Source organism: Enterobacter cloacae complex sp. IR53030 (genome assembly GCF_049238365.1).
Lineage (GTDB): Bacteria > Pseudomonadota > Gammaproteobacteria > Enterobacterales > Enterobacteriaceae > Enterobacter > Enterobacter kobei.
This window is the reverse complement of sequence record NZ_JBMKHA010000004.1, coordinates 1-112,559: the sequence shown is the minus strand read 5'-3', so window position 1 is coordinate 112,559 and position 112,559 is coordinate 1. Positions and strand designations below refer to the sequence as shown.

114 protein-coding genes, 1 tRNA gene, 1 pseudogene and 1 riboswitch (1 of these 117 running past the window's edge) are annotated in these 112,559 nt (G+C 56.7%); of the genes and pseudogenes, 67 read left to right on the top strand and 49 right to left on the bottom strand.

All coding sequences use genetic code 11. The features are described from left to right. Both uxaC and ACOTXR_RS05815 read left to right on the top strand, forming a co-directional pair. On the top strand, positions 1–48 hold the final stretch of the coding sequence (gene uxaC, locus ACOTXR_RS05820; RefSeq protein WP_014885323.1) for a glucuronate isomerase. Its footprint begins 1,365 nt before the window's first position; 48 of the gene's 1,413 nt are visible here — the last part of the coding sequence; its start codon lies off the left edge, out of view; its stop codon occupies positions 46–48. Positions 49–65: 17 nt separating this feature from the next. Beyond that, positions 66–1,553: a UxaA family hydrolase gene (locus tag ACOTXR_RS05815; protein ID WP_023337835.1), complete on the top strand. Its 1,488-nt coding sequence runs from the start codon at positions 66–68 to the stop codon at positions 1,551–1,553. A gap of 93 nt (positions 1,554–1,646) precedes the next feature. On the opposite strand, the gene sstT is transcribed toward ACOTXR_RS05815, so the two are convergent. The 4 genes from sstT to ACOTXR_RS05795 form a co-directional block, all read right to left on the bottom strand. Further along, positions 1,647–2,888: a serine/threonine transporter SstT gene (sstT, locus tag ACOTXR_RS05810; protein ID WP_058690908.1), complete on the bottom strand. Its 1,242-nt coding sequence runs from the start codon at positions 2,886–2,888 to the stop codon at positions 1,647–1,649. A 211-nt stretch (positions 2,889–3,099) separates the two neighbouring features. Further along, complete coding sequence (locus ACOTXR_RS05805) at positions 3,100–4,065, bottom strand: TerC family protein (RefSeq protein ID WP_047344557.1); 966 nt, start codon at positions 4,063–4,065, stop codon at positions 3,100–3,102. Between the two features lie 251 nt (positions 4,066–4,316). Then, a complete protein-coding gene (locus tag ACOTXR_RS05800; protein ID WP_014885319.1) occupies positions 4,317–5,315 on the bottom strand; it encodes a Gfo/Idh/MocA family protein in 999 nt (332 codons plus the stop codon). A 70-nt stretch (positions 5,316–5,385) separates the two neighbouring features. Further along, positions 5,386–5,889 (bottom strand): YgjP-like metallopeptidase domain-containing protein, encoded by a 504-nt coding sequence (locus tag ACOTXR_RS05795; RefSeq protein WP_023331357.1) that lies wholly within the window; start codon positions 5,887–5,889, stop codon positions 5,386–5,388. 83 nt (positions 5,890–5,972) lie between these two features. On the opposite strand from ACOTXR_RS05795, the gene rlmG reads away from it, so the two are divergent. Then, complete coding sequence (rlmG, locus tag ACOTXR_RS05790) at positions 5,973–7,109, top strand: 23S rRNA (guanine(1835)-N(2))-methyltransferase RlmG (RefSeq protein ID WP_014885317.1); 1,137 nt, start codon at positions 5,973–5,975, stop codon at positions 7,107–7,109. An 82-nt stretch (positions 7,110–7,191) separates the two neighbouring features. Here rlmG and ACOTXR_RS05785 read toward each other — a convergent pair whose 3' ends face one another. The 3 genes from ACOTXR_RS05785 to lsrR form a co-directional block, all read right to left on the bottom strand. Then, a complete protein-coding gene (locus ACOTXR_RS05785) occupies positions 7,192–9,213 on the bottom strand; it encodes an NADPH-dependent 2,4-dienoyl-CoA reductase (protein WP_058690909.1) in 2,022 nt (673 codons plus the stop codon). 185 nt (positions 9,214–9,398) lie between these two features. Next, positions 9,399–10,979, bottom strand: a complete 1,581-nt coding sequence (gene lsrK / locus ACOTXR_RS05780) for an autoinducer-2 kinase (protein ID WP_014885315.1) — start codon at positions 10,977–10,979, stop codon at positions 9,399–9,401. A gap of 34 nt (positions 10,980–11,013) precedes the next feature. Beyond that, positions 11,014–11,982, bottom strand: coding sequence for a transcriptional regulator LsrR (gene lsrR / locus ACOTXR_RS05775; protein WP_023338807.1), 969 nt, complete (start codon positions 11,980–11,982; stop codon positions 11,014–11,016). 215 nt (positions 11,983–12,197) lie between these two features. On the opposite strand from lsrR, the gene lsrA reads away from it, so the two are divergent. From lsrA to lsrG, 6 genes are read left to right on the top strand one after another with little or no spacing between them, the layout of a single operon-like run. Then, positions 12,198–13,685: an autoinducer 2 ABC transporter ATP-binding protein LsrA gene (lsrA, locus tag ACOTXR_RS05770; RefSeq protein WP_149410351.1), complete on the top strand. Its 1,488-nt coding sequence runs from the start codon at positions 12,198–12,200 to the stop codon at positions 13,683–13,685. Then, positions 13,682–14,713, top strand: a complete 1,032-nt coding sequence (lsrC, locus tag ACOTXR_RS05765) for an autoinducer 2 ABC transporter permease LsrC (protein WP_058690910.1) — start codon at positions 13,682–13,684, stop codon at positions 14,711–14,713. Before lsrA ends, lsrC begins: the two co-directional genes overlap by 4 nt. Beyond that, positions 14,714–15,691, top strand: coding sequence for an autoinducer 2 ABC transporter permease LsrD (lsrD, locus tag ACOTXR_RS05760; RefSeq protein ID WP_058690911.1), 978 nt, complete (start codon positions 14,714–14,716; stop codon positions 15,689–15,691). Between the two features lies 1 nt (position 15,692). Then, a complete protein-coding gene (gene lsrB, locus ACOTXR_RS05755; RefSeq protein ID WP_014885310.1) occupies positions 15,693–16,694 on the top strand; it encodes an autoinducer 2 ABC transporter substrate-binding protein LsrB in 1,002 nt (333 codons plus the stop codon). Between the two features lie 11 nt (positions 16,695–16,705). Beyond that, a complete protein-coding gene (gene lsrF / locus ACOTXR_RS05750) occupies positions 16,706–17,593 on the top strand; it encodes a 3-hydroxy-5-phosphonooxypentane-2,4-dione thiolase (RefSeq protein WP_014885309.1) in 888 nt (295 codons plus the stop codon). Next, positions 17,590–17,883 (top strand): (4S)-4-hydroxy-5-phosphonooxypentane-2,3-dione isomerase, encoded by a 294-nt coding sequence (gene lsrG / locus ACOTXR_RS05745; RefSeq protein WP_023331350.1) that lies wholly within the window; start codon positions 17,590–17,592, stop codon positions 17,881–17,883. Before lsrF ends, lsrG begins: the two co-directional genes overlap by 4 nt. Before the next feature lie 55 nt (positions 17,884–17,938). On the opposite strand, the gene ACOTXR_RS05740 is transcribed toward lsrG, so the two are convergent. Both ACOTXR_RS05740 and ACOTXR_RS05735 read right to left on the bottom strand, forming a co-directional pair. Further along, on the bottom strand, positions 17,939–18,787 hold the full coding sequence (locus ACOTXR_RS05740) for a dihydrodipicolinate synthase family protein (RefSeq protein WP_023331349.1): 849 nt from the start codon (positions 18,785–18,787) through the stop codon (positions 17,939–17,941). Between the two features lie 12 nt (positions 18,788–18,799). Continuing rightward, entirely contained in the window at positions 18,800–19,486 is a 687-nt protein-coding gene (locus ACOTXR_RS05735; RefSeq protein WP_058690913.1) for a B3/4 domain-containing protein, read from the bottom strand. Between the two features lie 42 nt (positions 19,487–19,528). On the opposite strand from ACOTXR_RS05735, the gene ACOTXR_RS05730 reads away from it, so the two are divergent. After that, entirely contained in the window at positions 19,529–20,131 is a 603-nt protein-coding gene (locus tag ACOTXR_RS05730; protein ID WP_421767001.1) for a helix-turn-helix domain-containing protein, read from the top strand. Between the two features lie 72 nt (positions 20,132–20,203). On the opposite strand, the gene ygjG is transcribed toward ACOTXR_RS05730, so the two are convergent. After that, positions 20,204–21,583 (bottom strand): putrescine aminotransferase, encoded by a 1,380-nt coding sequence (gene ygjG / locus ACOTXR_RS05725; protein ID WP_032635487.1) that lies wholly within the window; start codon positions 21,581–21,583, stop codon positions 20,204–20,206. A gap of 435 nt (positions 21,584–22,018) precedes the next feature. Here ygjG and ACOTXR_RS05720 point away from each other — a divergent pair, with 435 nt between their 5' ends. Both ACOTXR_RS05720 and ACOTXR_RS05715 read left to right on the top strand, forming a co-directional pair. Next, positions 22,019–23,539, top strand: a complete 1,521-nt coding sequence (locus ACOTXR_RS05720) for a methyl-accepting chemotaxis protein (protein WP_222834712.1) — start codon at positions 22,019–22,021, stop codon at positions 23,537–23,539. Between the two features lie 336 nt (positions 23,540–23,875). After that, positions 23,876–25,435: a methyl-accepting chemotaxis protein gene (locus ACOTXR_RS05715; protein ID WP_058690916.1), complete on the top strand. Its 1,560-nt coding sequence runs from the start codon at positions 23,876–23,878 to the stop codon at positions 25,433–25,435. Here ACOTXR_RS05715 and ACOTXR_RS05710 read toward each other — a convergent pair. Further along, entirely contained in the window at positions 25,432–25,926 is a 495-nt protein-coding gene (locus tag ACOTXR_RS05710) for a PadR family transcriptional regulator (RefSeq protein ID WP_014885300.1), read from the bottom strand. The genes ACOTXR_RS05715 and ACOTXR_RS05710 overlap by 4 nt on opposite strands. 147 nt (positions 25,927–26,073) lie before the next feature. On the opposite strand from ACOTXR_RS05710, the gene ACOTXR_RS05705 reads away from it, so the two are divergent. After that, on the top strand, positions 26,074–26,838 hold the full coding sequence (locus ACOTXR_RS05705; RefSeq protein WP_023331344.1) for a siderophore-interacting protein: 765 nt from the start codon (positions 26,074–26,076) through the stop codon (positions 26,836–26,838). Here the strand turns inward: ACOTXR_RS05705 and ACOTXR_RS05700 are convergent, their stop codons facing one another. Continuing rightward, positions 26,839–28,008, bottom strand: coding sequence for a molecular chaperone DnaJ (locus ACOTXR_RS05700; protein ID WP_023331343.1), 1,170 nt, complete (start codon positions 28,006–28,008; stop codon positions 26,839–26,841). Between the two features lie 193 nt (positions 28,009–28,201). Continuing rightward, positions 28,202–28,777, bottom strand: a complete 576-nt coding sequence (locus ACOTXR_RS05695) for a phage repressor protein CI (RefSeq protein WP_058690917.1) — start codon at positions 28,775–28,777, stop codon at positions 28,202–28,204. Between the two features lie 227 nt (positions 28,778–29,004). Here ACOTXR_RS05695 and ACOTXR_RS05690 point away from each other — a divergent pair, with 227 nt between their 5' ends. From ACOTXR_RS05690 to ACOTXR_RS05565, 26 genes and pseudogenes are all read left to right on the top strand, one after another. After that, positions 29,005–29,343, top strand: coding sequence for a DUF5347 domain-containing protein (locus ACOTXR_RS05690; RefSeq protein ID WP_032635496.1), 339 nt, complete (start codon positions 29,005–29,007; stop codon positions 29,341–29,343). Between the two features lie 68 nt (positions 29,344–29,411). Next, entirely contained in the window at positions 29,412–29,639 is a 228-nt protein-coding gene (locus ACOTXR_RS05685; protein WP_029741400.1) for a DUF2732 family protein, read from the top strand. Next, positions 29,639–29,860 (top strand): TraR/DksA family transcriptional regulator, encoded by a 222-nt coding sequence (locus tag ACOTXR_RS05680; RefSeq protein ID WP_047344543.1) that lies wholly within the window; start codon positions 29,639–29,641, stop codon positions 29,858–29,860. Before ACOTXR_RS05685 ends, ACOTXR_RS05680 begins: the two co-directional genes overlap by 1 nt. 1 nt (position 29,861) lies before the next feature. Next, positions 29,862–32,051 (top strand): replication endonuclease, encoded by a 2,190-nt coding sequence (locus tag ACOTXR_RS05675; protein WP_072205401.1) that lies wholly within the window; start codon positions 29,862–29,864, stop codon positions 32,049–32,051. Positions 32,052–32,160: 109 nt separating this feature from the next. Further along, entirely contained in the window at positions 32,161–32,601 is a 441-nt protein-coding gene (locus tag ACOTXR_RS05670; protein ID WP_032635502.1) for a DinI-like family protein, read from the top strand. A 179-nt stretch (positions 32,602–32,780) separates the two neighbouring features. Next, positions 32,781–32,984 carry a tail protein X gene (locus tag ACOTXR_RS05665; protein WP_032635504.1) on the top strand — a complete coding sequence of 68 codons (204 nt, stop codon included), beginning with the start codon at positions 32,781–32,783 and terminating at the stop codon, positions 32,982–32,984. After that, positions 32,975–33,196 (top strand): HP1 family phage holin, encoded by a 222-nt coding sequence (locus ACOTXR_RS05660; RefSeq protein ID WP_029741404.1) that lies wholly within the window; start codon positions 32,975–32,977, stop codon positions 33,194–33,196. The genes ACOTXR_RS05665 and ACOTXR_RS05660 overlap by 10 nt, the downstream gene beginning before the upstream one ends. Then, complete coding sequence (locus ACOTXR_RS05655; RefSeq protein WP_421767000.1) at positions 33,180–33,689, top strand: lysozyme; 510 nt, start codon at positions 33,180–33,182, stop codon at positions 33,687–33,689. The genes ACOTXR_RS05660 and ACOTXR_RS05655 overlap by 17 nt, the downstream gene beginning before the upstream one ends. Then, entirely contained in the window at positions 33,686–34,111 is a 426-nt protein-coding gene (gene lysB, locus ACOTXR_RS05650) for an Rz-like lysis system protein LysB (RefSeq protein WP_058690918.1), read from the top strand. Before ACOTXR_RS05655 ends, lysB begins: the two co-directional genes overlap by 4 nt. Next, a complete protein-coding gene (lysC, locus tag ACOTXR_RS05645) occupies positions 33,999–34,244 on the top strand; it encodes an Rz1-like lysis system protein LysC (RefSeq protein WP_234107109.1) in 246 nt (81 codons plus the stop codon). The genes lysB and lysC overlap by 113 nt, the downstream gene beginning before the upstream one ends. Then, positions 34,207–34,674 (top strand): phage tail protein, encoded by a 468-nt coding sequence (locus tag ACOTXR_RS05640; protein ID WP_058690919.1) that lies wholly within the window; start codon positions 34,207–34,209, stop codon positions 34,672–34,674. Before lysC ends, ACOTXR_RS05640 begins: the two co-directional genes overlap by 38 nt. A 112-nt stretch (positions 34,675–34,786) precedes the next feature. Beyond that, positions 34,787–35,428 (top strand): phage baseplate assembly protein V, encoded by a 642-nt coding sequence (locus ACOTXR_RS05635; protein WP_032635510.1) that lies wholly within the window; start codon positions 34,787–34,789, stop codon positions 35,426–35,428. Beyond that, the gene (locus tag ACOTXR_RS05630; protein ID WP_032635513.1) at positions 35,425–35,775 is read left to right on the top strand and encodes a GPW/gp25 family protein; all 351 of its coding nucleotides are present in this window, start codon (positions 35,425–35,427) and stop codon (positions 35,773–35,775) included. The genes ACOTXR_RS05635 and ACOTXR_RS05630 overlap by 4 nt, the downstream gene beginning before the upstream one ends. A 5-nt stretch (positions 35,776–35,780) precedes the next feature. Beyond that, the gene (locus ACOTXR_RS05625; RefSeq protein WP_058690920.1) at positions 35,781–36,689 is read left to right on the top strand and encodes a baseplate assembly protein; all 909 of its coding nucleotides are present in this window, start codon (positions 35,781–35,783) and stop codon (positions 36,687–36,689) included. Further along, entirely contained in the window at positions 36,682–37,212 is a 531-nt protein-coding gene (locus ACOTXR_RS05620; RefSeq protein ID WP_058690921.1) for a phage tail protein I, read from the top strand. Before ACOTXR_RS05625 ends, ACOTXR_RS05620 begins: the two co-directional genes overlap by 8 nt. Before the next feature lie 11 nt (positions 37,213–37,223). Then, positions 37,224–37,961, top strand: a pseudogene (locus ACOTXR_RS05615) (phage tail protein); the annotation flags it as partial. 452 nt (positions 37,962–38,413) lie between these two features. Then, positions 38,414–39,511 (top strand): hypothetical protein, encoded by a 1,098-nt coding sequence (locus ACOTXR_RS05610; protein ID WP_421767004.1) that lies wholly within the window; start codon positions 38,414–38,416, stop codon positions 39,509–39,511. Between the two features lie 13 nt (positions 39,512–39,524). Further along, the gene (locus ACOTXR_RS05605) at positions 39,525–40,040 is read left to right on the top strand and encodes a tail fiber assembly protein (RefSeq protein WP_047625661.1); all 516 of its coding nucleotides are present in this window, start codon (positions 39,525–39,527) and stop codon (positions 40,038–40,040) included. 146 nt (positions 40,041–40,186) lie between these two features. Further along, complete coding sequence (locus tag ACOTXR_RS05600) at positions 40,187–41,380, top strand: phage tail sheath protein (protein ID WP_058690396.1); 1,194 nt, start codon at positions 40,187–40,189, stop codon at positions 41,378–41,380. An 11-nt stretch (positions 41,381–41,391) separates the two neighbouring features. Then, complete coding sequence (locus ACOTXR_RS05595; RefSeq protein WP_023309235.1) at positions 41,392–41,910, top strand: phage major tail tube protein; 519 nt, start codon at positions 41,392–41,394, stop codon at positions 41,908–41,910. A gap of 56 nt (positions 41,911–41,966) precedes the next feature. Then, the gene (locus ACOTXR_RS05590) at positions 41,967–42,275 is read left to right on the top strand and encodes a phage tail assembly protein (protein ID WP_032635522.1); all 309 of its coding nucleotides are present in this window, start codon (positions 41,967–41,969) and stop codon (positions 42,273–42,275) included. Between the two features lie 32 nt (positions 42,276–42,307). Next, positions 42,308–42,427, top strand: coding sequence for a GpE family phage tail protein (locus ACOTXR_RS05585; RefSeq protein ID WP_023616176.1), 120 nt, complete (start codon positions 42,308–42,310; stop codon positions 42,425–42,427). After that, positions 42,420–44,681 (top strand): phage tail tape measure protein, encoded by a 2,262-nt coding sequence (locus ACOTXR_RS05580; RefSeq protein WP_078309782.1) that lies wholly within the window; start codon positions 42,420–42,422, stop codon positions 44,679–44,681. The genes ACOTXR_RS05585 and ACOTXR_RS05580 overlap by 8 nt, the downstream gene beginning before the upstream one ends. Positions 44,682–44,692: 11 nt before the next feature. After that, positions 44,693–45,157: a phage tail protein gene (locus ACOTXR_RS05575; RefSeq protein WP_047624984.1), complete on the top strand. Its 465-nt coding sequence runs from the start codon at positions 44,693–44,695 to the stop codon at positions 45,155–45,157. Then, positions 45,154–46,308 carry a phage late control D family protein gene (locus ACOTXR_RS05570; RefSeq protein WP_050861927.1) on the top strand — a complete coding sequence of 385 codons (1,155 nt, stop codon included), beginning with the start codon at positions 45,154–45,156 and terminating at the stop codon, positions 46,306–46,308. The genes ACOTXR_RS05575 and ACOTXR_RS05570 overlap by 4 nt, the downstream gene beginning before the upstream one ends. Before the next feature lie 67 nt (positions 46,309–46,375). Beyond that, positions 46,376–46,576, top strand: a complete 201-nt coding sequence (locus ACOTXR_RS05565) for an ogr/Delta-like zinc finger family protein (protein ID WP_032635529.1) — start codon at positions 46,376–46,378, stop codon at positions 46,574–46,576. 83 nt (positions 46,577–46,659) lie between these two features. On the opposite strand, the gene ACOTXR_RS05560 is transcribed toward ACOTXR_RS05565, so the two are convergent. Next, positions 46,660–46,735, bottom strand: a tRNA-Ile gene (locus ACOTXR_RS05560). 125 nt (positions 46,736–46,860) lie between these two features. On the opposite strand from ACOTXR_RS05560, the gene mug reads away from it, so the two are divergent. Beyond that, positions 46,861–47,367 carry a G/U mismatch-specific DNA glycosylase gene (gene mug / locus ACOTXR_RS05555; protein WP_014885286.1) on the top strand — a complete coding sequence of 169 codons (507 nt, stop codon included), beginning with the start codon at positions 46,861–46,863 and terminating at the stop codon, positions 47,365–47,367. Positions 47,368–47,469: 102 nt separating this feature from the next. On the opposite strand, the gene rpoD is transcribed toward mug, so the two are convergent. The 3 genes from rpoD to rpsU all read right to left on the bottom strand — a co-directional run bounded on the left by rpoD (position 47,470) and on the right by rpsU (position 51,545). Further along, positions 47,470–49,314 (bottom strand): RNA polymerase sigma factor RpoD, encoded by a 1,845-nt coding sequence (rpoD, locus tag ACOTXR_RS05550; RefSeq protein WP_014885285.1) that lies wholly within the window; start codon positions 49,312–49,314, stop codon positions 47,470–47,472. 154 nt (positions 49,315–49,468) lie between these two features. Next, positions 49,469–51,214: a DNA primase gene (gene dnaG / locus ACOTXR_RS05545; RefSeq protein WP_014885284.1), complete on the bottom strand. Its 1,746-nt coding sequence runs from the start codon at positions 51,212–51,214 to the stop codon at positions 49,469–49,471. 115 nt (positions 51,215–51,329) lie between these two features. After that, entirely contained in the window at positions 51,330–51,545 is a 216-nt protein-coding gene (gene rpsU / locus ACOTXR_RS05540) for a 30S ribosomal protein S21 (protein ID WP_001144069.1), read from the bottom strand. 236 nt (positions 51,546–51,781) lie between these two features. On the opposite strand from rpsU, the gene tsaD reads away from it, so the two are divergent. Beyond that, positions 51,782–52,795, top strand: coding sequence for a tRNA (adenosine(37)-N6)-threonylcarbamoyltransferase complex transferase subunit TsaD (gene tsaD, locus ACOTXR_RS05535; RefSeq protein WP_014885283.1), 1,014 nt, complete (start codon positions 51,782–51,784; stop codon positions 52,793–52,795). 87 nt (positions 52,796–52,882) lie between these two features. On the opposite strand, the gene ureG is transcribed toward tsaD, so the two are convergent. The 9 genes from ureG to plsY form a co-directional block, all read right to left on the bottom strand. Then, entirely contained in the window at positions 52,883–53,500 is a 618-nt protein-coding gene (gene ureG, locus ACOTXR_RS05530; protein ID WP_014885282.1) for an urease accessory protein UreG, read from the bottom strand. A 9-nt stretch (positions 53,501–53,509) separates the two neighbouring features. Continuing rightward, positions 53,510–54,184 carry an urease accessory protein UreF gene (locus tag ACOTXR_RS05525; protein WP_014885281.1) on the bottom strand — a complete coding sequence of 225 codons (675 nt, stop codon included), beginning with the start codon at positions 54,182–54,184 and terminating at the stop codon, positions 53,510–53,512. Further along, positions 54,184–54,723 (bottom strand): HupE/UreJ family protein, encoded by a 540-nt coding sequence (locus ACOTXR_RS05520; protein WP_014885280.1) that lies wholly within the window; start codon positions 54,721–54,723, stop codon positions 54,184–54,186. Before ACOTXR_RS05520 ends, ACOTXR_RS05525 begins: the two co-directional genes overlap by 1 nt. A gap of 9 nt (positions 54,724–54,732) precedes the next feature. Next, complete coding sequence (gene ureE / locus ACOTXR_RS05515; RefSeq protein ID WP_023337818.1) at positions 54,733–55,197, bottom strand: urease accessory protein UreE; 465 nt, start codon at positions 55,195–55,197, stop codon at positions 54,733–54,735. 9 nt (positions 55,198–55,206) lie between these two features. Beyond that, positions 55,207–56,910: an urease subunit alpha gene (gene ureC, locus ACOTXR_RS05510; protein ID WP_078309784.1), complete on the bottom strand. Its 1,704-nt coding sequence runs from the start codon at positions 56,908–56,910 to the stop codon at positions 55,207–55,209. Further along, the gene (locus ACOTXR_RS05505) at positions 56,903–57,217 is read right to left on the bottom strand and encodes an urease subunit beta (protein WP_014885277.1); all 315 of its coding nucleotides are present in this window, start codon (positions 57,215–57,217) and stop codon (positions 56,903–56,905) included. Before ACOTXR_RS05505 ends, ureC begins: the two co-directional genes overlap by 8 nt. A gap of 10 nt (positions 57,218–57,227) precedes the next feature. Beyond that, on the bottom strand, positions 57,228–57,530 hold the full coding sequence (locus tag ACOTXR_RS05500) for an urease subunit gamma (protein ID WP_003862556.1): 303 nt from the start codon (positions 57,528–57,530) through the stop codon (positions 57,228–57,230). 10 nt (positions 57,531–57,540) lie between these two features. Next, positions 57,541–58,368 (bottom strand): urease accessory protein UreD, encoded by an 828-nt coding sequence (locus ACOTXR_RS05495; protein ID WP_045281431.1) that lies wholly within the window; start codon positions 58,366–58,368, stop codon positions 57,541–57,543. Between the two features lie 111 nt (positions 58,369–58,479). After that, positions 58,480–59,094 (bottom strand): glycerol-3-phosphate 1-O-acyltransferase PlsY, encoded by a 615-nt coding sequence (plsY, locus tag ACOTXR_RS05490; RefSeq protein ID WP_014833311.1) that lies wholly within the window; start codon positions 59,092–59,094, stop codon positions 58,480–58,482. A gap of 107 nt (positions 59,095–59,201) precedes the next feature. Between plsY and folB the strand changes: the two genes are divergently transcribed. Then, a complete protein-coding gene (gene folB, locus ACOTXR_RS05485; RefSeq protein WP_014885275.1) occupies positions 59,202–59,570 on the top strand; it encodes a bifunctional dihydroneopterin aldolase/7,8-dihydroneopterin epimerase in 369 nt (122 codons plus the stop codon). A 106-nt stretch (positions 59,571–59,676) separates the two neighbouring features. Beyond that, on the top strand, positions 59,677–60,498 hold the full coding sequence (bacA, locus tag ACOTXR_RS05480; RefSeq protein WP_014885274.1) for an undecaprenyl-diphosphate phosphatase: 822 nt from the start codon (positions 59,677–59,679) through the stop codon (positions 60,496–60,498). Positions 60,499–60,511: 13 nt separating this feature from the next. On the opposite strand, the gene ACOTXR_RS05475 is transcribed toward bacA, so the two are convergent. Both ACOTXR_RS05475 and ACOTXR_RS05470 read right to left on the bottom strand, forming a co-directional pair. Next, entirely contained in the window at positions 60,512–61,753 is a 1,242-nt protein-coding gene (locus tag ACOTXR_RS05475) for a multifunctional CCA addition/repair protein (protein ID WP_058690400.1), read from the bottom strand. A 60-nt stretch (positions 61,754–61,813) separates the two neighbouring features. After that, positions 61,814–62,434: a TIGR04211 family SH3 domain-containing protein gene (locus ACOTXR_RS05470; protein WP_014885272.1), complete on the bottom strand. Its 621-nt coding sequence runs from the start codon at positions 62,432–62,434 to the stop codon at positions 61,814–61,816. 229 nt (positions 62,435–62,663) lie between these two features. Here ACOTXR_RS05470 and ACOTXR_RS05465 point away from each other — a divergent pair, with 229 nt between their 5' ends. From ACOTXR_RS05465 to hldE, 3 genes are read left to right on the top strand one after another with little or no spacing between them, the layout of a single operon-like run. Continuing rightward, entirely contained in the window at positions 62,664–63,965 is a 1,302-nt protein-coding gene (locus ACOTXR_RS05465; RefSeq protein WP_058690393.1) for an inorganic triphosphatase, read from the top strand. Positions 63,966–63,986: 21 nt separating this feature from the next. Continuing rightward, positions 63,987–66,842 (top strand): bifunctional [glutamate--ammonia ligase]-adenylyl-L-tyrosine phosphorylase/[glutamate--ammonia-ligase] adenylyltransferase, encoded by a 2,856-nt coding sequence (gene glnE / locus ACOTXR_RS05460; RefSeq protein WP_058690392.1) that lies wholly within the window; start codon positions 63,987–63,989, stop codon positions 66,840–66,842. 40 nt (positions 66,843–66,882) lie between these two features. Further along, positions 66,883–68,313: a bifunctional D-glycero-beta-D-manno-heptose-7-phosphate kinase/D-glycero-beta-D-manno-heptose 1-phosphate adenylyltransferase HldE gene (gene hldE / locus ACOTXR_RS05455; RefSeq protein ID WP_045134838.1), complete on the top strand. Its 1,431-nt coding sequence runs from the start codon at positions 66,883–66,885 to the stop codon at positions 68,311–68,313. A gap of 102 nt (positions 68,314–68,415) precedes the next feature. Here hldE and ubiK read toward each other — a convergent pair whose 3' ends face one another. Continuing rightward, positions 68,416–68,712 (bottom strand): ubiquinone biosynthesis accessory factor UbiK, encoded by a 297-nt coding sequence (gene ubiK / locus ACOTXR_RS05450; RefSeq protein WP_014885268.1) that lies wholly within the window; start codon positions 68,710–68,712, stop codon positions 68,416–68,418. Between the two features lie 119 nt (positions 68,713–68,831). Further along, positions 68,832–68,982: riboswitch (FMN riboswitch) on the top strand. Positions 68,983–69,088: 106 nt separating this feature from the next. On the opposite strand from ubiK, the gene ribB reads away from it, so the two are divergent. Further along, entirely contained in the window at positions 69,089–69,742 is a 654-nt protein-coding gene (ribB, locus tag ACOTXR_RS05445; protein ID WP_014885267.1) for a 3,4-dihydroxy-2-butanone-4-phosphate synthase, read from the top strand. Between the two features lie 44 nt (positions 69,743–69,786). On the opposite strand, the gene ACOTXR_RS05440 is transcribed toward ribB, so the two are convergent. The 4 genes from ACOTXR_RS05440 to ACOTXR_RS05425 all read right to left on the bottom strand — a co-directional run bounded on the left by ACOTXR_RS05440 (position 69,787) and on the right by ACOTXR_RS05425 (position 74,674). Continuing rightward, complete coding sequence (locus ACOTXR_RS05440) at positions 69,787–70,848, bottom strand: fimbrial protein (RefSeq protein WP_058690391.1); 1,062 nt, start codon at positions 70,846–70,848, stop codon at positions 69,787–69,789. After that, positions 70,832–71,593 (bottom strand): fimbrial biogenesis chaperone, encoded by a 762-nt coding sequence (locus ACOTXR_RS05435; protein ID WP_058690390.1) that lies wholly within the window; start codon positions 71,591–71,593, stop codon positions 70,832–70,834. Before ACOTXR_RS05435 ends, ACOTXR_RS05440 begins: the two co-directional genes overlap by 17 nt. Positions 71,594–71,599: 6 nt before the next feature. Then, positions 71,600–74,038 carry a fimbria/pilus outer membrane usher protein gene (locus tag ACOTXR_RS05430; protein ID WP_058690398.1) on the bottom strand — a complete coding sequence of 813 codons (2,439 nt, stop codon included), beginning with the start codon at positions 74,036–74,038 and terminating at the stop codon, positions 71,600–71,602. 75 nt (positions 74,039–74,113) lie between these two features. Then, positions 74,114–74,674, bottom strand: coding sequence for a fimbrial protein (locus tag ACOTXR_RS05425; RefSeq protein WP_014885263.1), 561 nt, complete (start codon positions 74,672–74,674; stop codon positions 74,114–74,116). 522 nt (positions 74,675–75,196) lie between these two features. Here ACOTXR_RS05425 and ygiD point away from each other — a divergent pair. Next, positions 75,197–75,985, top strand: a complete 789-nt coding sequence (gene ygiD, locus ACOTXR_RS05420) for a 4,5-DOPA dioxygenase extradiol (RefSeq protein ID WP_014885262.1) — start codon at positions 75,197–75,199, stop codon at positions 75,983–75,985. A 79-nt stretch (positions 75,986–76,064) separates the two neighbouring features. Here the strand turns inward: ygiD and ACOTXR_RS05415 are convergent, their stop codons facing one another. The 3 genes from ACOTXR_RS05415 to tolC form a co-directional block, all read right to left on the bottom strand. After that, positions 76,065–77,225 carry a glutathionylspermidine synthase family protein gene (locus ACOTXR_RS05415; RefSeq protein ID WP_023337808.1) on the bottom strand — a complete coding sequence of 387 codons (1,161 nt, stop codon included), beginning with the start codon at positions 77,223–77,225 and terminating at the stop codon, positions 76,065–76,067. 2 nt (positions 77,226–77,227) lie between these two features. Next, positions 77,228–77,893 (bottom strand): DUF1190 family protein, encoded by a 666-nt coding sequence (locus ACOTXR_RS05410; protein ID WP_058690389.1) that lies wholly within the window; start codon positions 77,891–77,893, stop codon positions 77,228–77,230. A 194-nt stretch (positions 77,894–78,087) separates the two neighbouring features. Beyond that, positions 78,088–79,572 (bottom strand): outer membrane channel protein TolC, encoded by a 1,485-nt coding sequence (gene tolC, locus ACOTXR_RS05405; protein WP_086527700.1) that lies wholly within the window; start codon positions 79,570–79,572, stop codon positions 78,088–78,090. A 198-nt stretch (positions 79,573–79,770) separates the two neighbouring features. Here tolC and nudF point away from each other — a divergent pair, with 198 nt between their 5' ends. Genes nudF through parE form a run of 5 tightly spaced genes read left to right on the top strand, consistent with a single transcriptional unit; the run spans position 79,771 to position 84,179 of the window. After that, on the top strand, positions 79,771–80,403 hold the full coding sequence (nudF, locus tag ACOTXR_RS05400) for an ADP-ribose diphosphatase (protein ID WP_008502974.1): 633 nt from the start codon (positions 79,771–79,773) through the stop codon (positions 80,401–80,403). After that, positions 80,400–80,822, top strand: a complete 423-nt coding sequence (locus ACOTXR_RS05395; protein ID WP_003862516.1) for a DUF1249 family protein — start codon at positions 80,400–80,402, stop codon at positions 80,820–80,822. Before nudF ends, ACOTXR_RS05395 begins: the two co-directional genes overlap by 4 nt. Before the next feature lie 27 nt (positions 80,823–80,849). Beyond that, a complete protein-coding gene (gene cpdA, locus ACOTXR_RS05390; protein WP_014885258.1) occupies positions 80,850–81,677 on the top strand; it encodes a 3',5'-cyclic-AMP phosphodiesterase in 828 nt (275 codons plus the stop codon). Beyond that, positions 81,677–82,258: an esterase YqiA gene (gene yqiA / locus ACOTXR_RS05385; protein ID WP_023331317.1), complete on the top strand. Its 582-nt coding sequence runs from the start codon at positions 81,677–81,679 to the stop codon at positions 82,256–82,258. Before cpdA ends, yqiA begins: the two co-directional genes overlap by 1 nt. A 28-nt stretch (positions 82,259–82,286) precedes the next feature. Then, positions 82,287–84,179, top strand: a complete 1,893-nt coding sequence (parE, locus tag ACOTXR_RS05380) for a DNA topoisomerase IV subunit B (RefSeq protein ID WP_014885256.1) — start codon at positions 82,287–82,289, stop codon at positions 84,177–84,179. Positions 84,180–84,262: 83 nt separating this feature from the next. Here the strand turns inward: parE and ACOTXR_RS05375 are convergent, their stop codons facing one another. Further along, on the bottom strand, positions 84,263–86,404 hold the full coding sequence (locus tag ACOTXR_RS05375; RefSeq protein ID WP_058690388.1) for a TonB-dependent siderophore receptor: 2,142 nt from the start codon (positions 86,402–86,404) through the stop codon (positions 84,263–84,265). Between the two features lie 384 nt (positions 86,405–86,788). Here ACOTXR_RS05375 and ACOTXR_RS05370 point away from each other — a divergent pair, with 384 nt between their 5' ends. Genes ACOTXR_RS05370 through ACOTXR_RS05350 form a run of 5 tightly spaced genes read left to right on the top strand, consistent with a single transcriptional unit; the run spans position 86,789 to position 91,450 of the window. Further along, positions 86,789–87,601, top strand: a complete 813-nt coding sequence (locus ACOTXR_RS05370; protein WP_058690387.1) for an ABC transporter ATP-binding protein — start codon at positions 86,789–86,791, stop codon at positions 87,599–87,601. After that, on the top strand, positions 87,598–88,581 hold the full coding sequence (locus ACOTXR_RS05365) for a FecCD family ABC transporter permease (RefSeq protein WP_014885253.1): 984 nt from the start codon (positions 87,598–87,600) through the stop codon (positions 88,579–88,581). The genes ACOTXR_RS05370 and ACOTXR_RS05365 overlap by 4 nt, the downstream gene beginning before the upstream one ends. Continuing rightward, positions 88,578–89,618 carry a FecCD family ABC transporter permease gene (locus tag ACOTXR_RS05360; protein ID WP_045134830.1) on the top strand — a complete coding sequence of 347 codons (1,041 nt, stop codon included), beginning with the start codon at positions 88,578–88,580 and terminating at the stop codon, positions 89,616–89,618. Before ACOTXR_RS05365 ends, ACOTXR_RS05360 begins: the two co-directional genes overlap by 4 nt. A gap of 9 nt (positions 89,619–89,627) precedes the next feature. Continuing rightward, a complete protein-coding gene (locus tag ACOTXR_RS05355) occupies positions 89,628–90,578 on the top strand; it encodes an iron-siderophore ABC transporter substrate-binding protein (protein WP_058690386.1) in 951 nt (316 codons plus the stop codon). After that, positions 90,575–91,450 carry a MurR/RpiR family transcriptional regulator gene (locus tag ACOTXR_RS05350; protein ID WP_014885250.1) on the top strand — a complete coding sequence of 292 codons (876 nt, stop codon included), beginning with the start codon at positions 90,575–90,577 and terminating at the stop codon, positions 91,448–91,450. The genes ACOTXR_RS05355 and ACOTXR_RS05350 overlap by 4 nt, the downstream gene beginning before the upstream one ends. 30 nt (positions 91,451–91,480) lie before the next feature. On the opposite strand, the gene lysM is transcribed toward ACOTXR_RS05350, so the two are convergent. From lysM to qseB, 5 genes are all read right to left on the bottom strand, one after another. After that, on the bottom strand, positions 91,481–91,921 hold the full coding sequence (gene lysM, locus ACOTXR_RS05345) for a peptidoglycan-binding protein LysM (RefSeq protein WP_014885249.1): 441 nt from the start codon (positions 91,919–91,921) through the stop codon (positions 91,481–91,483). Positions 91,922–92,072: 151 nt separating this feature from the next. Next, entirely contained in the window at positions 92,073–92,387 is a 315-nt protein-coding gene (locus ACOTXR_RS05340; RefSeq protein ID WP_008502984.1) for a putative quinol monooxygenase, read from the bottom strand. A 31-nt stretch (positions 92,388–92,418) separates the two neighbouring features. Then, entirely contained in the window at positions 92,419–93,000 is a 582-nt protein-coding gene (locus ACOTXR_RS05335) for an NAD(P)H-dependent oxidoreductase (protein WP_014885247.1), read from the bottom strand. A gap of 105 nt (positions 93,001–93,105) precedes the next feature. Then, entirely contained in the window at positions 93,106–94,443 is a 1,338-nt protein-coding gene (gene qseC, locus ACOTXR_RS05330; RefSeq protein ID WP_058690385.1) for a quorum sensing histidine kinase QseC, read from the bottom strand. Further along, positions 94,440–95,099 carry a quorum sensing response regulator transcription factor QseB gene (gene qseB, locus ACOTXR_RS05325; RefSeq protein ID WP_222834711.1) on the bottom strand — a complete coding sequence of 220 codons (660 nt, stop codon included), beginning with the start codon at positions 95,097–95,099 and terminating at the stop codon, positions 94,440–94,442. Before qseB ends, qseC begins: the two co-directional genes overlap by 4 nt. Before the next feature lie 139 nt (positions 95,100–95,238). On the opposite strand from qseB, the gene ACOTXR_RS05320 reads away from it, so the two are divergent. The 4 genes from ACOTXR_RS05320 to ftsP all read left to right on the top strand — a co-directional run bounded on the left by ACOTXR_RS05320 (position 95,239) and on the right by ftsP (position 100,389). Next, the gene (locus tag ACOTXR_RS05320; protein WP_014885244.1) at positions 95,239–95,640 is read left to right on the top strand and encodes a YgiW/YdeI family stress tolerance OB fold protein; all 402 of its coding nucleotides are present in this window, start codon (positions 95,239–95,241) and stop codon (positions 95,638–95,640) included. Between the two features lie 118 nt (positions 95,641–95,758). Continuing rightward, positions 95,759–98,017: a DNA topoisomerase IV subunit A gene (gene parC, locus ACOTXR_RS05315; protein ID WP_058690384.1), complete on the top strand. Its 2,259-nt coding sequence runs from the start codon at positions 95,759–95,761 to the stop codon at positions 98,015–98,017. Between the two features lie 163 nt (positions 98,018–98,180). Further along, positions 98,181–98,918 (top strand): 1-acylglycerol-3-phosphate O-acyltransferase, encoded by a 738-nt coding sequence (plsC, locus tag ACOTXR_RS05310; RefSeq protein ID WP_014885242.1) that lies wholly within the window; start codon positions 98,181–98,183, stop codon positions 98,916–98,918. A gap of 58 nt (positions 98,919–98,976) precedes the next feature. Beyond that, positions 98,977–100,389, top strand: coding sequence for a cell division protein FtsP (ftsP, locus tag ACOTXR_RS05305; protein ID WP_200923708.1), 1,413 nt, complete (start codon positions 98,977–98,979; stop codon positions 100,387–100,389). Positions 100,390–100,421: 32 nt separating this feature from the next. Here the strand turns inward: ftsP and ACOTXR_RS05300 are convergent, their stop codons facing one another. After that, positions 100,422–101,897, bottom strand: a complete 1,476-nt coding sequence (locus ACOTXR_RS05300; protein WP_014885240.1) for a TrkH family potassium uptake protein — start codon at positions 101,895–101,897, stop codon at positions 100,422–100,424. A gap of 200 nt (positions 101,898–102,097) precedes the next feature. On the opposite strand from ACOTXR_RS05300, the gene ACOTXR_RS05295 reads away from it, so the two are divergent. Then, on the top strand, positions 102,098–104,269 hold the full coding sequence (locus ACOTXR_RS05295; RefSeq protein ID WP_023338788.1) for a YgiQ family radical SAM protein: 2,172 nt from the start codon (positions 102,098–102,100) through the stop codon (positions 104,267–104,269). 77 nt (positions 104,270–104,346) lie between these two features. On the opposite strand, the gene dkgA is transcribed toward ACOTXR_RS05295, so the two are convergent. Both dkgA and yqhD read right to left on the bottom strand, forming a co-directional pair. Continuing rightward, positions 104,347–105,174, bottom strand: coding sequence for a 2,5-didehydrogluconate reductase DkgA (gene dkgA, locus ACOTXR_RS05290; protein WP_023331306.1), 828 nt, complete (start codon positions 105,172–105,174; stop codon positions 104,347–104,349). Positions 105,175–105,279: 105 nt separating this feature from the next. Then, positions 105,280–106,443, bottom strand: coding sequence for an alcohol dehydrogenase (yqhD, locus tag ACOTXR_RS05285; RefSeq protein WP_058689872.1), 1,164 nt, complete (start codon positions 106,441–106,443; stop codon positions 105,280–105,282). A gap of 195 nt (positions 106,444–106,638) precedes the next feature. Between yqhD and ACOTXR_RS05280 the strand changes: the two genes are divergently transcribed. Further along, the gene (locus ACOTXR_RS05280; protein WP_014885236.1) at positions 106,639–107,538 is read left to right on the top strand and encodes an AraC family transcriptional regulator; all 900 of its coding nucleotides are present in this window, start codon (positions 106,639–106,641) and stop codon (positions 107,536–107,538) included. Positions 107,539–107,584: 46 nt separating this feature from the next. On the opposite strand, the gene yghB is transcribed toward ACOTXR_RS05280, so the two are convergent. Beyond that, positions 107,585–108,244 carry a DedA family general envelope maintenance protein YghB gene (yghB, locus tag ACOTXR_RS05275; RefSeq protein WP_014885235.1) on the bottom strand — a complete coding sequence of 220 codons (660 nt, stop codon included), beginning with the start codon at positions 108,242–108,244 and terminating at the stop codon, positions 107,585–107,587. 143 nt (positions 108,245–108,387) lie between these two features. Then, complete coding sequence (gene metC / locus ACOTXR_RS05270) at positions 108,388–109,575, bottom strand: cystathionine beta-lyase (protein WP_058689871.1); 1,188 nt, start codon at positions 109,573–109,575, stop codon at positions 108,388–108,390. Between the two features lie 250 nt (positions 109,576–109,825). On the opposite strand from metC, the gene exbB reads away from it, so the two are divergent. Then, a complete protein-coding gene (gene exbB, locus ACOTXR_RS05265) occupies positions 109,826–110,557 on the top strand; it encodes a tol-pal system-associated acyl-CoA thioesterase (protein ID WP_014885233.1) in 732 nt (243 codons plus the stop codon). 4 nt (positions 110,558–110,561) lie between these two features. Then, complete coding sequence (gene exbD / locus ACOTXR_RS05260; RefSeq protein WP_014885232.1) at positions 110,562–110,987, top strand: TonB system transport protein ExbD; 426 nt, start codon at positions 110,562–110,564, stop codon at positions 110,985–110,987. Positions 110,988–111,029: 42 nt separating this feature from the next. Here exbD and ACOTXR_RS05255 read toward each other — a convergent pair whose 3' ends face one another. Continuing rightward, positions 111,030–111,479: a hypothetical protein gene (locus ACOTXR_RS05255; protein WP_014885231.1), complete on the bottom strand. Its 450-nt coding sequence runs from the start codon at positions 111,477–111,479 to the stop codon at positions 111,030–111,032. A gap of 1 nt (position 111,480) precedes the next feature. Further along, positions 111,481–111,885: a hypothetical protein gene (locus tag ACOTXR_RS05250; RefSeq protein ID WP_014885230.1), complete on the bottom strand. Its 405-nt coding sequence runs from the start codon at positions 111,883–111,885 to the stop codon at positions 111,481–111,483. Positions 111,886–111,989: 104 nt separating this feature from the next. Between ACOTXR_RS05250 and ACOTXR_RS05245 the strand changes: the two genes are divergently transcribed. Then, a complete protein-coding gene (locus ACOTXR_RS05245; RefSeq protein WP_008499806.1) occupies positions 111,990–112,493 on the top strand; it encodes an ESA_00282 family adhesion-associated protein in 504 nt (167 codons plus the stop codon). Positions 112,494–112,559 lie beyond the last annotated feature (66 nt).

Below are 112,559 nucleotides of genomic sequence, written 5' to 3'. Positions count from 1 at the left end.
ATCTGCTTTAACAATGCGCGTGACTACTTCGCCATTGAACTGAACTAAGGCCGTCTGAGGTTGATATGCAATACATCAAAATCCATTCGCTGGATAACGTTGCCGTCGCGCTGGCAGATTTAACCGAAGGGACGGAAGTGACCTTCAACAACCAGTCGGTGACGTTACGCCAGGCCGTTGGGCGTGGACACAAGTTTGCCCTGATCCCCATTGCGAAAGGGGAGAACGTGGTGAAGTACGGCTTGCCCATCGGTCATGCACTGGCGGATATTGCGCCGGGTGAATATATTCATTCCCACAACACCCGCACAAATCTGAGCGATCTTGACGAGTACAGCTATCAACCTGATTTCCAGTCGGAAGAAGAGCAGGCGGCGGATCGGGACGTGCAGATCTACCGTCGTGCGAACGGTGAGGTGGGGATCCGCAACGAGCTGTGGATCCTTCCAACCGTCGGCTGCGTGAACGGCATCGCACGCCAGATCCAGACGCGTTTTCTGAAAGAGACACACGATGCCGAGGGTACCGACGGCGTACATCTCTTCAGCCATACCTACGGCTGTTCGCAGCTCGGCGACGACCATATCAACACCCGCACTATGCTGCAAAACATGGTGCGCCACCCTAACGCGGGAGCGGTGCTGGTGATTGGCCTCGGCTGTGAAAACAACCAGGTCGATGCCTTCCGCGACACGCTGGGCGAATTTGACCCGGCGCGCGTTCATTTTATGGTATGTCAGCACCAGGATGACGAAGTGGAGGCGGGCGTGGAACATCTGCACCAGCTGTACGAGGTGATGCGTCACGATAAACGCCAGCCGGGCAAGCTAAGCGAGCTGAAGTTTGGTCTGGAGTGCGGCGGGTCCGATGGCCTGTCCGGCATCACGGCGAACCCGATGCTGGGCCGCTTCTCGGATTACGTGATCGCTAACGGCGGCACAACGGTGCTGACCGAGGTGCCGGAAATGTTCGGCGCAGAGCGCATTCTGATGAGCCACTGCCGCGACGAAGAGACGTTTGAGAAGACCGTCACCATGGTGAACGACTTCAAACAGTACTTCATCGCCCATAATCAGCCGATTTATGAGAACCCGTCGCCGGGTAACAAAGCGGGCGGGATCACGACGCTTGAAGAGAAATCCCTCGGTTGTACCCAGAAAGCGGGGGCAAGCCAGGTCGTGGACGTCCTGCGTTACGGCGAGCGCCTGAAAACCCACGGTCTGAACCTGCTGAGCGCACCGGGTAACGATGCGGTCGCCACCAGCGCGCTGGCGGGGGCTGGCTGCCACATGGTGCTGTTCAGTACCGGTCGCGGCACGCCGTACGGTGGCTTTGTGCCGACGGTCAAAATCGCGACCAACAGCGAGCTGGCGGCGAAGAAAAAGCACTGGATTGATTTCGACGCAGGCCAGCTGATTCACGGCAAAGCGATGCCGCAGCTGCTGACGGAGTTCGTGGACGCCATCGTGGCGTTTGCCAGCGGCAGACAGACCTGCAATGAGAAGAACGATTTTCGCGAGCTGGCGATCTTTAAGAGTGGTGTGACGCTTTAGGTTGAGTGCGGGCTGGTGCCCTCACCCCGGCCCTCTCCCACGGGGAGAGGGTGAAAACATTAAAAGCGGCAACCAGAGGTTGCCGCTTTGCTGTTAACCTCGCAGAGCGTTCTTCGCTAAACGCGCGTCTTCCGCCTGACAGGCCGCTGCGGTGAACAGCACATCGGTTGAGGAGTTCAGCGCCGTTTCGCAGGAGTCCTGCAATACGCCGATGATAAAGCCGACGGCCACAACCTGCATGGCGATCTCGTTCGGGATACCGAACATGTTACATGCCAGTGGGATCAGCAGCAGCGAGCCACCCGCCACGCCGGACGCGCCACAGGCACACAGAGAAGCCACCACGCTCAGCAGCAGCGCCGTTGGTAGATCGACCGGAACACCTAAGGTATGTACCGCTGCCAGGGTCAGCACGGTGATGGTGATTGCCGCGCCCGCCATGTTCACGGTCGCACCCAGCGGGATCGACACGGAATAGGTATCGCGGTCCAGATTCAGCTTCTCCGCCAGCGCCATGTTAACCGGGATATTTGCCGCAGAGCTGCGGGTGAAGAAGGCATACACCCCGCTCTCACGCAGGCAGGTTAGCACCAGTGGATACGGGTTGCGGCGGATCTGCCAGAACACCAGCAGCGGGTTGATCACCAGCGCCACCAGCAGCATACAGCCGACCAGAACAACCAGCAGCTGCGCGTAGCCCCACAGCGCGTCGAAACCGGTGGTGGCCAGCGTGGAGGAGACCAGCCCGAAAATACCGATTGGCGCAAAACGAATCACCAGTTTCACCATAAAGGTGACGGCATTCGATATATCGTTGACCAGATTTTTCGTGGTCTCGTTGCCGTGACGCAGCGCGAAGCCCAGACCAATCGCCCAGACCAGGATGCCGATGTAGTTCGCGTTCATCAGCGCCGTGATGGGGTTGGATACCATGCTCATCAGCAGACCGCGCAGCACTTCCACAATGCCGGACGGCGGTGTGATGTCACCGGCCGCGCTGGTCAGGTGCAGCGTAGACGGGAACAGGAAGCTAAATACCACGGCCGTTAAGGCAGCGGAGAAGGTTCCCAGAAGATACAGGAACAGAATAGGGCGAATGTTGGTTTTTTGTCCGTGCTGGTGGTTGGCAATGGAGGCCATGACCAGCATCAGAACCAGAACCGGTGCGACGGCCTTCAGGGCGCCAACAAAGAGGGTGCCGAGAAGCCCGGTGGCTTCTGCAGCGGGTTTTGACACCATTGCCAGCAGAATGCCCAGTACCAACCCGACGAGAATTTGTTTAACGAGGCTGCCCTGCGCCAGGCGCGCGAACAGACCGCTTGATTGTGTGCTCATACGTTATTCCTGAGTGAAATTGCGTTCCATCCTGTATGTGCTCTAAGTCACATTTATGTCCGGATGTAAGTATTTGTTTGCCTGGTTGAGTATCAGGGAAAGCAGGGCAAGGCGGAAGAGTAAAATGCTGGATTTTACGTGTTGCGTCATGTTTTTTAACTATTGGTTAACGGAAGTGCCGGGTGGCGCTGCGCTTACCCGGCAAAACGCACTAAACCTGCTGCTTCTTATCGTGCTGGCGGTTAACCCAGGTATTGATAATCAGCGTCACGATCAGAATGCCGAACACCACGCCGAGCGAGATAGCGATCGGGATATGGTAGAAATCGACGATCAGCATCTTGATACCGATGAACACGAGGATCACCGACAGGCCATACTTCAGCATCGAAAAGCGCTCTGCGGCACCTGCCAGCAGGAAGTACATGGCGCGCAGGCCAAGGATCGCGAACAGGTTAGAGGTCAGGACGATGAACGGATCTGTCGTCACCGCAAAGATGGCCGGAATGCTGTCTACGGCGAAAATCACGTCGCTCAGCTCAACCAGAATCAGCACCAGCAGTAGCGGAGTCGCAAACAGCAGACCGTTCTTGCGCACGAAGAAGTGCTCGCTCTCGATCTTATCCGTCATGCGCAGGTGGCTGCGGAACCACTTCACCAGAGGGCGATCGCCAATCGCGGAGCCGTCTTCTTTCGCCAGCGCCATTTTGACCCCGGTGAACAGCAGGAACGCGCCGAAGACGTACAGCAGCCATTCGAACTGGGTAATTAGCCAGCTACCGGCGAAGATCATGATCGTACGCAGGATAATCGCACCCAGCACGCCATAGACCAGCACACGGCGCTGCAGCGACGCAGGCACGGCAAAGTAACTGAACAGCATCAGCCAGACGAAGACGTTATCGACCGCGAGGGCTTTTTCAATCAGATAGCCGGTGAGGAAGGCGAGCGCCTGAGGATCGGCCACCGCACGGCCTTCGGTTGAGGCCAGGTACCACCAGAAGGCAGCACAGAAGAGCAGAGAGAGGGTGACCCATACCAGGGACCAGACGGCGGCCTGCTTTATGGACATGCCATGCTCACCGCGACGCCCCTGCAAAAAGAGGTCGATCGCCAGCATGATGAGCACGACAACCGCGAATCCGCCCCACAACATTGGAGTGCCGACAGAATGCATACTATTTTCCTTACACATAAAAAACAAAAACGGCTATGGTCAGAAGACGATAGCCGTTAGCTTTTTATGCATAGACCTCGCCTTCCGGCAAGGTCTCACTTACAACCACGAAGGTTGCCCGGCGACCGGATGCGATTTTGCACGCATCGTAATGACGATCCACCGGCGAAGAAGTTACTCCCCTTTGCAGGTAACAAAATATGTCAGACCATCGGTTTCGTCAATGGTCTGCGCCTTTTCATTACACAGCTTTACGCGATAGCTTCTGCGCCCACGCCGTCTGCAGGGAACACCACGCCGGTCTGACGGCGGATCTCCGTTTGCAGCTTCGCCGTGGTGCGGCTCACCGCGAGGCCCGGGTGATTCACTTCGTTGTCTTCCACGAGACGGGCGAAGACCTCTGCCTCATAGAGCATAGTGTTAATATGCTGAGGCTGCGTCAGCTCCTGCGCTTTACCGCCGCGCGGCACAAAGCTCACTTTCTGACACTCGGAGATCTTCTCAATCACCAGCGACCCGGCTTCGCCCTGAATTTCGCTCGGCAGCACAGAATCACTGACTTTAGAGTGCTGCAGCGTGACGCTGAAATCGCCGTAATCCAGCACCACGACGCCGTGCGCATCCACACCGCTTTCCAGCAGGCTGGCCGTGGCCGTGACGCCGTGCGGCTCGCCCCACAGCGCGATTGCAGAGGCCAGGCAGTAAAAACCGATATCCATAATCGAGCCGTTAGAGAAGGCCGGGTTAAAGGTATTGGGGTTCTCGCCGTCCAGATAACGCTGATAGCGCGACGAGTACTGGCAATAGTTGATGAAGGCTTTACGCACTTTGCCTATTTTCGGCAGCGACTGCTGCAATAGCAGGAAATTCGGCAGGCTGGCCGTTTTGAACGCTTCGAACAGCACCACCTGGTTTTCGCGGGCAAGCGCGATGGCTGCTTCCACTTCCTGGATATTCGACGCCAGCGGCTTCTCGCAAATCACATGCTTTTTATGGCTGAGAAACAGCTTCGTTTGGGGGAAGTGCAGGGAATTCGGGCTGGCGATATACACCGCGTCTATGGCGTCGCTTTGCGCCATCTCGTCGAGAGAGGTGAAGAGATGCTCGACGAGGTAATCATTCGCAAAACTCTGCGCCTGCTCAAGGCTGCGGGAATAGACTGCGGTGAGTTTAAGTTTGCCGGTTTCGTGGGCGGCGTCGACGAACTGGCGCGTGATCCAGTTCGTTCCAATGACTGCGAAACGTATCATAAACGTTTACGTACTCCGTAGCGGGGAACCTTTAACCACTGTAGCACGTCATCATGACAATTCGCGTGCGTTACTGCGCATTACTCTTTAACGATAAATGCGTCAGCCACAGCCGGGTATCAAACTCCAGCTGGTGGTACTGCGGCTCCATGTGGCAGCACAGGGAATAGAACGCTTTGTCGTGCTCTTTCTCTTTCAGGTGCGCCAGCTCATGGACCACGATCATCCGCAGAAAGGCTTCCGGTGCGTTACGGAAAACCGTCGCCACGCGGATCTCGGCTTTGGCTTTCAGCTTGCCGCCCTGCACGCGGGAGATAGCGGTGTGCAGGCCGAGCGCGTTTTTCAGAACGTGGATTTTGTTGTCGTACATCACCTTGTTGATCGGCGGCGCGCTCTTCAGATACCGGCTTTTTAGATCCTGCGTATACCCCCAGAGGGCTTTATCGGTCGTGAAATCGTGCGTACCGGGGTAGCGTTTTTCCAGCACCGCGCCCAGCTTCTGCTCGGCAATCAGGCTGCGAACCTGAGAAAGTAAATGCTCCGGGTAGCCCTGGAGATAAGTAAGTTGGTTCATCAACGCCCCAAATCGACAATAAAACGGGTATACTCACGCACCCTTTTCAGGGATACGCCAAATTTTACCATTCAGGAGGGCCGATGAGCCACTTAGACAACGGTTTCCGTTCACTCAACCTTAAACGTTTCCCGGAAACGGACGACGTTAACCCGCTTCAGGCGTGGGAAGCGGCGGATGAGTATCTGCTGCAGCAGTTGGATGATACCGAAATCCTCGGGCCGGTTCTGATCCTGAATGATGCATTCGGCGCGCTGGGCTGCGCGCTGGCGGAGCACAAACCTTACAGCATCGGCGATTCTTACTTAAGCGAGCTGGCGACGCGTGAAAACCTGCGCCATAACGAAATCGACGAATCCAGCGTGAAGTTCCTCGACAGCACCGCGGAGTACCCGCAGGCGCCGGGTGTGGTGCTGATTAAAGTGCCAAAAACCATGGCGCTGCTGGAGCAACAGCTGCGCGCGCTGCGAAAAGTCGTCACGCCAGAAACCCGTATTATCGCGGGTGCCAAGGCACGCGATATCCACACGTCGACGCTGGAGCTGTTCGAGAAAGTCCTCGGTCCAACCACCACTACGCTTGCCTGGAAAAAAGCGCGCCTGATCAACTGTACGTTTAGCGCACCGGAGCTGGCCGACGCGCCAGAGACGCTGAGCTGGAAGCTGGAAGGCACCGACTGGACCATCCACAACCATGCGAACGTCTTCTCCCGTACCGGCCTGGATATCGGCGCACGCTTCTTTATGGAACATCTGCCGGAAAATCTGGAAGGGGAGATCGTCGACCTGGGCTGCGGGAACGGTGTGATTGGCCTGACGCTGCTGGCGAAAAACCCGGACGCCAGCGTGGTGTTTAGCGACGAATCGCCAATGGCGGTGGCCTCCAGCCGTCTGAACGTGGAAACTAACCTGCCAGAGGCGCTGGATCGCTGCGAGTTTATGATCAACAACGCGCTCTCCGGCGTGGAGCCGTTCCGCTTCAACGCCGTGTTCTGTAACCCGCCGTTCCATCAGAAGCATGCCCTGACGGATAACGTCGCCTGGGAGATGTTCCACCACGCGCGCCGCTGTCTGAAAATCAACGGCGAGCTGTACATCGTGGCGAACCGCCACCTGGACTACTTCCACAAGCTGAAGAAAATTTTCGGCAACTGCGTCACCATCGCGACGAACAACAAGTTTGTGGTGCTGAAGGCGGTGAAGCTGGGGCGTCGTCGTTAAGGTTGTTTTGCCTGGCGGCGCTGCGCTTGCACAGGCCTACGGTTTTGTAGGCCCGGTAAGCGAAGCGCCACCGGGCAAGAAATCAAATCGCTAATGCCAGCTTCGTCCCCTGTGCAATCGCCCGCCGTGCGTCCAGCTCCATCGCCACATCGCATCCGCCAATCAAATGCACCGTTCTTCCGGCTTCGCGCAGCGGATCCGCCAGATCCCTTCTCGGCTCCTGCCCGGCACACAAAATCACATGATCCACGCGCAACAGCTGCGGTTCACCGCCGATCGTAACGTGCAGACCCTCGTCGTCGATCTTTTCGTAGCTCACCGCCGGGATCATCTTCACCCCGCGTGAAAGCAGGGTTGCCCGGTGGATCCAGCCCGTGGTTTTACCCAGTCCTTCGCCCGGCTTGCTGGCTTTACGCTGCAGCATCACAATCTGACGAGGGCTTTTCGGCAATTGCGGTCCTTCCGGACGCAGGCCGCCGGACTGGCTCAGGCTGGTGTCGATACCCCATTCCACGCAAAACTCGGCAATGTTCTGGCTGGTAGCCTCACCCGGCTGGCTTAAGTACATGGCGGTATCAAAGCCAATTCCGCCGCAGCCGATAATCGCTACGCTTTTCCCGACCGGCACTTTGTCACGCAATACGTCGAGATAGCTCAGCACTTTTGGATGATCGATACCTGCGATCACAGGCGTTCGCGGTACGATCCCGCTTGCCAGGATCACCTCATCAAAACCGATCAGATCCGCCGCGCTGACAAACTGATTGAGCCGGAGCTCGACGCCCGTCAGGTCGATCATCCGGCGATAGTAGCGCAGGGTCTCGTAGAACTCCTCTTTGCCGGGGATCTGTTTGGCGATATTAAACTGCCCGCCAATCTCGCCTGCAGCGTCAAAAAGCGTCACGCTGTGGCCGCGCGAGGCGGCATTCACTGCAAACGCCAGGCCCGCCGGGCCTGCGCCCACGACGGCCAGGCGTTTTATGCTGGCCGCCGGAACGACCGGCATTTTAGTTTCGTGGCAGGCTCTCGGGTTGACGAGGCAGGAGGTCACCTTGCCGACGAAGATCTGATCCAGGCAGGCCTGGTTACAGCCGATGCAGGTGTTGATCTCATCCGCGCGTCCGCTTTGCGCTTTGGACAGCAGCTCGGCATCCGCAAGGAACGGCCGCGCCATCGACACCATGTCGGCATCGCCGCGCGATATCACATCGTCCGCCACCTGCGGGTCGTTAATGCGGTTGGTGGTGACCAGCGGAACAGACACTTTGCCTTTCAGCTTACGCGTCACCCAACTGAATGCCGCGCGCGGCACCGGTGTGGCGATGGTCGGAATACGGGCTTCGTGCCAGCCAATCCCGGTGTTAATGAGGGTGGCACCAGCGGCTTCAATCGCCTGCGCCAGCTGCACGGTTTCGTCGAACGTCCCGCCGCCCTCCACCAGGTCGAGCATCGACAGGCGGAAGATGATAATAAAATCTGTTCCTGTTCGTTCGCGCACCGCACGCACAACTTCAACGGCAAAGCGCATGCGGCGGACATAGTCGCCGCCCCATTCGTCCTCGCGCTGGTTAGTGCGGGCGGCAAGGAATTCGTTAATCAGATAACCTTCTGAGCCCATAACTTCGACGCCGTCATAACCTGCTTCACGCGCCAGCGCCGCGCAGCGGGCGAAGTCGTCAATCAGCGCTATGATCTCGTCGTGGCTGAGGGCATGCGGTGTGAAGCGGTTAATCGGCGCCTGAATGGCCGACGGCGCGACCAGTTTCGGCTGATAGCTGTAGCGCCCGGTGTGCAGGATTTGCAGGGCGATTTTGCCGCCCTCTTTGTGAACCGCGTCGGTAACGATACGGTGATGTGCAAGCTGGCTCGCATCGTTCAACACCGCGCCACCTTCCATCGTCACGCCTGAAGACGCAGGTGCTACGCCACCGGTGACAATCAGCGCCACGCCATGCCGCGCGCGCTCGGCGTAGAAGGCCGCCAGACGCTCGGCACCGTCCGGACGCTCTTCCAGCCCAGTGTGCATCGAGCCCATTAACACGCGGTTTTTAAGGGTGGTGAACCCCAGATCCAGGGGGGCGAACAACGACGGGTAGCGGCTCATAGTCTCTTCCAGTGTAAAATTATTGTTATGTGGTCGGATGAGTTACTAATTTAGCCAGCGGCAGCGGAAAGGTAAAAGCGGGATCGAATGATTGTGATAGATCTCAAAGAACTTCCCCGGTGGCGCTGCGCTTACCGGGGCTACAAAACCCCAGGACGGATAAGCGCAGCGCCATCCGGCGTATTTTACGGCGCCGCTGCCCGTACCAATCCCGGGGCCTGCCACATCGATGTGGTCAGCCCGCTATCCACCAGCCCAAGCTGGTCGGCATACACCGCCTGCCATTTTTGCATCATGCCGTCATACAGCTCACGATGCTGGGGATTTGGCGTGAACTCGCGGCTCCACTTCACCAGCCGCTCGCCCGTTGAGGCCATATCTGCAAATAATCCCGCGCCTGCGCCTGCCGCAATCGCGCAGCCGAGCGCTGTCGCCTCTTTCACTTCCGGCACGCGTACCGGCAACCCGGTGACGTCGCTTAAGATCTGACTCCACAGGGCGCCTTTTGCTCCTCCGCCCGCAAAAACTAAACTTTCAAACGTCACGCCGGAGAAGCGCGAAATCTGCGCCAGGTTGCAGGCCGAAACGATTGCCGCATTCTCTTCCAGGGCACGGAACAGCGTCGCTTTGTTGCACTTTTCCGGGTCGATAGAGAGGTTAATAAACGACGGCGCGGCGTGGTACCACTGCTTGAAATGCATCGCGTCGGAGAAGATCGGCATCACCCCATGGGAGCCTGCCGGCACGCGGCTCGCCATCTCTTCCAGCAGGGTATAGGTGTCCACTCCCATCCGCCCGGCAATCAGCTTTTCTTCTGCGCAAAAGGCGTCGCGGAACCAGCGCATGGTCAGCCCGGTGAAGAAGCTGATCGACTCCGCCTGGGCCATGCCGGGGATGACGTGCGGGTTCACGCGGATATTCATATCGGGATCGGTGCGCACCTGCGGCAGGTTCACCACCTGCTGCCAGAAGGTGCCGCCCAGCACCGCCGTTTGTCCGGCGCGGACCACTCCCAGCCCCAGGCAGCCCAGCTGTACATCGCCACCGCCCATTACCACCGGCGTGCCTTCGCGCAGGCCGCTTTGCTGCGCGGCTTCATGGGTAATGGCTCCCAGTACGCTGCCGGTCTCTTTCACCGGGGAGAGAATATCGGCGCGCAGCCCGGCCATGTCGAGCAGCGCCGGACGCCAGTCGCGGGAAAAGAGATCGAGCATGCCCGTGGTGCCCGCATTGGAGGGATCCACCGCCAGCTCGCCGGAAAGCTTCGCCGCCAGCCAGTCGCTGATCATGGTGATGGTCGCGGCCTTGCGGTAAATGTCGGGGCGATGGTGCGCCAGCCACAGAAGGCGCGGCATGGCGCTCAGGGCGAGAGTTTGCCCGGAGACGTCATACACTTCGGATTCAAAGCGGTTGTCGTGGATCTCTTTGAGCTCGGCCACCTCGCGGCTGGCGCGGGCGTCGACGTTGGCGCAGGCCCAGATGGCCTCGCCGTTGCGGTCGTACAGCACAATCCCTTCGCGCATGGAGCAGCAGGCAACGGACTGGATATCCGCCGCGGTCAGGTGCGCACGCTCCAGCGCCTGATGAATGCACTGGCAGGTCAGCCGCCAGTTGGTGTCGAGATCGAACTCCATCGATCCCGGTACGTTCTCCACGCTCAGGTGCTTCCACTCGGCCTGGCCGACGGCAATCTGGTTGCCCTGTAAATCGAAAATCACGGCGCGAACGCTGCCGGTCCCTGCATCTAACGCTAAAAGGTAACTCATGAGCTTGCCTCGTTGTTAGCGCAGGGCATCCCCGTTACGTCAGGGCCAGCACCGCGCGGGCTGTCGTCTCCTCCGTCACCAGGCCATTGATACGGCGACCCTTAAGTGCGGCATAAATCGCATCGGCTTTCTCTTCCCCGCCGGCCACGCCAACGATGGTGGGCAGTTGCGCCAGTTCATCGAGCGTGACGCCGAGTAATTCTTTATGGATCTCCAGCTCCTCAACGCATTCCCCCTCGGCATTAAGGAAATAACCGAGAATGTCGCCGACTGCGCCTTTGCGGGCGTACATCAGCTGTTCACCTTCGCTGATATAGCCGGAGCGCAGTATCGTGGCGTCACGGCGCTGGTTCACCGAACCAATGCCGACCACCGCCACGTCGGCGGCGGTGGCGGCGAGGATCACGTCCCGCACGCTGGTTTCGCGTTTTAAGATCCCGGCAACGGAGGCGGATGACACGCGCAGCGGGGCGGGGATCATGCTGACGCTGCAGGCCGCGTCCAGCTGGCCGATACCGGTCATATACGGCCCGACGCCGCCGGAGAGCGTCACCAGGCGGATCTGCTGCGAGCTGATAAAGCCGCTCAGGTGCTGCAGGCTGCTCATGGTCGTTTCACCAAATCCCACCGCCAACAGCTGGCCGGGCTCCAGCACGCCCATTAGCGACTGCGCCGCGCCAATGCCCAGCCGCACGTTCATCGGCGGCGTATTCAGGGCGGGCATCACGCGCACCAGCTTCAGCCCAAAGCGCTGCTGTAGTTCGGTTTCCAGCGCCAGACAGCCCTCGTAACGGGAGTTGATCTGCACGCGGATCACCCCGGACTGGCGGCCTTTCTCCAGCAGACGGGAGATCTTCAAACGCGGCAGCCCGAGTCGCTCACCGATGTCGTTCTGGGTCAGCCCGTCGTGGTAATAGCACCAGGCCACGCGCGCCACCAGCTCCTCTTCCGCCAGCGCCAGCCCGGCAAACCGTCCTTCTTCCGCAGTGCGTTTATCGCTCATAATTGAACTCTTATAAAAATTTAGATCATATGTTCGTGATGACGCGAAGGGAAAATGTGAGCCACGCGACAAAACGGATCTTTAAGCGGGTTTCTGTTTTATCTGGATCTTAATCAATAAAACTGTGATCCCTGCACGGTTGTAAATATAGTTCACCGTCTACGCTTTTGAACATTATTAAATCTAAAAATCATTTGTTCAATAGCGGAGCGATGATGACACCACTTATTGAAGCGCGGGGGATCAGCAAGCAGTTCTCGGGCGTGCCGGTGTTAAAAGGCATTGATTTCACGCTGCTCGCGGGCCAGGTACACGCCCTGATGGGCGGGAACGGCGCGGGAAAATCGACGCTGATGAAGATCATCGCCGGAGTTGAAACGCCCGACAGCGGTGAACTTTCGGTTGCGGGGGAGTCTTTTGCACGGCTTACGCCAGCGCAGGCGCATAAGCTCGGCATTTATCTGGTACCGCAGGAGCCGCTGCTGTTCCCCAACCTGACGGTGCGGGAAAACATCCTCTTTCGCCTGCCCCGTGAACGGGATCTGGAACCGCGCCTGGCCGATAAGCTCCAGCAGCTGCAATGCCAGCTTAACCTTGATGCCACCGCCAGCACACTGGAAGTGGCGGATCAGCAGATGGTAGAGATCCTCCGCGGATTAATGCGCAACGCCAGGATCCTGATCCTCGACGAACCCACCGCCTCGCTCACGCCCGGCGAAACCGAACGCCTGTTCCGCCAGATCCGCGCGTTGCAGGCGCTTGGCGTCGGCATTGTTTTTATCTCGCATAAGCTGCCGGAAATTCGCCTGCTTTCGAGCCACATCTCGGTGATGCGCGACGGTGCAGTGGTGCTGAGCGGTGAAACCGCGCAGTTTGACGATAACGCCCTGATTGTCGCCATGACGCCAGTGAGTCGGGAAAAATCTCTGAGCGAGACGCAAAAGCTGTGGCTGGCATTGCCGGGCAACCGCCGCACCCAGCCGCAGGATTTCCCGGTGCTGCGCGTGGAGGATCTCACCGGGGAGGGGTTTATCGATCTGAGTCTTGAGATCTTCGCCGGTGAGATCGTCGGCCTGGCCGGGCTGGTGGGATCCGGGCGCACCGAGTTTGCCGAAACGCTTTACGGCCTGCGCCCGGTGCGCGGGGGGCGCGTCTGGCTGGAGAATCAGGAAATCACTGCCGAGCCGCCTGGTTCACGTCTGGAAAAAGGGCTGGTTTACCTGCCGGAAGACAGGCAGGTTTCCGGCCTGTTCCTCGACGCGCCGATCCGCTGGAACACCGTGGTGCTGAACGAGCCGTCTCTCTGGCAGCAGCGCAAGCGGGAGTCGGCGGTGGTAGAGCGCTATCACCGTGCGCTCGGGATTAAGCTCAACCATGCGGATCAAACCGTGCGTACGCTCTCCGGCGGCAACCAGCAGAAGGTACTGCTGGCGCGCTGTCTGGAGGCCAATCCTTTACTCCTTATTGTCGATGAACCGACGCGTGGCGTGGACGTCTCCGCGCGCGCCGATATCTACCAGCTCATCAAAAGCGTGGCCGCGCAGAACGTTGCGGTATTGATGATCTCAAGCGATCTCGATGAGTTCCCGGGCCTTGCCGATCGCGTACTGGTGATGCATCAGGGCGTACTCAGCGGCGAGCTGCCGCGCCATGCCGTTAGCCTCGACAGGATGATGGCGCTGGCGTTCGGAGGGCAATCATGAAGACCTTATTAAAGAACCGTGAGTTGAGCGCGTTTCTCGCCATTCTGGCACTGTTTGCCGTGCTGGTGGCGCTGAACCCGTCTTACTTCAGCCTGCAAACGCTGGGGATGATCTTCGCCAGTGCCCAGATCCTGATCCTGCTGGCCATTGGTGCCGCGCTGGTCATGCTGACCCGCAATATTGACGTCTCGGTGGGCTCGACCGTTGGGCTGTCGGCAATCGCCGTCGGCGTGGCGCTCAATGGCGGCTACAGCCTGCCCGTTTCCATCCTCTTCGCACTGTCGATTGGCGCACTGGCTGGGGCATTTAACGGCGTGCTGGTGGTGGGGCTGCGCATCCCGGCGATTGTCGCCACCCTCGGCACGCTGGGGCTGTATCGCGGGGCGATGCTGCTCTGGACGGGCGGGAAGTGGATTGAAGGGTTGCCGCCGGGGCTGAAATCTCTCTCTGAACCGCTTGCCATCAGCATGTCGCCACTCGGTATGGTGGTGTTAATTATCGCAGCCGCGGGCGCGTGGACGCTGTCGCGTACCGCGTTCGGCCGTGATTTCTACGCGGTGGGGGATAACCTCGCCGCCGCGCGTCAGTTGGGCGTAGCGGTGAACCGCACCCGCATGCTCGCCTTTACCCTGAACGGCATGCTGGCGGCCTGCGCAGGGATTGTCTTTGCCGCGCAAATTGGTTTTGTCCCCAACCAGACCGGCAGCGGGCTGGAGATGAAGGCCATCGCCGCCTGCGTGCTCGGGGGGATCTCTCTGCTGGGTGGCACCGGCACGCTGATCGGTGCCTTGCTTGGGGCTTTCTTCCTCACCCAAATCGACACCGTACTGGTGCTGTTCAGGCTGCCAGCCTGGTGGAATGACTTTATCGCCGGGCTGGTGCTGCTGGGCGTACTGGTGCTCGACGGGCGGCTGCGTCAGGCGCTGGCGCGCCATCAGCGGGCGCTGAAATACGGCCGCTTCCAGCCAGGTCACAGAGGGGGAAAGCACGTCACTCCCTTTCCCAAACGCAAAAAAGAGGTGGCGTAAATGAAGCTTAACTGGGAAAGCGCGCTGCTGGTTTTGCTGGTGCTGGAGATCCTGCTCTTTGGCGCCATTAACCCGCGCATGCTCGACATCAATATGCTGCTGTTCAGCACCAGCGACTTCATCTGTATCGGTATCGTGGCGCTGCCGCTCACGCTTGTCATTATCAGCGGCGGGATCGACATCTCGCTGGGTTCGACCATCGGCCTGTGCGCCATCGCGCTGGGGGTGATGATGCAGGCCGAGTGGCCGATGGCGGTGGCCATTCCGCTGACGCTGCTGCTCGGCCTGCTGTGCGGGCTGGTGAATGCGGCGCTGATCCACTACACCGGCATCAGTCCACTGGTGATTACCCTCGGCACGCTCTATCTCTACGGTGGCGGGGCGTTGCTGCTTTCCGGCATGGCGGGGGCGACGGGCTATGAGGGCATCGGCGGCTTCCCGGACAGCTTTACCGCGTTCGCGAATCTCACGGTCGTTGGCCTGCCGCTCCCGCTGGTGCTGTTCGCTGTGATTACCGTTTTCTTCTGGCTGATTACCCACCGCGGGCGCTTTGGCCGTCATCTGTTTTTGATTGGCCAGAACCCGCGTGCGGCGCGCTATGCGGCGCTGTCGGTTAACGGTATGCCCTACGCGCTGTACGGTCTGGTGGGCGTGGCCTCGGCCATTGCCGCACTGATCATGGTCTCCTATTTCGGTTCCGCGCGGTCAGATCTGGGGCGCGATTTGCTGATGCCTGCGCTCACCGCCGCCGTACTCGGCGGGGCGAATATCTACGGCGGGTCAGGTTCGGTTGTCGGTACGGCGCTGGCAGCGCTGCTGGTGGGGTACCTGCAACAGGGTTTACAGATGGTCGGCATCCCCAACCAGGTATCGAGCGCGCTTTCAGGAGCGCTGCTGGTTGTGGTGGTGATGGGTCGTTCGCTGAGTCTGCACCGCGAATGGGTGCGTTCTCTCTTTAGAAAACTTTCCGGAGCGTAAGATGAAAACAAAACTGATAGTCCTGGCAATGGCCCTCAGCTTCGCCTCGGCGCAGGCGGCGGATCGGATTGCCTTTATCCCGAAACTGGTGGGGGTTGGCTTCTTCACCAGCGGCGGCAACGGTGCGAAAGAGGCGGGGAAAGACCTCGGCGTGGACGTCACCTATGACGGTCCAACCGAGCCGAGCGTTTCCGGCCAGGTGCAGCTCATCAACAACTTCGTTAACCAGGGCTACAACGCGATTATCGTCTCTGCCGTGTCGCCGGACGGCCTCTGCCCGGCCTTAAAACGCGCGATGCAGCGCGGCGTCAAAGTGCTGACCTGGGATTCCGACACCAAACCGGAGTGCCGCAGCATATATATCAACCAGGGGACGCCGGAACAGCTCGGCGGCCTGCTGGTGGAGATGGCGGGCAAGCAGGTCACCAAACCGAATGCCAAAGTGGCATTCTTCTACTCCAGCCCAACGGTCACCGACCAGAACCAGTGGGTGAAAGAGGCGAAGGCTAAAATCGAGAAAGATCATCCTCAGTGGCAGATTGTGACCACTCAGTTTGGCTATAACGATGCCACCAAATCCCTGCAAACCGCCGAGGGGATCTTAAAAGCGTATCCGGATCTGGATGCGATCATCGCCCCGGATGCCAACGCCCTGCCAGCCGCTGCGCAGGCAGCAGAAAACCTGAAGCGGGAAGGGGTGGCGATTGTCGGGTTCAGCACGCCAAACGTCATGCGTCCATACGTGGAGCGCGGCACGGTAAAAGCCTTCGGCCTGTGGGACGTGGTGCAACAGGGCAAAATTGCGGTCAATGTCGCCGATCGTTTACTGAAAAAAGGCGATCTTAACGTTGGCGACAGCGTGGACGTGAAAGAGATCGGTACGCTGAAGGTCGAACCGAACAGCGTGCAGGGCTACCAGTATGAGGCGAAAGGTAACGGCATCGTGCTGCTGCCGGAACGCGTGGTGTTCACTAAAGAGAACATCAACAAATACGATTTCTGACGGGGGAACAAATGGCTGATTTAGACGACATCAAAGACGGGAAGGATTTTGGCATCGGCACGCCACAGCAAAATGTGCCGTTTACCCTGAAGGGCTGTGGTTCGCTGGACTGGGGGATGCAGTCCAGGCTTTCGCGCATCTTCAACCCGCAAAGCAACCGCACGGTGATGCTGGCCTTTGACCACGGTTATTTCCAGGGGCCGACCACCGGCCTTGAGCGTATCGATCTCTCCATTGCGCCGCTGTTTGGCGAAACCGATGTGCTGATGTGTACCCGCGGTATCCTGCGGAGCACCGTGCCTGCGGCCACCAACAAACCGGTTGTGCTGCGCGCCTCCGGCGGTAACTCAATCCTGGGCGAATTGTCCAACGAGTGCGTGGCGGTGGCAATGGAAGATGCGCTCCGGCTGAACGTCTGTGCGGTCGCAGCACAGGTCTACATTGGCAGCGAGTTCGAGCATCAGTCGATCAACAACATCATCAAGCTTGTCGACGCCGGTGCCCGCTACGGAATGCCAACCCTCGCGGTGACAGGGGTGGGGAAAGAGATGGCGCGCGACGCGCGGTATTTCTCACTTGCCAGCCGCATTGCCGCCGAAATGGGGGCGCAGTTCGTCAAAACCTATTATGTGGATGAGGGCTTTGAAAAAGTCACCGCCAGCTGCCCGGTGCCGATCGTCATCGCCGGCGGCAAAAAGCTGCCGGAGCACGAGGCGCTGGAGATGTGCTGGCGCGCGATTGACCAGGGCGCATCCGGTGTGGACATGGGGCGCAATATCTTCCAGTCCAGCGCGCCGCTCGCCATGCTGAAGGCAGTGAAAAAAGTGGTTCACGAGAACATGAGCGCCCGTGAAGCGTTCCAGTTCTGGCAGGAAGAGAAACAGGGAGAAGCAAAATGAACGTGACGTTAGTTGAGATCAACATCAAACCCGAGCGGGTGGACGAGTTTCTGACGGTGTTTCGCGCCAACCATGAAGGGGCGATTAAGGAGCCGGGAAACCTGCGTTTTGACGTCCTGCAGGATCCGAGGGTGAAAACCCGGTTCTTTATCTACGAAGCCTATAAAGACGAAGCGGCGGTGCTGGCGCATAAGCAGACGCCGCACTATCTGGCGTGCGTGGATAAGCTTGAGGACCTGATGTCGGAGCCGCGCAAAAAACGCAGTTTTGTGGGGTTGTTGCCGGAGTAGAAAACGTAGTGAAGGCTTTGTAGGCCGGGTAAGCGCTAGCGCCACCCGGCATTTTTCAGGCCAGCTTCAGATCCGCCAGGATCGCAGCAAGCGCCTCGCGCGGCTCACCCTGAATCGCCTGCAGTGGGAAGGGGAGCGCCGGTGCCTCCACTTTTCCCATCATCTCGGCTGCCGCTGCCATCACCCGCACGCTGCCGTAACGGCGGAACAGCGCCCACAGTGGCTCCAGACGTTCTGATTCCATGCTGTCTTTCGAGTGCGCAATTGCCAGTGCCGCCTGAGGGAACAGCCCGCCGACGACGGAATACCAGACGTCAAACCCGGCCTGCAGGGCGGATGCTGCCCGCCAGTCGCCGCTTATCCCCAGCGTGACCGTCTTCGGAAGACGCGCCCGCACCTGCGACACATCCTCCGGCATGTGGCCCATTTTCACCGAGCCAATATTGGGCAGCGCCGCCACGGCAAACATCAGCTCGTCGCTAAACTCAAACCCGGTGGTGGCGGGATTATCATAAACGCACAGCGGGACGGAGAGCTGGCGAGTTACCGTCTCATATAGCGAATAGACCTCGTCCGTCGTCAAACGCTGGTACGACACCGGTGCCATCAGCACGCTGGATGCTCCCGCCTTCTGCGCGTGCTCAGCCAGACGCAGAATGTCATCCAGTCTCAGTGCGCCAATACTGACCATGACCGGAATGTCATTGGCATGTTCCACCGCGCAGCGGGTAATATGCGTGCGCTCCTCAACCGTGAGGTAGGCATAGCTGCCCGTTGAACCCAGAATACCCAGCGAATCCACCCCCGCGTCGATCAGGGGGCGCAGCAGGTTGATAAAGGCCTGCTCGTCAAACTTCCCCTCTTTCAGGGGCGTTAACGGAAACGCACTTAACCCGTGAAACATCGTGTTGTCCTCTTACAGTTCCAGCAGTTGAACCTGAGCCGTTGCGCCTGGCATTAATCGTTGCAGATTGCTGACCAGCTCCTCGCCCGCTTCTTCGAGCGCACCTGACGGCATCGTTGGCAGACTTTCGAGAATAAACCACATGGTCTGCGCCTGGCTATCAAGACGGGTGCGTATCCCTTGTCGCCAGTTCCAGCGACGACAGGTGACGCCCATATCGTCTCGCCAGATGACCTCGCCAGCATCCGGGTATTCCACCACCGGCTGGCCCTCTTTCAGGGTGTCAAAGGGTTCATTGCCCTCGGACAGCGTCAGGCGCGGCGCACCGGAATAGGCCGCGAGATTCTCGCCCCCTACCGGAATGGCGTAGCGAATACTGACCGCATTATAGATGTCCACCACCGGGTCGAGTGAAGGTAGCGAACCGTCTTTAAGCACCCGCTTTCGCAGTGCGGAGGCCGAGCAGGGGGTACGTTTTGGCTTCGCGCCAAAGTTTTTAAATACCTCATCCCAGGCAGCGAGATGCGCTTGTGCCCACGGTACATCATCATTCAACACCTGCTGGCAAGCCTGCGTCAGCGCGGCGGGGGCAACTTCTGGATGGGTAATCTGTGCGGCTTCAACCAGAATGCTCAGCGCCCGAAAGCCCGGGGCAATCCCGGCAAGACGCGGGTCTATTGACGGCGTAACGAGAGACATAAATAATCCTGTATTGACTGTTTTATACCATGGTAGTGACCAATGACTGATAAAGTCAATATAATGACTGAGCAGGGGGCCGATGTTGCCCAGGTAAGCCTGGCCGTGGCGAACCGCATCCGCAACTGGCGTAAAGATAAAAAATTGTCGCTGGATGAGCTATCCCGCCGCGCCAGCGTCAGCAAAGGCATGCTGGTGGAAATCGAAAAGGGGGCCGCCAATCCCAGTATCGCTATCCTGTGCAAACTGGCTGCCGCGCTGGGCGTTTCCGTGGCTGATATTGTTAACGTCTCCAGCGAACCGGTCGTGCATGTTATTGAAAAACAGGCCATCCCGGTTCTGTGGCAGGGCGCAAAGGGCGGTTCTGCCAGATTTCTGGCGGGTACCGCGGGCCCGGACATGATTGAACTGTGGCAGTGGGAGATGCAGCCGGGGGAACACTTCTCTTCACCGGGGCACCCTGCAGGCACATGTGAACTGCTACATGTGAACGAGGGGGCATTGTCGCTGACGGTGGGCGAGACGGTGACGCAGGTCGAGGCTGGCGCGTCGGCGGTAGCGAAAACGGAAGCCGCACACGGCTACGGGAATGAAGGCGATACCGTGCTTCGCTTCACTATGACGGTGGCGGAGTTTCACCGGTAAAAAACTGCCCGGCGGCGCTAACGCTTACCGGGCTTGCTTAGGCTGGGTAAGCGTAGCGTCACCCGGCGCTTTTTACGCCTCTTCCACGCTCACACGCAGTGCTGCCAGCGCTTTACGTGCCGCTTTCAGCACCTGCTCGCACTGCTCAATCGTCAGCGTCAGCGGCGGTTCAATACGGATGGTTTTCGAGTTGTTGAGCGTTCCGGCCACCAGTACCCGCTGGCGGAACATCTCGCTCGCGAAGCTATAGCCGATTTCGTTGTCGACAAACTCAATCGCCATCAATAATCCTCTGCCGCGTGCATCTTGCACCAGATCCGGATATTCCCGGCCCAGCTGGCGGAAGCCATCCAGCAGCATGTCGCCTTTCTGCTCCGCCTGCGCAGGCAGGTTTTGTTCCAGCAGCACGTTGATGGTCGCCAGCGCCGCCGCACAGGCCAGCGGGTTACCGCCAAAGGTCGTGGTATGCAGGAACGGGTTGTCGAACAGCACCGAAAATACCTCCTCGGTGGCTACCGTAGCACCAATCGGCATCACGCCGCCGCCGAGCGCTTTCGCCAGACACAGAATGTCTGGCTGAACGTTCTCGTGCTCGCAGGCAAACATCTTGCCGGTGCGTCCCATTCCGGTCTGGACTTCGTCGAGGATCAGCAGGGCGCCAAACTCATCGCACAGCTGACGCACGGCAGGCAAATAGCCCTGCGGAGGCAGGATCACGCCGCCTTCGCCCTGAATCGGCTCCAGGATCACCGCCGCCACGTCATCGCCGGTTTTACGGCATTCACTCAGCGCGGTGCGCATGGCGTTAACGTCGCCGAACGGCACGTGGCGGAAGCCCGGCAGCAGCGGCATAAACGGCTTGCGGAAGGTGGATTTAGCGGTCGCCGACAGTGCGCCCAGGGATTTACCGTGGAACGCGCCGCTGGTGGCAATGAAGGTGAATTTCCCACGCGGCGACTGGTACGCTTTGGCGAGTTTAATCGCCGCTTCGACCGATTCCGTGCCGCTGTTACTAAAGAAGCTGTATTTCAGTTTGCCGGGCGTTAAGGCCGCCAGCGTTTTCGCGAGCATGGCGCGAAGCGGGTCGAGCAGTTCCTGGCTATGGAGAGGTTGTTTCGCAAGTTGATTCTGTACGGCGGAAACCACAACTGGATTACGGTGCCCCACGTTGAAGATACCAAAACCACCAAGGCAATCGATAAACTCCTGTCCCTGGGTGTCGACAAGCGTGTTCAGACTTCCCGCTTGCCACTCTACGGCTCCGTAATCCCCGCCGGCGGTAACAGATTTGCGATACTCCAGAAATCCTGGATTGACGTGCTCTTTAAAGTAATCGATGACCTCTCGGTTAAGTTGTTTCATCTCCTCATGATCAAGCGTTTGCTTCTCTATGAGATTCAATGCGTGCGCAGTACAGGCAAGAGCCGAGGCGCTGGAAGGTAACCTGTTCAAAATATGCTCCCGGGGATCGCGTATCACATGATACTGGTTTAAGTATTGCAGGGATTACGCCACTTCAGAGGACTTAACGAAAATCGGGATAAACGCCAGGTTAAAATAATGTTGCACAATATTTAATCATGCCGATACAACCGAAACGGGATTTAGCGATAAGGCACAGCACGTGCAGGACGGGGCATAAAAGCGCAATTGCACGAAAGGAGTGCAATGCATGCCACTTAAGCGGGCGTTAACAGGTCATGCTTTGCAGGTAATTTCCAAGAGAAAGTATTTCAAATCAATGAATTATAAATTCTCACAAAAAGTGCGGTTTAAGTGAAATCTGCGATCTCCATCAAGTTTAACAACTAAAGATAAATTGGTTACCGCCGAAAAAACAATTACCCACAAATTTAACATTCAAATAACCTGCAAGGGATGCTCACAATGTCCTCTCCAACCTATGTCACCCAGAATGAATATCCTCTGGACGATGACACCACCTTAATGTCTACCACAGACATCCACAGCTACATTACCCACGCCAACGACACGTTTGTGCAGGTGAGCGGTTACCCGCTTGATGAGCTGACGGGCCAGCCGCACAATATGGTGCGCCACCCTGATATGCCAAAAGCCGCCTTTGCCGATATGTGGTACACCCTGCAACAGGGGGAACCGTGGAGCGGGATTGTCAAAAATCGGCGCAAAAACGGTGACCACTACTGGGTGCGCGCGAATGCGGTGCCAATGGTGCGTCACGGGAAGGTGACGGGCTATATGTCGATCCGCACCAAAGCCACGGCGGAAGAGATAGCCACCGTGGAGCCGCTCTACCGCGCGCTGAATGACGGCAGCTGTAAGAAACGTATTCATAAAGGACTGGTGGTGGGAAAGGGCTGGCTGGGTAAACTGCCGGCCATGCCGCTGCGCTGGCGGGTGCGTAGCGTAATGGCGGTGCTTTTTGCCGTCCTCGCCGCCACGCTGGTCGCCACCTCCGCAGGGTGGATGCCGCTCGTTGCGGCTGCTGTGGTCATGCTTCTGGGGACGCTGCTGTTTGAGCAACAGATTGTGCGTCCGGTCGAAAACGTGGCGCGACAGGCCCTGAGGGTGGCTACCGGGGAGCGCAACAGCGTACAGCATCTGAACCGCAGTGACGAGCTGGGGCTGACCCTGCGCGCGATAGGCCAGCTTGGGCTGATGTGCCGCTGGTTGATCAACGACGTCTCGAGCCAGGTGGTGAGCGTGCGTGACGGCAGCGACAGGCTGGCCCGGGGTAATGAAGATCTGAACGATCGTACGCGTCAGACGGTAGCGAATGTGCAGCAGACCGTCGCAACGATGAACCAGATGGCCGCGTCCGTGCAGAGCAACTCTGAAACTGCCGCCGAGGTGGATAAACTCTCCGTTGCCGCGAGCAGTGCGGCGACGAAGGGCGGCAATGTGATGCAGACCGTGGTCAAAACCATGGATGACATCGCCGACAGCACGCAGCGAATTGGCTCGATTACCTCCCTGATAAACGACATCGCTTTCCAGACCAATATCCTGGCGCTCAATGCGGCAGTTGAAGCGGCACGGGCGGGTGAGCAGGGGAAAGGGTTTGCCGTGGTCGCGGGCGAAGTCCGCCATCTCGCCAGCCGCAGCGCCAGTGCGGCTAACGATATTCGTAAACTCATTGATGCCAGCGCCAGCAAAGTGCAGTCCGGCTCCGAGCAGGTGCACGCCGCCGGCCGCACGATGGATGACATTGTCGAGCAGGTGAAAAACGTGACGCAGCTTATCGCTCAGATCAGTCACTCCACCTCCGAGCAGGCCACCGGGCTCTCAGAATTAACCCGTGCGGTGGCCGAGCTGGACAGTATCACGCAGAAAAATGCCGACCTGGTCGAGGAGAGCGCGCACATTTCTGCCATGGTGAAACACCGTGCCGGGCGTCTGAAGGATGCGGTAACCGTGCTCCATTGAGTCAGTAAAGTTCCGGAAAAGCCGTTTATTCCGTAAGGAATAAACGGCTTTTTTATGGCTGCTTGTGACTATTAATGTGCTTTATTGTTAATATAATATTAAATAACTAAAAAAAGTACCTCAGTTATTTATTCCTGCCTAAGTCAGTTTCCCATGATGCTGTTTTGCAAAACACGCTTCTGGTGGTCTGGTAACGATCGATGAGACGAAATTAATAGTCTCTGCCTATCCATTGTGATGGTTATGAAATAAAAAAACGATCAAAGTCATAAAGTTAGCGAATTCATTACCGATAACAGCGATCGTCTGAGAAATAATCACATCGATGGAGTAAATATGTTCTTACATGACGTAAAGATCGGCACGAAATTATTTCTGGCGTTTGGGTTCTTTATTGTCCTGATGGCAATCAGCGCGAGCCTGTCTCTGCTGAGTCTGAACCGGGCAAATAATGGGATGCAATCCATTATTACCCGTGATTATCCGACCACGGTAAAAGCGAACCAGTTAATCGATAACTTCCAGGAATTTATTAGCACTCAACAGCTGATGCTGCTGGACGAGCAGGGAACTTACACGGGGCAATCTCAGCAGCACCTGAAAGAGATCAGCGAGCACATCACGGTGATCCTGGGCGAGCTGAACAACGCGTTGCAGGATGAAAAGTCTCAGCAGGTGCTGGCGGATATCCGTAGCGTGCGCCAGCAGTATCTGGACTCGCGCTATCGCATCCTGCAGGCGGTGCAGAACAACAATCGTGCGGGTGCCATTCAAGAGATGATGACCACCACCCTTGCCGTGCAGCAGGCTTATAAAGCGAAAGTGAAGGAGCTGATTGCCATTCAAAACAGCGAGATGCAAAGTGCAGGCGCGCAGGTAGAAGGGGATTTCAGGTCTAACCGACTGCTGCTGATCCTCATCACCCTCTTTAGCGTCGCGGCAGGCAGCCTGATCGGCTGGTTTGTCGTGCGCGCTATCACCCGTCCGCTCGGCGAGGCGGTGAATTTTGCGAAGGCCATTTCAGAGGGCGATCTGACGGGCAGCATCACGCCGCACGGCAAAGACGAAACGGGCTTACTGCTGCATGCGTTGATGGAGATGAAAAACCGTCTGCTGGACATTGTGCAGCAGGTGCAAACCGGCTCGGAGAATATCTCCAGCGCAGCCGCGCAGATCGTTGCGGGTAACCAGGATCTCGCCGCGCGCACGGAAGAGCAGGCAAGTTCCGTTGAACAGACAGCAGCCTCGATGGAGCAGATCACCGCGACGGTGAAAAACACCGCCTCGCACACTGGCGAAGCGACCAACCTCTCGGCAGATGCTGCCACGGTGGTCAAAAACAACGGTGAGATGATGAAGCAGGTGACCAGCAAAATGCGCCTGATTAACGAGACGTCGAACCGGATGTCCGACATTATCGACCTGATCGACGCCATTGCTTTTCAGACCAACATTCTGGCGCTGAACGCGGCCGTGGAAGCAGCGCGCGCCGGTGAGCACGGTCGTGGCTTTGCGGTGGTGGCCGGTGAGGTGCGCCAGCTTGCCCAGAAGAGCGCGTCGTCGGCCAGCGAAATCCGTGAGCTTATTGAGAGCTCCACCAGTCAGACCCAGGACGGCATGAACCTGGTGGAAAAAGCGAGCGCGCTGATCAACGGGATGGTGGGCAACGTGGAAGAGATGGACGTCATCCTGCGTGAGATCCGCCAGGCCAGCCATGAGCAGACGGAAGGGATCTCGCAGATTAACAGCGCGATTGGCCTGATTGATGCCACCACCCAGCAGAACTCCGCGCTGGTGGAGGAGTCCGTCGCCGCGGCGGCATCGCTTAACGAACAGGCGATGCACCTGAAAGAGCTGGTACGCGTCTTCCGCGTGAGCGAACACGCTCCGGCTTAATCCAGCTGGGAGATCTCGAGCGCCGCGCGGTCAATGACGCCGATAATCTGCTTAAGCTGCGCGTCGCTGAGCTCTCCCTGATTCACCTTCAGGTCTAACACCGCTTTAAAGTTATCCAGCGCCCGCTTCATCTGCGGGTTTTTGCGCAGCTGGAAGCCGACAGAACGCGCTTTGATGCGTGCCTGTATGTGCTCAAGCTGTTCCTGGTTCTCATCCAGCCACTGCTGGCCCGTCACGGTAATCGCAATTCGCTTTCTGCCGTTCTCTTCTTCCGTAATGGTGATAAAGGTCTGATCCTGCAGATAATCCAGCGTCGGGTAGATCACCCCAGGGCTCGGGGTGTAATTACCCTGGGTCAGGTTCTCAATCTCTTTGATCAGCTCATAGCCGTGGCTCGCATTGCGGGTCAGGATATCCAGAATCACCAGCCGCAGATCGCCGTGGCCGAAAAAGCGCGGTCGGCGTCCGCCGCCATCATGTTCGTGTCGCATAGTAATTCCTTCAATTTGATATATCTAAACTATATCTAAGATATATTCAGATGCAATCTAAAAGATCTTGCTTTTTTACTGATTAGTAATCATTATCATTTAAAAATTAATTTAGATATATCGTATTCATCAGAGAAGGGGCTAAAAATGGCATCTACCCGTTACCCACAGCGTGTTCGTAATGACCTGCGTTTTCGCGAGCTGACGGTGCTCCGCGTGGAACGCGTGAGCGCGGGTTTCCAGCGCGTTGTATTAGGTGGCGAGGCGCTGGAGGGGTTTAGCTCCCGCGGCTTCGACGACCACACCAAAGTCTTTTTCCCGGCACCGGGGGCGGTGTTTGTGCCGCCCGTGGTGACTGATGAAGGCATCGACTGGGGCGACGGCGTGCGTCCGCAGACGCGCGACTATACGCCGCTGTATGATGAGTCTCGCCATGAACTGGTGCTCGATTTCTTCATTCATGACGGCGGCATTGCCAGCAACTGGGCGGTTGAGGCGAAAGCGGGGGACACGTTGACCATTGGTGGGCCGCGCGGTTCGCTGGTGGTGCCGGAAGATTACGCCTGGCAACTGTACGTGTGTGATGAATCCGGCATGCCTGCGCTACGTCGACGCTTAGAGAGTCTTGCTAAACTGCCGGTTCGCCCGGAAATTCACGCGGTAGTAACGGTCGGGAACGACGCATATAAGGACTATCTGGCGCACCTGAGCGACGTCGACATCACCTGGGTAGTGGGCCACAGCGAGCAGGCGGTGGCGGATCGTCTGGCGGCGTTGACCGTTCCGGCGGAAGAGTACTTTATCTGGCTGACCGGGGAAGGAAAGGTAGTAAAAAGCCTGAGCCGTCAGTTTGACACTGACGCGATTGATCAACAGTTGGTGCGTGCCAGCGCCTACTGGCACGCTAAATAATCAGGCTGCTGAATCCATCTGCGCTTCGTTCACCTGGTGTTCGAGCGAGGCGCGAACCTCGTGCAGGGCTTTCTCCTGCTGAGCAAAGTACGCCTCCATATTGCTCAGCGACGACACCAGCAGCCAGGACTCTTCTTTCTCCAGCTCCGCCAGCTCGTTCACTAAGGTGTCGATTTGCTCGCGTACCTGCGCCATTTTTTTGCGGATACGTTCCAGATCGTTCAGCCTGTCGCTGGCCATCAGCGGCTCGAAGCCCTGCTGCAGGCGGGCGACCAGCGAGCGAATAGCCTTGACGTCGCCACGCTGTTTGGCCTGGTTGAGCTGCACCATCATCGCGTTGGCTTCCTCTTTCAGGTCGTCCGCCACCAGGTCCGGATGACAGAGTTTGCTCGCCTGTCGCCAGAGACGCTTGAGTTCGTTCTGATCTTCTTCAGAGAGGTGCTTCCCTTTGCGCAGCCGCATTTCGACATCGTGATGTTGCTCGCGATACTTCTCGTACTCTTCGTTGGCTTCGTCACGCGCCTGGCGAGCAGGCTCCTCTTCGCGCGTTAAGCCGCTCTCCAGCTCCAGCGCCTCGGCCAGCAGATTAGCAATCAGATTACTTTGCTGCTCCAGATGCTTGCGCGCCTCAGCCGCCTGCACGGAGTCGGCCGGGAGATCGCGCCAGCGCTGGGTGAGCGTCGCCAGCACCTCCACCGCCTGCGCCATATAGCGCTGGCAGCGACGGTAATCTTCCTCGCGACGACGCGCTTCCGCCTGCTGACGACGCAGGTTGAGCTCTGCCAGCGTTTTACGCAGAGCGAGGATTTGCTGCATCAGTGGACCCAGACGAGAGAAATAGAGATCGTTGAACTCATCAAGCTGCTGCACCCGCGCGTTGCGGCGGTCAATGAGATCGCGCAGACGCTCTTCCAGCGCCTTCAGCTCCAGCTTGCTGGCTGCCACTTGCGGGTCGCGCCACGGAGTGATGGCGCGCTGGCCCTGCAGCCAGGCGGTAATGGCCCTGATGGCGGCGGTGTAGTTCTTCTGCTCAAGCGCCACGACGATTGCCTGTAGCTCATCGTCAAACGCTTCATTCTTCAGCCGTGTCAGCTGGCTCTGGATGATGTCGTCATCTTCCAGTTCAATGGCATTTTTAATGATTTCTAGCCGTTTGATCGGTGTGCTCATGATGCCTTTCGCTTTGGCGCTTAAGTATTTGAGTTAAGGGTAGTTGTGGGCAACGCTACAGGAAATAATACACACGGATGATGATCGGCGCGATGGGGGATTTCTTTAATGAGTGGTTGTGTCGCACTCACTTTATCCGTGTTCTGCCCGCAAGCGAGCGCCCCTATTGGCGGCGAATGCTTACTAACCGCCCTCAGCTCACCTCGCTGTAAATCCCCACCACGCGACCCACCGTTTTTATCTCGTCGATACCGCATTCAAAGGGCACTTTGCCGCCCGCCACGTGGAGTTTTTTACCCGGAAGCAGCGTTAAGTCGCGGATGCTGGCGGTGCCTTCAATCTCAACCAGCCACACGCCGTCGGTTAACGACGCCTCTTTCTCGATAAAGTGCAGCTTACCTTCCGCCCGGACGGCGATGCCGCGCGCCAGTGGTTTACTAAAGAAAGTAGAATCAATACTCAAAGTGGTATTTTCTTCCAGTCTTCCATCCCTGAGTGTGAATGTGGATACTGACACAGGATCGCCCGGCGCGGGGTTACCTTCAAATTGCGCACCTTGTCCGGTCATCAGCCAGCGAAGGCTGGCGCCGGTATCCAGCACGCACTGAACCGCAAAGTCGTAAGAGATGGTACCGCGTGCGTAGCGGTTCTGAAGCGAACTGGCGGCGATATTAAAGTGGCGTGCCAGCTGAATTTTCTGCGTGAAACCATATACCTGACAGATTCTATCGAGTAACTCTTCATTATTCACTTGAGAATCCAAGATCAAAATATATTCCTTTGAGTGTTTACTAATACTCATCTGGGTATTAATATCATTGCAAATTCGAGCAATCAGCAGCAGACGTTGGCAAACAGAGGCTATTGATTGCAGACATTATCAAAATGGGAATCATGCAGCATGGCATCTGAAATCGCAATCATCAAACGGCGGAAAAAACCGTGCTCTGCCCGTTTTCAGCGCACTGGCGTGCGTGAATTTACGCGAGGGGAGATATGGCGATAGAGGCTGCCCGTGCAAGCGTTCCACTCAGCGTGGGGGCTCGTCTTAACGGGCTTAACCACATCGCAGAACTGCGTGCCCGATACGGGAACGATAGCGGAAAAGAGCTGGCACGGTTTATGGCAGAGATGCGCGATAAGCGCGATCCCTGTTTTGAGGAGAACGGCAGGGCGCTGGCCGCCATCTTTTTCCTGGCGAGATTACCCGTCGCCCGTCATGAGTGCGATATCAGTGAGCTGACGACAGAGGAGAAAAAGGCGCTGATTAATGCCATGAACCATTTTCGTGCTGTCGTGAGTTTATTTCCTGAACGGCTGACCATGCCGATATAACCCAACCACAAACCTAATGGCGTAAACCCGCCGGGCATTCTATTGCCTGAATTTAAGGAGAACGCGTGATGCGAAACAGTGAAAACCGCCCTTATCCGACCGGAAGTGAGGAACTGAAACGCCTGCTGGCGGAGGCAAAAACAGAGGAACGCTGCGCGCGAGCCCTCGCGGTCTCCCTGCGCCTGGAGGCGCTGGCAAGCCATATCTATAAAACCGGCATGAGCGGAGAAGACGTTGCCGAACTGCTGTGCCACGAGGCGGCTCGCTACGAACGTGAATCCCAGGAGCTGCACTGATGGCCGATTTTATCGATCTTGCGCAAGCGCGCGAGCAGGAAGACAGAGAGCGGCACATTAATAGCGCCCGCAGACGGCCCGCAACGCCCTCGCGTTTCCTTTGCGAGGACTGCGAGGCCCCGATACCGGAGGCGCGCCGAATGGCGGTGCCTGGTGTGGCCTTGTGCATCACCTGCCAGGAGATTGCGGAGATGAAAAATAAACATATCCGGGGAGGGTGAGTTGGCTACGTCATTTGCGTATCCGTGGAATGCTCCACGGTCGGCCATTGCCAGCCCTTACCTTTCCCATGCCCAACAGCAGCGCCGCGATCGTTTTTTCGCGGCGCTACGGGAGGCAAGGATTGCCCTCTCCCTGCAACCTGACTGCGTGCGTTTCGACGTCTGGCGCACGGTTGATGACCTTGAACAGCGTCAGGGCAGCCCGCAGGCCAATGCCTTTTTGGTCCGCTTCTGCAACAGGATGTTACCCCGTCTGCGGCTGGTCTCTGAACGCTATGCCTGCGCAGGCCTGCATGACACGGTCTCCAGGGCCGTGCTTGACGGCCATTTTGACACTCCGCTTCAGCAATATCTTGCCTCCCGCATGGTTGATCTGGTTGCACGCTTTAACCGACTTGCGGATATGTCCCGCGCGGATATCGACCTGCTGGCCGCAGAAATCGCCAGCTTTATTCGCGGTGAGCTGGCGAATATAAATGATGCTGACCTGGGTGAATACCAGACGCTTTACGTCTGGTATCAGCGCGCCGGCCTGATCGCCCGACAGTTTAAGGTGTCACCTCCACACTGGGAACGGGTGTCGAAGACGTTTTTCAACAAAGACGATGTTGCCGCAGCGGTGATCCGCCTGTTTTCAGAGACATGGTGGCGCGGGCGATTGCGTCGGATTGCGGCTGCCTGGCGCGAGCATTTACAGATTGCCCTTGGCAACGTCAGCAAAATGAGAACGGCGTATGCGAGCAAGCGCTGCGTGACCGAATGGCGCGAGCAGAAGCGCCGCACCCGTGAATTTCTTAAGGGCATGGAACTCGAAGATGAAGAGGGCAACCGCATCAGCCTGATCGAAAAAATCGATACCTCGGTCGCTAACCCGGCGATACGTCGCTGTGAACTGATGACCCGCATTCGCGGGTTTGAAAATATCTGCCAGGCACTGGGCTATGTGGGCGAGTTCTATACCTTAACCGCGCCTTCGGCATATCACGCGACGGTGAAATCAGGCTACCCCAACGCGAAGTGGAACGGGGCCAGCCCGGCGGATACGCAAAGCTACTTCACCCGTCTGTGGGCGCGCATCCGCGCAAAGCTGCACCGTGAGGGGCGCCGAATTTTTGGTATCCGCGTTGCGGAACCTCATCACGACGGCACGCCCCACTGGCACATGCTGATGTTTATGCTGCCGGAAGATGTCGGGCACGTTCGCCAAATTATGAATGATTATGCCTGCCAGGAAGAGGCCACAGAACTGCGTAGCGAAAGTGCCAGAAAGGCACGTTTTCACGCGGAGGCGATCGATCCTCTGAAGGGCAGCGCGACCGGCTATGTTGCCAAATACATCTCAAAGAATATCGACGGCTTTGCGCTCGATGGTGAGACCGATTATGAAAGCGGTGGGCTGTTGAAGGAGACGGCTTCTGCTGTTTCAGCCTGGGCGGGACGCTGGCACATTCGCCAGTTTCAGTTTATCGGCGGGGCGCCGGTCACGGTCTATCGCGAGCTGCGCCGTCTGGCTGATAACGAGGCCGTGCGCGGTTTGAGCGTGGAGTTTGCCGCTGTCCATGAAGCTGCCGACGCTGGGGACTGGGCGGGTTACGTCACCGCGCAGGGCGGGCCATTTGTCCGTCGCGATGATTTACAGGTACGCACGCTGTATGCGCCGCGCGTTGGGTTTAACCAGTACGGCGAGGAAACGATCTGCATCCGCGGCGTGTACGACTCCGCCGTCGGCGCGGGCAGCCCGATTTTAACCCGGCTCACGCAGTGGAAAATTGTGCCGAAGCGGACCGTGGATCGTCAGGATGTCCCCGTGCCCTCTCGGAGTTCTGTCAATAACTGTACGGTGAACGATCTCTCACAGCCCCTTAACCGGCGTGCGAGACGGGCATTAACCGAACGCATCAAACGCGTTCGGCCCGGCGCGAGAACCCCCGTTGTCTATGAGCGGGATCCACAGAACGGGATACCCGAGAGGGTGATTGACGAGATACGCCTCGCCACCGGGATCGTCATTAGCCGTGCCGAGGCGCTGCATCTTATGGCGGGCGGCGTCAGCCGCTTTCACACCAAATGGTGTCGAGGCGCAGCTGACGGAGCGCTATTTCCGGCAGCGTGTTCTTATCAGGAAAAGAGGCGGAAAATCCTTGAACGTATTGGGCATTTAACGGATCTGTTAACCCAGCGAGCATGCTAATCTCCATCGATATCATGTACATACCGTAAAGTGTTCTGATTTTTCGCTTCACTCTTTTTATGAATACGTGCTACTGTATGTTTATACAGTATCTCGTGGTGGAGGTTGTGTGGACAGAGAGTTGAACGAGCAAGTCATGATTGAACGAGTCGAGATGATTGCGCGACTGACGACAGAAGGCACATGTCAGGAGAGAGATCGTGAAATTGCCCTGAATTTAATTGCTGAGATTGCGCGGGGAAATTTAATCAAGAACAACGCGTTCACCGTTGTTTTCTCGGCATCGCCTGTTCCGGAACGAATCAAAAAAGAGAGCAATGTTCGGGTGAACATCACGCTCGATAAAGATCAGCTGATTGGCCAGTCCATCGTCGAGGCATTTCAGTGTGAATTGACCCGCAGGATAGGAGCCTTGTTTCCCTCATCGCGGGTAACCGTGAAAATAGGGTCGGTAACGGGGGTTGAGCTCCAGGGGCTTGAAAGGGAGGCCGATCGCGAGGCGCTGGATTCTATTCTCCGGGAAGTCTGGGAAGATGAAAGCTGGCGCTAGCCCTGCGTCATTACCCGGAACGAACACTTCATTCAGATTTTGCGTTTCCCTTAAACCGCGCATTGTTGCTCGCGGACGGTCTGTTGTGTCCGGGATTGCCCATCTCTCATCGATAGCGAAAAAGCCGCTGGCCCAGGAAACTCTACAGTACCTGGAAAACCGGATGTTGGGAGCGTCTGATGAAGATCTATGCAATGCAGGGGGACACGCTTGATGCCATTTGCGCCCGTTTTTATGGGCGCACGGCAGGCGTCGTTGAAGCCGTTCTGAAGGCCAATTCTGGCCTCGCCGAATCAGGCGTTATCTTGCCTCATGGCACGCCGGTAGAGATGCCGGAGGTTGATAGCGCCCCCACAAAAGAATCCGTAAACCTATGGGACTGAGCCTGGAGAAAATCACCACGTTTATCGCCTACTGGCTGGCCGTGGCACTGGCCTGGTTCGGGGCGATGTCTCCTGAAAAAGTCGCGCTGTACGTGGGAAGTCTGTGCGCCATTTTTACCGCGCTGACGAATTACTGGTTCAAACGAAAAACCTGGCGCTATCTCCAGTCTCTTGGACTCGATAAGAAGAGTATTCGTGAACTCAATCATTAAGCGTTGCAGCGTCGCCGGCGTGCTGGCCCTGGCGGTGCTGATACCTGACTTTCGGTTACTGAAAACGTCCCCTGATGGGCTGGCGTTGATTGCCGATCTCGAAGGATGTCGCCTCTCGCCCTATCGGTGTAGCGCTGGCGTGTGGACGTCTGGCATTGGCCACACGGCAAACGTTGTGCCTGCACGGGATATTACCGAGCGTGAGGCAGCGGTAAATCTGGTCGCTGATGTGCTCAATGTTGAACGTCGGCTGGCAGTGTGCGCGTCGGTTGAGATGCCACCCCGGGTCTACGACGCGCTAGTGAGTTTCACGTTTAATGTTGGCACGGGCGCCGCCTGCCGTTCGACCCTGGTGTCGTTTATTAAGCGTAAACAGTGGTCGCAGGCATGCGTGCAACTTACCCGCTGGGTATATGTGAATGGCGTTAAAAATGCCGGGCTGGAAAATCGTCGTATCCGCGAGAAGGCCTGGTGCATGAAGGGGCTGCCGTGAAAGTCCTGATGCTGTTGCTGGCCGGTCTGCTGGCTATCACGCTGTGGCTTCGGCATGACAACCTGACGCTGTCCCGTTCCTTAGCCAGCGCGAACCGGGTTGCCAGTGAACAAAAAAACGCCCTCGCCACGCTTAACCAACAGCTTTCCCTGTCGCAACGGGTTGCCCGAACACATGAAGTCGCCCAGGTCAGGCTTCGTGAAGAACTGCTCACTGCGAGTGAGGAACGCGCGAGACGGGAAGCGACTATCGGGAGATTACTCAATGAAAATGACGCGTTACGCCGCTGGTATACCAATCAGTTGCCTGATGCTGTCCGCCGGTTGCACACCCGCACCGCCTGCGCCTCCGCAGCCCATTGTTTACAACGCCTGCCCGAAGGTGAGCCGCTGCCCGATGCCGGGAAGCGAACCCGCCACTAACGGCGATCTCAGCGCAGATATTCGCAGGCTTGAGTATGCCCTTATCGCCTGCGCGCTGCAGGTTGAAACCATTAAAGACTGTCAGGATAAAATCGATGCACAAACTCAAGAGCCTGCGTCAGGCATTAATTGACGCGATTCCCCAACTGAAAGCAAACCCGGATCGGCTGCAGATGTCGGTCGGCAGCGGCAATATCGATGCCCGGCTTGCCTCCTCGCTCTCCTTTGAAAAGCACTATCAGCTGAATGCGAAGGTCAACAGCTTCTCCGGCGACAGCGAGGGCGTTTTCGTCCCGGTAGTGGCCTGGCTTGGGGAAAACCAGCCGGACATTTTTACCCTCGATGAAGGCCGCAAAAACGGCTGTTCCTTCACGATCGTTTTAAACGATGACGATACGATGGATATCAGCATCAAAGTACAATTAACCGAGCGCATTCTTGTTTCTCAGGAAGAGGGCGGTTTGCACGCAACGTATTCCCCCGAACCGCCGCTGCCGGAGCCCGTCACGCGTCCGAAGGCCCTATACATCAACGGGGAGCTGGTCAGCGAGTGGGAGGCGTAATTTCCCCGCGCTGAGGGCCGCCTGCGGTCTGTTGTCTTGCCAGCTTGTTGTCTCATCCCGCACCAAACCCCGTCTCGTTGCTGCCGTTCTTTCTGAACGGCATTCTCTTCTTATGAATACGCTAACTTCCATGAACGGCATCGCTCGCGCGATCCGCAATCTTATTCGTATCGGTGTTGTAACCGATGTTGACCTCAACAGAGGGCTTTGTCGTGTGCAGACCGGCGGGATGAAAACCACCTGGCTGAACTGGCTAACCTGTCGTGCGGGACGTTCTCGCGTGTGGTGGGCCCCTTCCGAGGGAGAACAGGTACTGCTGCTGGCCATCGGCGGCGAGCTCGATACCGCCTTTGTGCTACCGGGTATTTTCTCGGACGACCATCCGGCGCCGTCCGGTTCGCCTGATGCGTTCCACGTCTCGTTTCCTGACGGCGCGGTGATCGAGTACGAACCCGAACGCGGGGCGCTGACGGTTTCAGGTATTAAAACAGCCGACATTACCGCCTCTGAATCGCTGACCGCCACCGTGCCGGAGGTGCGGGTGACGTCAACGTCCCGCATCACGCTGGATACGCCTGAGGTGGTGTGTACCAACAAGTTAATTACCGCCTCGCTTGAGGTGCAGAAGGGCGGGGTAATGGCCGGGAATATTGCGCATTCCGGCGGTCAATTCACCTCCAACGGGGTGCAGGTGGACAACCACGCGCACGGCAGTGTGCAAAGCGGCGGAAGCTGGACTAAGGGGACACAATGACGGTGCGTTACAGGGGGATGAACAGGCAGACCGGGCTCAGCATTTCAGAGGCAGAACACATCCGGCAGAGCGTGCGCGATATTCTGGTGACGCCTGTCGGCTCGCGGGTTATGCGCCGTGATTACGGCTCGCTGCTGGCGGCGATGATCGACAGGCCACAGAGCCCTGCGCTGCGTCTGCAAATCATGGCGGCATGTTATTCCGCTATCCAGAAATGGGAACCGCGGATCAGCCTGACGGCCATCACTTTCGAGCGTTCGGAGAATGACGGGACGTTGTATGTCGATATCACCGGCACGCGCCCGACTTCCGGACAATCCTTTTCTATCACCATTTCACTGAGTTAAACGCTATGGCTATTGTTGATCTGAGCCAGCTCGCCGCGCCTGATGTCGTGGAGGAGGTGGATTATGAAACGCTGTTGGCAGAACGAAAGGCCACCTTTGTCTCGCTCTATCCGGAAGAGGAGCGAGAGGCGATTGCACGGACGTTGACGCTGGAATCAGAGCCGATTGTGAAGCTGCTGCAGGAGAACGCCTATCGGGAGGTCATGTGGCGCCAGCGCGTGAACGAGGCCGCGCGTGCGGTCATGCTGGCCTACGCTGCCGGCCGCGATCTCGACCAGCTTGGGGCCAACGCTAACCTTGCGCGTCTGGTCATTACCCCCGCCGACGATACGACGTTTCCACCCACGCCAGCTGTGATGGAGTCTGATACCGACTTTCGTTTGCGCATCCAGCAAGCGCCGGAAGGGCTGAGCGTGGCCGGTTCGACGGGCGCTTATCAGTTCCACGGTCGCAGTGCAGATGGCCGGGTGGCGGATATCTCCGTTATCAGTCCACAGCCGGCGAACGTCACGGTCTCTGTGCTCTCCCGGGAGAATAACGGCGTGGCCTCTGAGGAACTGCTCGCCGTTGTTCGCAATGCGCTGAACAATGAGGACGTCAGGCCCGTTGCCGACCGTGTGACCGTCCAGTCGGCCAACATTGTTGACTACCGAATTGAGGCATCGCTTTTCCTTTTTCCCGGCCCTGAAAGTGAACCTGTACTCAGCGCGGCAAGAGCCCGGTTACAGACCTATATCACGGCTCAACATCGGCTTGGACGTGATATTCGCAAGTCCGCCATTTACGCGGCACTGCATGTTGAAGGGGTGCAACGCGTAGAGCTGACCGCGCCCGCGGCTGACATTGTACTTGATGAAACTCAGGCCTCATGGTGCAGCCACTACAGCGTAACCGTGGGGGGGAACGATGAGTAATACCCCCCTTTTACCGGTTGGTTCGTCATCTCTTGAGGTGGCGGCCGCGCGCGCCTGTGCAGACATTGAAAATACGCCTGTTCCGCTGCGACATCTCTGGAGTGCGGACACTTGCCCGGCGAATCTGCTGCCCTGGCTGGCGTGGGCGTTTTCGGTTGATCGCTGGGATGAGAACTGGCCGGAAGCCACCAGGCGGGATGTGATTCGCGCGGCGTGGTTTATTCATGCCCACAAGGGGACGATTGGCGCTGTGCGTCGTGTGGTGGAACCGCTTGGCTATCTGATCAACGTCACCGAATGGTGGCAAACCAACGATCCGCCCGGCACCTTTCGCCTTGATATCGGCGTCTTAGACACGGGCATCACCGAGGAAATGTATTACGAAATGGAGAGGCTTATTGCTGATGCAAAGCCTGCCAGCCGCCACCTTATTGGCCTGAATATCATCCAGGACATACCGGGATATCTCTACACCGGTGCCCTGAGCTATGACGGCGACATCATCACGGTTTATCCCGGATAAGTGAGAGCACAATGACAGTGAAATATAAAACGGTTATCACCAAAGCCGGTGCCGAAAAACTGGCTGCCGCGACCGTCCCGAACGGCAAGAAAGTGAACTTTACGGCGATGGCCGTAGGTGACGGTGGCGGTACATTGCCAGCGCCAAACGCAAACCAGACGAAACTCGTCAATGAAGTCTGGCGGCATGCGCTGAATAAAATTAGCCAGGACAAAAAGAATAAAAACTATGTCGTGGCGGAGCTGCTGATTCCTCCTGATGTTGGCGGTTTCTGGATGCGCGAGATGGGGCTGTATGACGATACCGGGACGCTGATTGCGGTCGGGAATATGGCAGAAAGTTACAAGCCCAAGCTGGAAGAGGGCTCGGGACGCGCACAGACTGTACGTATGGTCATTATGGTGAGCGATATCTCTTCGGTTGAGTTGATGATTGACACCTCAACGGTGATGGCGACGCAGGATTATGTAGACGGTAAGCTCGCGGAGCATGAACAGTCGCGGCGCCATCCGGACGCGACCCTTGCCGCTAAGGGTTTTACACAACTCAGCAGCGCAATCGACAGCGCCTCCGAGGTGCTCGCTGCAACGCCGAAAGCGGTGAAGGCGGCGTACGATCTGGCGAAAGGGAAATACACTGCTCTGGACGCCACCACGGCGCAAAAAGGGATTGTCCAACTGAGTAACGCCACTGACAGTGGGTCTGAGGTGCTGGCGGCGACGCCGAAAGCGGTTAAAGTCGCAAACGATAACGCCGTTGCTGCCAATAAAAATGCTAGCGAGCGAGTCAGCAAGTCAGGCGACAGTATGACCGGAACGTTGAATCAAGACTCTATAGCACAGTCAACCTATAACTTAACCGCACTTTCTAACGCTACGACAGGCAATAAAAATTATCTGCGTAAAATGCGTGGCGGAGCATCAGATACTATCTGGCATGAAACCGTGCAGGGTATTGAGTATCGCCTGGCAACAGGTAATACCGATACACAGGAGGAACTGGCGATTAGCGCGAGTACAGGCCTGAGAGTGAGGGGTAATATTACCTCGCAACTTGGCGGGTTTTATGCGGGGAATATGAAAAAATTCTCGTTTTATTCCTCTAAGGAGGGTGCGAATAAGTACCCTCCGCAACGAAAATGAAACTTTTAGTCAATTAAATTCAATCACTTACATAGGCGTTTTTTTGCGTTTGGTGACTTATTCGCACCTTCCCTAATACCTCTGATAAGAATGCAGCCCTGCGCCTTTGGGGTAATGTAGACCGTCCATCTGTAGTTGAACTAGGGGATGACACTGGCTACCATTTTTACTCACAGCGAAATAAAGATGGTTCGTTGTTATTTCAAACTAACGGCGCGGGGCAATTTAGCGGGTTTTTACGTTCAAACGGGGAAGTACAATCTCTTTCACCCAATAGTTATCGAATTGCATATGGAGACTATGGCTGTTTCTGGCGTAACGATGGTTATAATCTTTATCTGATGCTAACCAATAAGGACGATGCTTACGGCGGTTATAATGCTCTGCGTCCTTTACGGGTTAGCCTTGAAACCGGGGCGTTGCAATCTGAAACACCGCTTACTGTAGGTAACACTATTTATGCCTCGAAGGAGATTACCGCAAGTTATAGTGGTGTTTACGCATGGGTAGAACAGTACAAAACAAAAGCACCATTTTATAACACCTTTTCAACCACTGGATCGAGTGAATACCATCCAGTGTTAAAACAGCAGGCAAGTATTACTGGGATCAATTCGTGGGCTTTTTCCATGGGTTCTCTTGTCTCCGATACCCTTCTTTCCTGGCATCTTCACATGAAAGGTAGTGGCGGTCAGGACGTTAACTATAAATGGGATACCAGCGGTAATTTTTCTGCGCCAGGACAAATTATACCGGGCAATTTTGCTAATTTTGATGGTCGTTTTTATACCAAAACGCTAGCAGATACGCGCTTCCTGCTTCGCGACAGTATCTCTTATGCTGGCTTTGCGAATGGTGATGTGTCAAAGCCGTACATGAGGCATGAAGCCAGTAACGCTGTTGTCACGTTGGCAAAGGTGGGGGATTCGTATGCGAAGGCAGAAAGCGAAGCACGATATCAGGCAAAAGGTAGCTATGTAACGGGAATTCGTTTTGGTGCATCTGCCGAATATAACGAGCGTGGGAATACTGAGCGCATGGCTGGCGGGGTGATGACATCATGGGCTGACCGGGGTAGTTCAAATTACTGGATTCGTCTTCGTCCGTTGCAGTATCAGATTAATGGCGGCTCATGGGTTACTGTGGCCTTTGCATAAGGAGAATTATTCAATGTTAATGAAAAATTTCACTGCAATGACAAAACAAGTTGATGGATTTTCTATCATGGTATTCACCGACGAAGAGGGAAACGACTGGTATGGATCTCAGGGTAAGTTTTCGGCGACCACCTTGAAATTTATGTTTGATGGCAAAGGCAATATTGTTGCAGCTTCCTGGGATGCATCCATGTTGGCTCCGGAAAATTTATCAGTCTCGGAAATTGAAAAAAACAGTGTGCCGGATGATTTTTTTGTTTTAGGAAAACGCTGGGTATTCGATGGCGATAAGATCATCCCATTCACCTATTCGCAGGAAGAGCTGATTAAACAGACCAAAGAGCAGTTTGAACGCTTACTTAGCGAGGCAAGAGAAAAAATAGTTGTTCCGCAGACCAAATTAATGGCAGGTAGAACACTGACCGAGTCACAATTAAAGACATTAAACGCCTGGCTTGATTATATTGAAGAACTGGAAGCCTGTGATATCACTGTATTACCCGTTAAATTTCCTGCTCTTCCTCAGTAAATTAATCTTAAAAATAGAAATAACCAGAACCCTCCATCCGGAGGGTTTTTCGTTTGTTGTGTAATCCTCTCCCCAACCCCAATTCGTCGCATCAATCACGCTCTCCGCAGACAATAGCCTCACCACTAAACGAAGGAGTTAAACGGATGGGCGACTATCACCACGGCGTGGAAGTCATTGAGATCAACGATGGCACCCGCACTATTTCCACCGTCTCGACGGCAATCATCGGCATGGTCTGTACGGCCAGCGATGCTGACGAACAGACATTTCCTCTTAACGAGCCCGTGCTCATTACTAATGTGCAATCCGCCATTGCGAAAGCTGGTAAACAGGGGACGCTGTCCGCTTCCCTCCAGGCTATCGCTGACCAGTGCAAGCCGGTCGTTGTGGTTGTGCGTGTTGCCGAAGGTATCGACGACCCGGAAGATCCTGAAGCGGCGCAGAAAGAGACTATCTCTAACATCATCGGTACTACCGACGAAAACGGCAAATACACCGGCCTGAAGGCGCTTCTGACCGCGAAAACGGTTACCGGCGTTAAGCCGCGTATTCTCGGCGTACCGGGGCTGGACTCTCAGGAAGTGGCAACCGCACTGGCCGCAATGTGCCAGAGCCTGCGCGCGTTCGGCTATGTCAGCGCATGGGGTTGTAAAACCATTTCTGACGCGATCGAGTACCGCAAAAACTTCAGCCAGCGCGAGCTGATGGTTATCCACCCTGATTTTCTGGCATGGGATACCACCACGAATACGACGGCGATGGCATGGGCGACCGCTCGCGCCCTTGGCCTGCGCGCCAAAATCGACCAGACAATGGGCTGGCATAAAACCTTGTCGAACGTGGGAGTCAACGGCGTCACGGGCGTAAGCGCCTCTGTTTCCTGGGATCTGCAGGAGCAAGCGACCGATGCCAACCTGCTTAACCAGGCCGGTATCACCACGTTGATTCGTAACGATGGCTTCAAATTCTGGGGCAACCGTACCTGTTCAGACGATCCGTTATTCGTCTTTGAAAACTACACCCGTACCGCACAGGTGCTGGCCGATACCATGGCCGAAGCGCATGCATGGGCGATGGATAAACCCATTACCCCTACGCTTATCCGCGACATCGTGTCCGGTATCAATGCCAAGTTCCGCGAGCTCAAAACCAACGGCTATATCGTTGACGGCTCCTGCTGGTATGACCCTGAATCGAACGATGCATCCACCCTGAAAGCGGGGAAATTGTATATCGATTACGACTACACCCCTGTCCCGCCGCTGGAAAATCTGACCTTGCGCCAGCGCATCACCGATACCTATCTGGCTGACCTGTCAGATTCGGTTAATAGCTAAGGAGCTGAAGCATGGCGTTACCACGCAAACTGAAATATCTGAATATGTTCAACGATGGCCTGAGCTATATGGGCGTTGTTGAGTCTGTCACCTTACCCAAACTTACCCGCAAGCTGGAGAAGTATCGCGGTGGCGGCATGCCCGGCTCGGTCTCTGTTGACCTTGGCCTTGACGATGATGCCCTGGCGCTGGAGTGGACCGTTGGCGGTCTGCCGGACGCCGCGCTGTGGGCACAGTATGCCTCTCCGGGCGCGGACAGCGTGCCTCTGCGCTTTACCGGCTCTTATCAGCGCGATGATACCGGCGAAATCTCCGCCGTCGAAATCGTCATGCGCGGCCGTCACAAAGAGTTTGATGGCGGTGAAAACAAGCAGGGCGAGAGCGGCACCACCAAGATGTCCACCGAATGCGCGTACTACCAGCTGACCATCGATGGCAAAGAGATCATTGAAATCGACATCATCAACATGGTGCTGAAAGTCGATGGCGTTGATCGCCTGGCAGAACACCGTAAGGCCATCGGCCTGTAACCCTTTAACCGGCCGGGATCGCCGGCCGGTAAGTTAACTTTCTGAAGAGTATCGAAATGGAAAATATCAACGAGACCACCATGAACGAAAGTGAAAACCCACACATCGTCACGCTTGATAGCCCCGTTTTGCGCGGCGAGCAAAAAATTGAAAAAGTGACCGTTGCAAAACCCAATGCGGGAACCCTGCGTGGGGTATCGCTGGCGTCGCTGGCGCAATCCGATGTCGATGCGTTGATCAAGGTGCTGCCGCGAATGACCTCACCAGCACTGACCGAGCATGAGGTCGCGCGCCTGGATGCCTGCGATCTGCTCTCTTTTGCAGGTAAGGTGATCGGTTTTTTGTCACCGGCTTCGGCTCGCTGAAATTTTCCGAAAACCTGTCGGTCGACGATCTGATGGCGGATATCGCGGTGATCTTTCACTGGCCGCCGTCAGAACTGTACTCCCTGAGCGTGACCGAACTCCTCTTATGGCGCGAAAAAGCGCTGCAGCGAAGCGGAAACCACCATGAGTAATAATGTCAGACTTCAGGAGCTGCTTAAGGCAGTCGACCGGGCAACCCGACCGCTTAACGCTCTCCATAACGCGAGCCGCACCCTCGCAAGCGATATCCGTGATTCACAGACGGCGCTGGGGGCGCTCGATGAGCAGGCGGGGCGGATTGATGGCTTCAGGAAAGCAAACGCCCGGCTCGCCATGACTGAGCAGTCGGTTGCCCGGGCGAAACAGCAGGCAGCGGCGCTGGCGGTGCAGTTTAAAAACACGCAAAACCCCACCCAGGCAGAGGCTGATGCACTGTCCGCAGCCCGAAAATCGGCAGCCGACCTTAAGCTTGAGTACAACAACCTGCGCTACTCGGTTCAGCGTCAGCGCGCTGAACTCACACAGGCAGGCATAAACACGCGCACGCTCTCGTCGGATGAGCGTCGTTTACGAACCCAAATCAGTGAAAAAACGCAGCAGCTTAACCGACAGCGGGATGCGCTGGCTCGCGTCAATCAGCAGCAGGAGAGACTGAGTGCCGTTCAGAACCGCTACGAGTCAGGCAAACGCGTTGTCGCGCGGGTGAACCAGCTGGCGACTGCGGGGGTGGGAATGGCAAAAGCGGGCTTTGACCAGACGTCCCGGTTTATGGCGCCTGGCATCCGTTTTGAAAAGCAGATGTCGGCCATTCAGGCAAACCTTGGCCTGGCGAAGGGGGATTCCCGGCTTGAGGCGATTCGCCAGCAGGCCCGGGACGTCAGCGTCAGCACCGGCGTACCTGCTGATACGGTCGTGCGGGCTCAGATCGAACTGGCCCGTTCAGGCTACGACGCCGATGGGGTTATTGCGGCCACGGTGCCCACGGTTAACCTCAGCCAGGCGGGGAACGTCGACGCGGCAAAAGCAGCCGACATTATCAGCAGCACGCAGGCTGCGTATAGCCTGGCCGATACGGATGCGGAACGCATCGCAGATGTGCTTACGCGTGGTTTTACCTCGTCTAACACCAGTCTCGCTGAGATGGCGGCGGCCGTCATCTCCGCTGCGCCAGCTGCGGATACTGCCGGTATGGGACTTGAAGAGACAACCGCGCAGCTTAGTGCCCTGGTGAATAAGGGGATAAACGGTGCCGACACCGGGGACGTGCTCAGCGTGAGGTTGCGACAGCTTCAGTCTCCGGATGCGCAGCGTTCTGCCGCGGATAATGGCGCGCGTGATGAAAAACGTCAGCCGTTACCGGGGGCGAAGGGCAGTGCCGCACGCGTTGCTTCCGTGCAGACCGATAATCTTGACGGCGATATCAACCGATTCCAGGCCGCGTGGAACGGGTTGAAGATTGATGTATTTGATAAAGCGGATGGCGCTCTGCGCAACCTGATAACAACCGCAACCGGCTGGCTTAGCACGGCCTCTCTTTGGGTGAATGCCAACCCCGCGTTGACGCAGACCCTCGCCAGCATCGTTGTCGGCGCGCAGGCGTTTTCAGGCGTGCTGGGGGGAGTCGGTATGGCTATCGGCCCGGTTCTGACGGGCGTCAATATGGTCATTACCGCAGCCGGTATGTTGGGAACGGTATTCAGCGTGGTGGGCGGGGCCATCATGACGGTACTGGGAGCCCTTAGCTGGCCGGTTATCGCCCTTGGTGCAGCGATTGCCGCAGGTGCATTACTCATTTTCAAATACTGGGAGCCCATCAGCGCCTTCTTTGGCGGCGTGATGGAGGGGCTTTCGGCGGCCTTCGCACCGTTAGGTGAGTTGTTCTCACCGCTGATGACGGTATTTGATGCTATCTCGGAGAAGGTGGGCGGTATCTGGCAGTGGTTCACTGACCTGATCTCGCCGATTAAGGCGACGCAGGAAACGCTGGATGGCTGTAAAAATGCAGGCGTGATTTTTGGGCAGGCGCTGGGAGAGGCGCTAATGGCACCGCTGAATCTCTTTAACAGCCTGAGTAGCAAGGCCAGCTGGCTGCTGGAGAAGCTCGGTATTATCAAAAGTGAGTCGGATAATCTCGACACCGCAGCGGCAAAAGCAGAAGCGGCATCTCCTCCAGTAGGCAGTTCGTCTGTTCCAGGCGCGGGGTTCTATGGCGGCAGCCTGGGGTATCAGCCAACCGTTGCTGCTGCAGGTCGTTCTTACGTCGATCAGAGTAAAAGCGAATATAACATCACGCTGCAGGGTGACATCTCTTCCGGAACGGATCTGACTCGTCAAATTCGTGAGGCCATAGAGAATAGTGAACGTGAAAAAATGAGACGGCAGCAATCCAGCTATATATATGGTTGAGGAGAGAGAAAATGTTAATGGTGCTGGGGCTGTTTGTCTTTGAACGACGAACCTTACCGTATCAGACAATGCAGTTTACAAAGGACTACCGTTGGGCGTCCAACGATCGCATCGGGAAACCCAAAGCCTGGCAGTATCTTGGCGAAGGCGAGACATCTTTTACCCTCACCGGGTTACTTTACCCGGAACTCACGGGAGGGCGACTTTCTCTCAAGGCGGTTGAGCTGATGGCGAATGAAGGACGGGCATGGCCGTTGATAGACGGTACCGGCATCATTCACGGTATGTTTGTCATTGAGAAAGTTGCGCATACACACTCGGATTTTTACAGCGATGGTACCGCGCGAAAAATTGAATTTACCCTTTCGCTAAAACGTGTCGACGAATCACTGATGGCGATGTTTGGCGACCTGAGAACGCAGGCTGAAGAGCTGGTGACGAGTGCGCGTAATAGCATGGGAGGGCTGGTGGGATGATCACCGAAATGAATATCCGGGCGGGCGGGAAAATTGCCCCTGATTTTATGCTTAAGCTTGACGATCGTGATATCACGCAAAATTTCAGCCATCGTCTTATCAGCCTGACCATGACCGACAAACGGGGGCTGGAAGCCGATCAGCTGGATATTCTGCTGGATGATTCCGACGGGCTGCTGGACTTGCCTGCCCGGGGGGCAAGGCTGTCCTTATGGCTGGGATGGGAGGGAACCCCGCTCGAGGAGAAAGGGGACTTTACGATTGATGCGATTCATTTCCGGGGCGCGCCGGACACGCTGACCATCCAGGGATTCAGCGCAGATTTTCGTGGAAAGCTAAACGTGCGGCGCGAACAGTCGTGGCATGACATGACGATTGGCGCGATAGTCGATACCATCGCTCAGCGTAACCAGTTGACCGCCAGCGTCGCGTCGGGGCTTGCATCCATCGCCATCTCTCATATTGACCAGTCTCAGGAGACAGACGCGGCCTTCCTCTCCCGCCTTGCTGAACGTAATGGAGCATTTGTTTCAATCAAAGCCGGGAAGATTATCTTTATGAAAGCGGGCCAGGCCGTGACGGCCAGCGGCACTCCGCTTTCCTTAATGATGATTGAACGTGGGGATGGCGATAAGCACCTTTTTTCCATAACTGACCGTGAAAATTATTCCGGCGTAACGGCCAAATGGCTGCAAACGCGTGACCCCAAACAACAAAATCCTCAATTGAGTATTAATCGTCAGTCCGGAGGGCAGCAGACAGAAGCACTGCAGCACCCGGATGCCGCCGCACCGGTAGCGGGAGCAGCAGGCAAGGAGCAGAAACCGCAAGAGAGGCTGGTGGGATCGGCGGAGAACGTATTTGAGCTCACCACGGTTTATGCCTCTGAAGAACAGGCGCTCAGGGCTGCAGAGGCGAAGTGGCGCGCGCTTCAGCGGGGAACCGTGGAGTTTTCCATCCAGCTTGCGCTGGGACGCGCCGATCTGTTCCCCGAAACGCCGGTGCTGGTAAACGGTTTTAAACGCGTCATTGACGAGCAGGCGTGGATCATCAGCGAGGTGGTGCATACCCTCAACGATAGCGGATTTACCACGCAGCTTAAGCTTGAGCTGAACGTCAGCGACGAAAAATTTACTGTTGATAGTGAGTAATGTAGTTGCTATTGGTTTTATTTTGGGTATTATTGATTCACAAAATGTGAATCAAGTGGAGGGGTACATGTTTCATTGTCCTAAGTGCAAGCATTCAGCGCATGCGCGTACCAGTCGCTATCTCAGTGAAAATACCAAAGAGCGCTACCACCAGTGTACCAATGTGGACTGCAGCTGTACGTTCGTGACGATGGAGTCCGTGGAGCGTCTGATTGCGACGCCTGGCGCCTCTGAGAGTGTCCGAACGGCTTCACTGGCGCGCAGTTAGCGGCTACGCCACCGGCTCAAAATAATCAATAAAAAAAGCCACTCATCTGAGTGGCTTAAATTTTTGATTTTAAAGCTAAAATTTGGTGGCCCCTGCTGGACTTGAACCAGCGACCAAGCGATTATGAGTCGCCTGCTCTAACCACTGAGCTAAGGGGCCGTGGCGGTGAATTATAAAGTAACTCTCTACAGCAATCCAGCCATTCACACCTGCCTGCTGTTTTTATAAACAATGCATAATCAATCCTTTATACTTCCCTTACGATGGATTGATCGGGAGTAAAAATGATCAACGATATTCTGGCCCCTGGCCTGCGGGTGGTGTTCTGCGGAATCAACCCGGGTAAGTCCTCGGCGCACACCGGCTTTCACTTCGCCCATCCGGGCAATCGCTTCTGGAAAGTGATCCACCAGGCCGGGTTTACCGACAGATTACTCAGGCCCGAAGAGGAACAGCACCTGCTGGATACGCGCTGCGGCATTACTATGCTTGTCGAGCGCCCGACGGTGCAGGCGAGCGAGGTCAATCTGCATGAGCTCCGCAGCGGCGGACGGGAGTTGGTCAAAAAGATTGAGGACTATCAGCCCGCAGCGCTGGCGATCCTCGGCAAGCAGGCCTACGAGCAGGCGTTCAGCCAGCGCGGCGCTAAATGGGGTAAGCAGAGCATTACCATCGGCGTGACGCAGGTGTGGGTGCTGCCGAACCCGAGCGGGCTTAACAGGGCAACGCTGGATAAGCTGGTGGAGGCGTATCGGGAGCTGGATGAGGCGCTAATGGTGCGAGGGCTTTAGGGGTTCTGCGGCCTGACGCCCTCACCCTGACCCTCTCCCACAGGGAGAGGGAATAAACAAAAAAAAGCTCCCCGAAGGGAGCTTTTTCGCTGTCAGGACAAGTTAGTCGTCCAGGAAGCTACGCAGCACTTCAGAGCGGCTTGGATGACGCAGCTTACGCAGCGCCTTCGCTTCGATCTGACGGATACGTTCGCGGGTCACGTCGAACTGTTTACCCACTTCTTCCAGCGTGTGGTCGGTGTTCATATCAATACCGAAACGCATACGCAGCACTTTTGCTTCACGGGCGGTCAGGCCGGCCAGAACGTCGTGCGTCGCAGCGCGCAGGCTCTCGGTGGTGGCAGAGTCCAGCGGCAGCTCGAGGGTGGTGTCCTCGATGAAATCACCCAGATGCGAATCTTCATCATCACCAATTGGTGTTTCCATGGAGATTGGCTCTTTGGCGATCTTCAGCACTTTACGGATCTTGTCTTCCGGCATCAGCATGCGCTCAGCCAGCTCTTCCGGCGTTGGCTCGCGGCCCATCTCCTGCAGCATCTGGCGGGAGATACGGTTGAGCTTGTTGATGGTCTCAATCATATGCACCGGAATACGGATGGTGCGCGCCTGATCCGCGATAGAGCGGGTGATAGCCTGACGGATCCACCAGGTAGCGTAGGTGGAGAACTTGTAACCACGACGGTATTCGAACTTATCTACCGCTTTCATCAGACCGATGTTGCCTTCCTGGATCAGATCCAGGAACTGCAGGCCACGGTTGGTGTATTTCTTGGCGATAGAGATAACCAGACGCAAGTTCGCCTCAACCATCTCTTTCTTCGCACGGCGGGCTTTCGCTTCACCGATAGACATACGACGGTTGATGTCCTTGACCTGCTCGATGGTCAGGCCGGTCTCTTCTTCAATCTGATGCAGCTTCTGCAGACCACGATAGACATCGTCCTTCACGTCGTGCAGTTTTTCAGACCATGGCTTGTTCATCGCGATAGCGGCGTTGAACCAGGTTTCGCTGGTTTCGTTGCCGGTGAAGAGGGTGATGAAGTTCTTCTTCGGCATTTTGCACTGCTCAACGCACAGCTTCATGATGATGCGTTCCTGGGTGCGTACGCGATCCATCATCACGCGCATGCTGTTTACCAGGTAGTCGAACTGTTTTGGCACCAGGCGGAACTGTTTGAATACTTCAGACAGTTTCAGGATCTCTTCCTGCGCGGCGGCATGGCTGCGGCCTTTCGCTTTGATGGTGTCACGCGTGACTTCGTACTGGGTACGCAGCTCGGCAAACTTCTCACGCGCCAGTTCCGGGTCGATGCTGTTGTCATCGTCCGCGCTGTCGTCGTCTTCTTCCTCATCTTCGTCTTCGTCGTCATCCATCTCTTCCTGAGACAGTTCGGAACCAACGTGAGTCGCGGTAGGCGCCAGATCTTCTTCCGCGTTCGGGTCAACAAAACCGGTGATCAGGTCAGACAGGCGCGCTTCTTCCGCTTCAACGCGATCGTACTGCTCCAGCAGATAGGTGATCGCTTCAGGGTATTCGGCAACAGAACACTGAACCTGGTTGATCCCGTCTTCGATGCGTTTTGCGATGTCAATTTCGCCTTCGCGGGTCAACAGTTCAACGGTACCCATTTCACGCATGTACATGCGGACCGGGTCAGTGGTACGCCCGATTTCAGATTCAACGCTGGACAGTACCTGTGCGGCAGCTTCTTCCGCATCTTCGTCGGTATTGTTGGAGGTTTCAGCCAGCAACAGATCATCGGCATCCGGTGCTTCTTCCATCACCTGAATGCCCATGTCATTGATCATTTGGATGATGTCTTCGATCTGATCTGAATCGACGATATCTTCCGGCAGATGGTCATTGACCTCGGCATAGGTCAGATAGCCTTGCTCCTTACCGCGTTGGACAAGAAGTTTCAGCTGTGACTGCGGGTTTTGCTCCATAAGACGGTATCCACACTTAATTCGTTTGATTGGTGTCGGCGATGGGGCTGCCAACCTTTAAAGCGAGGGCGTACTTATATTTTTGCCGCTGCCTCTCAGTGCGGCTGCCGGGGGCTTCCCGATCGATTTTCGGCACTTAAGCCGTTAAATTTTTTTATTTCTTCGCCAGTTCCTGGTTAATCATCCAGAGTTCCCGGCGTTCTTCGCTGCTTAAGCCGTGCGTGCGCTCGCGAGCTATCAACTCTTCCTGGCGCAACTCAAGCATCGAATCAAACATATGGTTGAGCGAGTCGGTGAACGTTTTTTCTGCAATGTCCTTATCTGCTATATCGTCCCACATCGACAATTTTTCAAGGGTAGCGGCCTCTTTTGTGCCGCGATAATGTTCTAAAAGTTGTCCGGTGGTCAGACCTGGCTGAGACAAACACGTGTTGACCAGTTCTGAAAATAAGCCAAGTCCGGGCAATTTTTCGTGGTTCAAACCCGCCAGCGATGGCACTTGCGGCGCAAGTTCGGGGTTTTGTACCAGTAACCCTATCAGTATACGCATGGTTGTGCGTTTTAGCTGAGGCGCGGGGCGAACCGTGCCGTTTTCAGCCTGTTTAGGCATTAAACGTTCAAGCTGGCTGTCATCCAGAATGCCGAGCTTGTTGCCTAACTCCTGACGCAGATAGATACGCAGCGTTTCGCCGGGCACCTGGCTGATTAACGGCAGCGCCAGCGTACTGAGCTGCGCGCGCCCGTCAGGGGTACTTAAATCCACCTGCGGCATCAGGCTGTTAAACAGAAACGTGGAGAGCGGCTGAGCCTGATCCATCCGCGCTTCAAACGCCGCTTTGCCCTCTTTACGCACCAGCGTATCCGGATCTTCGCCATCCGGCAGGAACATAAAGCGTAGCTGACGCCCGTCGGTCATATACGGTAGCGCCGTTTCCAGCGCACGCCAGGCGGCATCGCGTCCTGCGCGGTCACCGTCGTAACAGCAAATCACGTTGTTGGTGACGCGAAACAGTAGTTGGATATGGTCTGCCGTCGTGGACGTTCCTAATGACGCCACCGCGTAGTTAATGTCGTACTGCGCCAGCGCGACAACGTCCATATAGCCTTCGACGACCAGAAGACGCGGAGGTTCCGCGTTATCCTGCTGCGCCTCATAAAGACCGTAAAGCTGGCGGCCCTTATGGAAAATATCGGTTTCCGGGGAGTTGAGGTATTTCGGCAGGGCATCACCCAGCACGCGACCACCAAAACCAATCACCCGGCCACGCTTATCGCGGATCGGGAACATCACCCGTTCACGGAAGCGGTCGTAGCTTCGTCCCTGGTCGTTGGTGACCAGCATGCCTGCGTCGATGAGAGACTTACGATCTTCGCTATTGCCGCCAAAACGTTTTAACACGTTGTCCCAGCCGGGCGGGGCGTAACCAATAGCGAAACGCGCAATCACATCGTCGCTCAGTCCGCGCTTTGTCAGGTATTGACGCGCAGGCTCAGCCGCAGAGTGCTTAAGAGACTGTTGGTAAAACGAATTCAGGCCATCCATCAGTTGATACAGCGTTTGCCGTTGATGGCGCTCGATCTGACTTGGCCCACTGCCTGCTTCATACGGCACTTCAAGGTTATGCATCGCCGCCAGCTCTTCGACGGTTTCAACGAACTCGAGCTTATCGTAGTTCATCAAAAAATCGACGGCATTACCGTGTGCGCCACAGCCAAAGCAATGGTAGAACTGCTTTTCACCGTTAACGGTGAAAGAGGGGGTTTTTTCGTTATGGAACGGACAGCACGCATGGTAGTTCTTGCCCTGCTTTTTCAGCTTTACCCGCGCGTCGATGAGATCGACGATGTCGGTTCTGGCAAGCAGATCGTTGATGAAAACGCGTGGGATTCTTCCGGCCATATGCCCCAAAAATTTAAGCGACTTATAAACGAAAACAAGCCGCGCATTCCTTCCGGAAGCACGGCCTTACGACTACTACTCTGTCTGTCAATTGAGGACTGAAGCCCTCAAGCGATTAGTACAGACGAGTACGGCGTGCGTTTTCGCGAGCCAGTTTCTTCGCGTGACGTTTCACAGCGGAAGCTTTAGCGCGCTTACGTTCGGTCGTTGGTTTTTCATAAAACTCACGACGACGAACTTCAGCCAGAACACCTGCTTTCTCGCATGAACGTTTGAAGCGACGCAGTGCTACGTCGAACGGCTCGTTTTCACGTACTTTAATTACCGGCATGTAACTCTCACCTTTAATAAATTCGGTTTGCCGCTGGCATCAACGCCAGCTTATTTCAAAATGGTGCGGAATTTTACTGCAAATGCTGCTGCTTTGTAAAGCACCGATGCGATTTTGAAAGGGACTTTAATAAGGGTGAGGAGTATACACGAGCCTTCTTCCTGGGGCGAACAAAGTTTTACATCACCCCGCCCAGGCTCTACACTGCGCGGTAGTGAAACGAGGTAAAACAAGTCATGCGTGTACTGGGTATTGAAACATCCTGCGATGAAACCGGCATCGCCATTTACGACGACGAAAAAGGCCTTCTGGCCAACCAACTGTATAGTCAGGTGAAATTGCACGCTGACTACGGCGGCGTCGTGCCGGAACTGGCCTCTCGTGACCACGTGCGTAAAACGGTTCCCCTGATTCAGGCGGCGCTGAAAGAGGCCGGGTTACGTTCAACTGATATTGATGCCGTGGCCTATACCGCGGGTCCGGGTCTGGTGGGCGCGCTGCTGGTTGGCGCGACGGTAGGCCGTTCGCTGGCGTTCGCGTGGGACGTGCCGGCCATTCCGGTTCACCATATGGAAGGTCACCTTCTGGCGCCGATGCTGGAAGAGAATCCGCCTGAGTTCCCCTTTGTTGCGCTGCTGGTTTCCGGTGGTCATACGCAGCTGATTAGCGTAACGGGCATTGGCAAATACGCGCTGTTGGGCGAGTCGATCGACGACGCCGCCGGTGAAGCGTTCGACAAAACCGCCAAGCTGCTGGGGCTGGATTATCCTGGCGGCCCGATGCTCTCGAAAATGGCGTCGCAGGGAACGGAAGGGCGCTTTGTCTTCCCGCGTCCGATGACCGACCGTCCAGGGCTGGACTTCAGCTTCTCCGGGCTGAAAACCTTCGCGGCGAATACGATTCGTAATAACGACGACAGCGAACAGACCCGTGCCGATATCGCCCGCGCGTTCGAAGATGCGGTGGTCGATACGCTGATGATCAAGTGCAAGCGCGCGCTGGATCAGACCGGCTTTAAGCGTCTGGTGATGGCGGGCGGCGTCAGCGCCAACCGCACGCTGCGCGCGAAGCTGGCTGAGATGATGCAAAAGCGTCGCGGGGAAGTGTTTTATGCCCGTCCAGAGTTCTGTACCGATAACGGCGCGATGATCGCTTACGCCGGGATGGTGCGTCTTAACGCGGGGGCAACGTCTGACCTGAGCGTGTCCGTGCGTCCGCGCTGGCCGCTGGCGGAACTGCCTGAGGCGTGAGTTTTTTGCCCGGTGGCGCTGCGCTTACTGGGCCTACAAAAACCGTAGGCCGGGTCAGGCGAAGCCGCCACCCGGCGATAAACCGCATTACACCCGCAACATCCCTTTTTCTTCCAGAAACGCAATAATCGTCGCCAGACCGTCACCCGCTTTCAGATTGGTAAACGTCCACGGACGTTCGCCACGCATGCGGTTGGTATCGCGCGCCATCACGTCGAGCGACGCACCCACGTAGGGCGCGAGATCGGTTTTGTTGATCACCAGAAAGTCAGATTTGGTGATCCCCGGCCCGCCCTTACGCGGGATTTTTTCCCCTTCGGCCACGTCGATCACGTAGATAGTGAGATCCGCCAGTTCCGGGCTGAACGTCGCGCTCAGGTTATCCCCGCCGCTTTCGACGAAGATCAGGTCCAGATTGCCGAATTTCTCGCTTAACGCTTCCACCGCCGCCAGGTTCATCGAGGCATCTTCGCGGATGGCGGTATGCGGGCAGCCGCCGGTCTCCACGCCCACGATGCGCTCCGGCTCCAGTGCGCCCGCCTCGGTCAGGATGCGCTGATCCTCTTTGGTGTAGATATCGTTAGTGACTACCGCCAGATGATATGTATCGCGCATTGCCTTGCAGAGCGCTTCCAGCAGGGCGGTTTTACCCGACCCTACCGGGCCGCCGACGCCGACGCGCAGGGGATGTTTGTAATCAGCCATGTTGACTCCTCAGGAACGGAATAGTCGTGAATATTGTGTTTCGTGGCGCGCGGAGGCGATGGCAGACAGCGGCGTGGCTGCGCCAAGCGCGTCGTCGTCACGTAAAAATGCCTCTTCGAACCCGGCGGCGAAGTGGTCGCTAAGGTCGATAATCAGCTGCTGCGCCGCCTGCTGCCCAAACGGCACCAGCTTGACGCCCGCCATTACCGCGCTCTCAATCCAGCTGTAGCCGAGACTGAGCGCCAGTTCACGCGCGCCAATGCCCCAGCGCACGCCGAGCCACGCCATGCCACAGAGCTGGCTCTGCATACACAGTGTCAGCCATTCAGTCGGGCAGTCAGGCTCCCAGCTTTTAATCAGGCGCGTAAAGGCCGCGCCACGGTTGCGCTCCTCATCGCGCAGCTCGCGCGTTTCCCGGCAGGCGAGCAGGTATGCCGTCCAGCGTTTTGCCGCCACCCAATCCTGTTGTTCGCAGGCGAGATACAGGCGAGTAAAGAGCGGCAGATCGACGCAGTAAAAGCTCTGCTCCATCTGCTGGATTTGCCAGCGTTTAAAGGCGTCGGCATTCGTGACCCAGCCTGCCTCTACCGCCCACTCCAGCCCCTGCGACCAGGTAAACGACCCAACCGGCAGGCTACTGCTGGAGAGCTGCATCAGGCGCAGCCACTGGCGGGCGTGCTCCATCAGCTCATCAACGCCAGCAGGGCAGAGACAATCAACCCACCGCCGAACGTTTTACGCAGGCCGTCATGACGGCGCAGCAGTAAACCTGCCGCGAAGCTGGCGCACAGTACCGTGGCGCTGGCGAACATAAACCCGCTGGTGAAAAGCCAGAAGCTGTGGCCGGACATCTCCACACCGTGTGCCCAGCCGTGGAACATCGCCAGAGCAGGTACCGCCAGCAGCAGACGGTTTTCAGTTTTAAACATCATCACGCCGCAGACCGCCAGCGAGGCGATAATCAGCATCTCCATGCCGCTAAATCCGCCGAGCAGACTGCCTGCAACAGCGCCAACGAGCATCATCCCGAGAGTGGCAAACGGCAGCAGGAGTTTGCGGCCACTCAGCGCCGAGAGCACGCCCGCGCCGGTGAGCATCAGCAGGTGATCGAGCCCGGTCAGGGGATGGAAAAAACCGGCCTGGAAGCTGTCGGCACCGTGGCCTGGATGGGCGAGCGCCGGAACGGAAAAGGCCAGCAGTAACAGGGGGAGGAGCTTGCGCATAATTAATCCTTAATGTGAATGAGCGTGAGAGTGGCTATGGCTGTGGGCATCGCTGGCATAGGCGCCCGCTTCGGGTTCAAACGGCAGGGAGTCGAAGGTCACCTCCAGCCCGAACGGGCGCAGCATGTCGTCGAGAACGTGATCGTGGTGATAGCGCAGTTCGCCGGGCATGATCTGCAGCGGCACGTGGCGGTTGCCCAGGTGGTAGCAGGCGCGGGCGAGCAGGAACGGGTCGGCGCAGCGCACCACGGAGACCGACTCTGCCGCTGCGATCACTTCGATGACCTCACTACCGTCGTCTGTCGTCAGCAGGTCGCCCCCGCGCAGCAGCAGGCCGCGCGGCAACATCAGCCCGGCGTCGCGGCCGTCGTTCAGCGCCACACGGGCGCGGCTTTTCACCCGCACGTCAATCGGCAGCGTGACGCTGGCGGTAATCGGGTGCGCGTGGTCCAGGCGTTGGGTTAAATAGATCATCATCACTCCTCAGAACAGGAAATAGCGTTGCGCCATCGGCAGAACGTCGGCCGGTTCGCAGGTTATCAGTTCACCGTCGACGCGCACCTCGTAGGTTTGCGAATCGACGGTAATATTGGGCAGTAAACCGTTGTGGATCATGTCGGTCTTCTTCACCGTCCGGCAGCCTTTCACCACCGCCGTGGCGCTTTGCAGATTGAGCTGCTGCGGGACGCCGTTCGCACTGGCGGCCTGGGAGATAAACGTCAGCCGGGTGGCGTGGCGCGCGGCACCCAGCGCGCCAAACATCGGGCGGTAATGCACCGGCTGCGGCGTGGGGATCGAGGCGTTAATATCGCCCATCGGCGCGCAGGCGATCATTCCGCCTTTGACGATGGTGGCAGGTTTGACGCCAAAAAACGCCGGTGACCAGACCACTAGATCCGCCAGCTTGCCCGCCTCAATGGAACCGACCTCATGGGCGATGCCATGGGTCAGCGCCGGGTTGATGGTGTACTTAGCGACATAGCGCTTCACGCGGAAGTTGTCGTTATCGCCGGTCTCTTCCGGCAGGGCGCCGCGCTGGACCTTCATGCGGTGCGCAACCTGCCAGGTACGGATAATCACTTCTCCCACGCGGCCCATGGCCTGTGAATCTGACGAAGTGAGCGAGAACGCGCCGATATCGTGCAGCACGTCTTCAGCGGCGATGGTCTCCCGGCGAATGCGCGACTCGGCAAACGCCACGTCCTCGGCAATATCCGGGTCGAGGTGGTGGCAGACCATCAGCATGTCGAGATGCTCGTCGATGGTGTTCACCGTGTAGGGCAGCGTCGGGTTGGTGGAGGAGGGCAGAATATTCGGATGCGCGCAGGCGGTGATAATATCCGGCGCATGGCCGCCACCCGCGCCTTCGGTATGGAAGGTGTGGATGGTGCGCGCGCCAATCGCGGCCAGCGTGTCCTCGACAAACCCGGACTCGTTCAGCGTGTCGCTGTGCAGCGCCACCTGAATATCCATCTCTTCGGCAACCTCCAGCGAGCAGTTGATCGCCGCGGGCGTTGCGCCCCAGTCTTCGTGGATCTTCAGCCCAATGGCGCCAGCCGCGACCTGCTCGCGCAGGGCGTCCGGGTTAGAGCCATTACCTTTGCCGAGGAGGCCGATATTCACTGGTAGCGTATCGGCTGCCTGCAGCATACGCGCGATGTACCACGGCCCTGGCGTGCAGGTGGTGGCGTTGGTGCCCGCCGCAGGGCCGGTGCCGCCGCCGATCATGGTGGTCACGCCGGAAACCAGCGCCTCTTCCGCCTGCTGCGGGCAGATCCAGTGAATATGGGTGTCGATCCCGCCCGCGGTCACGATCTTCCCTTCGGCGGCAATCACTTCCGTTGCGGCGCCGATTGGGATCGTCACGCCGGGCTGAATATCCGGGTTACCGGCTTTACCGACGGCAAAGATCCGCCCGTTCTTGACGCCGATATCGGCTTTCACGATCCCCCAGTGATCGACGATCAACGCGTTGGTGAGCACCAGATCCACGCAGTCGTCGGCGGTCATCTGCCCCTGGCCCATACCGTCGCGGATCACCTTTCCGCCGCCGAATTTGACCTCTTCACCGTAGACCGTGAGATCGTCTTCCACTTCGATCCATAGCTCGCTGTCGGCCAGCCGCACTTTATCGCCGGTGGTGGGGCCGAACATATCGGCATACGCCCGGCGTGAAATATCAGCCATTTTTCACCTCCCCCATCACCTCGCCGCGAAACCCGAAAATACGCTGCGCGCCCGTCACCTGTACCAGCGTGACTTCCCGCTTCTGGCCGGGCTCGAAACGCACGGCGGTGCCTGCCGGAATATTCAGCCGGTAGCCTCTGGTGGCTTCCCGGTCGAACTTCAGCGCCGGGTTGACCTCGTAAAAGTGATAGTGCGATCCGACCTGGATCGGCCTGTCGCCGTGGTTTTCAACAATCACTTGTTGGGTTTCACGCCCGACGTTGAGGGCAACCGTGCCGGGCTGGATCTGGTATTCGCCAGGGATCATGACGTGCTCCTTAGACGATCGGATTGTGGACGGTGACGAGCTTGGAGCCGTCCGGGAAGGTGGCCTCCACCTGAATATCCGGGATCATCTCCGGTACGCCCTCCATTACCTGGTCGCGCGTCAGTACGTGACGACCCGCTTCCATCAGCGAGGCGACGGTTTCGCCATCGCGCGCGCCTTCCATAATAAAGGCGCTGATCAGCGCGACCGATTCCGGATAATTGAGCTTAACCCCGCGCGCAAGGCGGCGTTCGGCAACCAGCGCGGCGGTGAACAGCAACAGCTTGTCTTTTTCTCTGGGGGTCAGTTCCATAACGTTTCTCTTATGTCTGCCAGATACGCGGCGAACAGGCATTTTTAGGGGTGAGAAGCGGGCGAAGCGACTGCCAGATGTCGCGCATCACCCGCTGGCATATCAGGTTATCGTGGGAGAGGAAACGCACCGACAGCAGATCGTCGGTAAGCGTTGCACCTGCATAATTTCCCAGCGGTGCGAGGCGCTCGCGGACCGTATCAAGATGCGTTTCCCCGGCCGGATAGAACAGCAGCGTGCCGAGCCACGGATGTCCGGCAACGGGCGCAAGATCGCCGTCGCTCAGGTGCTGGCGCTCAATCAGGCGCGGTTCATCGTCCACCCAGACCTCAAGGCGGCTCTCCAGCGTGCCGTGGCTGAAGGTTTCACCGATTACCGGGCGACCCAGGCAATACAACTCCCACGCCAGCAGCGTGCTGGAGCCCTTCAGGTGGAAGACGGAGCGCAGTGCGGCATTGGCACCGGGAAAGAGGATGGTATCCTGCGGCAGCCACTCCAGCGTGGATCCATCATCGAGATAAAAGTGTTGATTCAGACAGGCCTGCGGGCCGCTGCTGCGATAGAACTTACTGGCGCCGGGCATGGTGATAAGCGCGTGGCTTTTGGCGTCCAGCCGAACGGAAATGTCCAGCGTATCGCCGCCCACAATGCCGCCGGGCGGATGCAGTAAATAGAGGTGACAGGTTTCCCCTTCGGGATAAAACGGGCGTTGAACGGTGAGCGGCCCGACGTGGTGGGCGGCGTGCAGGAGGGTTTTCTCAGGGGTGTGACAAAACAGCAGGGCAAGCGATGCCTGCCAGCCTTTATACGTATTATCAGTGACCTGAGCTGCTAACATGCTGCATCCATTTCCACACCATCGGGATACGTTTCAGTATGCCCTGGCGGAAATGAAGGCTGTCATATGAGTCGCTTATGGATACGTTTTCTGCTGCCGGCGTTGCGCGTTTTACTCCGGATCTTTTTTCTTTCGCTTGAGCTTCGTCCAGATTTTGGTCTCCTGACGACGCCACAGACGCTGAATATTATCGTGATGACGCAGCAGGATCAGGCAGGAGAGCATTGACACCGGGAAGGTGAACTGGGGTTTGAACCACCAGACGTAAAACGGGGCAATGAGCGCGCTGACGATGGCGCCGAGCGAGGAATAACCGCTCAGCAAGATGGTGAGCAGCCAGGTGCCCGCCATTACGCCGGTAAGATCCCAGCCGATAGGGGCGATAGCGCCAAAGGCGGTTGCAACGCCTTTACCACCTTTAAAACCGAAGAAAACGGGCCAGATGTGGCCGACGCAGGCCGCAATCGCAATGAGCCCCAGCCAGAACGGCGTGACGCCCAGCGCATAAGCGCCCCAGACGGGTAGCATCCCTTTCAGAACATCAAAAATCAAAACCGCTACGGCTGCTCCCTTGCCGCCAATTCTAAGTACGTTGGTCGCTCCCGGATTCCCGGAACCACTTTCACGCGGGTCAGGTAACCCGGCAATGCGGCAGACCAGAATGGCGCTGGAGATTGAGCCGCAAAGATAGGCGAGGAGGATCATTCCAGGCGCGATTGCACTCATAACGCTGTTCCGTTTTGAAAATGTATCTGTATTCTCAGCATCTGTGGATAATACGCATAATTCGCCGGAAGTGGTATCCGGTTTAGCCAAAAAGCAGGCAGGTCGTGATGGATATTGTATTTATAGAGCAACTTTCGGTAATCACCACAATTGGTGTTTACGACTGGGAACAGACCATCGAGCAGAAGTTAGTGTTCGATATCGAAATGGGCTGGGATAACCGCAAGTCAGCAAAAAGCGATGATGTGAATGACTGTCTGAGCTACGCCGACATCAGTGAAACGGTCATCGGCCATGTGGAAGGACAGCGTTTTGCGCTGGTGGAACGTGTGGCGGAAGAGGTGGCGGAACTGCTGCTGACCAAATTCAACTCACCGTGGGTGCGCATCAAGCTGAGCAAGCCGGGAGCGGTAGCGCGTGCGGCCAATGTGGGCGTGATTATCGAGCGTGGCACAAATCTGAAAGGCAAGATTTAACGTCATAATTGCTAAACCATTTTAGGTTATATCGGTCTTATAGCTGTATCTTTCACGGGAGCCGTTGGGGCGACCGTTTTTTTTATATCTTTTTAGGGGTTTATAGATGAGCGATATGCACTCGCTGCTGGTGGCGGCAATACTGGGTGTGGTCGAAGGATTGACGGAGTTTTTGCCAGTTTCCAGTACGGGCCATATGATTATCGTTGGCCATCTGCTGGGCTTTGAAGGCGATACCGCAAAGACGTTTGAAGTCGTCATTCAGCTCGGTTCTATTCTGGCGGTGGTCGTGATGTTCTGGCGTCGCCTGTTTGGCCTGATCGGCATCCACTTTGGCCGTCTGCCGCAGCGTGAAGGCGAAGGCTCGGGGCGCCTGACGCTCATTCATATTCTGCTCGGGATGATCCCCGCAGTGGTGCTGGGCCTGGTTTTCCACGATGCCATCAAATCGCTGTTTAACCCTATTAACGTGATGTACGCGCTGGTGGTCGGTGGCTTCCTGCTGATTGCTGCCGAAGTGCTGAAGCCTAAAACCCCGCGTGCGGAAGGGCTGGACGATATGACGTATCGTCAGGCATTTATCATTGGCTGCTTCCAGTGTCTGGCGCTGTGGCCGGGCTTCTCCCGTTCTGGGGCAACGATTTCCGGCGGGATGTTGATGGGCGTGAGCCGTTACGCGGCGTCGGAGTTCTCGTTCCTGCTGGCGGTGCCAATGATGATGGGCGCCACCGCGCTGGATCTCTACAAAAGCATTGGCTTCCTGACCACGGGTGACATTCCGATGTTTGCCGTGGGCTTTGTCACCGCCTTTATCGTGGCGCTGATTGCCATCAAAACCTTCCTGCAGCTGATTAAGCGTATCTCGTTCATTCCGTTCGCGATCTACCGCTTTATTGTCGCGGCTGCCGTTTACGTGGTCTTCTTCTGATGACCCACTGCCCTCAGTCTTTCGGCTGAGGGCAACGTTTTTCCTTCCACGCCGTTACGGCCTCAATTCGCCGTTTCGTCAGCTCTTCACGAATTTCCGGGCCTTTAAATCCTGCCTCGACAACGTCTTTCGTCGGCACCGCTTTTGCCACAATCCACGCTTCGCGCAGCAGTCGCCCCTGAGGGTAATCGGATGCTTCAAACCCGGTGCGGCCGCGAACGTCGGCTTCGCTGGTGAGTGCGATCTGCTCCACGCGCTGCGGCTTGCGCCAGGCGTCGATATTATCGAACAGCTTCACGATAGTGGCGGGTTTCAGGATCGGGAAGGTGTGGATCAGGTCGTGGAATTCAGCGACCAGTTTTGCCAGGTCACGGATCTCATTCGGCACGCGCAGGCGCTGACAAAGCCCTTCTACCAGCTTTACGCCTGCCGGGCCGTGACCATGATGCCGTGGCCAGAATTCTTTCGGCGTTAAGCCTTTGCCGAGATCGTGGCAGAGGGTGGAAAAACGCACGTCTACTTCAGGACTGAGCATGGCCGCCATGCTCAGCGTCATCAGCGTGTGCACACCGGTATCAATTTCCGGATGCCATTTTGCCGGCGCGGGTACGCCAAACAGCGCGTCGATTTCAGGGAACAGCACCTTTAGTGCGCCGCAGTCACGCAGGACCTGGAAAAAGACCTGTGGGTTGCGGGTGGTCAGGGCATTTTCCGTCTCTTTCCAGACGCGCTCCGGCGTCAGGTGTTCTAATTCGCCCGCCTCGGTCATGGCCGTCATCAGCGCCATCGTCTCATCCGCAATGCGGAAGCTCAGATGGGCGTAACGCGCGGCAAAGCGCGCCACGCGCAGAACGCGGAGCGGATCTTCAGAAAATGCCGGGGAGACGTGACGTAAAAGACGGTTGCGCAGGTCATCCCGCCCGCCGTAGGCATCGATGATTTGGCCGTTTTCGTCCTGTGCCAGGGCGTTAATGGTGAGATCGCGGCGCAGCAAATCCTGCTCCAGCGTCACGTCCGGCGCGGCGTAGCAGGTGAAACCCGTATAGCCGGAGCCGGATTTCCGTTCGGTACGCGCCAGAGCGTACTCTTCGCGGCTTTTCGGATGAAGAAACACGGGAAAATCGCGGCCTACCTGCTGGTAGCCCGCGTCGAGCATCTCTTCCGGGGTGGCGCCAACGACAACCCAGTCTTTATCTTTGACCGGCAGACCTAACAACGCATCACGTACCGCACCACCGACCAGATAACTCTTCACGCCCAACTCTCCCGTTTTCTCTTTTCCAGAATGATACGTAAGTCTGGCAGAGAAGACGAATTAGTTCATCCAGCGGTCTTTACGCTTGCGACTTGGGATAAGATGCGGCAGGACCAGACCCAGCACCAGACCCACGCCCAGCACGCCGCCGCCATACATAAACCACTGCATGATGATGGTGCGCTGCTTGTCATCAAGCTGCAGATTCGCGGCGTTTACCTTTTTTTGCGCGACGATCAGCTCATTTTTGAGTTTTTGATTCTCTTCTTTCAGACCGTTAATCACGCTGTCGCTCTGTGCCACTTTCTGCTGCATCTCTGCGGTGCGCTGGTTCCAGGTACCGTCGATGTTGTTCAGCTTGTCGGTCAGGGTCTTCACCTGGTTTTCCAGATCCGGAACGCGCGTGCGCAGGCTTGGTACGGTGCTCAGCTCTTTCAGCGGGATCCAGGAAGTACGACCGGTACTGTCGCGAACCTGACCATAGTTGGTGTCCGCGTTGGTCTGTAACAGGGTGACTTCCTCGCCGGCATTCACCGTGCCCACGAGGCGATAATTATCTCCGGGGCCACTGCGTACCCAGGTGTTCAGTTCGTCAGAAACGTAACGCTTCTCTTCAGCGTGCACTGCGGTTGCGGCGCTAAAAGCGAGTAAAGTAAGTCCAATCAGGCGTAATTTAAGCATCATTAGTCGTTATTTTCATAAATAGTGGAACGATAGTAGTGGCAACAGTGTCTCTACGCAAAGCATTCGTCAGCAATCAGAATCATCTGTGTCACGACTCTACACATTTACGCCCGTCAAATTGCTCATTGCATGGCAATTTGGCGCAAAATACTATGTACTGACAAACAAATGGCGAGGAAGTTCGCCCTCATTGACGCGTCTGTGACGCCCGCAAAAGTACAAGGCTATGGCTCAGGAAATCGAATTAAAATTTATCGTCGAAAAAGACAGCGTTGACGCGCTCCGCCAGCATCTGCATACGCTCTCCGGCGAGCACCATGAACCCGTACAGTTGCTCAACATCTACTACGAAACGCCGGATAACTGGCTGCGTAGCCACGATATGGGGCTGCGCATCCGCGGCGCAAACGGGCGCTACGAGATGACGATGAAAATCGCCGGCCGCGTGGTCGGCGGTTTGCACCAGCGCCCGGAATACAATATCGACATCAGTAAGCCAGAACTTGAGCTGGATCGTTTCCCGGCGGAGGTCTGGCCGGAAGGTGGACTACCTGCCACGCTGGCAGAGCAGGTACAGCCGCTGTTCAGCACCGATTTTTGCCGTGAGAAATGGCTGGTGACGGAAGGTAAGAGCCGCATTGAAATCGCGCTGGATTTAGGCGAAGTGAAGGCGGGTGAGTGCCAGGAGCCTATTTGCGAGCTGGAGCTGGAACTGCTGGAAGGAGATGCGAGCGACGTGCTGAAACTGGCGCGCAAGCTGGTGAGCCAGCCGGGTTTACGTCAGGGCAGCCTGAGTAAAGCGGCGCGCGGTTACCATTTGGCGGCCGGGAATGCGCCACGCCTGCTGAGAGAGACCCCGATTCTGCGTGTTGTTCCGAAGGCCAGCATTGAACAGGGCATGGAAGCGGCGCTGGAGCTGGCCCTCTCTCAATGGCAGTACCATGAGGAACTCTGGGCGCGTAACGTGAAAAATGCCAGCAAACAGGTGCTGGCCGCCATTGGGCTGGTGCGTCATGCCCTGGCACTGTTTGGCGGTATCGTACCGCGTAAAGCAAGTGCTCACTTACGTGACCTGCTGACCCAAACTGAAACGCTGATGCATTCCGATGTCTCCGCGCAAACGGTGATCTACAGCCCGCAAAACGCCGCGGCAAAACTGGCGCTGACCGAGTTTCTGGTGACGCGCGGCTGGCGCAGCTTCCTGGATGCAAAAGCGCAGACCAAAATCGCGGATAATTTTAAACGCTTCGCGGATATCCATCTTTCCCGTCACGCTGCCGAACTTAGAACGACCTTCGCACATCCGCTGGGTGACCAGTACGGCGATCAGCTTCCCCGTCTGGCGCGTAATATCGACAGCATGTTGCTGCTGTCGGGGGCGTATGAGGGCGTGAAGGCGCAGGCCTGGCTGGAAAACTGGCAGGGGCTCAAGCATGCCATTGAAACCCGTCAGCAGATTGAGATCGAGCATTTCCGCAACGAGGCCATTTCGCAGGATCCGTACTGGCTGCACAGCGGAAAACGTTAATTCTGGCAAGGAACCCCTGATATGCCGCTTTCTTCGCAGTTACAGCAGCACTGGCAGACCGTTTGCGAACGTCTGCCCGAGTCTTTACCGGCGTCATCGTTAAGTGAGCAGGCCAAAAGCGTGCTCACGTTCAGTGATTTTGTTCAGGAAAGTGTGAGTGCCAACCCGGACTGGCTGGCAGAGCTGGAGAGCGCACCGCCGCAGGCGAACGAGTGGCGGCAGTATGCCAGCTGGCTGCAAGCCGCGCTGGCAGATGTGGCTGATGAAGCGACGCTGATGCGCGTTCTGCGTCAGTTTCGCCGCCGGGTGATGGTTCGCATTGCCTGGGCGCAGTCGCTGGCGCTGGTGAGCGAAGAGAGTACGTTGCAGCAGTTGAGCGAGCTGGCGCAAACGCTGATCATCGCCGCGCGAGACTGGCTCTACGCCGCCTGCTGTAAAGAGTGGGGCACGCCGTGCAGTGAAGAAGGGGTTCCGCAGCCGCTGTTGATTCTGGGGATGGGGAAGCTGGGCGGTTGCGAGCTGAACTTCTCCTCAGATATCGACCTGATTTTTGCCTGGCCGGAAAACGGCTCGACGCGCGGCGGGCGCCGCGAGCTGGACAACGCCCAGTTCTTTACCCGCCTCGGCCAGCGTCTGATCAAGGCACTGGACCAGCCGACGCAGGACGGCTTTGTCTACCGCGTGGACATGCGCCTGCGCCCGTTTGGCGACAGCGGTCCACTGGTGCTGAGCTTTGCCGCGCTGGAGGATTATTACCAGGAGCAGGGGCGCGACTGGGAGCGTTACGCAATGGTCAAAGCGCGGATCATGGGCGACAGCGACGACGCTTATGCTAACGAACTTCGCGCCATGCTGCGCCCGTTCGTTTTCCGCCGCTACATTGATTTCAGCGTGATCCAGTCCCTGCGTAATATGAAAGGGATGATTGCCCGCGAGGTTCGCCGCCGTGGGCTGAAGGACAATATTAAGCTCGGCGCGGGCGGCATTCGTGAAATTGAATTTATCGTTCAGGTCTTCCAGCTCATTCGCGGCGGGCGAGAGCCGTCGCTGCAGTCGCGCTCGCTCCTGCCGACGCTGAGCGCCATTGAGCAACTGCACCTGCTGCCGGACGGCGACGCGCAAACCCTTCGCGAAGCCTATCTTTTCCTGCGCCGTCTGGAAAATTTGCTGCAAAGCATCAATGACGAGCAGACGCAGACATTGCCGGGCGATGAGCTGAACCGGGCGCGTCTGGCCTGGGGCATGGGGGCGGACGACTGGGCGGCACTGACCGAAACGCTGGACGCACACATGGCAGGCGTGCGCCGCATCTTTAACGATCTGATTGGCGACGATGAAAGTGAATCCCCTGATGATGCGCTCTCCGAGCACTGGCGCGAGCTGTGGCAGGATGCGCTCCAGGAAGATGACACCACGCCGGTGCTGACGCACTTAAGCGATGATGCCCGTCATCGTGTGGTGGCCTTAATTGCCGATTTCCGTCTCGAACTGAACAAACGCGCCATCGGGCCGCGCGGTCGTCAGGTGCTGGATCATCTGATGCCGCACCTGCTGAGCGAGGTCTGCTCGCGAGAAGACGCGCCGGTGCCGCTGTCGCGCATGATGCCGCTGCTGAGCGGGATTATCACGCGTACCACCTATCTTGAGCTACTGAGCGAGTTTCCGGGCGCGCTGAAGCACCTGATAACGCTCTGCGCCGCGTCGCCGATGGTGGCGAACAAGCTGGCGCGTTACCCGCTGCTGCTGGACGAACTGCTCGACCCGAACACGCTCTATCAGCCGACGGCGACGGATGCGTATCGTGACGAGCTGCGCCAGTATTTGCTGCGCGTGCCTGAAGAGGACGAAGAGCAACAGCTGGAGGCGCTGCGCCAGTTTAAACAGGCACAGATGCTGCGCGTGGCGGCGGCCGATATTGCCGGAACGCTGCCGGTGATGAAAGTGAGCGATCACTTAACCTGGCTTGCGGAAGCGATTATTGACGCGGTTGTCCAGCAGGCGTGGGTGCAGATGGTGGCCCGCTACGGTCAGCCAAAACATCTGGCCGATCGAGAAGGGCGCGGCTTCGCGGTGGTGGGGTACGGCAAGCTCGGCGGCTGGGAACTGGGATACAGTTCCGATCTGGATTTGATCTTCCTGCATGATTGCCCGGCGGACGTGATGACCGACGGCGAGCGCGAAATCGACGGGCGTCAGTTCTATCTGCGCCTGGCCCAGCGCATTATGCACCTGTTCAGCACCCGCACTTCGTCCGGCATTCTGTATGAAGTGGATGCGCGCCTGCGCCCGTCCGGCGCGGCGGGCATGCTGGTGACCTCAACGGAATCCTTCGCCGATTATCAGAAAAACGAAGCCTGGACGTGGGAGCATCAGGCGCTGGTGCGCGCCCGCGTGGTCTATGGCGATCCGCAGCTGCACGCGCAGTTCGATGCGATTCGCAAGGCGGTCATGACCACCCCGCGCGAGGGCAGTACGTTGCAGACCGAGGTGCGCGAGATGCGCGAGAAAATGCGCGCGCATCTGGGCAATAAGCATCGCGATCGCTTTGATATAAAAGCCGACGAGGGCGGTATTACCGATATTGAATTTATCACTCAGTATCTGGTGCTGCTGCACGCGCACGACAAGCCGAAGCTGACGCGCTGGTCGGATAACGTGCGCATTCTGGAACTGCTGGCGCAAAACGACATTATGGACGAGCAAGAGGCGCAGGCCTTAACCCGCGCCTACACCACGCTGCGCGATGAACTTCATCACCTGGCGTTGCAGGAGCAGCCGGGACATGTCGCGCTGGACTGTTTTGCCGCAGAGCGCGCCCAGGTGACGGCAAGCTGGCAGAAATGGCTGGTGGAGCCGTGCGTAACAAATCAAGTGTGATATTATCGCGCGCAAATTGTGAATCTTTCTGGAGTCAGGAATGAAAGTAACACTGCCAGAGTTTGAACGTGCTGGAGTAATGGTTGTCGGGGATGTGATGCTGGATCGCTACTGGTATGGACCAACCAGCCGTATCTCTCCGGAAGCACCGGTACCGGTGGTTAAGGTCGATACCATTGAAGAGCGTCCCGGCGGCGCGGCAAACGTGGCGATGAACATTGCCTCCCTGGGCGCGCAGTCGCGTCTGGTTGGCCTGACCGGCATCGACGATGCGGCGCGTGCGCTGAGCAAGTCGCTGGCGGACGTGAACGTGAAGTGCGACTTCGTTTCTGTTCCGACCCACCCAACGATTACCAAGCTGCGCGTGCTGTCGCGCAACCAGCAGCTGATCCGCCTCGACTTTGAAGAAGGGTTTGAAGGCGTTGATCCTGAGCCGCTGCACGAGCGCATTAACCAGGCGCTGGGTAATATCGGTGCGCTGGTGCTGTCCGACTACGCTAAAGGTGCGCTGGCGAGCGTGCAGACGATGATTCAGCTGGCGCGTGATGCTAACGTGCCGGTGCTGATTGACCCGAAAGGCACCGATTTTGAGCGCTATCGCGGCGCGACGCTGCTGACGCCAAACCTCTCTGAGTTCGAAGCGGTGGCGGGCAAGTGCAAAACCGAAGAAGAACTGGTTGAACGCGGCATGAAGATCATTGCTGACTTCGAGCTGTCTGCGCTGCTGGTGACCCGCTCCGAGCAGGGGATGACGCTGCTGCAGCCGGGCAAAGCGCCGCTGCATATGCCAACCCAGGCGCAGGAAGTGTACGACGTGACCGGAGCCGGTGATACGGTGATCGGCGTGCTGGCGGCGACGCTGGCAGCGGGTAACTCCCTGGAAGAGGCCTGCTACTTCGCGAACGCTGCGGCGGGTGTGGTCGTCGGCAAACTCGGGACCTCAACCGTTTCCCCTATCGAGCTGGAAAACGCGGTGCGCGGGCGTGCCGACACCGGTTTTGGCGTCATGACCGAAGACGAGCTGAAAGTGGCTGTTGCCGCTGCGCGTAAACGCGGCGAGAAAGTGGTGATGACCAACGGCGTGTTCGACATTCTTCATGCGGGTCACGTCTCTTATCTGGCGAATGCGCGCAAGCTGGGCGATCGTCTGATTGTGGCGGTCAACAGCGATGCGTCGACCAAACGTCTGAAAGGCGAAACACGTCCGGTGAACCCGCTGGAGCAGCGCATGATTGTGCTCGGCGCGCTGGAAGCGGTGGACTGGGTGGTGTCGTTTGAAGAAGATACCCCGCAGCGCCTGATTGCTGGCATTCTGCCGGACCTGCTGGTCAAAGGCGGTGATTACAAGCCGGAGCAAATCGCAGGTAGCGAAGAGGTCTGGGCCAACGGTGGTGAAGTGATGGTGCTCAACTTTGAGGACGGATGTTCAACTACCAACATCATCAGGAAGATCCAGAAAGACAGTCAGTAAAAAAACGGGCCAGTTGGCCCGTTTTTTTCATGTCGCGTGGCGGCTGCGCCGCGATCATGTAGGCCCGGTAAGCGAAGCGCCACCGGGCACAACAGGCCGCACTTACGCCTGATCATCGACCGGTGGAATCGCCGGTGCCGGCTTCACTTCTTCCGGTGCATGACGGTTTTCCAGCTCGCTCAGACGCTGTTCCAGCAGCGCCAGCTTCTCGCGGGTGCGCAGCAGAACCTGCGTCTGCACGTCGAACTCTTCGCGGCTAACTAAATCAAGGCGAACCAACTGCGCCTGCAGCGTCTGGCGGATTTTCTTCTCAACGTCATCACCAAATTCACGAATGCCTTTTGGCATGGATTCATGAACCTGACGCGCAATTTGCTCAATTTTCTTTGGGTCAATCATTGTCGTTTCCCTTGATGGAAAGGTGTCAGTGTCCATTGTAGCGCGTCATGCCCGGGGTAAACAAAATTGTTTGATGCTTATGCATTGCCCAGCATAATCAATAGCGTTATAGTTATCTCGCTTATTCTCAGGGCGGGGCGAAATTCCCCACCGGCGGTAAATCAGCTTCACGCTGAAAGCCCGCGAGCGCTTTGGGTGACTACTCAAAGGTCAGCAGATCCGGTGTAATTCCGGGGCCGACGGTTAGAGTCCGGATGGGAGAGAGTAACGATCCAGTCGGGCATGGGCCCGCTCACGTTATCTTTTTGCCGCTTGTTCGGCGCTCCTAAGACTGCCCTGATTCTGGTAACCATAATGTTAATGAGGTTTTTTTACCATGAATCAGACGCTACTTTCCTCTTTTGGCACTTCAATTCAACGTGTTGAACATGCACTGGATGCACTGCGCGAAGGCCGCGGTGTGATGGTGCTTGACGATGAAAACCGTGAAAACGAAGGCGACATGATTTTCGCTGCCGAAAACATGACCGTTGAGCAGATGGCGCTGACCATCCGTCACGGTAGCGGCATCGTATGCCTGTGTATCAACGAAGAACGCCGCCAGCAGCTTGATCTGCCAATGATGGTTGAAAATAACACCAGCGCCTTCGGGACCGGTTTTACCGTGACCATTGAAGCTGCACATGGCGTAACCACTGGTGTGTCGGCGGCTGACCGTTTGACCACCGTGCGTGCAGCCATTGCGGATGGGGCGAAACCCTCCGATCTGCACCGTCCTGGCCACGTCTTCCCGCTGCGTGCGCAGCCGGGCGGCGTGCTGACCCGTGGTGGTCATACCGAAGCAACTATCGATCTGGTGACCCTGGCAGGCTTTAAACCTGCTGGCGTGCTGTGTGAATTGACTAACGATGATGGCACCATGGCGCGCGCGCCGGAGTGCATTACCTTTGCGCGTCTGCACAACATGCCGGTAGTCACGATTGAAGATCTGGTGGAGTACCGCCAGGCGCACGAGCGCAAAGCCAGCTGAAACCGCTGATGTGAAAAAGCCGGGGAAACCCGGCTTTTTTGTGGCTAGTGGTAGTTAATTTTAAACAGCACCACCGTTTCGAACGGACCTGACTGAATGGCTTTTCCCGCGTCGGGGGAGAGCTCCGCGGTATAGGTTTGTTCATAGTTCAACGTACTCCCGGTGAAATCCGCATACTCTTCGTAGTGGTTGAAGGTATAAGGCTGGGTTCCATTGAGGATACGTAGCTTTAAGCCATTTCCAATCAACAGGGCAGTGTCGTTTTCGGAGAGCGACCCCGTCGTGTAAAACGATGAGTCCATTTTAAAGCCATCTGAACACTGGGCGTCCTGCACTTTCGTGGTTTTAACCGTAAAGGTGCGGTTGCGCGTTTGCTGATTCACGATGTCGCGCGCACTGAAGGTACCGAAATCAATCTCCTGGTTCTCAGGATAAATACTGAAGGTTGCGCCGCAGTCGAGGACGGTAATGTTTTCTAACCCGTTAATGTGGTACTTGAGGTTTTTTGCATCGGCCATCTGGTTAACCCCGCCTTTTCCGTCAAACTGCACCACGACGTAGTCCCCCAGCGAACTTTTGTAGCCGTGCGGCGGAACGGCCTTTATACGAACGTAAAGGCGCAGTCGGGCAATGAACGTGCGCGTGGTGTGAATATCATTGGCATTGCCTGAGCATAGCCGGTTCTCCCACCCCATTTGCTTAATTTGTTCCGGGGTGTACATGGTGATGTTGTTATTATCAAGGCACTGGCGGGTATCTACGCCGTTTGGCTGCCCCGTCGCGTCATAATCCATGCCTTCATAGGTAACCCCCAGCTCGTAGTAAGGGTCGGAAGCGGCTGGATAGGGGTTGACCCAGGCATAGACGTCCTCTTTTTCGAAGCTGCCGGCCACATCGTGGTTACAGGTGACCGGGATTTTAATGTCGTCAGATTCCCAGATCTTTTGCCCCACCTGTGCATTGCTGGGGATCGCGAACGGACTGATCGTTTTTGTCTCTTCCACCGGGCCGCCCTGAGCGCCCAGATAGCAATCGAGCGCCAGCGCGGCTTTTAAGGGCAGCAGCGCCAGCAGCATCGCGATCAAAACATTAGTGAGCTTTCGCATCGCTTGTGGCCTTCACATCCTTAAGTTGGCAGGTCGACGTCCCCTGACAGGTTGCGTCAAGCTTTCGCAGTGCGCCGTAATCGTCGATATAACCAATGCTGTAATAGCTGCCGTGATAGCCACCGGTGGTGACAGAGGCGCTGGCAAAGGGTGCCAGCATCAGGCTGTCAAAGCCGGGCAGCATGGCTTTACCATTTTTGCTTAGCCAGGCGAGGGTGAGGTAATAAGGTGTAGGGTTATGAATTGTCAGCCCTTTTGCCGTTGCCGTCACCTCCATGCGCATTTCAGAACGATCGCCTGCTTTTTTCACGATAGCCTTCGGGCGCCAGAACAGCTTGATACGGCTCTGCATGGCGACCTGCATGACGCTGCGATCATCGTCGAGGCTGGCGCTTTTTGGTGGCACTTCGCGCAGGTTGAAGTAGAAGAGCGATTCCCGATCTTTTGGCAGCGCGTTGGTGGCCGCCTGCTTCACGATCCTGACCTGGGATGACGATCCGGGTTCAATGCGCTGGATCGGAGGAAGCGCCATAAAGTGGCTGTCTTCCTTACGACCGTTTTCGTCTTCGATCCAGGAGAGCGCAAGATAGGGGAGCGTTTTGCTCTGGTTATCGACCTTCAGGCTGCTGGCCTTGTCGGTTTCGGGAAAGACGATGCGGGTACGATCCAGATTGATGGCCGCCTGGGTGGCGAATGCTGTACCGATCAACATCAGGCACAGGCTTTTCAGTGGAGTGAGTTTCATCATAATTTACTGACACGGCAGCATAAGCTGCGAAAGGTTAGTGAGGTGTGAAGGTAGCGTGAAGCGACACTGGCTGGCGTCGCCCCAGGTTACCAGGAATTGCTGCTCGGGCTGTACGGCACCCAGCCAGACATGGCCCTCGTCGGCGACGATACCCACGTCTTTACCGCTATCCGCCATCTGGACGCGCGCGCCCAGCGGCGGCATGCCTGATGCGGTTCGCAGGATGCCCAGAACATCATTTCCCGCCCGGGTGGCGATCTGGCGGTAGCCGATGGCCCCTTCTGTCCAGGTCGAGGTCATGACGCGGTTATCCACGTCTACGCCTTCGGGGAGATCGTTCAGGTTGACCTGCACGCTCGACGGTGAGTAGCTGGAGAACGAAGGAAGCACCCCGATCCCGAAGGCGTTGGTCTGGTCACGCGACATGTTTAGCGGAATATTGCTGATGCCGTCCGTGCTCACCATGACACGCGGTTCGTTGCCGTAGCTGCGGCGGTGCAGGGCCATGCCTTTTGCCGTACCGGTGAAGGACCCATTCCAGCTGGCGCTGAGGGAGCTGTAGTCATTCGCCTTATAACTTCCGGAAACGTTGAGATCGCCGAGCGGGGAGTAGTGCTGGTAGTTTCCGCTGAACTGCGCGCCTGCATCGGTCTGCTGACTTTCGGTACCGGCAGAAACGCCCCAGGTGTTGTTCTTATCAGAGGTGTCGTACCACGAGACGGTCTGGCTCAGGTTGTCGCTGTTGCGCAGGTCATAGCTGAGGCGATGGTCAGGATCCAGCGGCACGCTGAGAGACAGGTAGAACTGATTGTCGTCCTCACGATCTTGATAGTGGGTTTTGCTGAACGATGCCGAAACGCCAAGGTTTTTCCAGCGGCCCAGATCGAAGTTATACCCCGCGGTCAGGCTGCCCGTATTGGATGGCGCTTCGTCCCACCAGGTTTGCCGGAGCAGGCTAAGGTAGAGATTGAGTGACAGCGCGTGAATGTACTGGCTGGCCGTGATGCTAAACGTCTGTTTTTCCGACTGGCTGTCATTATTTTCGCTGTCCAGGAAGCGTGCGTAGCTGAGGAACTGCGGGTCGGAGTAGCGGTAGCTGGCCAGGGTAAGCTGGCTTCCCGTGGTATCAAAGCGTTTGCTGTAGTTGAAGCGATAGCTGTAACCCGTCTGAGAGGGCTTGTTCGGGAGCTGGCTGGTCGCCTGAGTCACATCGAAGGAGAGGGCCCCGATCAGCGCGAGGTTTTGCCCGATGCCCGCTGCGATGGAGCGATAGTTATCGCCATCGGCGAGCGTGCCGCCGTACAGTGAGGTGTTGGAGAACAGGCCCCACGAGAACTCGCCGCTCATAAAGGCACTGTCTTCAAGGGCATGCGATGCATCTTCGCGGGGTTTGCCCACGGCAAGCTTGTATCGAACCTGGCCCTTGCGCGTCAGGAAGGGCACGGAGGCGGCGGACACCTGAAACGTGCTCACGCGGCCGTCGTCTTCGGTAATTTTAACGTCCAGCGTGCCCTGGACGGATTGGTTCAAATCCTGAATGACAAACGGGCCGGGTGGCACCTTAGTTTGATAAATCACGCGGTCAGCGAGACTCACCGTGACGGTGGCATTAGTTTGCGCAATCCCGGCGATTTGCGGTGCATAGCCGCGAAGAGACCAGGGCAGCATGCGCTCATCGCTGATCAGCGACGCCCCGGTATAGGTAAAGGCATCAAAGATAGCGGACTGAAAGTCTGTCTCACCCAGCGTCAGTTTCGCGCCAAGCGTCGGCAGAGGACGGAACATATAGACGCGTGAGAAGCGGCCGTTATGGGTTGATCCTCCCTCGGCATGCGTTTGATTGTACTGATAATCGCTACGTAGACGCCATGCACCCAGGTTGGCACCTGCGGTTCCGTAGGCGTTCGCGTTATCCGTGCTGCTACCTTCCTGCGGCTGATAATGGCTGGCAAAGAGGTTGTAGTCCAGCAGCACGCCGGCCACGCCGTTGTCCCAGGTGGAGGGGGGCATCCAGTCGTTCGGACGAAATTGCATCATGGCCTGAGGTACGGTGACGTGCAGCGTTTGGGTTGATTGCTCGAAGCGGAATTTAATATCCGCCTGCGGGGTAAAATCCACGCAGCCCTGTTTAAGCGTTAGGGTCTTACGAACAGTGTCCTGAAGGCCAAAGGTGTCTGCCAGTTCTGCGGGAATACAGACTTCGGCTTTGTTATCAACCTCTTTCCAGATCAGTTCCCAGCCGTTTGCCAGTGGAATATCGTTGATCGCGACGGTGACAAAATAACGCCCTGGCGTAACGGACATCTCTTCTTTAAAGCGAGAGAGATCAATGCCCGACCGTAAATCTTTATCGATAGCATTAATATTAAATTCAGTGGCAGAGGCGGCGTGCGCAAGCAAGATGGCAGTAATGATGATTATCGATTGTGATTTATTTTTCATCATTCTGTTACTCGGATAAATAAAAAAGCCGACTGGTAAACATTACCAGTCGGTATAACGGATCATGTTTAATCGTTATTTATACATCAGCACATAGTTGGCGTTAGCTTCAACCTGGCCCGCGGTGGCAGTGGTACCTGTTGGCACTTCCATGCGCGCTTTAAAGTGCAGCGTCTGGGTGTCTGAATTAGGCAGCAGATCCACCGTTTTTGCCGAGCCAAGGGTGATGTTTGCTTCGTCGTTGTCCAGCAGACGGACACCGACGTTTTCAGCACCGCTTGCATAGGTGTTGCTCAGAAGGCTGGTATCTGATGCGTAGGTGGCGGTGCTGCTGAACGTCACTTCCACTTTGGTTATTGGCGTCGCCGTCTCATCGTCGGGATCTGACAGAACGCAGTTCTGCAGGTTAATATCTACCGCAACGGGGGTGGACTTCTTGTTTGCATTGATGACGGCGGTAGTCACTTCACCGAGATCCACCTCTTTATCAACGCTGTCTGGTGCAATGCTGCAAGGCGCGTCAATAACAACGCCTTTAAATTTAATTTTCCCGGAGCCCTGATCGGCGGCAAATGCTGAACCAGAGACAATTGTTGCCATCGCAACGGCTAACAGTGCTTTTTTACCTGCATGCATGAAAATATCCTTTTCCAATGAATTCATACTCTGAATATTAATTTTCAGAAAATTACCATGAGATTATACCTGTGAAAAAAGAGTGAGTGCGATTAATTGCTCTTAAAAATAAATGTAGTCAATATTAAAATATAATTTGAAGTGATCGTTAATATCGGATTTACAGCGAAAAATGGATTTTTATCCACGTGAGAACATGTTGATATTAGCGATAATAATGTCTTATTTAAATGTTGACTTTCAGAAAATAAATAAATGTAAAAATACGTGTAAAAAAACGAGGCTATCAGTGAGTACTATTTTTTCATTGAATTTATTAATTTTTGGTATGTTTGCCACCGCCGATGCCTGTTGCCTGGCGCAGAATCAGGTTCAATCTCATCACTGACATTCATTTTTTCTTATGTTGTTTCGGATGTTCAAATTTCCTGATGATGATCTTCATGCTTATCTGCGTTCATCTACGCCAGATTGCGCGTAATGTAGCACCATTAAATTAACACCTTCTGTAAGGATATCATCATGACTTCTTCCCGTATGCCCGCCCTGTTTATAGGCCACGGAAGCCCAATGAATGTTCTCGAAGACAACGTCTATACCCGCGCCTGGCGTCAGCTTGGGGAAACGTTGCCGCGGCCGAAAGCGATTGTGGTGGTATCTGCACACTGGTTCACCCGGGGAACGGGCGTGACCGCCATGGAAACGCCAAAAACCATACATGATTTTGGCGGCTTCCCGCAGGCCCTTTATGACACGCACTATCCGGCACCGGGCTCGCCTGCACTGGCAGAGCGTCTGGTCGAACTGCTGGCGCCTGTTCCTGTAGCGCTGGATAAAGAGGCCTGGGGCTTTGACCACGGCTCGTGGGGCGTGCTGATTAAGATGTATCCTGATGCGGATATCCCGATGGTGCAGCTCAGCATCGACAGCACCAAACCGGCAGCCTGGCATCTGGAAATGGGGCGTAAGCTGGCGACGCTGCGTGACGAAGGCATCATGCTGGTGGCGAGCGGCAACGTGGTGCATAACCTGCGCACGGCACGCTGGCACGGTGAAAATACGCCGTACCCGTGGGCTACTGCTTTCAACGATTACGTGAAAGCCAATCTGACCTGGCAGGGACCGGGTGAAGAGCACCCGTTAGTGAACTATCTGGATCACGAAGGCGGTTCGCTCTCTAACCCGACGCCGGAACACTTCCTGCCGCTGCTGTACGTTCTTGGCGCGTGGGATGGTCAGGAGCCGGTGACACTCCCGGTCGACGGTATTGAGATGGGCAGTCTGAGTATGCTGTCGGTGCAGGTAGGGTGAAAACATGCCCGGTGGCGCTACGCTTACCGGGCCTACAAAACCGTAGGCCGGGTCAGGCGAAGCCGCCACCCGGCAGATCTTACTCCACAAAAATATGCGGATAGAACCGTGACAGATCCTGCGTGATCAGCGCACGATCTTCGCGAATGCCAATCCCGGCGGGCTGGTCGTTAATCAGCCAGCTGCCAATCAGCGTATAGCTGTCGCCAAACTTCGGCAGTTGATAGAATGCCTGGACGATCATCCCTTCTTCGCCGTACGGTCCTTCAACCGCTTCCACCGTTTTGCCATTTTCGATAATCGACACGTTCGCGCCTTCGCGGGAGAAAATCGGCTTAACGACGTATTTCTCCATCGGCGGGAAATCATCTTCTGCAAAATACGCTGGCAGCAGGTTTGGGTGGTTCGGGAACATTTCCCACAGCATCGGCAGCAGAGCTTTGTTAGAGATAATGCTTTTCCATGCCGGTTCCAGCCAGCGCACGCCCGCATCTTCCAGCTTGGTGGAGAACATTTCGCGCAGCATGTATTCCCACGGATAGAGCTTGAAGAGGTTGCTGATCACCTGATCCTGCATATCCGTAAACTGACCTTTTTCTCCCAAACCGATATCTTCGATATAAAGGAATTCAGTCGCCACGTCGGCTTCGGCGGCACAGTCCTGCAGATACTGCACCGTTCCACGGTCTTCTTCCGTGTCGCGGCAGCAGGCGAGGTGCAGCAGGTTGAAGCCAAACTGTTCGCGCAGCTCGGCGAAACGCGCGATAAGCTTCTCCTGCAGGCTGTTGAACTGGTCGCTGCCTGCCGGCAGGTTTCCGGCGTTCATCTGATCTTCCAGCCAAATCCACTGGAAGAATGCCGCCTCGTACAGAGAGGTTGGCGTATCCGCGTTGTTTTCCAGAAGCTTAGGCTCGCCCACGCCGTCCCATGCCAGATCGAGACGAGAGTAGAGCGAAGGCTGATTCGTTTTCCATGACTGACGGACAAAGCTCCAGGTGTGCTTTGGAATGCGGAATTTGGTCATCAGCTCGTCGCTGTCGATGACTTTCTCCACCACCTTCAGGCACATCTGGTGCAGTTCTGCGGTCACGTCTTCAAGCTTTTCCACCTGAGCGAGCGTGAGCTTGTAGTAAGCATCTTCACACCAGTACGGTTCCCCGTACATGGTATGGAAGTTAAACCCGTACTCGGTCGCTTTTTCGCGCCAGTCCGGGCGCTCGGTAATACTGACTCGTTCCATGATCAGCCGCCCATTGAGCGACTAGAGGTGCCTGACGCACTGCGCTGCATGCTGGTCTGTTTCGCCACAGACTCACCAAACCCACCGCGAGTGATGGTGCTGGTGGTCGCAGGTTTCGGCGCCATTGCGGTTTTCGGAACGGTCACGGTACGGCCCGGGGTTGCTGCGCCGTAGCCTTTGCCGCTGGCATCGGTATATTGACCATAGGCCGGGCTGGCCGGGTTTTTCGAGCTAAACAGCGGCTGCTGCTGGTAACCCGCGCCGCCACCCATCAGGCGGCCCATCATGTAACCTGCCATTAATGGCATCCAGAAGCTGCCGCTGGACTGCGCCTGCGCCTGATTTTCCGGCGCCATACCTGCCTGAGCTGGCGTCTGCTGGCACTGGCCTTCACCAAACTCCGCCACACAGTCTTCACGTGAGGCATACTTCGGCGCAGTGCGTTCCGCTTCTTTCAGCGCATTGGTGTACGCCGTCTTACATTCTGCGGCCTGACCGGTTGCAGCGGAACAGTCATCTGCGTTTTGATACAGCGAAACCGTTTCGTCGTTTTTCTCACAGCCTGCCAGCATAAAGACAGCCGTAACCGCCAGCGCAACAGGCGTGAGGTGGCGCGCATTCCAGCTTTTGCGGAACGACGCGTGATTAATCGTTTTTGTCCGTTTCATATTTGTCTTCCAGGACCCAGTGGTAATAACGCTCAGGATAGAGGATGAGTGGTTGAAAATGAAGCGAAGAGGGGCGGAATCAGGGGGATCTTTACGTTGGCTTACGTTCGGGTGTGATTTTGCGCCGGGTGGCGCTTCGCTTACCCGGCCTACGATTAAGTAGGCCCGATAAGCGAAGCGCCATCGGGCAATGCTTAATGACGGAACGGGTTAGAACCGCTGCTTGCGGGGGCCGTGCTACGCGCGGCGGCTGGCTGTGCCGCAGGGGTGCTACCGTTAGCGTTGAAGTTATCAACGGCGGCAACTTGATCCGGGTTCTCAGGCGCGACGCTTTCTGGCGAGGTTGAAACCGGTTTGCCCAACGTGCTGTTCAGCATCTGCAGATCCTGCTCGTTCAGCGTACCCAGAGCCTGTTTGATGTTCAGCTGGTTAATCAGGTACTGGTAACGTGCGCTGGAGAGCTGCTGTTTCGCGTTGTACAGCGTGGTGGTCGCGTCGAGCACGTCAACAATCGTACGTGTACCCACGGAGTAACCGGCTTCCATCGCGTCCAGGGAGCTCTGTGCAGACACCACGGCCTGTTTATAGGCGTTAATGCTGCTGATAGATGCGTTCACGTTGTTGAAGGAAGAGCGAACGGTCTGCACCACGTTGCGGTGCGCGCTTTCCAGCTGCTCGCTCGCGCCAACAAAGTTGTACTGCGCCTGTTTCACCTGCGAGTTAACCTGACCACCCTGGTACAGCGGCAGAGAGAAGCTCAGGCCCACTTTGTTCTGGCCCATATTGCTGTCGTCATACTGTGACGTATTGGTTTTAGAGCCGCTGTAGCTGGTATCAGAGACGCCGGTAGATGCGCTCAGGCTCAGGGTTGGCAGGTGGCCGTCCTGCGCCTGACGAATTTGCTCGCGGGCCAGATCCTGGCTCAGACGCGCCTGCAGCAAGCTCAGGTTGCGGTTTTCCGCCTCTTTCAGCAGCGCGTTAACCGCCTGCGGTTTATCCGTCTTAAAGCTGTCCACGTTCAGAGAGGCCAGCTCAGGATAGTAGTTGCCGGTGACCTGACGCAGCGCTTCGAGCGCGTTGTCGAGGTTATTACGCGCGGTCACTTCGTTAGCCAGCACGGTGTCGTACTGTGAACGGGCGTTTTGTACGTCGGTGATCGCCACCAGACCCACGTTGAAGCGCTGGGTGGTTTGATCCAACTGACGGTAAATCGCCTGTTTCTGCGCTTCAGTGTAGGAGAGCGCGTCGATGGCGCTCAGCACGTTGAAATACGCGGTGGCCGTGTTCAGGATCAGCGTCTGCTGATCGGTCTGATAGGTGACGTCCTGAATACCCGCGCTCTTTTCCTGCAGGGTCAGGGCACGCCATTTGGACATATCAAACAGCGTCTGTGTTAATTGCAGTGAGGCGCTGGTAGCATTGGAGTTAACGCCGTTAGCGTCGCGGAAACCGTTGCTGTAGGTATAATCTGCACCTAAACCTAACTGTGGCAGCAGTGGGCTACGCGCTTCGTTAATCTTTTCAAACGCAGCATCACGATCGGCCGCTGATTTACGTAAATCAGGGTTGCCCAGACGTGCCTGCTGGTAGACCTGTAACAGGTTTTCCGCCTGGCTCATTGCACTGAAGCCCGTCAGGCTCAGGCCGATAAGGATGGGGAGCAATTTCTTCATTTGCATTCCTTGTTGTGAAGCAGTATTAGCGCTGATCTAATTAAAAAATAATTGCCGATTCTAACAGAATCATCCACACCAAAAGGTTGGCGTTACGTGCCATCTGGCGGTAATTTGCACCAATCTACCATATAGCCTTACAAACGGCAGCCAAACAGCCTTGAAATTCACAATTTCATCACCATTGCTACCAGGACTCGACTCATGCAAAAACCAGAAAAGTTGCCCGTGACATTCGCCAAAAACGATGTAGAAATTATTGCACGAGAAACGCTTTATAGCGGTTTTTTTTCAATGGATCTTTACCGTTTCAGGCATCGCCTGTTTAACGGTGAAATGAGCGGCGAAATCAGACGCGAAATTTTTGAGCGCGGGCATGCGGCTGTCTTGCTACCCTTTGACCCAGTGCGTGATGAAGTTGTGCTGGTGGAGCAGATCCGCATCGCCGCGTATGACGTCAGTGAGAGCCCGTGGCTGCTGGAGATGGTGGCCGGGATGATCGAAGAGGGCGAGACGGTTGAAGACGTCGCCCGCCGCGAGGCGCTGGAAGAGGCCGGGCTGGTGGTTGGTCGTACAAAACCGGTGTTGAGTTATCTGGCGAGCCCGGGGGGCACCAGCGAGCGCTTGTCCATCATGGTGGGCGAAGTGGACGCCACGACGGCGGAAGGGATCCACGGTCTGGCTGATGAAAACGAAGATATTCGGGTTCATGTGGTGAGCCGGGAACAGGCTTATCAGTGGGTAGAAGAGGGGAAAATCGACAACGCAGCGTCTGTCATTGCCCTGCAATGGCTGCAACTGCATTATCAGACATTACGAAACGAGTGGAAAAAATGAAGCGCTATACACCTGACTTCCCAGAAATGATGCGCCTGTGCGAAACCAATTTCGCACAATTGCGCCGCCTGCTGCCGAGAAATGACGCACCCGGCGAAACGGTAAGCTATCAGGTGAGCAATGCGCAGTATCGGTTAACGATAACAGAATCAACGCGCTACACTACGCTGGTCGAAATTGAACAAACGGCGCCCAGCATTAGCTACTGGAGCCTGCCGTCAATGACGGTGCGCCTCTATCATGATGCGATGGTCGCTGAAGTGTGTTCGAGTCAGCAGATCTTTCGCTTCAAGGCGCGGTATGATTACCCGAATAAAAAGTTGCATCAACGCGACGAAAAGCATCAAATTAACCAGTTTTTAGCCGACTGGCTAAGATATTGTTTAGCACATGGAGCAATGGCGATTCCGGTTTGTTAGCGTCATAAACCTACCTAAGGACACCATTTGGAAAGCCTGTTGAACCTGACTGTTGCTGGTGGGGCGCCAGTCAGGATATTACAAATCACCGATACCCACCTTTTTGCCGAAAAGCATGAGACGCTGCTCGGGGTGAATACCTGGGAGAGCTATCAGGCAGTACTTAGCGCCATTCACGCTGAACATCGCGACTGCGATCTGATAGTTGCAACAGGCGATCTGGCGCAGGACCAATCCTCCGCGGCCTACCAGCATTTTGCTGAAGGCATCGCGAGCTTTAGCGTGCCTTGCGTCTGGCTGCCGGGAAACCACGATTTCCAGCCCGCGATGTACAGCTCGCTCCAGGACGCTGGGATTTCTCCGGCGAAGTGTGTTTTTGCGGGTGAAAAGTGGCAGATCCTGCTGCTGGACAGCCAGGTATTTGGCGTCCCGCACGGTGAGTTAAGCGAGTTTCAACTCGACTGGCTGGAGACCAAACTGGCTGCCGAACCTGAACGTCATACCCTGCTGTTGCTGCATCATCATCCGCTCCCGGCGGGCTGCAGCTGGCTCGATCAACACAGCCTGCGTAACTCCGCCGCGCTGGATCGCGTGCTGACGAAGTTCCCCCGCGTGAAACATCTGCTGTGCGGACACATTCATCAGGAACAGGATCTCGACTGGAACGGGCGCCGCATGCTGGCGACGCCGTCGACCTGCGTGCAATTTAAACCGCACTGTGCCAACTTTACGCTGGATACTATCGCGCCAGGCTGGCGCTGGCTGGAACTGCATGCCGACGGCACGCTGACCACGGAAGTCTGCCGTCTGGCAGGCGCGCAATTCCGACCAGATACCGCTTCAGAAGGCTATTGATGTCTACTCTCCTTTATCTGCACGGATTCAACAGCTCGCCGCGCTCCGCAAAAGCGACACAGTTTCGCCAGTGGCTGAGCGAGCATCACCCCCATGTTGAGATGATTATCCCGCAGCTGCCGCCTTATCCGGCGGAGGCGGCGGAAATGCTCGAATCCATCGTGCTTGAACACGGCGGTGAATCGTTTGGTGTGGTCGGCTCATCGCTGGGCGGGTACTACGCCACCTGGCTCTCGCAATGCTTTATGCTGCCGGCCGTTGTGGTGAATCCGGCGGTACGGCCATTTGAGCTGCTGAGGGACTTTCTTGGTGAAAACGAGAACCCCTACACCGGGCAGCAATATGTGCTAGAGTCACGCCATATTTACGATCTCAAAGTTATGCAGGTCGACCCGCTTGAAGCGCCGGATCTCATCTGGCTGCTGCAACAGACGGGTGATGAAGTGCTGGATTACCGCCAGGCAGTGGCGTATTACGCATCCTGCCGCCAGACTATAGAAGAAGGCGGAAACCATGCTTTCACGGGCTTTGAGAATCATTTCACCCAGATTGTCGATTTTCTTGGACTGCACAGCCACTGACAATCAATGCGAATTGCTAGTTTAAATCATGACGCAAACCTATAACGCTGATGCCATTGAGGTCCTCACCGGGCTTGAGCCGGTTCGCCGCCGCCCGGGGATGTACACCGATACAACGCGCCCAAACCACCTGGGCCAGGAAGTTATTGATAACAGTGTGGACGAAGCGCTGGCGGGCCATGCCAAACGCGTTGACGTCATCCTGCATGCCGATCAGTCGCTGGAAGTTATCGACGACGGGCGCGGCATGCCGGTGGACATCCACCCGGAAGAGGGCGTGCCTGCCGTTGAGCTGATCCTGTGTCGTCTGCACGCGGGCGGTAAGTTCTCCAACAAAAACTACCAGTTCTCCGGCGGTTTGCACGGCGTGGGGATCTCCGTGGTTAACGCCCTGTCCAAACGGGTGGAAGTGAACGTCCGTCGCGACGGTCAGGTCTATAACATCGCGTTTGAAAACGGCGAAAAGGTGCAGGACCTGCAGGTTGTCGGCACGTGCGGCAAACGCAACACCGGTACCAGCGTCCACTTCTGGCCAGACGAAAGCTTCTTCGACAGCCCGCGTTTTTCCGTTTCTCGCCTGACGCACCTGCTGAAAGCGAAAGCGGTGCTGTGTCCCGGCGTAGAAATCACCTTTACCGATCACGTCAACAACACCGAGCAGACCTGGTGCTACGCCGATGGTCTTAATGACTATCTGTGCGAAGCGGTAAACGGCCTGCCGACGCTGCCGGAAAAACCGTTCGTCGGTAACTTTAGCGGTGACACTGAAGCGGTGGACTGGGCGCTGCTGTGGCTGCCGGAAGGCGGCGAGCTGCTGACGGAAAGCTACGTCAACCTGATTCCCACCATGCTTGGCGGTACGCACGTCAACGGCCTGCGTCAGGGCCTGCTGGATGCGATGCGCGAGTTCTGCGAATACCGCAACATTCTGCCGCGCGGCGTGAAGCTGTCGGCGGAAGATATCTGGGATCGCTGCGCCTACGTGCTCTCCGTGAAGATGCAGGATCCGCAGTTTGCCGGCCAGACCAAAGAGCGTCTGTCGTCACGTCAGTGTGCGGCGTTCGTCTCCGGCGTGGTGAAAGATGCCTTTACCCTTTGGCTGAACCAGAACGTTCAGGCGGCAGAGATGCTGGCTGAAATGGCGATTTCCAGCGCCCAGCGCCGTCTGCGTGCGGCGAAGAAAGTGGTACGTAAAAAGCTGACCAGCGGCCCTGCGCTGCCGGGCAAGCTGGCGGACTGTACCGCACAGGACCTCAACCGTACCGAGCTGTTCCTCGTGGAAGGGGACTCGGCGGGCGGGTCGGCCAAGCAGGCGCGCGATCGTGAATATCAGGCGATCATGCCGCTTAAGGGTAAGATCCTGAACACCTGGGAAGTCTCTTCAGATGAAGTGCTGGCTTCGCAGGAAGTGCATGATATTTCCGTAGCGATCGGTATCGATCCTGACAGCGACGATCTGAGCCAGCTGCGTTACGGCAAGATCTGTATCCTCGCGGATGCGGACTCCGATGGTCTGCACATTGCCACGCTGCTGTGCGCGCTGTTCGTGAAGCACTTCCGCACGCTGGTGAAAAACGGTCACGTCCACGTGGCGCTGCCGCCGCTGTACCGTATCGACCTCGGCAAAGAGGTTTATTACGCGCTGACGGAAGAAGAGAAGGCGGGCGTGCTGGAACAGCTGAAGCGTAAGAAGGGCAAACCTAACGTCCAGCGCTTTAAAGGGCTGGGTGAGATGAACCCGATGCAGCTGCGTGAAACGACGCTGGATCCGAATACGCGCCGTCTGGTGCAGCTGACCATCAGCGACGAAGACGAACAGCAAACGAATGCCATGATGGATATGCTCCTTGCCAAGAAACGTTCGGAAGACCGACGTAACTGGCTGCAGGAGAAGGGTGATATGGCGGATATTGAGGCCTGATGCCCTCACCCTAACCCTCTCCCACAGGGAGAGGGAATGGATCGTAGGCCCGGTAAGCGTGAGCGCTACCGGGCTTTTTTACATCAAAACTCCATCTTCACCGTAAACTGCACTTCACGCGGATCGCCGATTTGGTTGCCCAGATTATTGGTCGCGATAGATGACGTGTAGTAGGTCTTATCAAACAGGTTCTTCACGTTGACCTGCAGCGTCACCGGATACTGCAGCTTCATCTTGTACGCCGCAAACGCATCCGCCACGAAATAGCCCGGCAGATAACAATCCGCACCGTTGGTCGCTGAGCGACGGCTCACGCCATGCCCGCCGCCGCCGAGGGTCAGCGTATTCCCGGCAAACGCATTATGAATATCGTAGGTCAGGAACAGAGAACCGGTATGGCGCGGCACGTTTGGCAGCGGTTTACCCGCATAGTCCGGGTCTTCCAGCACTTTCGCGTCGGTATAGCCGTAGCTGGCGATAATGTTGGTGTTCTCCGTCAGCGACCCGGCGAGATCCACCTCTACGCCCTGAGAACGCACGCGGCCCGCGGTTTTGGCGATGGTTTCGCCCCCGATGCTTTCGGTATACAGCACGTTGCGTTTGTGAATATCAAACAGCGCGATGTTGGCAGTAACCCCGTCGAACAGGTCGAACTTTGCGCCCACTTCGTAGGCATTCGACGTTTCCGGCGGCAGGTCGCCAATATAGCTCGCAATGGACGACTGCGGCATAAACGTCTGGGAGTAGTTAGCAAACAGCGAAACGGACGGCGTGAGTTTGTAAACCAGCCCCAGCTTTGGCGTCCACTGTTCGTCGCGACTGTCGGTGTTAACGTTGAAAGGACGGCCTTTACCGGCGTACTGGGTGTAATACTGATAGCGCATCCCGGCGACGGCGATCCATTTATCGGTCAGGTACAGGGCATCCTGCGCGTAGGCAGAGTAACTCTCCTGCTTCAGCGTCTGGTCGCTGTCAGCGGCGGAGACGGTTGTACACTTGTCGAGTTTGCCGTAAACCGGATGGTAAATATTGAAACCTTTGACGTTCTTACAGCGCATCATGTCCGTACGCAGCAGATCGTAATTTTCATACGACACGCCGGTCAGGATCTCATTGTAAAAGCCCGCGATATCCACGTTGCCCTGCAAATCCGCGCGGGTGCTGTGCATGCGCTGGGTTGAGCCCTGGGTCGCATCCACGCGACGGGTTAGGTTACCGGTTTTGGCATCGTAGGCCATTACGCGGGCCTGGTTATCGCTGTATTTATCCTGGCTGTAGCTGTAGTCGAACTTCGCGGTCCACTGGCTATTAAGGTGGTATTCCGCGTTAAGCTGAGCGAGATCGGACTGCCCGTCAGTGATGTTAAACGGCTCGTCAAAACGGGTATTGCGATCGACGTTCACCGGCTGTTTGGTGTTGAGGTCGAAGATCGTGCCGCGATCGAACGGCGTTTTATAGTCGCGGTGGGAATAGAGCACGGTCACCGTGGCATCATCGCCAAACCAGGTCAAGGAGGGGGCGATAAAGGTGCTGCGTTCGTTACCGAAATTGCGCCAGTAGTCCTCGTCCTGGTACTCCCCCGTCAGGCGGTACGCCAGACGGGTCCCGTCAATCGGGCCGGTCACGTCAACCTGTCCGGTGCCGCCGCCAAAGCTGGAGGAGGTGGCAGAAATTGCGCCGCCGAAGGTTTTCTCCGGGCGTTTAGTGACGACATTAATCAGGCCGCCCGGATCGAGAATGCCATAAAGCGTTGAGGCCGGGCCTTTCAGCACCTCCACGCGTTCGGTAGCGGCGTTGAAGCTACGCGGCAGGACGGTACGCAGACCGTTGGTCATGATCGAGCCGTCGCGGTTCGCGCCAAATCCACGGCGTACAAAGGCATCCTGCGTACCGCCCAGGGTGTTGGTCTGAACCACGTTGCTGACGTTATACAGCGCTTCATCGAGCGTGGTAGCGTGCTGATCCGCAAGCACTTTATCGCTGACGGTATTCACCACCTGCGGGATATCCAGCATGGGCATGGTGGTCAGCGTCGCGGTGGAGGTGTTCAGCGGCTGGTAGCCGTTGGTGGCCTCCGCCACGGCAGTGGGATCGGCGATAACGGTAAGCGTTTCGCCGTCTTTAGCCGTATTAGCGTCTGCGGCCTGTACCAGCGGTGCGATAAACAGCAGAGAAAAGAGCGCGCGCCCTTTTACCCCAGAGAGTGAAGGTGTGAACGTAGCCATTACATCTGTTATCCCGAAATATCCGTGAATCACCTTCACGGAAGAATGTGTGAGTCATTGCCCTTAATGGTCTGCTCGTTAGCCAGAACCGGCATCGAACATGTAATTGAGAATCATTCAATCATGCAGGCATGTAGTAGTAAATGAAAAAAGATAAAAATTGGCTACACAGGCGAAACGTGACGAAAATACAAAAGGTTAACCATTTAATTGATTGAAAAATAGATACTTATTTGTGTTTTGTATCGCGTATCAATGCCCCGTTACCCCTGGTTTTTCAAGGGTATTTCTTCACTTGACTACTACATGACGCGGCGGCAAACTCTCAAAAGAGAATGATTTTTATTTATATTTATTGCTGTTTTTCATTACGTTGGCATTCACGTGGCTCACAACACCCAAAAATCGGGACTGGTTCTGGAGAATCTTTCTGCCGGTTACCAGAAAAAAATCATCGTTGATGATATCTCCCTTGCGATCCCGCAGCAGAAAATAACCGTTCTGGTGGGCGCGAACGGCTGCGGAAAATCGACGCTGCTGAGTACGATTGCGCGCTTACTCCAGCCGCTGGGCGGCGCGGCCGTTCTCGACGGCAAGGCAATCCACGCGCAGCCGACGAAAGCGGTCGCCCGCCAGCTTGGCATCCTGCCGCAGTCGCCGCTACTGCCGGAAGGGTTAACCGTTTTCGAGCTGGTCTCGCGCGGGCGTTTTCCGTGGCAGAATTTTATGCGCCAGTGGAGCGACGAAGACGAGCGGGCGGTGGAAGAGGCGCTGCGCCTGACCGGCACGGCGGAGTTTGCCCATATGCCCGTCGAAAGCCTGTCCGGCGGCCAGCGTCAGCGCTGCTGGATCGCCATGGCGCTGGCGCAGCAGACGCCGTATATCCTGCTGGATGAACCGACCACCTTCCTCGATCTCCGCTACCAGGTTGAAATCCTCGAACTGCTGCATACGCTGACCCGCGCGAATGGACGTACCGTGGTAGTGGTGCTGCACGACCTTAACTTCGCCGTGAATTATGGTGATTCACTGGTCTTTTTACGCCAGGGAAAAGTGGAGGGCGTATTACATGAGGGCGACGTCTGCACGCCGGAGCTGATTAAAGCGGTGTTTGATGTCGACGTGCATATGTCCATCAATCCGCTGACCGGCAAACCGTTCTTTATGCCGTTCCGCCAGGTCACGGAACAGCCATGATGCGCACCTCTCTGGCTTTCCTGCTTTTCACCTTGCTGCTGGCGATGGGCGCGATTGCGCATCTGGGTATCGGTGCGCGTTTTATCGCCCCGAAGACGGTGGTGGAGGCCTTCTTCCATTTCGACCCGCGTAATTTCGACCATAACATCATTATCAAACTGCGGCTGCTGCGTCTCTGCGGCGCGATGGTGACAGGTGCTGCCCTCGGCGTCGCGGGCGTGCTGCTGCAATCCGTGATCCGCAACCCGCTTGGCGAACCGCATATTCTGGGGCTCAATGCCGGGGCGGCACTGGCGGTGGTACTGACGAGCGCGCTTGGGCTAACGCTGCCGTTTGGACGCCCGCTGATTGCCGCCGCTGGCGCCGCTGCGCTGTTTCTGCTGGTGCTGATGTTCTCCTCGTCCGGCCGCGCCGGACTCACGCCGATGAAGGTGACCCTGTGCGGCGTGGCGATGTCGGCGTTTGCCGCGTCGATTACCGCCACGGTGCTCATACTGGATGAACAGACGCTGCTCGCCATGCGGACCTGGCTGGCGGGAGATTTAGCAGGGCTTAGCGGTGAAACGATCGCCGCTGCCCTGTGGGTGGCGGCCATGGGGTTTGTGCTGGCGCTCGGGTTATCGCCCTCGCTCAATATGCTGGCGATGGGCGACAGGATGGCGCAGGGGCTGGGCGTGTCGCTGCTGAAAACCCGCCTGCTCGCTCTGCTTTCTATCGCGCTGCTCTGCGGGGCGGCGGTCTCCCTCGCCGGGCCGATTGGCTTTATCGGCCTTGTGGTGCCGCAGCTCATTCGCCGTGTGGTGTCGGTCGATCTGCGCGTGATGGTGCCGCTCTCTGCCTTGTGCGGGGCACTGGTTCTGCTGCTGGCGGACATTGCTGCCCGCACGCTGTTTACGCCCTGGGAGCTGGCAACCGGCATCATGACTGCCCTGGTCGGCGCGCCCGTCTTTATCTTCATGGCTGCAAGGATGTTCAAATGAACCGGGCTGGATTGCGTGCGTTACGCGTGGGGGCTTTCTCGGCGCTGGTTCGTCCAAAAGCGCTGGTGTGCCTGGCCGTCCTGACGCTGGCGGCCTGCTTGCTAACCGCTTTTGGCCTGACGCACGGCTCGCTTCCCGTCCCCGCATCCGCCATTGGGCGGGCGCTGTTTTATCCCGAAAGCCTGACCCCAGAGACGCACTACATCGTGATGGATATCCGTCTGCCGCGCCTGCTGATGGCGGTACTGTGCGGCGCGATGCTCGGCATGGCTGGCGCGGCAATGCAGTCCATTACCCGCAATGGCCTGGCGGACCCGGGGCTTATCGGCGTGAAAGAGGGTTGTAGCGCGGCGGTACTGCTGCTGATTTTTCAGTTTCCGGCGCTGGGACTGGGATGGCGGCCGCTGGTCGGCATAGCCGGAGGCCTACTCACTGCGCTGCTGGTGGTGGCCCTGGCGCGTGATATTTCGCGTCCACGATTCATTCTGATCGGCATCGGCGTTTCATGGGCCTTCGCCGCGGCAATGGGCGTCTTTATGACCACGGCGGACGTGCGCGACGTGCAGACGGCGATGCTATGGCTGGCGGGAAGCCTGCACGCGGCAAACTGGACGCTGGTCAGCATTGCGGCGGCCTGGTCGCTTCCGGCATTTGCGCTGCTGTTATTAACCGCCCGCGCTGCCGACGTGGCGCTGCTCGGCAACCACGCGGCGGCGGGGCTGGGGGTGCGCACGAACCGACTGGCGCTGCTGCGCGTTCTCGCCCCGGTGGTGCTGACGGCGGCCTGCGTCTCCTGCGTGGGCAGTATTGGTTTTGTCGGGCTCATTGCGCCACATATGGCGCGCCTGCTGCTGCGCGGCGGGCAAACCGCGCTCCTGACGGGAAGCGCCGTGCTGGGGGCGCTGCTGGTGCTGCTGGCGGATAACGTCGGGCGGCTGGCATTCCTCCCGCTGCAGCTGCCTGCGGGCATTGTGATTTCACTGATTGGCGGACCCTTTTTCCTGCTGCTGCTCTGGCAGCGTCGGGACAGATTTTAGGAGACTATGATGCGCGTACTGTTTGCGATGCTGTTGCTGGTAGGCTTTGCGGTGGGTGCGGCCGAGCCGACCCAGACGTTTACGGACGATCTGAACCGGAAAGTGGTGGTACCGGTACATCCGAAACGGATCGTCTCGTTACACGATCTGGATATCACCATTCCACTGATTGAGCTTGGCGTACCGCCCGTGGCGAGCCATGGCCGCACGCGACCGGACGGTAGCCACTTTCTGCGGTCCAGCGGCATGTTGACCGGCGTCGACTTCGATAATTCCGACATCAAGTTTATCGGCACTGCCGATATCGACATTGAGGCCATCGCCGCGGCAAAACCGGACCTGATCATTACCGAACCGACCCGCAACACGCCGTTAGAGCAGCTGGAAAAGATAGCCCCGACGGTGAGTATCGATCATCTCGACGGCGGCGCGCCGGAGATCTACCGCAAACTGGCGCAGCTGACGGGCACGCAGGCGCGGCTCAAGGTTCTTGAACGCCGCTATCAGGAACAAATCAAGGCGCTGAAGGCGACTATCGACACACGCAAAATCACCGTGTCGGTGATTCAGGCTAATCAGGGGAAAATCAACGCCATGCACAGCTACCATTCGCTGGGGCGCGTCCTGCGTGATGCCGGGTTTACCTTCCCGCCGCTGATTGAGTCCATCCCGGAGGGCGGACGGATTGACGTCAGTGCTGAACGGCTGCCGGAGCTGGATGCTGATTTCGTTTTCGCTACCTGGCGCGGGGATACAGGCGGCAAACCGCAGGATGAGCTGGCAGCAATGGATGCGGTCATGCCCGGCTGGTGTCAGTTCCTGAATGCCTGCCGAACCGGCCACTATGTACTGATCTCGCGCGAAGAGGCCATCTCGAACTCGTTCGCCTCGTTAGGGCTCATGGCCGCGCAGGTGCAGTCGCAGATTGCCGGACGTCCTTTGCCGGAGGCGTCACGATGAGCCGAAAAGTCGATGTTTTCGGCGACCGCCTCCGCTCGCGGGCGCACCAGCTTACGCCGCGGCTGCTGCTGGTGGCGCGCTATATCAATGAAAATCGTGAAGCGGTGATGGAACAGACGGCGATGGAGATCGCGACGCTGCTTAAAACGTCGGATGCTACCGTCGTCCGCGCCATCCAGGCACTCGGTTTTGGTGGATTGCGCGATCTCAAGCAGACGCTGGAGCAGTGGTTTGGTCCGGTGGTGACCTCCAGCGAAAAGATCTCCACCACGGTGAATACGCTTACCAGCGACGTCAATGCGAGCATTGATTTCGTGCTGGAGGGGCACCAGCATACCTGTAACGTCTTGTCTGAACCCCACAACCGCCTCGCAATGGCGCAGGCGGTCTCACTGCTGGCTCAGGCGAGGCAGGTTGCCCTATTTGGTATTGGCGCGTCCGGGATTCTGGCCGAATACACTGCCAGATTGTTCAGCCGGATGGGACTCCCCGCCATGCCGCTCAACCGTACCGGGATAGGGCTTGCGGAACAGTTGATTGGGCTCCAGCGCGGCGATGTGCTGATCATGATGGCGCAAAAATCTGCGCATCGGGAAGGACAAACCACGCTGCGCGAGGCGAAACGCCTGGGGATCCCCACCGTTTTGCTGACCAATGCCACCGACTCACAATTCAGTAAAGAGGCCAGCGTGGTTATCCACGTCCCGCGTGGCGGAGAGAAGGGTAAAATCCCGCTTCATGGCACGGTGCTGCTGTGTCTGGAGATGATTGTTTTATCCGTTGCCTCCACCGAGCCGCAGCGCACCATTAAGTCGATGAAGCGTATCAATGAGTTGCATCGTGGGTTAAAGCCGGGGAAGAAAAGCGGTTAAAAACAGTCGGGGGTAACCCCGACTCGTTGATCACGCTTTAGGAATACGCAGCGTCTGGCCCGGGTAGATTTTATCCGGGCTGGAGAGCATAGGGCGATTGGCCTCGAAAATCTTGTTGTACTGGTTGGCATCGCCGTACACGGTTTTGGAGATGGCGCTCAGGGTATCGCCGGATTTTACCGTGTAGTAGGTGGCTTCATCTTTGGCATCGGTCGCGGTGATATTGTTCTCCACTTCGCTGACGCCCGCGATGTTCCCGACGGCGACCTGGATTTTCTCTTTCTGCTCCTGGGTCAGCCCGTCGCCCGTTACGCTGGCCTTGCCGTCGGTAACGTTAACCTGGACTTTGTCTGAACCGGGAATGTTGAGTTTCTTGAGGTGCTCGGTGATTTTGTCGCCCTGGCCTTTATGATCGGTCAGGTTATCCCACAGCTTTTCGCCTGCTTCTTTTACGAAGTTAAAAAGACCCATTCCATCCTCCTGTTAATCATGAAGTCAGAATAAGCATAGCAGTTGAGGTTTAAGGTGCTAAAAAAGCCCGGTGGCGCTAACGCTTACCGGGCCTACGGTTCAGGTTTTGTAGGCCGGGTAAACGCAGTGCCACCCGGCAAATTCCACGAACTTAAACCCCTTGCTCCAGAATACGGATGTGGGTCTCCAGCACGTCACCTTTCACCGCATCGCTCCACGCTTTCATATGTGCGGTCTGCAAATGCGCTTCAAGATGGGCGACGGTTTCCCACTGCTCAACCATGATAATGGAGTCTGGCGCGGTGGCCTGGAAGCTTGCGTCGGTAGCGGCGTCCACCATCGGCGCGTAGCCGTGGCAGCCTTCTTCTTTCAGTACGGTTGGGATAATTTTCGCGAACTGATCCAGCACCGCCTGACGGTGATGTTGACCTGGACGAGTACGGATTTCTGCGATTACTGTAAGCATGGTTACTACTCCTTTAATTCCAGGCTACCAGTTAAGCAAAAATTTTCGCGAGATGCTTGCGATATTCTGCGATATAGCTCGGGACGTCCGGCATTTTAATCACGTCGTTGACGATAAAGGTCGGCAGCGGATCCATCCCCAGGAACTGGTTCGCCTTGTGGAACGGCAGATACGCACCGTCGACACCCACGCCTTCAAAGAACTGATCTTTTTCGGTGAAGGCTTCCAGAGGAGCGTTCCAGGTCAGGGAAAGCATATATTTTTTGCCCTGAATCAGACCGCCGGAACCGTATTTTTTCGACGCGTCTGAACGGGTGCGGCCGTCGCTGGCATACAGTGAACCGTGACCTTCGGTGAAGACGTCGTCCATGTACTTTTTCACCGTCCACGGTGCGCCCATCCACCAGCCCGGCATCTGCCAAATCACCACGTCGGCCCACAGGAAGTTCTGCACTTCCGCCTTCACGTCATACTCGCTGTCCGCACGCACGACCTTAACATCATGCCCGGCGTCGCGCAGGAAACCATCCGCGACCTCGGTCAGGGTGTCATTCAGTTGGCCTTTAGAGTGCGCAAATTCTTTTGCGCCGTTGATAATCAAAATGTTGCTCATTATTTGTCCTCGTGACTGAGAGTATGCCGGGTATTCTACGCGCGAGGACGGAGCGGAAAAATGAGCAAAATGTGCAAAGTCTTTTGCGTTAAATGCAATAATCTTTTACCAGCTGACGTTCACTTCGAAGCCGCCTTCAGGGGCGTTGCCCAGCGCGACGTGCATTCCGTGCAGGGCGGCGATGCGTTTCACAATGGATAACCCCAGCCCGCTTCCGGTGGCATCCTGACCTGGCGGACGGTAAAAGCGCTCGCCGAGACGCGCCAGCGCATCGGGGGAAATACCCGGGCCGTTGTCGCGCACGGTAAAGCGACGCGCATCCAGCGTCACATCCACCACGCTGCCGCGCGGACTGTAACGGGTGGCGTTATCCAGCAGGTTACGTACCAGCAGGCTCAGGAGCAGTTGCTGACCCGTGCGCGTCACCTCTGGCGCGTTAATGTTCAGACGAATATCAATGCCCGCCTGCTGCGCCGGAGGGTAGATATCCATTACCGCGGACTGCAGCAAATCGGCCATCGCTATCTGTTCTACACCGTCCAGGCTGTCCAGCGAGTCCAGACGCGACAGCGTGAGGAGCTGATCCACCAGGCGGGACGCGCGATCGATGCCCGCGTGCAGCTGCGTCAGCGCTTTTTCCTGCGCCTGCGGATCGTCCTGAGAGAGCTGCGCCACGTCGGTTTGCACCTTCAGCGCCGCCAGCGGGCTGCGTAATTCATGGGCGGCATCGGAGGTAAAACGGCGCTCGCGGGTCATCATCTCCTGGGTACGCGCAAAGAGATGATTCAGTGAGTCGAGCAGGGGGCGCACTTCCGCCGGTACGCCCTGGGTGGGCAGGGCATCGGTGGCATCCGGCGAGCGCGCGCGCAGGGTCTGTGCCAGATTTTTCAGCGGTTTCAGTTCCCGACTCAGCAGGACAATAAGCAACAGCAGCATTACCGGCAGCGCCACCAGCCAAGGCGTCAGCTGTGAGCTGACGACGTCGAGCGCCATATCCTGCCGGTACTCCCACTCCTGACCGACCACCACGCGGTATTTCCCGTCTGGCGAGGTCAGCCATAAAAAGCGCCATTCGTCGTTATCGTCCTGAAGCCGTCCGTCGTCAAAGCCGTCACGGCGATAGTGATACGGGATATCGCGGCCGTTTTCGCCGTCGTTCAGGATCATCGTGCCGTCTGAAGCGTAAATCGCAAAGGCCAGCGCGTCGTCGTCAAGATGCCCGTGTTTGGCTTTTTTCGGCACCTCTCGCATGCGCGCCGGCGCATGAAGCTCGTCCAGATCCATCGTCAGCAGCCGTTTGGCAAACAGCATCTGCTGCGTATCGAACAGCTTATCCAGCTTGTGGGTGGTCTGCTGCCAGGCCACCAGGCTGGCGGCGAACCATGCCGTCAGAGAGAGGACTAAAAACAGCAGCGTCAGGCGCAGCTTCAGGCTCAATTTCATGCGTCACCCAGGGTATAACCGATGCCGTGTACGGTGCGGATAAAGTCGCTTCCGAGCTTGCGGCGTAAATGATGAACATGGACTTCGACGGCGTTGCTGGAGACGTCATCGTCCCAGGTATAGAGTTTTTCCTCGATCAGCTTGCGCGGCAGTACCCGGCCTGCGTTACGCATTAACAGCTCCAGCAGCGCGAACTCTTTAGGCTTAAGCGTTAACGTTTCGCCATCCAGCGTGGCGATAAGGCTCGCTGGATCGAGCGTGACCTTGCCGTGGCGCAGTTCGCTGCGCGTCTGGCCGTGGCTGCGGCGCACCAGCGCTTCAAGGCGGGCAGCCACTTCGATCAGGGCAAAAGGCTTACAGAGATAATCGTCCGCCCCGAGGCGCAGCCCTTCAACACGCTGGTTCAGCGCATCCCGCGCCGTCAGGATCAGTACCGGCTCGCTGTGTCCGCCTTCACACCAGGCGCGCAGAATGTCCAGACCGTCAATTTCCGGCAGCGTCAGGTCCAGCACCACGGCATCATAGGGCGCGGAAGCGAGCGCGGCCTGCCCGGTTTTCCCCTCGGTAAACCAGTCCACACTAAAGCCCAGTTTGCTTAAGCCCGCTTTGATGCCATCGCCGATGAGCTTGTCATCTTCTACCAGTAAAATGCGCATGTTCCCTCCTTGATGCCGCCAGTAAACCCTCTCTAAGCGGCTGGTGTACAGTAAAAATAAATAAATTTTCCCCTTAAGAAGTTGTTAAGGATTACCCTGTTTAATGGACTGCGAAACGACATTAAAGGGAGAGATTACGATGAAAAAATTCGCTGCAATTGCTGCCATCATGATGATGACCACCGCGCCGGTCTTTGCTGCTCAGGGCGGTTTTAGTGGCCCATCCGCCACGCCGGCCCAGACGCAAACTCAGCAGGGCGGTTTTGTCGATAACAACGCCAACCTCACCACCGCGGCTAAAGTGAAAGATCTGAAGGACGATGCCTGGGTGAAGCTGCGCGGGAACATTACCGAGCGCCTGTCCGATGACCGCTACACCTTCCGCGATGAGTCCGGTACCGTGGTGGTCGAAATTGACCACAAGCGCTGGAACGGCGTGACCGTGACCCCGCAGGATAAAGTGGAGCTGCAGGGTAAAGTCGATAAAGACTGGAACGAGTTTGAAATCGATGTGAAGCAGGTTATCAAGCTGAACAAATAACCCGAAAAGGGCCGCTCACCCGGCCCTTTTTCTTTGTGACTCAACTCGTCAGATAGGGTAGTATCTGCGGCAATATTGCCTGAAACCCATCGGTTTCTGAGTTGAGGAATCACACGTAATGAGCGATATGGCAGAGCGCCTCGCGCTACATGAATTCACGGAAAACGCCTACCTGAACTACTCCATGTACGTCATCATGGACAGGGCGTTGCCGTTTATCGGGGATGGCCTGAAGCCGGTTCAGCGCCGCATCGTCTATGCGATGTCCGAACTGGGGCTGAACGCCACCGCCAAGTTCAAGAAATCCGCCCGTACCGTCGGTGACGTGCTGGGTAAATACCATCCGCACGGCGACAGCGCCTGTTATGAAGCGATGGTCCTGATGGCGCAGCCGTTCTCTTACCGCTATCCGCTGGTGGATGGTCAGGGGAACTGGGGGGCACCGGACGATCCGAAATCCTTCGCGGCGATGCGTTATACCGAATCTCGTCTCTCTAAATATGCCGATGTGCTGCTGGGCGAGCTGGGTCAGGGAACCGTTGACTGGGTGCCAAACTTCGACGGTACGATGCAGGAGCCGAAGATGCTGCCTGCGCGTCTGCCAAACATCCTGCTGAACGGTACCACCGGTATTGCGGTCGGTATGGCGACAGATATTCCGCCCCACAACCTGCGTGAAGTGGCGAAAGCCGCCATCACCCTGATTGAGCAGCCTAAAACGTCGCTCGACGAGCTGCTGGATATCGTTCAGGGGCCGGATTATCCGACTGAAGCGGAAATCATCACCTCGCGTGCGGAAATCCGCAAAATCTACCAGAACGGTCGCGGCTCCGTGCGCATGCGCGCGGTGTGGAATAAAGAAGACGGCGCTGTGGTGATCACCGCACTGCCGCACCAGGTTTCCGGCGCGAAAGTGCTGGAGCAGATCGCCTCCCAGATGCGCAATAAAAAGCTGCCGATGGTGGACGACCTGCGCGACGAATCTGACCACGAGAACCCGACCCGTCTGGTGATCGTGCCGCGCTCCAACCGCGTGGACATGGAGCAGGTGATGAACCACCTGTTTGCCACCACCGATCTGGAAAAAAGCTACCGCATCAACCTGAACATGATCGGCCTTGACGGACGCCCGGCGGTGAAAAACCTGCTGGAGATCCTCTCCGAATGGCTAACGTTCCGTCGCGATACGGTCCGCCGTCGTCTTAACCATCGTCTGGAGAAAGTGCTGAAGCGCCTGCATATCCTCGAAGGTTTGCTGGTGGCGTTCCTCAATATCGACGAAGTCATTGAGATCATCCGTACCGAGGACGAGCCGAAGCCGGCCCTGATGTCGCGCTTTGGCATCAGCGAGACGCAGGCGGAAGCGATCCTCGAACTGAAACTGCGCCATCTCGCCAAACTGGAAGAGATGAAGATCCGCGGTGAACAGAACGAGCTGGAAAAAGAGCGCGATCAGCTGCAGGCGATCCTCGCGTCCGAGCGCAAGATGAATAACCTGCTGAAGAAAGAGCTGCAGTCGGATGCTGATGCTTTCGGCGACGATCGTCGTTCTCCGCTGCACGAGCGCGAAGAAGCGAAGGCGATGAACGAGCATGACATGCAGCCTTCCGAGCCGGTGACCATTGTGCTGTCGCAAAGCGGCTGGGTGCGCAGCGCCAAAGGCCATGATATCGACGCGCCGGGTCTCAGCTACAAAGCCGGAGACAGCTTTAAAGCGGCGGTGAAAGGCAAGAGTAACCAGCCGGTGGCGTTTATCGACTCCACTGGTCGCAGCTACGCCATCGACCCTATCACGCTGCCTTCCGCGCGCGGCCAGGGCGAACCGCTTACCGGTAAGCTGACGCTGCCGCCGGGGGCGACGGTTGATCATATGCTGATGGAGGCCGATGACCAGAAGCTGCTGATGGCGTCTGACGCGGGTTATGGCTTTATCTGTACCTTTAACGATCTTGTGTCGCGTAACCGTGCCGGTAAAGCGCTGATTAGCCTGCCGGACAACGCTCGCGTGATGACGCCGCTGGTGATCGAGAACGAAAGCGATATGCTGCTGGCGATCACCTCCGCCGGACGCATGCTGATGTTCCCGGTCAGCGACCTGCCGGAGCTGTCGAAAGGGAAGGGCAACAAGATCATCAACATCCCGTCGGCGGAAGCCGCGAAAGGTGAAGATGGTCTGGCGCACCTCTTCCTGCTGCCGCCGCAGAGCACGCTGACCATTCATGTTGGCAAGCGTAAGATCAAACTGCGCCCGGAAGAGCTGCAGAAAGTGGTGGGCGAACGCGGTCGTCGCGGTTCGCTGATGCGCGGCCTGCAGCGTATCGACCGTGTGGAGATAGATTCACCGGCGCGCAGCAGCGCGGGTGACAGCGAAGAGTAGTCTCGTGATATCCCCCTCCGTCCGGAGGGGGAAGTTCAATAAAATTTCCCGTAAAATCGTTGTTAATTCGTGCGTTGCGATTAACAATACGCGCTCGTAATAAAGTCCTTACCTGGCCACAGGTGAAGTATAATTGTCAGCTGTTGGGGCTTCAGAGGTCGCTATGCTATATATTGTTCGTCTTATTCTTACCGTTATCTACTGTATTCTGGTCTGTGTTTTCGGCTCAATTTATTGCCTGTTCAGCCCGCGCAATCCTAAGCACGTTGCCACCTTCGGCCATATGTTCGGCCGCCTTGCACCGTTGTTTGGTCTGAAGGTTGAAAAACGCCTGCCTGAAGGGGCAGAGAACTTCGGTAATGCCATCTATATCGCCAACCATCAAAACAACTACGATATGGTGACGGCCTCCAATATCGTTCTGCCGCCGACCGTGACGGTGGGGAAAAAGAGCCTGCTGTGGATCCCGTTTTTTGGCCAGTTGTACTGGCTGACCGGTAACCTGCTGATCGACCGTAATAACCGCGCAAAAGCACACAGCACCATTGCGGAAGTGGTGAATCATTTTAAAAAGCGCAAAATATCCATCTGGATGTTCCCGGAAGGAACGCGTAGCCGTGGGCGTGGCCTGCTGCCGTTTAAAACGGGCGCTTTTCATGCCGCAATTGCGGCGGGTGTTCCAATTATTCCTGTGTGCGTTTCCAATACTTCGAATAAGATTAATCTCAACCGCCTGAATAATGGTCTGGTGATTGTCGAAATGTTGCCGCCTGTCGATACCAGCAAATACGGTAAAGACCAGGTACGCGAGCTGGCAGCACATTGCCGCGAGCTGATGGCTCAGCGTATTGCGCAGCTGGACAAAGAAGTCGCAGAAAGAGAAGCCGCCGGTAAGATTTAATCCGGCGTTAAAGGGAAAACGAATTCCCGCGTTGTTAGTCGTTTCAGATGGAGCTTATATGTCACTCAGTCGGCGTCAGTTTATTCAGGCTTCGGGGATTGCCCTCTGTGCGGGTGCGATGCCGCTGACAGCCAGCGCCGCCGGGCAGCAACAGCCGCTGCCCATTCCGCCGTTGATTGAATCCCGTCGCGGCCAGCCGCTATTTCTGACGCTACAGCGCAGCCACTGGTCCTTTACCCAGGGCACGCGCGCGCAGGTATGGGGCATTAACGGGCGCTACCTCGGGCCAACCGTTCGCGTGTGGAACGGCGATGACGTTAAGCTCATTTACAGCAACCGCACCACTGAAAATGTTGCCATGACCATCAGCGGTTTACAGGTTCCAGGCCCGCTGATCGGTGGCGCGGCGCGCATGATGTCTCCCAACGCCGACTGGGCACCCGTCCTGCCGATCCGCCAGAGCGCGGCAACGCTGTGGTATCACGCTAACACGCCTAACCGCACGGCGCAGCAGGTCTATAACGGTCTGGCCGGGATGTGGCTGGTGGAAGATGAGGTCAGCAAGTCGCTGCCGATCCCGAACCACTACGGCGTGGATGATTTCCCGATCATTATTCAGGACAAGCGCCTGGATAACTTTGGCACGCCGGAGTACAGCGAGCCGGGGAGCGGTGGCTTTGTTGGCGATACGCTGCTTGTAAACGGTGCGCAAAGCCCGTATGTCGAAGTTTCCTGCGGTTGGGTGCGTCTGCGTTTGCTTAATGCCTCTAACTCCCGTCGTTATCAGCTGCAGATGAGCGATGGCCGCCCGCTCCACGTGATCTCCGGTGACCAGGGCTTTTTACCTGCGCCGGTCTCCGTTAAGCAACTGGCGCTGGCGCCGGGGGAACGTCGGGAAATTCTGGTGGATATGACCAACGGGGATGAAGTCTCTGTCACCTGTGGCGAAGCCGCGAGCATTGTTGACCGTATTCGCGGGTTCTTCGAGCCGTCGAGCATTCTGGTCTCCACGCTGGTGTTAACCCTGCGTCCAACCGGCCTGCTGCCGCTGGTCACCGATAGCCTGCCGATGCGTTTGCTGCCGCAGGAGATCATGGGCGGTTCGCCGGTGCGCAGCCGTGATATCAGCCTGGGCGACGATCCGGGCATCAACGGCGCGCTGTGGGACGTCAACCGTATCGACATCACCGCCCAGCAGGGCACCTGGGAGCGCTGGACGGTCCGTTCAGATATGCCGCAGTCGTTCCATATTGAAGGGGGGTCCTTCCTGATCCGTAACGTCAACGGTGCGATGCCGTTCCCGGAAGATCGCGGCTGGAAAGATACCGTCTGGGTGGATGGTCAGGTCGAACTGCTTGTCTACTATGGTCAGCCTTCGTGGCCGCACTTCCCGTTCCTGTTCCATAGCCAGACGCTGGAGATGATGGATAGGGGCTCCGTGGGGCAGATGTTGATCAACCCCGCGCCATAACCCCCTGACATTCCCGGTTCGCCGGGAATGTGTTATGCCCGCCAGAAAAAGCGCGAGAACAGAATCAGCACCGGGTAGATTTCCAGACGCCCTAAGATCATTGCCGCGCACATCAGCAGTTTTGCCCCTTCGGTTAAGGTGCCAAACGTTGATGCTGTCTCGCCAAAACCCAGCCCCATATTGTTGATACAGGCGGCAACCGTGGCGAATGACGTAAACAGGTCATAGCCCATCAGATTAAGCGCCCAGACAAAAAATCCGGTAATCATCACGTAGAGAAAAAAGAAGCTCCATACCGAACGCAGAACGCGTTCATTCACCACGCTTTTGCCCACCTTAATACTCAGCAGCGCGCGCGGATGGGCCAGCTGATTCATCTCCTGAATACTCTGCTTAAACATAATGAGAAAACGCAGCGCTTTGATCCCGCCGCAGGTCGAGCCGACGCAGCCACCAAAGAAGCTGGCGCTCAACAGTAAAAAGATGGTGTGGGCAGGCCATTGGGCATAGTCGGCCGTCGCGAGACCGTTATCGGTCATCATCGAGCTGGCAAGGAAGAATGCGTGTACCAGGCTATCCGTCGGGTTGTACATTCCCGCATGCCAGACCTGCCAGGCGGTGATGAGGATAATCACCGCGGCGGCACTGAGAAAGAATTTGACCTCCGGGCTGCGGCGGATCGGCTTCAGGGTGCGTCTGACAATGGCGACGTACCAGAGGGTAAAGTTAAAGGCAGAAAGCAGCGAAAAGGCCCCGGCAACCAGTTCAATTGCGTGGCTGTCATAAAAGCCAATGCTCTCGCTGCGGGTAGAAAACCCGCCCAGTGACACAGTTGAAAGCCCGTGACAGATGGCGTCAAAAACGGGCATCCCCGCCAGCCAGTAGGCCAGCGTGCAGGTCACGCCCAGCGCGAAATAGGTCAGCCACAGGGTACGCGCAGTATCGGCAAGCCGGGGCGTCAGGCGCTCCTCTTTGAACGGCCCGGGCATTTCTGACTGATACAGCTTCATGCCCCCGATGCCCAGCAGCGGCAGTACCGCGACGGCCAGCACGATGACGCCTAACCCGCCAATGAAGTTGAGCTGGGCGCGATAATAAAGGTACGACTTAGGCAGGGCGCTGACGTCCCCGATCACCGTTGCCCCGGTGGTGGTGATTCCGGACACCCCTTCGAAGAGCGCATCCGCAAAAGAGAGATGCAGACCATCATCCATCCAGAGCGGCATGGCGCTGATCACTGAAAACAGCAGCCAGAACAGCACAATGATCACGAAACCGTCACGGGTGCGCAGCTGTATGCCAGCGTGACGGGTCGCCCGCCAGGTTAACCCCCCGAGGCTGAAAAACGTCAGAAACGTGGTTAAAAACGCAAAGTAGGTCCGCTCTTTGTGCAGCAGGGCAATGACCATCGGCGGCAGCATTGAAAGGCTGTACAGCAGAACCAGGAAACCGCAGAGGTGGAGCACAACCCGCAGTTGAGACACATGTAACGAATCGTTGAACTTCACACGGAAACTCCACGCCAGAATGCCTCCCGGCGGCAGAGAACCGGAGGCGTCAGGGGTAATTATGATGCAAAATTAACAGGGCGCTGTATTTTAACGACTTCCGCGATTTTATGTCTGCTTCCTGCATCCTTTTCTTCAAATTGGATGGATGAACAGCGTATAATCCCGCTCCTTTTGTCTATTTTTTCTTCGGAAGCATTATGAGCGCCATTTCCCTGATCCAGCCGGATCGTGACCTCTTCTCCTGGCCCCAGTACTGGGCGGCCTGCTTTGGACCGGCGCCGTTCCTGCCGATGTCCCGGGAAGAGATGGACCAACTTGGCTGGGACAGCTGCGATATCATTCTGGTCACAGGCGATGCCTATGTTGACCATCCGAGTTTCGGCATGGCCATCTGCGGCCGTATGCTCGAAGCGCAGGGCTTCCGTGTGGGGATCATCTCCCAGCCTGACTGGAACAGCAAAGACGACTTTATGCGTCTGGGTAAACCGAACCTGTTCTTCGGCGTGACCGCGGGCAACATGGATTCGATGATCAACCGCTATACCGCCGACCGTAAGCTGCGCCATGACGATGCCTATACGCCGGATAACGTGGCGGGCAAACGTCCGGACCGCGCTACCCTCGTCTATACCCAGCGCTGTAAAGAAGCCTGGAAAGACGTGCCGGTGATCCTGGGCGGCATTGAGGCGAGTCTGCGCCGCACCGCGCATTACGACTACTGGTCAGATACCGTTCGCCGCTCGGTGCTGGTGGATTCCAAAGCCGATATGCTGATTTACGGCAACGGTGAACGTCCGCTGGTGGAAGTGGCGCATCGTCTCTCGCAAGGTGAACCGGTGAGCAGCATCCGCGACGTGCGCAATACGGCCATCATGGTGAAAGAGGCGCTGCCGGGCTGGAGCGGGGTGGATTCCCGCATCATTGATATGCCGGGCAAAATCGATCCTATCCCACACCCGTACGGCGAAGATTTGCCGTGTGCGGATAATAAACCGGTTGAGCCAAAGAAAGCGGAAGCAAAGGCGATTGTCGTGCAGCCGCCGCGCCCGAAACCGTGGGAAAAAACCTACGTGCTGCTGCCGTCTTACGAGAAGGTGAAGGCTGACAAAGTTCTCTACGCCCATGCGTCCCGTATTTTGCACCACGAAACCAACCCGGGCTGTGCCCGCGCGTTAATGCAGAAGCACGGCGAGCGCTTTATCTGGATCAACCCGCCGGCGATCCCGCTCTCCACCGAAGAGATGGACAGCGTCTTTGCGCTGCCGTACAAGCGCGTACCGCATCCGGCGTACGGCAACGCCCGCATCCCGGCGTATGAGATGATCCGTTTCTCGATCAACATCATGCGCGGCTGCTTCGGCGGGTGTTCATTCTGCTCTATTACCGAGCACGAAGGCCGTATTATTCAGAGCCGCTCTGAAGATTCGATCATCAATGAGATCGAAGCGATTCGCGACACGGTGCCAGGCTTTACCGGTGTGATCTCCGACCTTGGCGGTCCAACCGCGAACATGTATATGCTGCGCTGTAAGTCGCCGCGCGCGGAGCAAACCTGCCGTCGTCTCTCCTGCGTCTATCCGAGCATCTGCGAGCATATGGATACCAACCACGAGCCGACGATCAATCTCTATCGTCGTGCCCGCGACCTGAAGGGCATCAAGAAGATCCTGATTGCCTCCGGGGTGCGTTACGACATCGCCGTGGAAGATCCGCGCTACATCAAAGAGCTGGCGACCCACCATGTGGGCGGCTACCTGAAGATTGCACCGGAGCACACCGAAGAAGGTCCGCTGTCGAAGATGATGAAGCCGGGTATGGGCAGCTATGACCGCTTTAAAGAGCTGTTCGACACGTATTCAAAGCAGGCGGGCAAAGAGCAGTACCTGATCCCGTACTTCATCTCCGCGCACCCCGGCACGCGTGATGAGGATATGGTGAACCTGGCACTGTGGCTGAAGCAGCGTCGCTTCCGTCTGGATCAGGTGCAGAACTTCTACCCGTCACCGCTCGCCAACTCGACGACCATGTATTACACCGGCAAGAACCCGCTGAGTAAGATTGGCTACAAGAGTGAAGAGGTGGTGGTGCCAAAAGGGGATAAACAGCGTCGTCTGCATAAAGCGCTGCTGCGTTATCATGACCCGAAAAACTGGCCGCTGATCCGCCAGGCGCTGGAAGAGATGGGTAAAAAACACCTGATCGGTTCACGCCGCGACTGCCTGGTACCGGCCCCGACGCTGGATGAGATGCGCGAAGCGCGTCGCCAGAACCGCAATACGCGCCCGGCGCTGACCAAGCACACGCCGATTGTGCATCAGCGTTCGAACGGTAATTCGAATGCGAAGAAGCCCGTGAAGCGCAAAGCGTAAATAAAAAACCCCGGCAAGCCGGGGTTTTTTATGTAGACACGTAGGCCGGGTAAGGCGAAGCCGCCACCCGGCTTTTTTTAACCGCCAAACTGATCCGGGTCCGGCCCTAAGCGTTTGCCCTTCTCCAGCTTCGCAATCTCACCCAGCTCATCTTTGTCCAGGCGGAAATCCCAGACGTCGAAGTTCTCGGCAATACGTGATGGCGTGACTGATTTCGGAATAACGACCAGGCCGTTGTCCAGATGCCAGCGAATGACGATCTGTGCGGGCGTTTTGCCGTATTTATCCGCCAGGTCGCGGATGATTTTCTGATCGAAGACCCCCTCGCCACCCTGCGCCAGGGGGCTCCAGGATTCGGTCTGGATCTTGTGGGTCGCATTCCAGGCGTGAAGCTGGCGCTGCTGCATCAGCGGGTGCAGCTCGATCTGGTTAATCACCGGTGCGATGCCTGTCTCATCAATCAGGCGCTGCAGGTGATGAACCTGGAAGTTACAGACGCCGATGCTTTTCACCAACCCCTCTTTTTGCAGTTCAATCATCCCTTTCCAGGCATCAACATAATGGTCGATGGCGGGAACCGGCCAGTGCATCAGATACAGATCGACGAAATCGAGCTGAAGTTTCTCCAGACTCTCCTGCAGGGCTTCGTGAGGGCGTTTTTGATCGTCATTCCACAGTTTCGTGGTAATGAATAATTCATCGCGGGGGACGCCGGCGCTGGCCAGTGCAGTGCCTACGCCGTCCTCGTTTTTGTAGGCGGCGGCGGTATCAATTGACCGATAGCCGACTTCCAGGGCTTTATGAATGGCGGAGACGACCTCGTCGTTACCGGCTTTCCATACACCTAGCCCCAACTGGGGCATCACGTTGCCATCCTGCAGCTTGATTACGGTTTGGTTTGCCATTTTTCCTCCTTCAGGTGCGCATCGCCGGAGGGGGGCTCCGGCGATGGGGTGTGCATTAAGTCTGGACGAAATGTCAAAAAACGAAAGTCGGGAGGACAAAAACGCTTAGCGTGCCGCTTCGTAGATACGGCGGCTGACGTCCAGCGTAATGTCACCGTGCTCGCCCAGTTGGGTCATGCCGTGCGCGTCGAGTTTCTCCAGCAGAGCAGGGATAGAACTGCCATCCAGGCCGTAGCCAGACAGGCGCGTTGGTACGCCCAGACTTTCGAAGAAGTTGCGTGTCGCTTCGATGGCCGCGTCAATACGCGCATCGTCAGAACCCTCGGTGATGTTCCACACGCGCTCTGCGTACTGCAGCAGTTTGGCGCGTTTGGTATCCCGTTTTTCGTTCCACAGCGCAGGCAGAACCACCGCCAGCGTCTGAGCGTGATCGAGACCGTGCATCGCCGTCAGTTCGTGACCCAGCATGTGGGTCGCCCAGTCCTGCGGCATGCCTGCGCCGATCAGACCGTTCAGCGCCTGCGTTGCCGCCCACATGACGTTGGCACGAACGTCATAGTTTTCTGGCTCTTTCAGCGCTTTCGGACCTTCTTCAACCAGCGTCAGCAGAATGCCTTCCGCGAAACGATCCTGAATTTTGGCATTCACCGGGTAGGTCACGTACTGCTCAACGGTGTGAACAAAGGCATCAACCACACCGTTCGCTACCTGACGTGCAGGCAGGGTATAGGTGTAAACCGGGTCGAGGATAGCGAAGACAGGCTGCACGTGCTCGTTCATAAAGGCCTGTTTGTCACCGGTGGTTTTACGGGAGATCACTGCGCCTTTGTTGGATTCGGAACCGGTGGCTGGCAGGGTCAGCACGGAGCCCATCGGGATTGCGCTTTTAATGTCGCTGCCGCGGGTTTCCAGGATGTGCCACGGGTCAACGCCGTCAGCGTAGTGTGCTGCCGCCGCGATGAACTTCGTGCCATCCAGAACGGAACCGCCACCGACCGCCAGCAGGAAAGTAATGCTTTCTTCACGGGCGATTTTTACCGCATTCATCAGCGTTTCGTAAGACGGGTTTGGCTCGATGCCGCCGAACTCACGCACGTCCAGACCGTCCAGGGCGCTGTAAACCTGATCCAGCACGCCGGTTTTTTTCACGCTGCCGCCACCGTAGGTGATCAGGACACGCGCATCAGCGGGGATCTGCGCACGCAGGTCAGCGATTGCGTCTTTGCCAAACAGAATGCGGGTTGGGGTATGGAGATTAAAATTGTTCATTGCTCGTTCCCTTTAGTGGGTGAAAAACCGTGGCGGCACTGATGCCTGCCTGATGCTGCACATTGTGGCGGTCCGGGGCTATGCTCTCAATGCACATTCCTGCCAATGTCTTGCCCATTTCTACAGAGCGCTGGAGAAACGTCGGGAAAGTGCGCAAACTGTGAAAGTCGGAAAACGTACCCGGAGTAACGAAAAATGAACCGTGAAGCGATCTGCCATCAGCTTACCGCGCAGATTAAGAGACTGATAGATAATGAAAATAGTGTCAGCGATCAGTTGCCTGATATTCGCCTGCTCTATGGCACGCAGCCCGGGACGCGCACGCCAGTGATGTACCAGCCGGGCATCGTTTTTCTCTTTTCGGGCCATAAAATTGGTTATATCAATGACCGCGTGTTCCGCTACGACACCAATGAATATCTGCTCCTGACAGTACCTTTACCCTTTGAATGTGAAACTTTCGCGACAGAGGAGGTCCCGCTGGCGGGTATTCGCGTTAATGTCGATATCCTTCAGTTGCAGGAACTGCTGATGGAGATAGGCGAAGATGAACTCTTCCAGCCGTCGATGGCTTCAAGCGGGATTAACTCGGCCACGCTGTCTGAAGAGATCCTGTGCGCCATCGAGCGTCTGCTGGACGTCATGGAGCGGCCGCTGGACGCGCGTATCCTGGGCAAGCAGATCATTCGCGAAATTCTCTATCATGTGCTGCTGGGCCCCGGCGGGGGAGCGCTGCTGGCGCTGGTGAGCCGACAGACCCACTTCAGTCTGATAAGCCGCGTGCTCAAGCGTATTGAGAGCCAGTACACGGAAAACCTCAGCGTCGATCAGCTCGCCGCGGAAGCGAACATGAGTGTCTCGGCGTTTCACCATAACTTTAAATCGGTGACCAGCACCTCGCCGCTGCAATACCTCAAGACCTACCGGCTGCATAAGGCGCGGATGCTGATGATCCACGACGGCATGAAGGCCAGCGCGGCGGCAATGCGGGTGGGCTATGAGAGTGCGTCGCAGTTTAGTCGGGAGTTTAAGCGCTATTTCGGCGTCACGCCGGGAGAAGATGCGTCGCGTATACGAACGATGCAGGGCGCCTGACGAGAAACGTAGGCCGGGTAAGGCGTAGCCGCCACCCGGCTTTTGTTTATGCGCTGCAGTACTTTTTCTTAATCACCACCGCAATGGTTCCCACCAGCCCGGCTACCAGCAGGAAAATCGGCAGCACCATCAGGAAGGTCATGACCTGATCTTCGTGGTGTTTCACAAAGGGGATCATATTCAGCGCGTAGCCTAACGTGGTCACGACCCCCACCCAAAGCAGGCCGCTCAGCCAGTTGAAGAACTGAAAACGGCGGTTCGACAGGCCGGAAATACCCGCCATGGTGGGCAGCAGGGTGCGAATAAAAGCCAGAAAACGTCCGGCCAGCAGCGCCAGCAGGCCGTGTCGGTCAAACATACAGGTCGCCCGCTGATGGTATTTATGCGGTAACTGCGCCAGCCAGCCTTTCACGACGCGCGTGTTCCCCAGCCAGCGGCCCTGCAGATAGCTCAGCCAGCAGCCCAGGCTCGCGGCAGAGGTGAGGATAACCATCGTTGGCGTAAAGTCCATAACGCCTTTACCGATCAATGCCCCGGCAAGCAAAAGCAAACTGTCACCGGGTAAAAACGAGGCTGGCAGTAATCCATTTTCCAGAAACAGCGTTGCGAACATCACGAAATAGACGACGCCTATAACGTGCGGATCCGCCAGTGCGGCAAAATCATGTTGCCAGAGCGCCGCGATAATATCTTGAATAACAGCCATGGACTTTCCTGTGGAACAGCAGAGATAACGCTATTGTACTCCCAATTATACCTGCCGGGATTGATCGCAGGCGCAACTCATGCAGACTTTTCTGCTTGCAGTGTTAAGAAAAGCGTCAGGGGAGTACATTTTCAGCGAGCACTCTACACGATACGTTCAAACCCTGCTGATAAATCCACAATTAAATCGTCCACATTTTCTAAACCGATGTGCAGGCGAATCAGGGTGCCGCTGAAGTCCACTTCGCCGCCAGGGCGCAGAGCCGCGATTTGCTCCGGCTGATTAGGCAGGATCAGGGACTCAAAACCGCCCCAGGAGTAGGCCATGCTGAAGAGGGTAAAGTGATCCAGATAGTTTGCCAGTTCGTCATTATCTAGCCGTTTTTTAAGCACAAACGAGAACAACCCGCTGCTGCCCGTAAAGTCACGTTGCCAGAATTCATGGCCTTTACTGCCCGCAAGCGCAGGATGATTAACGCGCTCAACCTGTGGATGCTGAGCCAGCCACTCTGCCACTTTCAGGCTGCTTTCATGGTGTTGACGCAGGCGAACCCCCAGCGTGCGGATACCGCGGCTGGTCATGTAGGCCGTATCTGCATCGACCATCTGGCCCATCAGGTAGGCATTTTCACGCAGCTGATCCCAGCAGCGCGCGTTAGACACTGCTGTGCCAATCATCCCGTCTGAATGGCCAATCAGGTATTTCGTCGCCGCCTGAATCGAGATATCAATGTCGAATTCCAGCGCTTTAAACAACACGCCCGCCGCCCAGGTGTTGTCGATCATGATGATCGCCTCCGGCGCTTTGCTGCGCACGGCCTTCACGATAGCCGGTACGTCGTGCACTTCCATGGTGATTGAACCGGGAGACTCCAGGAACACGATGCGCGTGTTTGGCTGAATAAGTTCGGCAATGCCTGCGCCAATCAGCGGATCGAACCACCCGGTAGTGACGCCGAGTTTACTGAGTATTTTGGTGCAGAAGTCCTGGCTGGGTTCATAGGCGGTGTTGGTCATCAGGATATGGTCGCCCTGTTCCACAAACGCCAGAATGGTATTGGCGACCGCAGCCGCACCGCACGGGAACAGCGCGCAGCCCGCACCGCCTTCCAGCTCGCACATCGCTTCCTGCAGAGAAAAATGGGTTAGCGTGCCGCGACGGCCATAAAACAGCCCGCCTTTTGCGCGGTTACGCGTGGCGATTTTTTTCTCCTCAACGGTGTCAAACACCAGGGAGGAGGCGCGTTGAATCACGCTGTTAACCGAACCCTGCGTATATTTTTTGCTGCGTCCGGCCTGTACCAGCGTGGTATCAAGATGCTTCTTAGTCATGTTCGCTAACCCTATTTTATACGTCTGGACGTCCAGACTACCACGATTGTGAAAAACTGCACCCGCATGCTTATCGAATAAGCAGAAAATATTAGCAAAAAACCGCATAAGAAATTTTTACTGCGTAAGCGCAAGGAAAGTGAGCGAAAATTACGGCACCATGCAAATACTAATGAGAACTACTATCAATTCGACGACGTTTTGATATTATTACGTTCAGATTTTGTGATTTGCGTCCTGGAGATACAGAGTGGGTAATAATTTGATGCAGACGGATCTCTCCGTTTGGGGCATGTATCAACATGCTGACATCGTGGTTAAGATTGTGATGATCGGCCTGATTCTGGCGTCCGTTGTCACCTGGGCTATCTTCTTCAGCAAAAGCGCCGAGCTGCTTTCGCAGAAGCGTCGCCTCAAGCGGGAACAGCAGCAGCTGGCAGAAGCCCGCTCTCTGGATCAGGCGTCTGATATGACCTCATCCTTCCACGCAAAAAGCCTGACCACCCTGTTAGTGAACGAAGCGCAGAACGAGCTGGAACTCTCCGCTGGCAGTGAAGATAACGAAGGCATTAAAGAGCGTACCGGTTTCCGTCTGGAGCGTCGCGTTGCGGCCGTTGGCCGACACATGGGACGTGGTAATGGTTATCTGGCTACCATCGGCGCAATTTCGCCGTTCGTCGGTCTTTTCGGTACGGTCTGGGGCATCATGAACAGCTTTATCGGTATCGCTCAGACCCAAACCACCAACCTGGCGGTTGTTGCGCCCGGTATCGCAGAAGCGCTGCTGGCGACGGCGATTGGTCTGGTCGCGGCGATTCCGGCCGTCGTTATCTATAACATTTTCGCGCGTATGATTGGCAGCTACAAAGCCACGCTCGGTGACGTTGCCGCTCAGGTTCTGCTGCTGCAAAGCCGCGATCTCGACCTGAATGCCAGCGCCGTGAAACCGGTGCATGCGGCGTCTAAACTGCGCGTAGGTTGATATTATGGCGATGCGTCTAAACGAAAATCTGGACGATAACGGTGAAATGCATGAGATCAACGTGACGCCGTTTATTGACGTCATGCTGGTTCTGCTGATTATCTTTATGGTCGCTGCGCCGCTGGCGACGGTGGACGTGAAGGTGAATCTGCCGGCCTCGTCCAGCCAGCCGCAGCCGCGTCCGGAAAAGCCCATCTATCTTTCTGTGAAAGCGGATAAATCGATGTTCCTGGGTAACGACCCGGTAACGGATGCTTCGGTTATTCCGGCGCTGGATCAGCTAACCGGCGGCAAGAAAGACACCACCGTCTTCTTCCGTGCGGACAAAACCGTCGACTACGAAACCATGATGAAGGTGATGGACACGCTGCATCAGGCGGGTTATCTGAAGATTGGACTGGTCGGCGAAGAGAAAGCGGCCAAAAAATAGTAAAGAAGCTGGCGAAAGCCGGCTTTTTTTATGTCTGTCGGTTTATGCGTTTTTATTATCCGTCTGCGCGGCAGAGGAGGTTGCCAGCGTGTCTTCGTCGAGCGCAACGCAGGTGACGTTTGAGGTACGGTACTCACCGGCTGACAGCTTGCGCGTCAGGCGCAGGGTGGCGACTTCTCTGGCAAGCAGATACTGATAGTTGGCCTCGAGCCGGCCCAGCAGCTTCTCTTTCAGCTCGGGTTGCTGCTCGATGAGGCTATTTATCACCGCACCGTAAATCTCTTCTTTGACCTGTAGCGGGTAAATCTCGCGGCGATTCTGCCATTTCAGCCGCACCAGCGTCGCCGGAATCGATACCAGGTCTTGCGTAATACGCGTCATCTCGATATTTTTTGTGTTTCTCAGGGCGTCGAGATTTTGCTTTAAGATAAATTCATCACTTTTTTTATCATCTAAAGTCAAATAAACGTCGTTGTCTTTAACTTCTTTCACGTTAATCTTCCCCAAGGGTATAAAAAATAGGGTTGTTTTTTTCACGCGTAATTAGATTAAGCCAAATTTCATTGCCCGCTTCATTTATTTCTTTTGTTTTTTCAGCCATTATTTGACTTAGTTTCTGGGCATCTATTTCGCCTTCAGCCTGGAGGTCATTCAGCAGGTGGACGAAGGCCTCAATTTTTATAGCGCGAAATAAGCGGTCTTTTATATGGCGATCGTGCTCCTCCAGCAACATATTACGGGATTTGCCAGTGCGGGAAACACCAATTAATATATCAGGCTCGAAATCGGAGAGCTTTCTTTTCCCCTGAGTGAAACTGGCCTTTTTTTCTTCTTCCGTCGGTTGCTGTTCCACAGGCGTAATGTGGTACTTAGCCGGGACGAGATAGTCGGGCAGCATTTTTTAATTTCCTTTATTTTCAACAGGGTGGGGTTGGTAAAGGCGTGAGATTCGTTGACAATATCATGAGGCAATTTTAAAATCAAAAAAAATGGAGCCAACCCATGAACAGCATCTTTTTTACGGTCATCACATTACTATTACTGACCGCTGGTGTGCTTTTATTGATGCAGGAGTTCAATAAAACGAAAGTGTCGAAAGACACCAGTGAACCTCCACAGCCTGAACTGATGACAAAAGAGGAAGGTGAAGACCATTTCTCTGTTTTGATGAACTCTGTTACGCCTGTCTGGTACTGGCGGGTAAATCACGAATATATCGACTTTTTACACGCGACAATTAAGCGTATGAAAATGTCCGAAATTAATGACACGCCCGGTCTGTTTGAGGCGCAGCGTCGTTGCAGCGACCTGAATTCAGCGGTTTATAAATATTACGACAATATCAAAAAGCGCTGTCTTAACGGAGAGAAGGTCTCGTATTCAGACCTGGACGTATTAAACCTTCGCCAGTGTTTTCGTGAGTTCAGTCTGGAAGCCTACCCCGAACTTGTGGTGCTGGTCTGGCCGGAGTATGCGCGTCCGGAGGTTAATCCAGACAACGTCTAAGGAAGGTGCGAATAAGTCACCAAACGCAAAAAAACGCCTATGTAAGTGATTGAATTTAATTGACTA

Bases quoted from the DNA above. Each gene is read 5' to 3' on its own strand.
- ACOTXR_RS05620 (WP_058690921.1), top strand. From the start codon at position 36,682: ATGAGTAATACCCCCCTTTTACCGGTTGGTTCGTCATCTCTTGAGGTG.
- ureC (WP_078309784.1), bottom strand. From the start codon at position 56,910: ATGGCTGATATTTCACGCCGGGCGTATGCCGATATGTTCGGCCCCACC.
- ACOTXR_RS05245 (WP_008499806.1), top strand. From the start codon at position 111,990: ATGAACAGCATCTTTTTTACGGTCATCACATTACTATTACTGACCGCT.
- ACOTXR_RS05335 (WP_014885247.1), bottom strand. From the start codon at position 93,000: ATGAGCAACATTTTGATTATCAACGGCGCAAAAGAATTTGCGCACTCT.
- rpoD (WP_014885285.1), bottom strand. From the start codon at position 49,314: ATGGAGCAAAACCCGCAGTCACAGCTGAAACTTCTTGTCCAACGCGGT.
- ACOTXR_RS05575 (WP_047624984.1), top strand. From the start codon at position 44,693: ATGTTAATGGTGCTGGGGCTGTTTGTCTTTGAACGACGAACCTTACCG.
- ACOTXR_RS05720 (WP_222834712.1), top strand. From the start codon at position 22,019: ATGTCCTCTCCAACCTATGTCACCCAGAATGAATATCCTCTGGACGAT.
- bacA (WP_014885274.1), top strand. From the start codon at position 59,677: ATGAGCGATATGCACTCGCTGCTGGTGGCGGCAATACTGGGTGTGGTC.
- ACOTXR_RS05350 (WP_014885250.1), top strand. From the start codon at position 90,575: ATGAGCCGAAAAGTCGATGTTTTCGGCGACCGCCTCCGCTCGCGGGCG.
- ACOTXR_RS05640 (WP_058690919.1), top strand. From the start codon at position 34,207: ATGCACAAACTCAAGAGCCTGCGTCAGGCATTAATTGACGCGATTCCC.
- ACOTXR_RS05295 (WP_023338788.1), top strand. From the start codon at position 102,098: ATGAGCGCCATTTCCCTGATCCAGCCGGATCGTGACCTCTTCTCCTGG.
- parE (WP_014885256.1), top strand. From the start codon at position 82,287: ATGACGCAAACCTATAACGCTGATGCCATTGAGGTCCTCACCGGGCTT.
- ACOTXR_RS05435 (WP_058690390.1), bottom strand. From the start codon at position 71,593: ATGAAACTCACTCCACTGAAAAGCCTGTGCCTGATGTTGATCGGTACA.
- ACOTXR_RS05685 (WP_029741400.1), top strand. From the start codon at position 29,412: ATGCGAAACAGTGAAAACCGCCCTTATCCGACCGGAAGTGAGGAACTG.
- lsrD (WP_058690911.1), top strand. From the start codon at position 14,714: ATGAAGCTTAACTGGGAAAGCGCGCTGCTGGTTTTGCTGGTGCTGGAG.
- ACOTXR_RS05520 (WP_014885280.1), bottom strand. From the start codon at position 54,723: ATGCGCAAGCTCCTCCCCCTGTTACTGCTGGCCTTTTCCGTTCCGGCG.
- ACOTXR_RS05500 (WP_003862556.1), bottom strand. From the start codon at position 57,530: ATGGAACTGACCCCCAGAGAAAAAGACAAGCTGTTGCTGTTCACCGCC.
- plsC (WP_014885242.1), top strand. From the start codon at position 98,181: ATGCTATATATTGTTCGTCTTATTCTTACCGTTATCTACTGTATTCTG.
- hldE (WP_045134838.1), top strand. From the start codon at position 66,883: ATGAAAGTAACACTGCCAGAGTTTGAACGTGCTGGAGTAATGGTTGTC.
- lsrK (WP_014885315.1), bottom strand. From the start codon at position 10,979: ATGAGTTACCTTTTAGCGTTAGATGCAGGGACCGGCAGCGTTCGCGCC.
- ACOTXR_RS05505 (WP_014885277.1), bottom strand. From the start codon at position 57,217: ATGATCCCTGGCGAATACCAGATCCAGCCCGGCACGGTTGCCCTCAAC.
- sstT (WP_058690908.1), bottom strand. From the start codon at position 2,888: ATGAGCACACAATCAAGCGGTCTGTTCGCGCGCCTGGCGCAGGGCAGC.
- ACOTXR_RS05395 (WP_003862516.1), top strand. From the start codon at position 80,400: ATGAAGCGCTATACACCTGACTTCCCAGAAATGATGCGCCTGTGCGAA.
- ACOTXR_RS05680 (WP_047344543.1), top strand. From the start codon at position 29,639: ATGGCCGATTTTATCGATCTTGCGCAAGCGCGCGAGCAGGAAGACAGA.
- ureE (WP_023337818.1), bottom strand. From the start codon at position 55,197: ATGATCTATTTAACCCAACGCCTGGACCACGCGCACCCGATTACCGCC.
- metC (WP_058689871.1), bottom strand. From the start codon at position 109,575: ATGACTAAGAAGCATCTTGATACCACGCTGGTACAGGCCGGACGCAGC.
- ACOTXR_RS05340 (WP_008502984.1), bottom strand. From the start codon at position 92,387: ATGCTTACAGTAATCGCAGAAATCCGTACTCGTCCAGGTCAACATCAC.
- tsaD (WP_014885283.1), top strand. From the start codon at position 51,782: ATGCGTGTACTGGGTATTGAAACATCCTGCGATGAAACCGGCATCGCC.
- ACOTXR_RS05805 (WP_047344557.1), bottom strand. From the start codon at position 4,065: ATGCATTCTGTCGGCACTCCAATGTTGTGGGGCGGATTCGCGGTTGTC.
- ACOTXR_RS05715 (WP_058690916.1), top strand. From the start codon at position 23,876: ATGTTCTTACATGACGTAAAGATCGGCACGAAATTATTTCTGGCGTTT.
- ACOTXR_RS05580 (WP_078309782.1), top strand. From the start codon at position 42,420: ATGAGTAATAATGTCAGACTTCAGGAGCTGCTTAAGGCAGTCGACCGG.
- nudF (WP_008502974.1), top strand. From the start codon at position 79,771: ATGCAAAAACCAGAAAAGTTGCCCGTGACATTCGCCAAAAACGATGTA.
- ubiK (WP_014885268.1), bottom strand. From the start codon at position 68,712: ATGATTGACCCAAAGAAAATTGAGCAAATTGCGCGTCAGGTTCATGAA.
- ACOTXR_RS05250 (WP_014885230.1), bottom strand. From the start codon at position 111,885: ATGCTGCCCGACTATCTCGTCCCGGCTAAGTACCACATTACGCCTGTG.
- lsrB (WP_014885310.1), top strand. From the start codon at position 15,693: ATGAAAACAAAACTGATAGTCCTGGCAATGGCCCTCAGCTTCGCCTCG.
- ACOTXR_RS05415 (WP_023337808.1), bottom strand. From the start codon at position 77,225: ATGGAACGAGTCAGTATTACCGAGCGCCCGGACTGGCGCGAAAAAGCG.
- ACOTXR_RS05360 (WP_045134830.1), top strand. From the start codon at position 88,578: ATGAACCGGGCTGGATTGCGTGCGTTACGCGTGGGGGCTTTCTCGGCG.
- ribB (WP_014885267.1), top strand. From the start codon at position 69,089: ATGAATCAGACGCTACTTTCCTCTTTTGGCACTTCAATTCAACGTGTT.
- ACOTXR_RS05280 (WP_014885236.1), top strand. From the start codon at position 106,639: ATGAACCGTGAAGCGATCTGCCATCAGCTTACCGCGCAGATTAAGAGA.
- parC (WP_058690384.1), top strand. From the start codon at position 95,759: ATGAGCGATATGGCAGAGCGCCTCGCGCTACATGAATTCACGGAAAAC.
- folB (WP_014885275.1), top strand. From the start codon at position 59,202: ATGGATATTGTATTTATAGAGCAACTTTCGGTAATCACCACAATTGGT.
- ACOTXR_RS05705 (WP_023331344.1), top strand. From the start codon at position 26,074: ATGGCATCTACCCGTTACCCACAGCGTGTTCGTAATGACCTGCGTTTT.
- yqiA (WP_023331317.1), top strand. From the start codon at position 81,677: ATGTCTACTCTCCTTTATCTGCACGGATTCAACAGCTCGCCGCGCTCC.
- ACOTXR_RS05700 (WP_023331343.1), bottom strand. From the start codon at position 28,008: ATGAGCACACCGATCAAACGGCTAGAAATCATTAAAAATGCCATTGAA.
- lsrC (WP_058690910.1), top strand. From the start codon at position 13,682: ATGAAGACCTTATTAAAGAACCGTGAGTTGAGCGCGTTTCTCGCCATT.
- qseC (WP_058690385.1), bottom strand. From the start codon at position 94,443: ATGAAATTGAGCCTGAAGCTGCGCCTGACGCTGCTGTTTTTAGTCCTC.
- ACOTXR_RS05800 (WP_014885319.1), bottom strand. From the start codon at position 5,315: ATGATACGTTTCGCAGTCATTGGAACGAACTGGATCACGCGCCAGTTC.
- ACOTXR_RS05565 (WP_032635529.1), top strand. From the start codon at position 46,376: ATGTTTCATTGTCCTAAGTGCAAGCATTCAGCGCATGCGCGTACCAGT.
- ACOTXR_RS05355 (WP_058690386.1), top strand. From the start codon at position 89,628: ATGCGCGTACTGTTTGCGATGCTGTTGCTGGTAGGCTTTGCGGTGGGT.
- ACOTXR_RS05710 (WP_014885300.1), bottom strand. From the start codon at position 25,926: ATGCGACACGAACATGATGGCGGCGGACGCCGACCGCGCTTTTTCGGC.
- ACOTXR_RS05815 (WP_023337835.1), top strand. From the start codon at position 66: ATGCAATACATCAAAATCCATTCGCTGGATAACGTTGCCGTCGCGCTG.
- exbD (WP_014885232.1), top strand. From the start codon at position 110,562: ATGGCGATGCGTCTAAACGAAAATCTGGACGATAACGGTGAAATGCAT.
- ACOTXR_RS05665 (WP_032635504.1), top strand. From the start codon at position 32,781: ATGAAGATCTATGCAATGCAGGGGGACACGCTTGATGCCATTTGCGCC.
- dnaG (WP_014885284.1), bottom strand. From the start codon at position 51,214: ATGGCCGGAAGAATCCCACGCGTTTTCATCAACGATCTGCTTGCCAGA.
- ACOTXR_RS05635 (WP_032635510.1), top strand. From the start codon at position 34,787: ATGAATACGCTAACTTCCATGAACGGCATCGCTCGCGCGATCCGCAAT.
- ACOTXR_RS05740 (WP_023331349.1), bottom strand. From the start codon at position 18,787: ATGTTTCACGGGTTAAGTGCGTTTCCGTTAACGCCCCTGAAAGAGGGG.
- rlmG (WP_014885317.1), top strand. From the start codon at position 5,973: ATGAGCCACTTAGACAACGGTTTCCGTTCACTCAACCTTAAACGTTTC.
- ACOTXR_RS05440 (WP_058690391.1), bottom strand. From the start codon at position 70,848: ATGCGAAAGCTCACTAATGTTTTGATCGCGATGCTGCTGGCGCTGCTG.
- mug (WP_014885286.1), top strand. From the start codon at position 46,861: ATGATCAACGATATTCTGGCCCCTGGCCTGCGGGTGGTGTTCTGCGGA.
- lsrR (WP_023338807.1), bottom strand. From the start codon at position 11,982: ATGAGCGATAAACGCACTGCGGAAGAAGGACGGTTTGCCGGGCTGGCG.
- qseB (WP_222834711.1), bottom strand. From the start codon at position 95,099: ATGCGCATTTTACTGGTAGAAGATGACAAGCTCATCGGCGATGGCATC.
- ACOTXR_RS05525 (WP_014885281.1), bottom strand. From the start codon at position 54,184: ATGGAGCACGCCCGCCAGTGGCTGCGCCTGATGCAGCTCTCCAGCAGT.
- ACOTXR_RS05600 (WP_058690396.1), top strand. From the start codon at position 40,187: ATGGGCGACTATCACCACGGCGTGGAAGTCATTGAGATCAACGATGGC.
- ACOTXR_RS05570 (WP_050861927.1), top strand. From the start codon at position 45,154: ATGATCACCGAAATGAATATCCGGGCGGGCGGGAAAATTGCCCCTGAT.
- ACOTXR_RS05495 (WP_045281431.1), bottom strand. From the start codon at position 58,368: ATGTTAGCAGCTCAGGTCACTGATAATACGTATAAAGGCTGGCAGGCA.
- yghB (WP_014885235.1), bottom strand. From the start codon at position 108,244: ATGGCTGTTATTCAAGATATTATCGCGGCGCTCTGGCAACATGATTTT.
- plsY (WP_014833311.1), bottom strand. From the start codon at position 59,094: ATGAGTGCAATCGCGCCTGGAATGATCCTCCTCGCCTATCTTTGCGGC.
- tolC (WP_086527700.1), bottom strand. From the start codon at position 79,572: ATGCAAATGAAGAAATTGCTCCCCATCCTTATCGGCCTGAGCCTGACG.
- ACOTXR_RS05785 (WP_058690909.1), bottom strand. From the start codon at position 9,213: ATGAGCCGCTACCCGTCGTTGTTCGCCCCCCTGGATCTGGGGTTCACC.
- ACOTXR_RS05690 (WP_032635496.1), top strand. From the start codon at position 29,005: ATGGCGATAGAGGCTGCCCGTGCAAGCGTTCCACTCAGCGTGGGGGCT.
- ureG (WP_014885282.1), bottom strand. From the start codon at position 53,500: ATGGCTGATTACAAACATCCCCTGCGCGTCGGCGTCGGCGGCCCGGTA.
- rpsU (WP_001144069.1), bottom strand. From the start codon at position 51,545: ATGCCGGTAATTAAAGTACGTGAAAACGAGCCGTTCGACGTAGCACTG.
- ACOTXR_RS05595 (WP_023309235.1), top strand. From the start codon at position 41,392: ATGGCGTTACCACGCAAACTGAAATATCTGAATATGTTCAACGATGGC.
- yqhD (WP_058689872.1), bottom strand. From the start codon at position 106,443: ATGAACAATTTTAATCTCCATACCCCAACCCGCATTCTGTTTGGCAAA.
- lsrA (WP_149410351.1), top strand. From the start codon at position 12,198: ATGACACCACTTATTGAAGCGCGGGGGATCAGCAAGCAGTTCTCGGGC.
- ACOTXR_RS05730 (WP_421767001.1), top strand. From the start codon at position 19,529: ATGACTGATAAAGTCAATATAATGACTGAGCAGGGGGCCGATGTTGCC.
- ACOTXR_RS05605 (WP_047625661.1), top strand. From the start codon at position 39,525: ATGTTAATGAAAAATTTCACTGCAATGACAAAACAAGTTGATGGATTT.
- ACOTXR_RS05590 (WP_032635522.1), top strand. From the start codon at position 41,967: ATGGAAAATATCAACGAGACCACCATGAACGAAAGTGAAAACCCACAC.
- lysC (WP_234107109.1), top strand. From the start codon at position 33,999: ATGCTGTCCGCCGGTTGCACACCCGCACCGCCTGCGCCTCCGCAGCCC.
- ACOTXR_RS05410 (WP_058690389.1), bottom strand. From the start codon at position 77,893: ATGAAACGGACAAAAACGATTAATCACGCGTCGTTCCGCAAAAGCTGG.
- ACOTXR_RS05365 (WP_014885253.1), top strand. From the start codon at position 87,598: ATGATGCGCACCTCTCTGGCTTTCCTGCTTTTCACCTTGCTGCTGGCG.
- ACOTXR_RS05470 (WP_014885272.1), bottom strand. From the start codon at position 62,434: ATGCTTAAATTACGCCTGATTGGACTTACTTTACTCGCTTTTAGCGCC.
- ACOTXR_RS05630 (WP_032635513.1), top strand. From the start codon at position 35,425: ATGACGGTGCGTTACAGGGGGATGAACAGGCAGACCGGGCTCAGCATT.
- ACOTXR_RS05795 (WP_023331357.1), bottom strand. From the start codon at position 5,889: ATGAACCAACTTACTTATCTCCAGGGCTACCCGGAGCATTTACTTTCT.
- ACOTXR_RS05735 (WP_058690913.1), bottom strand. From the start codon at position 19,486: ATGTCTCTCGTTACGCCGTCAATAGACCCGCGTCTTGCCGGGATTGCC.
- ACOTXR_RS05425 (WP_014885263.1), bottom strand. From the start codon at position 74,674: ATGCATGCAGGTAAAAAAGCACTGTTAGCCGTTGCGATGGCAACAATT.
- ygiD (WP_014885262.1), top strand. From the start codon at position 75,197: ATGACTTCTTCCCGTATGCCCGCCCTGTTTATAGGCCACGGAAGCCCA.
- ACOTXR_RS05375 (WP_058690388.1), bottom strand. From the start codon at position 86,404: ATGGCTACGTTCACACCTTCACTCTCTGGGGTAAAAGGGCGCGCGCTC.
- ACOTXR_RS05625 (WP_058690920.1), top strand. From the start codon at position 35,781: ATGGCTATTGTTGATCTGAGCCAGCTCGCCGCGCCTGATGTCGTGGAG.
- ACOTXR_RS05465 (WP_058690393.1), top strand. From the start codon at position 62,664: ATGGCTCAGGAAATCGAATTAAAATTTATCGTCGAAAAAGACAGCGTT.
- ACOTXR_RS05320 (WP_014885244.1), top strand. From the start codon at position 95,239: ATGAAAAAATTCGCTGCAATTGCTGCCATCATGATGATGACCACCGCG.
- lsrG (WP_023331350.1), top strand. From the start codon at position 17,590: ATGAACGTGACGTTAGTTGAGATCAACATCAAACCCGAGCGGGTGGAC.
- lysM (WP_014885249.1), bottom strand. From the start codon at position 91,921: ATGGGTCTTTTTAACTTCGTAAAAGAAGCAGGCGAAAAGCTGTGGGAT.
- glnE (WP_058690392.1), top strand. From the start codon at position 63,987: ATGCCGCTTTCTTCGCAGTTACAGCAGCACTGGCAGACCGTTTGCGAA.
- lsrF (WP_014885309.1), top strand. From the start codon at position 16,706: ATGGCTGATTTAGACGACATCAAAGACGGGAAGGATTTTGGCATCGGC.
- ACOTXR_RS05430 (WP_058690398.1), bottom strand. From the start codon at position 74,038: ATGAAAAATAAATCACAATCGATAATCATCATTACTGCCATCTTGCTT.
- ftsP (WP_200923708.1), top strand. From the start codon at position 98,977: ATGTCACTCAGTCGGCGTCAGTTTATTCAGGCTTCGGGGATTGCCCTC.
- ACOTXR_RS05585 (WP_023616176.1), top strand. From the start codon at position 42,308: ATGGCGGATATCGCGGTGATCTTTCACTGGCCGCCGTCAGAACTGTAC.
- dkgA (WP_023331306.1), bottom strand. From the start codon at position 105,174: ATGGCAAACCAAACCGTAATCAAGCTGCAGGATGGCAACGTGATGCCC.
- ACOTXR_RS05660 (WP_029741404.1), top strand. From the start codon at position 32,975: ATGGGACTGAGCCTGGAGAAAATCACCACGTTTATCGCCTACTGGCTG.